87 protein-coding genes (1 of these 87 cut by a window edge) are annotated in these 101030 nt (G+C 54.8%); 39 read left to right on the top strand and 48 right to left on the bottom strand.

Going from position 1 to position 101030, the window contains the following annotated elements:
* Window positions 1-68: 68 nt before the first annotated feature.
* Entirely contained in the window at window positions 69-635 is a 567-nt protein-coding gene (gene gmhB / locus EKN83_RS06430) for a D-glycero-beta-D-manno-heptose 1,7-bisphosphate 7-phosphatase (RefSeq protein ID WP_025756838.1), read from the bottom strand.
* Between the two features lie 188 nt (window positions 636-823).
* On the opposite strand from gmhB, the gene metN reads away from it, so the two are divergent.
* The 6 genes from metN (at window position 824) to proS (ending at window position 6403) form a co-directional block, all read left to right on the top strand.
* Window positions 824-1855 carry a methionine ABC transporter ATP-binding protein MetN gene (gene metN, locus EKN83_RS06425; protein ID WP_025756837.1) on the top strand — a complete coding sequence of 344 codons (1032 nt, stop codon included), beginning with the start codon at window positions 824-826 and terminating at the stop codon, window positions 1853-1855.
* Complete coding sequence (locus EKN83_RS06420; RefSeq protein ID WP_003856130.1) at window positions 1848-2501, top strand: methionine ABC transporter permease MetI; 654 nt, start codon at window positions 1848-1850, stop codon at window positions 2499-2501. Before metN ends, EKN83_RS06420 begins: the two co-directional genes overlap by 8 nt.
* Window positions 2502-2541: 40 nt before the next feature.
* Window positions 2542-3357 carry a methionine ABC transporter substrate-binding lipoprotein MetQ gene (metQ, locus tag EKN83_RS06415; RefSeq protein WP_025756836.1) on the top strand — a complete coding sequence of 272 codons (816 nt, stop codon included), beginning with the start codon at window positions 2542-2544 and terminating at the stop codon, window positions 3355-3357.
* A gap of 106 nt (window positions 3358-3463) precedes the next feature.
* On the top strand, window positions 3464-3868 hold the full coding sequence (gene rcsF, locus EKN83_RS06410; RefSeq protein ID WP_025756835.1) for an Rcs stress response system protein RcsF: 405 nt from the start codon (window positions 3464-3466) through the stop codon (window positions 3866-3868).
* Entirely contained in the window at window positions 3865-4572 is a 708-nt protein-coding gene (gene tsaA / locus EKN83_RS06405; RefSeq protein ID WP_126800524.1) for a tRNA (N6-threonylcarbamoyladenosine(37)-N6)-methyltransferase TrmO, read from the top strand. The genes rcsF and tsaA overlap by 4 nt, the downstream gene beginning before the upstream one ends.
* 112 nt (window positions 4573-4684) lie before the next feature.
* Window positions 4685-6403 (top strand): proline--tRNA ligase, encoded by a 1719-nt coding sequence (proS, locus tag EKN83_RS06400; RefSeq protein WP_045285883.1) that lies wholly within the window; start codon window positions 4685-4687, stop codon window positions 6401-6403.
* 48 nt (window positions 6404-6451) lie between these two features.
* On the opposite strand, the gene nlpE is transcribed toward proS, so the two are convergent.
* Genes nlpE through EKN83_RS06385 form a run of 3 tightly spaced genes read right to left on the bottom strand, consistent with a single transcriptional unit; the run spans window position 6452 to window position 8149 of the window.
* On the bottom strand, window positions 6452-7150 hold the full coding sequence (gene nlpE, locus EKN83_RS06395) for an envelope stress response activation lipoprotein NlpE (RefSeq protein ID WP_025756832.1): 699 nt from the start codon (window positions 7148-7150) through the stop codon (window positions 6452-6454).
* Between the two features lie 34 nt (window positions 7151-7184).
* Entirely contained in the window at window positions 7185-7607 is a 423-nt protein-coding gene (gene arfB / locus EKN83_RS06390; RefSeq protein WP_126800523.1) for an alternative ribosome rescue aminoacyl-tRNA hydrolase ArfB, read from the bottom strand.
* Complete coding sequence (locus tag EKN83_RS06385; RefSeq protein ID WP_025756831.1) at window positions 7604-8149, bottom strand: YaeQ family protein; 546 nt, start codon at window positions 8147-8149, stop codon at window positions 7604-7606. The genes arfB and EKN83_RS06385 overlap by 4 nt, the downstream gene beginning before the upstream one ends.
* A 196-nt stretch (window positions 8150-8345) precedes the next feature.
* Between EKN83_RS06385 and EKN83_RS06380 the strand changes: the two genes are divergently transcribed.
* Window positions 8346-8546 carry a YaeP family protein gene (locus EKN83_RS06380; protein ID WP_008501889.1) on the top strand — a complete coding sequence of 67 codons (201 nt, stop codon included), beginning with the start codon at window positions 8346-8348 and terminating at the stop codon, window positions 8544-8546.
* Window positions 8533-8793, top strand: coding sequence for a Rho-binding antiterminator (gene rof, locus EKN83_RS06375; RefSeq protein ID WP_025756830.1), 261 nt, complete (start codon window positions 8533-8535; stop codon window positions 8791-8793). Before EKN83_RS06380 ends, rof begins: the two co-directional genes overlap by 14 nt.
* 28 nt (window positions 8794-8821) lie before the next feature.
* Here rof and tilS read toward each other — a convergent pair whose 3' ends face one another.
* The 20 genes from tilS to rpsB all read right to left on the bottom strand — a co-directional run bounded on the left by tilS (window position 8822) and on the right by rpsB (window position 32321).
* Entirely contained in the window at window positions 8822-10111 is a 1290-nt protein-coding gene (tilS, locus tag EKN83_RS06370; RefSeq protein WP_126800522.1) for a tRNA lysidine(34) synthetase TilS, read from the bottom strand.
* A gap of 58 nt (window positions 10112-10169) precedes the next feature.
* Window positions 10170-10559, bottom strand: coding sequence for a VOC family protein (locus tag EKN83_RS06365; protein WP_025756828.1), 390 nt, complete (start codon window positions 10557-10559; stop codon window positions 10170-10172).
* A gap of 65 nt (window positions 10560-10624) precedes the next feature.
* On the bottom strand, window positions 10625-12757 hold the full coding sequence (locus EKN83_RS06360; RefSeq protein WP_095449666.1) for a lysine decarboxylase LdcC: 2133 nt from the start codon (window positions 12755-12757) through the stop codon (window positions 10625-10627).
* A 100-nt stretch (window positions 12758-12857) separates the two neighbouring features.
* Window positions 12858-13817 (bottom strand): acetyl-CoA carboxylase carboxyl transferase subunit alpha, encoded by a 960-nt coding sequence (accA, locus tag EKN83_RS06355; protein WP_025756826.1) that lies wholly within the window; start codon window positions 13815-13817, stop codon window positions 12858-12860.
* 12 nt (window positions 13818-13829) lie between these two features.
* A complete protein-coding gene (dnaE, locus tag EKN83_RS06350) occupies window positions 13830-17312 on the bottom strand; it encodes a DNA polymerase III subunit alpha (protein WP_045285880.1) in 3483 nt (1160 codons plus the stop codon).
* Window positions 17313-17350: 38 nt separating this feature from the next.
* The gene (gene rnhB, locus EKN83_RS06345) at window positions 17351-17947 is read right to left on the bottom strand and encodes a ribonuclease HII (RefSeq protein WP_025756824.1); all 597 of its coding nucleotides are present in this window, start codon (window positions 17945-17947) and stop codon (window positions 17351-17353) included.
* Window positions 17944-19092, bottom strand: a complete 1149-nt coding sequence (gene lpxB / locus EKN83_RS06340) for a lipid-A-disaccharide synthase (protein ID WP_126800521.1) — start codon at window positions 19090-19092, stop codon at window positions 17944-17946. Before lpxB ends, rnhB begins: the two co-directional genes overlap by 4 nt.
* Window positions 19092-19880: an acyl-ACP--UDP-N-acetylglucosamine O-acyltransferase gene (lpxA, locus tag EKN83_RS06335; RefSeq protein WP_025756822.1), complete on the bottom strand. Its 789-nt coding sequence runs from the start codon at window positions 19878-19880 to the stop codon at window positions 19092-19094. Before lpxA ends, lpxB begins: the two co-directional genes overlap by 1 nt.
* Before the next feature lie 3 nt (window positions 19881-19883).
* The gene (gene fabZ / locus EKN83_RS06330) at window positions 19884-20339 is read right to left on the bottom strand and encodes a 3-hydroxyacyl-ACP dehydratase FabZ (protein WP_010426706.1); all 456 of its coding nucleotides are present in this window, start codon (window positions 20337-20339) and stop codon (window positions 19884-19886) included.
* Between the two features lie 102 nt (window positions 20340-20441).
* Window positions 20442-21467: a UDP-3-O-(3-hydroxymyristoyl)glucosamine N-acyltransferase gene (lpxD, locus tag EKN83_RS06325; protein WP_025756821.1), complete on the bottom strand. Its 1026-nt coding sequence runs from the start codon at window positions 21465-21467 to the stop codon at window positions 20442-20444.
* A 3-nt stretch (window positions 21468-21470) separates the two neighbouring features.
* Window positions 21471-21965 carry a molecular chaperone Skp gene (gene skp, locus EKN83_RS06320; protein WP_023334576.1) on the bottom strand — a complete coding sequence of 165 codons (495 nt, stop codon included), beginning with the start codon at window positions 21963-21965 and terminating at the stop codon, window positions 21471-21473.
* Window positions 21966-22086: 121 nt separating this feature from the next.
* On the bottom strand, window positions 22087-24519 hold the full coding sequence (bamA, locus tag EKN83_RS06315) for an outer membrane protein assembly factor BamA (RefSeq protein ID WP_126800520.1): 2433 nt from the start codon (window positions 24517-24519) through the stop codon (window positions 22087-22089).
* Between the two features lie 31 nt (window positions 24520-24550).
* Window positions 24551-25903, bottom strand: a complete 1353-nt coding sequence (rseP, locus tag EKN83_RS06310; RefSeq protein WP_025756819.1) for a sigma E protease regulator RseP — start codon at window positions 25901-25903, stop codon at window positions 24551-24553.
* Window positions 25904-25914: 11 nt separating this feature from the next.
* Window positions 25915-26772: a phosphatidate cytidylyltransferase gene (cdsA, locus tag EKN83_RS06305; RefSeq protein WP_025756818.1), complete on the bottom strand. Its 858-nt coding sequence runs from the start codon at window positions 26770-26772 to the stop codon at window positions 25915-25917.
* Window positions 26773-26784: 12 nt separating this feature from the next.
* Window positions 26785-27543, bottom strand: coding sequence for a (2E,6E)-farnesyl-diphosphate-specific ditrans,polycis-undecaprenyl-diphosphate synthase (ispU, locus tag EKN83_RS06300; RefSeq protein WP_025756817.1), 759 nt, complete (start codon window positions 27541-27543; stop codon window positions 26785-26787).
* A gap of 186 nt (window positions 27544-27729) precedes the next feature.
* Window positions 27730-28929, bottom strand: a complete 1200-nt coding sequence (gene ispC, locus EKN83_RS06295) for a 1-deoxy-D-xylulose-5-phosphate reductoisomerase (protein WP_025756816.1) — start codon at window positions 28927-28929, stop codon at window positions 27730-27732.
* Window positions 28930-29024: 95 nt separating this feature from the next.
* The gene (gene frr, locus EKN83_RS06290) at window positions 29025-29582 is read right to left on the bottom strand and encodes a ribosome recycling factor (RefSeq protein ID WP_008501909.1); all 558 of its coding nucleotides are present in this window, start codon (window positions 29580-29582) and stop codon (window positions 29025-29027) included.
* 167 nt (window positions 29583-29749) lie between these two features.
* On the bottom strand, window positions 29750-30475 hold the full coding sequence (gene pyrH / locus EKN83_RS06285) for a UMP kinase (protein WP_003856194.1): 726 nt from the start codon (window positions 30473-30475) through the stop codon (window positions 29750-29752).
* A gap of 151 nt (window positions 30476-30626) precedes the next feature.
* Window positions 30627-31478, bottom strand: a complete 852-nt coding sequence (gene tsf, locus EKN83_RS06280; protein WP_008501911.1) for a translation elongation factor Ts — start codon at window positions 31476-31478, stop codon at window positions 30627-30629.
* Window positions 31479-31595: 117 nt separating this feature from the next.
* The gene (rpsB, locus tag EKN83_RS06275) at window positions 31596-32321 is read right to left on the bottom strand and encodes a 30S ribosomal protein S2 (RefSeq protein ID WP_013095653.1); all 726 of its coding nucleotides are present in this window, start codon (window positions 32319-32321) and stop codon (window positions 31596-31598) included.
* A gap of 321 nt (window positions 32322-32642) precedes the next feature.
* Here rpsB and map point away from each other — a divergent pair, with 321 nt between their 5' ends.
* From map to EKN83_RS06255, 4 genes are all read left to right on the top strand, one after another.
* Window positions 32643-33437 (top strand): type I methionyl aminopeptidase, encoded by a 795-nt coding sequence (map, locus tag EKN83_RS06270; protein ID WP_013095652.1) that lies wholly within the window; start codon window positions 32643-32645, stop codon window positions 33435-33437.
* Between the two features lie 63 nt (window positions 33438-33500).
* Window positions 33501-36176 carry a bifunctional uridylyltransferase/uridylyl-removing protein GlnD gene (glnD, locus tag EKN83_RS06265; protein WP_126800519.1) on the top strand — a complete coding sequence of 892 codons (2676 nt, stop codon included), beginning with the start codon at window positions 33501-33503 and terminating at the stop codon, window positions 36174-36176.
* 32 nt (window positions 36177-36208) lie between these two features.
* Window positions 36209-37033 carry a 2,3,4,5-tetrahydropyridine-2,6-dicarboxylate N-succinyltransferase gene (dapD, locus tag EKN83_RS06260; RefSeq protein ID WP_008501915.1) on the top strand — a complete coding sequence of 275 codons (825 nt, stop codon included), beginning with the start codon at window positions 36209-36211 and terminating at the stop codon, window positions 37031-37033.
* 111 nt (window positions 37034-37144) lie between these two features.
* Complete coding sequence (locus tag EKN83_RS06255; protein WP_014168696.1) at window positions 37145-37531, top strand: DUF3461 family protein; 387 nt, start codon at window positions 37145-37147, stop codon at window positions 37529-37531.
* 91 nt (window positions 37532-37622) lie between these two features.
* Here EKN83_RS06255 and cdaR read toward each other — a convergent pair whose 3' ends face one another.
* From cdaR to dgt, 3 genes are all read right to left on the bottom strand, one after another.
* Window positions 37623-38780 carry a DNA-binding transcriptional regulator CdaR gene (gene cdaR / locus EKN83_RS06250; protein WP_025756814.1) on the bottom strand — a complete coding sequence of 386 codons (1158 nt, stop codon included), beginning with the start codon at window positions 38778-38780 and terminating at the stop codon, window positions 37623-37625.
* A 146-nt stretch (window positions 38781-38926) separates the two neighbouring features.
* Window positions 38927-40363: a serine endoprotease DegP gene (gene degP, locus EKN83_RS06245; RefSeq protein WP_025756813.1), complete on the bottom strand. Its 1437-nt coding sequence runs from the start codon at window positions 40361-40363 to the stop codon at window positions 38927-38929.
* Between the two features lie 131 nt (window positions 40364-40494).
* On the bottom strand, window positions 40495-42009 hold the full coding sequence (gene dgt / locus EKN83_RS06240) for a dGTPase (protein ID WP_047957782.1): 1515 nt from the start codon (window positions 42007-42009) through the stop codon (window positions 40495-40497).
* Between the two features lie 82 nt (window positions 42010-42091).
* Between dgt and mtnN the strand changes: the two genes are divergently transcribed.
* Genes mtnN through EKN83_RS06225 form a run of 3 tightly spaced genes read left to right on the top strand, consistent with a single transcriptional unit; the run spans window position 42092 to window position 44222 of the window.
* Window positions 42092-42790 (top strand): 5'-methylthioadenosine/S-adenosylhomocysteine nucleosidase, encoded by a 699-nt coding sequence (mtnN, locus tag EKN83_RS06235; protein ID WP_025756811.1) that lies wholly within the window; start codon window positions 42092-42094, stop codon window positions 42788-42790.
* The gene (gene btuF, locus EKN83_RS06230; RefSeq protein WP_126800518.1) at window positions 42783-43583 is read left to right on the top strand and encodes a vitamin B12 ABC transporter substrate-binding protein BtuF; all 801 of its coding nucleotides are present in this window, start codon (window positions 42783-42785) and stop codon (window positions 43581-43583) included. Before mtnN ends, btuF begins: the two co-directional genes overlap by 8 nt.
* Before the next feature lie 21 nt (window positions 43584-43604).
* Window positions 43605-44222 (top strand): TRIC cation channel family protein, encoded by a 618-nt coding sequence (locus EKN83_RS06225; RefSeq protein WP_025756809.1) that lies wholly within the window; start codon window positions 43605-43607, stop codon window positions 44220-44222.
* 93 nt (window positions 44223-44315) lie between these two features.
* Here the strand turns inward: EKN83_RS06225 and erpA are convergent, their stop codons facing one another.
* Together erpA and clcA are read right to left on the bottom strand one after the other, a co-directional pair.
* Window positions 44316-44660: an iron-sulfur cluster insertion protein ErpA gene (gene erpA, locus EKN83_RS06220; protein WP_008501923.1), complete on the bottom strand. Its 345-nt coding sequence runs from the start codon at window positions 44658-44660 to the stop codon at window positions 44316-44318.
* A gap of 85 nt (window positions 44661-44745) precedes the next feature.
* The gene (gene clcA / locus EKN83_RS06215; RefSeq protein WP_126800517.1) at window positions 44746-46146 is read right to left on the bottom strand and encodes a H(+)/Cl(-) exchange transporter ClcA; all 1401 of its coding nucleotides are present in this window, start codon (window positions 46144-46146) and stop codon (window positions 44746-44748) included.
* A 177-nt stretch (window positions 46147-46323) separates the two neighbouring features.
* Here clcA and hemL point away from each other — a divergent pair, with 177 nt between their 5' ends.
* Window positions 46324-47604 (top strand): glutamate-1-semialdehyde 2,1-aminomutase, encoded by a 1281-nt coding sequence (gene hemL, locus EKN83_RS06210; protein ID WP_126800516.1) that lies wholly within the window; start codon window positions 46324-46326, stop codon window positions 47602-47604.
* 93 nt (window positions 47605-47697) lie between these two features.
* Here the strand turns inward: hemL and fhuB are convergent, their stop codons facing one another.
* The 6 genes from fhuB to hrpB all read right to left on the bottom strand — a co-directional run bounded on the left by fhuB (window position 47698) and on the right by hrpB (window position 59054).
* The gene (gene fhuB / locus EKN83_RS06205) at window positions 47698-49680 is read right to left on the bottom strand and encodes a Fe(3+)-hydroxamate ABC transporter permease FhuB (protein WP_045285871.1); all 1983 of its coding nucleotides are present in this window, start codon (window positions 49678-49680) and stop codon (window positions 47698-47700) included.
* On the bottom strand, window positions 49677-50567 hold the full coding sequence (fhuD, locus tag EKN83_RS06200; protein WP_045285870.1) for a Fe(3+)-hydroxamate ABC transporter substrate-binding protein FhuD: 891 nt from the start codon (window positions 50565-50567) through the stop codon (window positions 49677-49679). The genes fhuB and fhuD overlap by 4 nt, the downstream gene beginning before the upstream one ends.
* Entirely contained in the window at window positions 50567-51364 is a 798-nt protein-coding gene (gene fhuC / locus EKN83_RS06195; protein ID WP_126800515.1) for a Fe3+-hydroxamate ABC transporter ATP-binding protein FhuC, read from the bottom strand. Before fhuC ends, fhuD begins: the two co-directional genes overlap by 1 nt.
* 50 nt (window positions 51365-51414) lie before the next feature.
* A complete protein-coding gene (gene fhuA / locus EKN83_RS06190; protein WP_126800514.1) occupies window positions 51415-53664 on the bottom strand; it encodes a ferrichrome porin FhuA in 2250 nt (749 codons plus the stop codon).
* Window positions 53665-53895: 231 nt separating this feature from the next.
* Window positions 53896-56421, bottom strand: a complete 2526-nt coding sequence (gene mrcB, locus EKN83_RS06185) for a bifunctional glycosyl transferase/transpeptidase (protein WP_025756802.1) — start codon at window positions 56419-56421, stop codon at window positions 53896-53898.
* Window positions 56422-56624: 203 nt separating this feature from the next.
* The gene (gene hrpB, locus EKN83_RS06180) at window positions 56625-59054 is read right to left on the bottom strand and encodes an ATP-dependent helicase HrpB (RefSeq protein WP_126800513.1); all 2430 of its coding nucleotides are present in this window, start codon (window positions 59052-59054) and stop codon (window positions 56625-56627) included.
* A 73-nt stretch (window positions 59055-59127) separates the two neighbouring features.
* On the opposite strand from hrpB, the gene thpR reads away from it, so the two are divergent.
* From thpR to panD, 9 genes are all read left to right on the top strand, one after another.
* The gene (gene thpR, locus EKN83_RS06175) at window positions 59128-59682 is read left to right on the top strand and encodes an RNA 2',3'-cyclic phosphodiesterase (RefSeq protein ID WP_025756801.1); all 555 of its coding nucleotides are present in this window, start codon (window positions 59128-59130) and stop codon (window positions 59680-59682) included.
* Window positions 59672-60376 carry a DNA/RNA nuclease SfsA gene (sfsA, locus tag EKN83_RS06170; protein ID WP_025756800.1) on the top strand — a complete coding sequence of 235 codons (705 nt, stop codon included), beginning with the start codon at window positions 59672-59674 and terminating at the stop codon, window positions 60374-60376. The genes thpR and sfsA overlap by 11 nt, the downstream gene beginning before the upstream one ends.
* 176 nt (window positions 60377-60552) lie before the next feature.
* Window positions 60553-61008, top strand: coding sequence for an RNA polymerase-binding protein DksA (gene dksA / locus EKN83_RS06165; protein WP_001155232.1), 456 nt, complete (start codon window positions 60553-60555; stop codon window positions 61006-61008).
* 59 nt (window positions 61009-61067) lie between these two features.
* Window positions 61068-61958, top strand: coding sequence for a tRNA glutamyl-Q(34) synthetase GluQRS (gene gluQRS / locus EKN83_RS06160; RefSeq protein ID WP_025756799.1), 891 nt, complete (start codon window positions 61068-61070; stop codon window positions 61956-61958).
* Window positions 61959-62000: 42 nt separating this feature from the next.
* Complete coding sequence (gene pcnB, locus EKN83_RS06155; RefSeq protein ID WP_195759419.1) at window positions 62001-63398, top strand: polynucleotide adenylyltransferase PcnB; 1398 nt, start codon at window positions 62001-62003, stop codon at window positions 63396-63398.
* Window positions 63395-63874 carry a 2-amino-4-hydroxy-6-hydroxymethyldihydropteridine diphosphokinase gene (gene folK, locus EKN83_RS06150; RefSeq protein ID WP_025756797.1) on the top strand — a complete coding sequence of 160 codons (480 nt, stop codon included), beginning with the start codon at window positions 63395-63397 and terminating at the stop codon, window positions 63872-63874. Before pcnB ends, folK begins: the two co-directional genes overlap by 4 nt.
* 110 nt (window positions 63875-63984) lie before the next feature.
* Window positions 63985-64776 (top strand): 3-methyl-2-oxobutanoate hydroxymethyltransferase, encoded by a 792-nt coding sequence (gene panB, locus EKN83_RS06145; protein ID WP_025756796.1) that lies wholly within the window; start codon window positions 63985-63987, stop codon window positions 64774-64776.
* An 11-nt stretch (window positions 64777-64787) separates the two neighbouring features.
* Window positions 64788-65639 carry a pantoate--beta-alanine ligase gene (panC, locus tag EKN83_RS06140; RefSeq protein ID WP_126800512.1) on the top strand — a complete coding sequence of 284 codons (852 nt, stop codon included), beginning with the start codon at window positions 64788-64790 and terminating at the stop codon, window positions 65637-65639.
* A gap of 32 nt (window positions 65640-65671) precedes the next feature.
* Window positions 65672-66052, top strand: coding sequence for an aspartate 1-decarboxylase (gene panD / locus EKN83_RS06135; protein WP_003856284.1), 381 nt, complete (start codon window positions 65672-65674; stop codon window positions 66050-66052).
* A gap of 1 nt (window position 66053) precedes the next feature.
* Here the strand turns inward: panD and EKN83_RS06130 are convergent, their stop codons facing one another.
* Window positions 66054-67298: a polysaccharide deacetylase family protein gene (locus tag EKN83_RS06130; protein ID WP_095449655.1), complete on the bottom strand. Its 1245-nt coding sequence runs from the start codon at window positions 67296-67298 to the stop codon at window positions 66054-66056.
* 322 nt (window positions 67299-67620) lie between these two features.
* Here EKN83_RS06130 and EKN83_RS06125 point away from each other — a divergent pair, with 322 nt between their 5' ends.
* From EKN83_RS06125 to EKN83_RS06105, 5 genes are all read left to right on the top strand, one after another.
* Window positions 67621-68358 carry a fimbrial chaperone gene (locus tag EKN83_RS06125; protein WP_059385835.1) on the top strand — a complete coding sequence of 246 codons (738 nt, stop codon included), beginning with the start codon at window positions 67621-67623 and terminating at the stop codon, window positions 68356-68358.
* A gap of 35 nt (window positions 68359-68393) precedes the next feature.
* A complete protein-coding gene (locus tag EKN83_RS06120; RefSeq protein WP_126800511.1) occupies window positions 68394-70970 on the top strand; it encodes an outer membrane usher protein in 2577 nt (858 codons plus the stop codon).
* Window positions 70971-70972: 2 nt separating this feature from the next.
* The gene (locus tag EKN83_RS06115) at window positions 70973-71569 is read left to right on the top strand and encodes a fimbrial protein (RefSeq protein WP_045285858.1); all 597 of its coding nucleotides are present in this window, start codon (window positions 70973-70975) and stop codon (window positions 71567-71569) included.
* A 23-nt stretch (window positions 71570-71592) separates the two neighbouring features.
* Window positions 71593-72147, top strand: a complete 555-nt coding sequence (locus EKN83_RS06110) for a fimbrial protein (protein WP_025756791.1) — start codon at window positions 71593-71595, stop codon at window positions 72145-72147.
* 66 nt (window positions 72148-72213) lie between these two features.
* Window positions 72214-73320, top strand: a complete 1107-nt coding sequence (locus EKN83_RS06105; protein ID WP_126800510.1) for a fimbrial protein — start codon at window positions 72214-72216, stop codon at window positions 73318-73320.
* Between the two features lie 8 nt (window positions 73321-73328).
* Here the strand turns inward: EKN83_RS06105 and EKN83_RS06100 are convergent, their stop codons facing one another.
* The 3 genes from EKN83_RS06100 to EKN83_RS06090 all read right to left on the bottom strand — a co-directional run bounded on the left by EKN83_RS06100 (window position 73329) and on the right by EKN83_RS06090 (window position 75568).
* Complete coding sequence (locus tag EKN83_RS06100; RefSeq protein ID WP_025756789.1) at window positions 73329-73769, bottom strand: PTS sugar transporter subunit IIA; 441 nt, start codon at window positions 73767-73769, stop codon at window positions 73329-73331.
* A 105-nt stretch (window positions 73770-73874) separates the two neighbouring features.
* Entirely contained in the window at window positions 73875-74645 is a 771-nt protein-coding gene (locus tag EKN83_RS06095) for an ABC transporter permease (protein ID WP_023334536.1), read from the bottom strand.
* Complete coding sequence (locus EKN83_RS06090; RefSeq protein WP_045285856.1) at window positions 74642-75568, bottom strand: ABC transporter ATP-binding protein; 927 nt, start codon at window positions 75566-75568, stop codon at window positions 74642-74644. The genes EKN83_RS06095 and EKN83_RS06090 overlap by 4 nt, the downstream gene beginning before the upstream one ends.
* A gap of 107 nt (window positions 75569-75675) precedes the next feature.
* Between EKN83_RS06090 and can the strand changes: the two genes are divergently transcribed.
* Complete coding sequence (gene can / locus EKN83_RS06085) at window positions 75676-76338, top strand: carbonate dehydratase (protein ID WP_013095615.1); 663 nt, start codon at window positions 75676-75678, stop codon at window positions 76336-76338.
* A 48-nt stretch (window positions 76339-76386) separates the two neighbouring features.
* Here can and hpt read toward each other — a convergent pair whose 3' ends face one another.
* A complete protein-coding gene (gene hpt, locus EKN83_RS06080) occupies window positions 76387-76923 on the bottom strand; it encodes a hypoxanthine phosphoribosyltransferase (RefSeq protein WP_025756787.1) in 537 nt (178 codons plus the stop codon).
* A gap of 208 nt (window positions 76924-77131) precedes the next feature.
* On the opposite strand from hpt, the gene EKN83_RS06075 reads away from it, so the two are divergent.
* Entirely contained in the window at window positions 77132-79522 is a 2391-nt protein-coding gene (locus EKN83_RS06075; RefSeq protein ID WP_025756786.1) for a glucose/quinate/shikimate family membrane-bound PQQ-dependent dehydrogenase, read from the top strand.
* A 91-nt stretch (window positions 79523-79613) separates the two neighbouring features.
* On the opposite strand, the gene cueO is transcribed toward EKN83_RS06075, so the two are convergent.
* The gene (gene cueO, locus EKN83_RS06070; protein WP_126800509.1) at window positions 79614-81182 is read right to left on the bottom strand and encodes a multicopper oxidase CueO; all 1569 of its coding nucleotides are present in this window, start codon (window positions 81180-81182) and stop codon (window positions 79614-79616) included.
* A gap of 145 nt (window positions 81183-81327) precedes the next feature.
* Here cueO and EKN83_RS06065 point away from each other — a divergent pair, with 145 nt between their 5' ends.
* The 3 genes from EKN83_RS06065 to speD all read left to right on the top strand — a co-directional run bounded on the left by EKN83_RS06065 (window position 81328) and on the right by speD (window position 83455).
* Window positions 81328-81675 (top strand): YacC family pilotin-like protein, encoded by a 348-nt coding sequence (locus tag EKN83_RS06065; protein ID WP_025756784.1) that lies wholly within the window; start codon window positions 81328-81330, stop codon window positions 81673-81675.
* Window positions 81676-81790: 115 nt separating this feature from the next.
* Window positions 81791-82660, top strand: coding sequence for a polyamine aminopropyltransferase (gene speE / locus EKN83_RS06060; RefSeq protein WP_126800508.1), 870 nt, complete (start codon window positions 81791-81793; stop codon window positions 82658-82660).
* Entirely contained in the window at window positions 82661-83455 is a 795-nt protein-coding gene (gene speD, locus EKN83_RS06055) for an adenosylmethionine decarboxylase (protein WP_025756782.1), read from the top strand.
* 31 nt (window positions 83456-83486) lie between these two features.
* On the opposite strand, the gene yacL is transcribed toward speD, so the two are convergent.
* Both yacL and acnB read right to left on the bottom strand, forming a co-directional pair.
* A complete protein-coding gene (gene yacL, locus EKN83_RS06050; RefSeq protein WP_014830673.1) occupies window positions 83487-83849 on the bottom strand; it encodes a protein YacL in 363 nt (120 codons plus the stop codon).
* Window positions 83850-84033: 184 nt separating this feature from the next.
* Window positions 84034-86631, bottom strand: coding sequence for a bifunctional aconitate hydratase 2/2-methylisocitrate dehydratase (acnB, locus tag EKN83_RS06045; protein ID WP_032672437.1), 2598 nt, complete (start codon window positions 86629-86631; stop codon window positions 84034-84036).
* Window positions 86632-87524: 893 nt separating this feature from the next.
* Between acnB and EKN83_RS06040 the strand changes: the two genes are divergently transcribed.
* Both EKN83_RS06040 and EKN83_RS06035 read left to right on the top strand, forming a co-directional pair.
* The gene (locus tag EKN83_RS06040; protein WP_126800507.1) at window positions 87525-89084 is read left to right on the top strand and encodes a DUF3300 domain-containing protein; all 1560 of its coding nucleotides are present in this window, start codon (window positions 87525-87527) and stop codon (window positions 89082-89084) included.
* A 10-nt stretch (window positions 89085-89094) separates the two neighbouring features.
* Window positions 89095-89886, top strand: a complete 792-nt coding sequence (locus tag EKN83_RS06035; protein ID WP_104556626.1) for a DUF2950 domain-containing protein — start codon at window positions 89095-89097, stop codon at window positions 89884-89886.
* Between the two features lie 63 nt (window positions 89887-89949).
* Here the strand turns inward: EKN83_RS06035 and traT are convergent, their stop codons facing one another.
* From traT to pdhR, 5 genes are all read right to left on the bottom strand, one after another.
* The gene (gene traT, locus EKN83_RS06030) at window positions 89950-90681 is read right to left on the bottom strand and encodes a conjugal transfer complement resistance protein TraT (RefSeq protein WP_025756777.1); all 732 of its coding nucleotides are present in this window, start codon (window positions 90679-90681) and stop codon (window positions 89950-89952) included.
* Between the two features lie 195 nt (window positions 90682-90876).
* The gene (lpdA, locus tag EKN83_RS06025) at window positions 90877-92301 is read right to left on the bottom strand and encodes a dihydrolipoyl dehydrogenase (protein WP_003856313.1); all 1425 of its coding nucleotides are present in this window, start codon (window positions 92299-92301) and stop codon (window positions 90877-90879) included.
* 175 nt (window positions 92302-92476) lie between these two features.
* Window positions 92477-94372 carry a pyruvate dehydrogenase complex dihydrolipoyllysine-residue acetyltransferase gene (gene aceF, locus EKN83_RS06020; RefSeq protein WP_025756776.1) on the bottom strand — a complete coding sequence of 632 codons (1896 nt, stop codon included), beginning with the start codon at window positions 94370-94372 and terminating at the stop codon, window positions 92477-92479.
* Between the two features lie 14 nt (window positions 94373-94386).
* Window positions 94387-97050 carry a pyruvate dehydrogenase (acetyl-transferring), homodimeric type gene (gene aceE, locus EKN83_RS06015; protein WP_025756775.1) on the bottom strand — a complete coding sequence of 888 codons (2664 nt, stop codon included), beginning with the start codon at window positions 97048-97050 and terminating at the stop codon, window positions 94387-94389.
* A 123-nt stretch (window positions 97051-97173) separates the two neighbouring features.
* Entirely contained in the window at window positions 97174-97938 is a 765-nt protein-coding gene (gene pdhR / locus EKN83_RS06010; RefSeq protein ID WP_008501960.1) for a pyruvate dehydrogenase complex transcriptional repressor PdhR, read from the bottom strand.
* Between the two features lie 537 nt (window positions 97939-98475).
* Between pdhR and aroP the strand changes: the two genes are divergently transcribed.
* Window positions 98476-99846 (top strand): aromatic amino acid transporter AroP, encoded by a 1371-nt coding sequence (aroP, locus tag EKN83_RS06000; RefSeq protein WP_045284782.1) that lies wholly within the window; start codon window positions 98476-98478, stop codon window positions 99844-99846.
* Between the two features lie 164 nt (window positions 99847-100010).
* Window positions 100011-101030 carry the 5' portion of a glycoside-pentoside-hexuronide (GPH):cation symporter gene (locus tag EKN83_RS05995; protein ID WP_095449645.1) on the top strand. 378 nt of this gene lie beyond the right edge of the window, so the window shows 1020 of its 1398 coding nt (coding positions 1-1020); it begins with the start codon at window positions 100011-100013; its stop codon lies beyond the right edge, outside the window.

Here is a 101030-nt window from a genome sequence, read left to right as displayed (position 1 = left end):
GGCCGCCGAGGAATGACAAGCGGAAAAATGCATTTTTATTTCAACCGCTCATCTTTTCACCAAAAAGACTAGTTTTGGTGCTTTTTAATTTCTTTTGGCAGGTCCGCCAGACTATTAATCACCCAATCCGCCGCTTTCTCCGCTTCTGGCGTGACTGGCTTACCGGTGCGAACCAATATTTTGGTGCCCACGCCCGCAGCCGCTGCTGCCTGCATATCTTCCAGTTTATCGCCCACCATATAAGAAGCAGCCATATCAATGTGCAGGAACTCTTGCGCAGAGATGAACATACCCGGATGCGGCTTACGGCAATCACAGGTCTGACGATACTCTTCTACACTCCCCTGTGGGTGGTGCGGACAATAATAGATACCATCAAGATCCACCCCACGGTCAGCCAGGGACCAGTCCATCCATTCGGTCAGCGTCTCGAACTGCGCTTCGGTGAATTTACCCCGCGCAATACCGGACTGGTTCGTTACCACCACCAGCGCATAACCCATCTCTTTCAGCTGGCGCATTGCCTCTATTACGCCCTCGATAAACTCGAACTCATCAATCTCATGAACATAACCGTGATCCACATTAATAGTGCCGTCACGGTCGAGAAAAATTGCGGGTACTGATTTTGCCACCGGTTTGCTCCTGAAAAAGGCATGTTCAGCTAGTATCTCATGAATCGCAGCGCAATAAAGTGCCCATCGCACAGAGTTGGATTGATTTAGACGTCTGGATGCCTTAACATCCGTTTTGTTTACGGTCATCACCCGTATCTGGCAGAAGAAAATGCCACGGCTAACTTACATACGATAAAAATAATCTAATGATTAAACTTTCCAATATCACCAAAGTGTTCCAGCAGGGGAACCGAACCATTCAGGCGCTGAACAACGTCAGCCTGCATGTTCCTGCTGGTCAGATTTATGGCGTCATTGGCGCATCGGGTGCAGGTAAAAGCACGCTGATCCGTTGTGTTAACCTGCTTGAGCGCCCAACCCAGGGTAGTGTAGAAGTTGGCGGGCAAGAGCTTACCGCGCTTTCAGAGAAAGAACTCACTAAAGCGCGTCGTCAGATTGGCATGATTTTCCAGCACTTTAATCTGCTGGCATCCCGCACCGTTTTCGGCAACGTCGCCCTGCCGCTTGAGCTGGATAACACGCCGAAAGAAGAAGTGAAGCGTCGCGTCACCGAACTGCTCGACCTTGTCGGTCTGGGCGACAAACATGATAGTTACCCGGCAAATCTGTCTGGTGGGCAAAAGCAACGTGTGGCCATTGCCCGCGCGCTGGCCAGCAATCCTAAAGTATTGCTGTGCGATGAAGCCACCAGCGCATTAGACCCAGCCACCACGCGTTCTATTCTGGAACTGCTGAAGGACATTAACCGTCGTCTGGGCCTGACGATCCTTCTGATTACCCATGAAATGGACGTCGTGAAACGTATCTGTGATTGCGTCGCGGTGATCAGCAACGGCGAACTGATTGAGCAGGACACGGTAAGCGAAGTGTTCTCCCATCCGAAGACCCCGCTCGCGCAGCAGTTCATCCAGTCCACGCTGCATCTGGATATTCCGGAAGATTATCTGGAACGGTTGAAAACAGAACCGACAGCTGAAAGCGTCCCGATGCTGCGCATGGAGTTTACCGGTCAGTCCGTTGATGCTCCCCTGCTTTCCGAAACCGCGCGTCGCTTTAACGTGAACAACAACATCATCAGCGCGCAGATGGATTACGCCGGTGGCGTGAAGTTCGGCATTATGTTGACAGAAATGCACGGCACACAAGAAGAAACCCAGGCAGCCATTGCCTGGCTGCAAGAACATCACGTAAAAGTAGAGGTACTGGGTTATGTCTGAGCCGATGATGTGGCTACTGGTTCGCGGCGTTTGGGAAACGCTGGCAATGACCTTTGTCTCTGGCTTTTTTGGTTTTGTCATTGGCCTGCCGGTCGGCGTGCTGCTGTACGTGACGCGTCCGGGTCAAATCATTGAGAACGCGAAGCTGTACCGCACGCTCTCTGCGCTGGTAAACATCTTCCGTTCTATCCCGTTCATTATTTTGCTGGTGTGGATGATTCCATTTACCCGCGTGATCGTCGGGACCTCTATCGGACTGCAGGCGGCCATCGTTCCGCTGACCGTCGGTGCCGCGCCGTTTATCGCTCGTATGGTGGAAAACGCCCTGCTGGAGATTCCAACCGGTTTGATCGAAGCGTCCCGCGCGATGGGTGCCACGCCAATGCAGATCGTTCGCAAAGTCCTGCTCCCTGAAGCACTGCCGGGCCTGGTGAATGCCGCGACCATTACGCTTATCACCCTGGTGGGGTATTCCGCGATGGGTGGTGCCGTCGGTGCCGGTGGTTTAGGTCAGATTGGTTACCAGTACGGCTATATTGGATATAACGCTACCGTGATGAATACCGTTCTGGTATTGCTGGTTGTTCTGGTTTATTTAATCCAGTTCTCTGGCGATCGCATCGTCCGGGCCGTTACGCACAAATAACGTTACACACAACACAAACTCGACGAGTTAAGGATAAAACATGGCGTTTAAATTAAAGACCTTTGCAGCAGTAGGCGCGCTAATCGGCTCTCTGGCACTGGTAGGTTGCGGTCAGGACGAAAAAGATCCAAACCACATTAAAGTGGGCGTTATCGTGGGTGCAGAACAGCAGGTCGCGGAAGTCGCGCAGAAAGTGGCAAAAGAGAAGTATGGCCTGGACGTTGAGCTGGTCACCTTTAACGATTATGTTCTGCCGAACGAAGCGCTGAGCAAAGGCGATATCGATGCGAACGCCTTCCAGCATAAGCCTTACCTGGATCAGCAGATCAAAGATCGTGGCTATAAACTGGTGGCAGTAGGCAACACCTTCGTGTATCCAATCGCCGGTTACTCCAAAAAAATTAAATCGCTGGACGAGCTGCAGCCAGGCTCTCAGGTTGCCGTGCCAAACGACCCAACCAACCTCGGCCGTTCCCTGCTGCTCCTGCAGAAAGTGGGCCTGATCAAACTGAAAGACGGTGTGGGCCTGCTGCCGACCGTTCTGGATGTGACCGAGAACCCGAAAAATCTGAAAATTGTGGAACTGGAAGCGCCTCAGCTGCCACGTTCCCTGGATGATGCGCAGATTGCGCTGGCCGTTATCAACACCACCTACGCCAGCCAGATTGGCCTGACGCCAGCGAAAGACGGTATCTTCGTTGAGGATAAAGACTCCCCATACGTAAACCTGATCGTGACTCGCGAAGACAACAAAGACGCGGAAAACGTGAAAAAGTTCGTTCAGGCCTATCAGTCTGAAGAAGTTTACCAGGAAGCCAACAAAGTGTTTAACGGCGGCGCGGTTAAAGGCTGGTAATCTCACCTCAGTGTAATATCATCAGGACGGGCTTATGCCCGTCTTGTCATTTGTGCAGGCAACTGATTCAATATCTGACGTTTTGATTATCCATTGAGGAAATATTATGCGTGCTTTACCGATCTGTCTTTTAGCACTCATGCTGAGCGGCTGTTCTATGCTAAGCAGATCTCCCGTTGAACCTGTTCAAAGCACGGCAACCCCGCCAAAAACCGAGCCTGCGAAACCGAAAGTGGTTCGCGCTGCGCCAGTTCGCATCATCACGAAGGCGGACGAACTCGTTGGTAAACCGTTCCGTGAGCTGGGTGAAGTGAGCGGTGAATCTTGTCAGGCGACCAATCAGGACTCACCACCGAATATTCCGACCGCGCGTAAACGTATGCAGATTAACGCGGCAAAAATGAAAGCCAATGCGGTACTGCTGCACAGCTGTGAAGTGACCAGCGGCACACCAGGCTGCTACCGTCAGGCGGTCTGCATCGGATCTGCGCTGAACATTACGGCGAAATGAGTGCATTTCAGTTCGAGCAGATAGGCATCATCCACTCTCCTTATAAAGAGAAGTTCGCCGTGCCCCGCCAGCCCGGTCTTGTTACCAGCGGCAGCGGCGAGCTTCACCTGATAGCCCCTTACAATCAGGCTGATGCGGTGCGCGGGCTCGATGCCTTTAGCCATCTCTGGGTGGTGTTCGTGTTTCACCAGACGATGGAAGGCGGCTGGCGTCCTACCGTGCGTCCTCCTCGTCTAGGCGGAAATGCGAGAATGGGCGTGTTTGCGACTCGCTCGACTTTCCGTCCAAACCCGGTTGGCATGTCTCTGGTTGAGCTGAAAGGCATACGTTGCCAGAAAGATCAGGTGGTACTCGAGTTGGGTAGCCTGGATCTGGTCGACGGCACGCCGGTTATCGACATCAAACCTTATTTGCCTTTTGCCGAAGCCCTCCCGAACGCGCACGCAAGTTATGCTCAGGATGCCCCCCAGGCGGATATGCCGGTCTGGTTTACCCCTGAGATAGACTCGCAGCTCAGTCAGCTGGAGAAACGCTATCCTCGTTTGCGGAATTTCATCACCGAAGTGCTGGCGCAGGACCCCCGTCCGGCCTACCGTAAAGAAGAGGAAGCAGGAAAAACGTACGCCGTCTGGCTGCTCGATTTTAACGTTCGCTGGCGCGTCACCGGGGCAGGTTTTGAAGTGTTTGCTCTTGAACCCAGGTAATTTTGTTCTCCTCTCTTTTGGCATCTTTGCCACACTGGTAAACTAAACCACTTTTTTTGTGTCAGGCTGGTGTTTCAGCCTGTTCCAATCGTCGAAATGGAACCGTAACAACATGCGTACTAGCCAATATCTGCTCTCCACTCTGAAGGAGACGCCTGCCGACGCCGAAGTGATCAGCCATCAGCTGATGCTGCGCGCCGGGATGATCCGCAAGCTGGCCTCCGGGTTATACACCTGGCTGCCGACCGGCGTGCGCGTCCTGAAAAAAGTCGAAAACATCGTGCGTGAAGAGATGAACAACGCCGGTGCTATCGAGGTGTCCATGCCTGTGGTTCAGCCCGCTGACCTGTGGCAGGAGAGCGGTCGTTGGGAACAGTATGGTCCTGAACTGCTGCGCTTTGTCGATCGTGGCGAGCGTCCGTTCGTTCTCGGCCCAACGCATGAAGAAGTCATCACCGACCTGATTCGTAATGAGCTGAGCTCTTACAAACAGCTGCCGCTGAACTTCTTCCAGATCCAGACCAAATTCCGTGACGAAGTTCGCCCACGTTTCGGCGTAATGCGCTCTCGCGAATTCCTGATGAAAGACGCCTACTCTTTCCATACCTCTCAGGAATCCCTGCAAGAGACCTACGACAAAATGTACGAGGCATACAGCAAAATCTTCTCCCGCATGGGGCTGGATTTCCGTGCTGTGCAGGCCGATACCGGCTCCATCGGCGGTAGCGCATCCCATGAATTCCAGGTGCTGGCACAGAGCGGTGAAGACGATGTGATCTTCTCTGACTCATCTGATTACGCGGCGAATATCGAGTTTGCAGAAGCACTGGCACCAAAAGAACCTCGTGCTGCCGCAACGCAGGAAATGACGCTGGTAGATACGCCGAACGCGAAAACCATTGCCGAGCTGGTTGAGCAGTTCAACCTGCCTGTCGAAAAAACCGTGAAAACGCTGCTGGTGAAATCCACCGAAGGAAGCGCTTACCCGCTGGTAGCCCTGCTGGTACGTGGCGATCACGAGCTGAACGAAGTGAAAGCAGAGAAGCTGCCGCAGGTCGCCAGCCCGCTGACCTTCGCAACGGAAGCGGAAATCCGTGCCGTGGTAAATGCAGGTCCAGGCTCGCTGGGTCCGGTGAATATGCCAGTACCTGTGGTTATTGACCGCACGGTAGCCGCGATGAGCGATTTCTCCGCGGGCGCGAACATCGATGGCAAACACTACTTCGGCATCAACTGGGATCGCGACGTCGCAACCCCTGAAGTGGCAGACATCCGTAACGTGGTCGCAGGCGATCCAAGCCCGGATGGCCAGGGTACTCTGATGATCAAGCGCGGTATCGAAGTCGGTCACATCTTCCAGTTGGGGGATAAATACTCTCGTGCACTGAACGCCGCGGTTCAGGGTGAAGATGGCCGTAACCAGATCCTGACCATGGGTTGCTACGGTATCGGGGTGACGCGTGTGGTGGCTGCGGCGATTGAGCAGAACTACGACGAGCGTGGCATCGTCTGGCCGGACAACATCGCGCCGTTCCAGGTGGCTATTCTGCCAATGAACATGCACAAATCTTACCGTGTGCAGGAGCTGGCCGAGAAACTGTACGCCGAGCTGCGCGCTCAGGGTATCGAAGTACTGATGGACGACCGTAAAGAGCGTCCAGGCGTGATGTTTGCCGATATGGAACTGATCGGTATTCCGCACACTGTCGTCATCGGCGACCGTAACCTCGACAGCGACGAGATTGAATACAAATACCGTCGCAGCGGCGAAAAACAGATGATCAAGACCGGCGACATTCTTGATTACCTGGTCAAAGCCATCAAGGGCTAAACAAAAAAACCCCGCTCAGGCGGGGTTTTTTAATGGCTCAACGTCAGCTTATTTGCTGTTACAGTCTTTGCCCGCGACAAACTTCGCGTCTTTATCTGCCACCAGCGTTTTCACCATCTCTCCACTATCCGGGTTGGGCTCCAGCGTAAAGTGCCCGTCAACCGTCAGTAATACCGGCTTGCTGTCATTGCCGCGCGCCACGGCATAATCGCGTTCAAGCTGCGCATTGTTTGCCACGCTGACTTTCCTGCCGGTTGCGCAGTCGGTGAATATCGCCGCATCCGCCATGTAGAAATACATACCCCGCATTGCCATTGGCGTCGCAGGCAGGGCCGCTTTTACCGGTGCCAGCGTATAGTTGAACTGGGATTCGATAGGATTGCCTTCGCGATCCAGCATCTCCATCCCCTCGCCTTTGGCGCGGAAATACGTTTTCTCGCCGGCGGTATCCGTCAGAACCAGCTTCTCCGCCGTTCGCGCCCATGTCCCGTAAGAGGCAAATGACGAAGGTTCTTTCGCGCCCTGATAGCGCTGATTCATCACCCAGGTTCCGTCTTTTTGCAGGAACAGAGAGGTTTCAATACCCTCACAGTCTGCGCAAGGCAATACACCGCGCCAGCTCTGCTGCATCGGCTTTAACTCTTCATTCTGCGCGGGCTGCAAAACCTGCGTTTCAGAACGGTTGTTACACCCAAAAAGCGCAAACAGCGTACTCACCGCCAGCGCTGACAATAATGCTTTTTTCACAATGAATTCCTTATGAAAATTGTGTTCCCTTTCGTCACTCTGTCGGGCGACGAACTTTACCGCGTAGTGCTTTCACTGTGGATTTCTGAGCCTTCGAGGACAGCCGGCGCTCTTTCGATGCGCGGGTTGGCCGCGTGGCCCGACGGCTTTTTTGTACCGTCGTTAATTCTTTGATGACCGCCACCAGCCTGGCTATTGCCGCTTCCTGGTTTAACTCCTGGCTGCGGTATTCCTGAGCTTTAATCACCATCACGCCATCGCTGGTAATGAGATGATGGCTGGCGGCGAGCAGGCTTTCTTTGTAATACTCTGGCAGGCTTGAGGCCCGAATGTCAAAACGCAAATGGATAGCCGTCGACGCCTTGTTGACGTGCTGCCCGCCAGCCCCCTGCGCACGGATGGCGGTGATCTCCAGCTCGCTGTCAGGGATGCTGACGTTTCGGGACAAAACGATCATGACGCGGGCTGCCACGCCGTTAAATGAATTTCCAGATTATTCTGAGAATCAGAGAGCCAGATGGCGCCGTCCTGAATCGTCGCCTGCAAAACCATGGTCCGGCCAGCGAATTCGCTCAGCTGCGCCAGCTGCTCATCATCCAAATACCAGACCGTAAGATTTTTAAACTGTGCGCACTTGCTCTTGTTTTGCTGCCACCAAATCTCCGCAGCGCGCTGATTATATGCGAATAAGGCCACTTCTGCGGATTGGGTGCAGGCCTTCTTCATTCTGCGTTCATCCGGCAGACCGAGTTCGATCCACAAATCGATACCCAGATGATCGTTGCGCAGCCAGGCTTCAGGCTCGTCTTCAGCGCTTAGCCCACGGGTAAATTGCAGCCGCTCGTCGGCGTACTTAATCCACGCCAGCAGGCGCAGCATCATGCGCTCCTGGGTTTCGGAAGGGTGGCGAGCCAGGGTCAGCGACGCATCCAGAAACTGGTTGCGATCAAGATCGGCCACATTGACCACTGCTTTATAAATTGTCGCTTTCAGCGCCATGAGAGAACTCCATTCGATTCAGGCGCACATTGTAGCGAAAACAGCGGCAAAAGGCTGTTACGGGGTGATAAATACACCGCTATCAAGGCTCTGATATTGCTTAAATGAGTATGGTATAGTCACCTTGCTAAACCGAGTTTATCTTCGTAGGCTTAATGAGATCTCACAGTAAGTCAGTGCGCTGGCGGGAGGGGATGTGAACAATTATTGTGAGTTAATTCGCAAACGGTATGCGGAAATCGCCAGCGGAGATCTGGGGTATGTCCCGGACGCGTTGGGCTGTGTATTGAAAGTGCTTAATGAAGTGGCCTCTGATGAGAGCCTTTCAGAGTCGGTCAGGGAAAAAGCAGCGTATGCTGCGGCGAATTTACTGGTGAGCGATTATGTCGATGAATGATACCTATCAACCCATCAATTGTGATGACTATGACAACCTCGAACTCGCCTGCCAGCATCATTTAATACTGACGCTGGAGCTAAAAGATGGCGAAGTGTTGAAGGCGAAAGCCAGCGATCTGGTTTCACGTAAGAATGTGGAATATCTGGTAGTGGAAGATGGCGGGGCGACGCGTGAGCTGCGTCTGGATAAAATTGCCAGCTTCAGCCACCCGCAAATCGGCACCGTCGTGGTGAGCGAATCCTGATGAGACTAACGGGCAGCCTGGCTGCCCGTTACGCTTTCTGCCACTCAAAACTGACACCCTCTTCCGACCACCCCGCTTCCGTGATGAAAACACCCGCAGCAGCAATCAGCGTTTCACCGTAAAACAGCAGCGGCGTGGTGTCGCGCAGCCACGGCGGCACGTTGCACTCCTGCCAGATCTTCTTAAGCTTGCGTCCCCCGTTACGCCCGACGATATGCAGCATGCCGCCAGCCTTAAAGCGAACGGTTACCGGCTCTCCTGACGCAGGCAGTCGCACATGCCCAGACGGCACCAGAGTTACACGCCCGATCTCACAGGGCAATATCAGCGGTGCGTCAGGGGAAGACCAGTCGAGCACCACATCAGTGAGTGAGGGCATCGATTTTACCCACCAGAGCTCACCTTTAAAGCGTCTTACGTCAAAACCGTTCAGGTGTACGCAAGGAGCAGCATCTTCCCGAGCCATTGCGACCTCGTCCCAGATGCGGCTCAGCATCGCCCGCGACGGCATCACCGCGTGATGCGAGGCCAGCCAGCGTCGTAACAGTGCGGCGCGACGTACCGGGCTCCTCCCTTGCAGCGGTGCAATTGCCAGCGCCCCATTTTCAGAGATCAGTTCAGCCAGCTCTTCACTTAACAGCTCATCGAGCAATGATTCCTGTTCGGCGCACAGTATGGCGCTTCTTGCTGTCGCATCGGCAAAATGCGGCCAGCGCTCGCGCAAAAGCGGGAGAACGCGCAAACGCAGAAAGTTACGGTCATAGCCGTCATCCTGGTTGCTCTCATCGTCAATCCAGTTCAGCTGATGTTCTCGTGCCCAGGCTTCCAGCGACGCACGCGTTTCGCCAAGCAGTGGGCGCAGTAATTGCGTCCCGGCAAAATCAGCCCGCTCCGGCATGGCTGAAAGCCCCGCCGGCCCGCTGCCCCGCTTAAGCGCCAGCAAAAAGGTTTCGCACTGGTCATCCAGATGCTGGGCCGTGACCAGCGCTTCGTCGGGCTGTAGCGCGCCGGCAAACGCAGCATAGCGGGCTTTACGCGCCTGCGCCTCAACGCCCAGTCCCTCATCCTTAAGCGTGACGCGCTCCACAAGCAGTGGGATTGCCCAGGCTGCACACAAGGCTTCACAGTGCGCCACCCACGCCTCTGCGTGAGGGCTTAATCCATGATGAATATGCATTGCCCGAAGCTCGACATCGGGTTCCTGGTCGCGCCAGCATTTAAGACGATGGAGCAGAACGGTGGAATCCAGACCACCGCTAAACCCCACCAGCAGCTGGCGGTAGGGTGAAACGGCTTGTGCGATTGCGGGTAAGGTCATAGGAAATTACACATAAAAAATGCCCGAACGGAGCGGGCATTATCACACAGGACAAACATTACTGCTGGTAAAGCTCCAGCGGCAAACCGTCCGGATCGTTGAAAAAGGTAAAACGCTTGTCGGTGAACGGATCGACACGGATCGCCTCGCACGCGACGCCGTGCGCTTCCAGATGTTTGACTGCGTTATCCAGGTCATCAACGCTGAAGGCCAGATGACGCAGCCCACAGGCCTCCGGGCGGGACGGACGCGCAGGCGGAAAAGGAAAAGAGAACAGCTCAATCACATATTGCCCGTTCAACGCCAGATCGCCCTTCCAGGAGTCACGCTCCTCACGGTACGCCTCGCTCATCAGCGTAAAACCGAGGATATCGCAGTAGAAGGCCTTACTTTTCGCGTAATCGGTCGCAATGATCGCAATATGGTGAACCTGTTTTAAACCCAGCATAGCTTCTCCTTTTTATGATGCCTGAACGTTACAACCGAAAACCCGCACCTGGCAAGCGGTCACCTTTATTTTAGGACTCGCACCCAGTAAACACCGTTTTCATCGCGCTTCGCCCCGTGAATATCCGTCTCAAAACCCGGGTAGTGACGTCCTACTGAACAGAGCATCAGCAGGAAATCGAGCACGGCCCGGCTCGCTTCGGTAATCATCTCTCCTGGCATCAGGAGCGGTACGCCCGGCGGGTAAGGCAGGATCATGTTAGCCGATACGCGTCCGACCAGGTTTTCCAGCTCGACGGTTTCAACCTCCCCTTTCACCTGGCGCTGCCAGGCGTTGTGCGGCGTGAGTTTCATCTCGGGCAAGACATCAAAAGCCTGAAGCATGAGGCGCGGCAGATCGTGCTGACGGATCAGCCTGTGGATCCCCTGGGCCAGATCCTGAATGCGCATATTGCGGTAGAAATCAGGATCCTCCGCGTAGAGATCCGGCAGCATATTCTTCACCCGCAGGTTGAGATCGTAGGCGCGCTTAAACTCCATCAGGCCGCGCAACAGCCCCATCGCCCGGGTCTTATCAATCCCAATGCTGAAGAGGAACAGGAGGTTATAGGGGCCCGTTTTTTCCACCACCACACCCCGTTCATCAAGGAACTTCGCCACCAGCGCGGCTGGGATCCCTTCATCGCTCATCCTGCCCTGTTCATCCATGCCCGGTGTCAGGATCGTCACTTTTACCGGATCGAGGAACATGTGATCGCCATCGGCATCCCGGAAACCATGCCAGCCTTCACCGGGTGAAACCGGCCAGCACGCCGCCTCATCAATCTCTTCCGGCTGCCAGATATCAAAGAACCAGCCGTCGGCTTCCTCTTTTAACCGCTGAACTTCTTTGCGGAAATGCAGTGCCCGCTCCACCGAACGATTAATAAGACGTTTGCCCGGATTACCGCGTAGCATCGCCGCCGCCGTTTCAATGGAAGCCACCAGCGGATAGCTCGGTGAGGTAGTGGTGTGCATCATAAAGGCTTCGTTAAAAGTCTCTTCATCGTACTCGCCTTTGATGTGAATAAGCGAAGCCTGAGAAAACGCCGCCAGCATTTTGTGCGTCGACTGCGTTTCGAAGAACACTTTGCCCGGTACGCGTTCACCGCTCATGCCGCTTTTCCCTGCGTAAATCGGGTGGAAATTGGTGTACGGTACCCACGCGGAATCGAAGTGGATCGACGGCACGTCCAGCGTCTTTTTGATCCAGTCCGTGTTGTACAGCAGACCGTCATAGGTTGAATTGGTGATCACCGCATGGACAGGCCAGCTTGCACCGGGGACGGCCGCAACCTTGCTTTCAATGGCATCATGCGTAAATTCGCGCCGTGGAATACCGCCCAGAATACCCAGCGCGTTTCGCGTGGGCGACAGCCAGAGCGGTACGACGTCGCTCATCATGAGCAAGTGTGCCAGCGATTTATGGCAGTTACGGTCAATCAGCAGAGTGCTGCCAGCAGGTGCAGCGTACATCCCGACGATTTTGTTCGAGGTCGAAGTACCGTTGGTGACCATATAGCTCTGCTCGGCACCAAAGGTGCGGGCGATGTACTCTTCGGCTTCAAGATGCGGGCCGGTGTGATCGAGCAGAGAGCCCAGTTCAGTGACTGAAATGGATACGTCCGCTTTCAGCGTGTTGCCACCGAAGAAGTCGTAGAACAGGCAGCCCACCGGGCTCTTTTGATAGGCTGTCCCCGCCATATGGCCTGGCGTACAGAAGGTATATTTGCCCTCCTTCACGTAGGTGAAGAGTGCGCGGGTAAACGGCGGGGTAATATTTTCGAGATATTCACCGGTATATTGCTGAATACGGGTCGCAATATCTTCCGCAACGCCGAGCGAATATTCAAAGAACCACAGCGCCATACGCATATCATTGGCGCTGACATCCATGGTCGAGTGGGTATTAATAAATGCGTACAGCGGGAGGTATTCGTTCAGCTTGTTGATATCGCTGCACAATTCGAGGTCATATTCATCCCAGTCGAAGATCACCCCACAGATACGTGGGTTGTGCTCGATGAACTTCAGCAAGTCAGCGCTGTTGTGCGGCCAGATCAGCTGATACCCGCGCGCCTGCAGGGCCTGCTCCAGCTCCTTGATGGGCTCGTCTTTATAGAAGACGCCGTGCGGCCCCATAATGGCAATGATGTTCACGGTTTACCTCCTTGAAAAACATTAGCTAAGCATAGTTAAGGTAAACGGCAGGTATAAAAAAAGCCGCAACATTGTGCGGCTTTTCAGATAATGGTGAAGCTTACGCGTAACCGTAGGTCATCAGACGCTGGTAACGACGATTGAGGAGATCCTCTGTGCTCAGCACATCAAGATCCGCCAGGTCAGCCAGCAGCTGTGCTTTCAGGGAAGCCGCCATCGCTTCCGGCTTACGATGCGCACCACCCAGCGGTTCCGGAATGATGGAATCAATAAGCTTCAGCTCTTTCAGGCGTGGCGCAATGATGCCCATCGCTTCTGCAGCCAGAGGCGCTTTGTCGGCACTTTTCCACAGAATGGACGCACAGCCTTCCGGGGAGATAACGGAATAGGTGCTGTACTGCAGCATATTCACTTTATCGCCCACGCCAATCGCCAGCGCGCCGCCGGAACCGCCTTCACCAATAACAGTACAAATGACCGGTACCTTCAGACGGGACATCTCACGCAGGTTACGTGCGATAGCTTCAGACTGACCGCGCTCTTCCGCGCCCACGCCAGGGTATGCCCCCGGGGTGTCAATAAAGGTGATGATTGGCATATTAAAACGCTCAGCCATCTCCATCAGACGCAGGGCTTTACGGTAACCTTCCGGTGCTGGCATACCAAAGTTACGACGGATTTTCTCTTTGGTTTCACGACCTTTCTGATGACCAATGATCATCACCGGGCGTCCGTCCAGACGCGCGATACCGCCAACGATAGCTTTGTCGTCAGCGTATGCGCGATCGCCTGCCAGTTCGTCAAATTCGTCAAACGCCAGGCGGACATAATCCAGGGTGTACGGACGCTGCGGGTGGCGTGCCAGCTGGGCTACCTGCCATGCGCCGAGATCGGCAAAGATTTTGCGCGTCAGCTCTACGCTTTTTTCGCGCAGACGATGCACTTCTTCGTCGATGTTAATATCCAGTTTTTCATCCTGACGGCTTACCGCTGTCAGAGAATCGATTTTCGCTTCCAGCTCAGCAATCGGCTGTTCGAAATCAAGGAAATTCAGACTCATAGTATTCCTGTATTAGTCAAACTCCAGTTCCACCTGCTCCGAACCAATGAGGCCACGGAGATCGTTCAGTAAACGATCGCTCGGAGAGACACGCCACGTTGCACCAAAGCGCAACCGCGCACGTGCATCCGCCCTCTGATAGTAGAGATGTACTGGAATTGTCCCCGAGCGGTGGGGTTCCAGAGACTGACGGAGTCGGTTTAAAAGCTGGTCATCAATTTGCCTGTCCGTCAGCGAGATAGCAAGCCCGCGAGCATATTTTTCCCGGGCTTCGTCAATGTCCATCACTTCGCGGGCGGTCATTTTAAGCCCCCCACTGAAGTCATCAAAGCTGACCTGTCCGCTGACGATAAGTATGCGGTCTTTTTCCAGCAATTGCTGGTATTTATCCAGCGCGTCGGTGAACAACATCACCTCCAGACGCCCGGAACGGTCATCCAACGTACAGATGCCGATACGATTGCCGCGCTTGGTGACCATAACCCTTGCAGCAATCACGAGCCCCGCAGCCGTGGTGATTTTACCACGTTCTGTCGGATGCATGTCTTTCAGCCGATAGCCTCCGACATAGCGCTCAATTTCTTTAATGTACTGGTTGATCGGGTGACCCGTCAGGTACAAGCCCAGCGTTTCACGTTCACCGTCCAGCACCACCTGTTCTGGCCACGGCAGACAGTTGGCATAAGACTGTTCGATCTGCTCCGGCTCTTCCGCCAGCACGCCGAACATATCCGCCTGGCCAATGGCTTCCGCTTTAGCGTGCTGATCCGCCGCTTTCAGGGCGTCCCCGAGGGAGTTCATCAGCGCCGCGCGGTGCGGCCCCAGCCTGTCGAACGCGCCGGACATGATCAGTTTTTCCAGCACGCGGCGGTTCAGTTTTTTGGTATCGGTGCGGGCGCACAGATCGAACAGCTCGCGGAAATAACCGCCGTTGTTACGCGCTTCGATGATCGCCTCGATCGGCCCCTCGCCCACGCCTTTGATCGCACCGATCCCGTAGACAATTTCCCCGTGCTCGTTAACGTGGAAATGATAAAGGCCTGAGTTGATATCCGGCGGCAGGATCTTCAGCCCCATACGCCAGCACTCGTCCACCAGCCCCACGACCTTCTCAGTGTTGTCCATATCGGCGGTCATTACCGCCGCCATAAACTCAGCGGGATAGTGCGCTTTCAGCCACAGCGTCTGATACGAAACCAAAGCATAGGCGGCGGAGTGGGATTTGTTAAATCCGTACCCGGCGAATTTCTCCACCAGGTCGAAGATTTTCATCGCCAGTTCGCCGTCAACGCCGTTTTTCTTCGCGCCGTCTTCGAAGATAGAGCGCTGCTTGGCCATCTCCTCCGGCTTTTTCTTACCCATCGCACGACGCAGCATGTCCGCGCCGCCGAGCGTATAGCCTGAGAGCACCTGGGCAATCTGCATAACCTGTTCCTGATACAGGATGATGCCGTACGTTGGCTCCAGTACCGGCTTCAGGCTTTCATGCTGCCACTGCACGTCAGGGTAGGAAATCTCTTCGCGCCCGTGCTTACGGTCGATAAAGTTATCCACCATCCCCGACTGCAGCGGGCCCGGACGGAACAGCGCCACCAGTGCGATCATATCTTCGAAGCAGTCAGGCTGCAGACGCTTAATCAGATCTTTCATGCCGCGGGATTCAAGCTGGAAGACCGCGGTGGTCTCCGAGCGCTGCAGCATGTCGAAACTTTTCTTGTCATCCAGCGGGATAGCGGCGATATCCAGCGGCGGTTCGCCGTTCTTTTCGCGGCGGGCGTTGATCATCTCCAGCGCCCAGTTGATGATGGTGAGCGTACGCAGACCGAGGAAGTCGAACTTCACCAGTCCGGCGTATTCCACGTCGTTCTTATCAAACTGGGTTACCGGATGCTGGCCCGCTTCATCGCAGTAGAGCGGCGCAAAATCGGTGATTTTGGTAGGGGCGATAACCACACCACCCGCATGCTTACCGGCGTTACGCGTCACGCCTTCCAGCTTACGCGCCATGTCGATCAGCGCTTTGACCTCTTCGTCCGCTTCGTAGATTTCCGGCAGTTGCGGCTCGGCTTCAAAGGCTTTCGCCAGCGTCATGCCCGGATCGGGCGGCACCAGTTTAGAGATGCGATCGACGAAACCATACGGATGCCCCAGCACGCGGCCCACGTCGCGGATAACTGCTTTTGCCGCCATCGTACCGAAGGTAATAATCTGCGATACCGCGTCACGGCCATACATGTCAGCCACGTGCTCAATAACCTGGTCACGTTTTTCCATGCAGAAGTCGACGTCGAAGTCGGGCATCGAAACACGTTCCGGGTTAAGAAAACGTTCGAACAGCAGGTCAAATTCCAGCGGATCGAGGTCGGTGATTTTAAGCGCATAGGCCACCAGCGAGCCTGCACCGGAGCCACGGCCCGGTCCGACCGGTACGCCGTTATCCTTCGACCACTGGATAAACTCCATCACGATCAGGAAGTAGCCCGGGAAGCCCATCTGGTTAATCACCTGGAGTTCAATATCCAGGCGTTCGTCATACTCCGGACGACGTTTTTTACGCTCTTCTTCATCCGGGAAGAGGAATGCCAGACGCTCTTCCAGACCTTCTTTTGATTTCATGACCAGGAAGTCTTCCGTGGTCATATCTCCCGTCGGGAACTGCGGCAGGAAGTATTCGCCGAGGCGGACGGTAACGTTACAACGCTTGGCTATCTCAACGCTGTTTTCCAGCGCTTCCGGGATATCGGAGAAGAGTTCGCACATCTCCTCCTCGCTGCGCATATACTGCTGCGACGAGTAATTGCGCGGACGTTTGGGATCGTCAAGGGTGAAGCCATCATGGATCGCGACGCGAATTTCGTGGGCGTCAAAATCACCGGCCTCAAGGAAGCGCACATCGTTGGTGGCAACCACAGGCAACCCACGCTCTTCAGCCAGCGCCACGGCGGCATGGAGATAGCGCTCTTCATCCGGACGGCCGGTACGGATCAATTCCAGATAATAACGATCCGGGAAGTGCTCTTCATAGAACGACACACACTGATCCACCAGCGCCATATTGCCACGCAACAGGGATTTGCCGACGTCACCCATACGGCCGCCTGAGATTAGCAACAGCCCTTCGTTCAGCTCTGCCAGCCAGTCGCGATCGATCCACGGCCCTAACGCGCCATAACCGCGCTGATAGGCTTTTGAGATAAGCAGCGTGAGGTTTTGATATCCCGTGTTGTTCATCGCCAGCACGGAGATTTGCGTCATTTCATCGCCGATGAGATCGCTCTGCACGTGAAAATCAGCGCCGACGATCGGCTTCATCCCCGCGCCATGCGCCGTTCCGTAGAACTTCACCAGGCCACACAGGTTGGTAAAATCGGTGATCGCCAGCGCAGGCATGCCAAGAGAGGCCGCCTTTTTTACCAGCGGCCCGGTCTTCGCCAGCCCATCGATCATGGAGTAGTCGCTATGCACCCGCAGGTGTACGAAACGTGGTTCAGCCATCTTCAGATTCCGCGTTACTTAATTGCTTGCGTATTGATTCAGGACACCCGTCCCAGCGCGCGTTTCACCGGGCCAAAACTGCGCCGGTGATGTTCGGTTGCGCCATGTTCAGCCAGTCTTTCCAGATGGAAAGCTGTAGGATAGCCCTTATGCTGGGCGAAGCCATACTGAGGGTAAGTGAGATCCAGCGCGGCCATTTCGGCGTCGCGTGTCACTTTGGCAATAATAGAAGCTGCGCTGATTTCCGCGACCCGGCTATCGCCTTTGACAACCGCCATGGAAGGCATGGGCAATGCCGGACAGCGGTTGCCGTCAATCAGGACATATTCAGGCGCAATTTTCAGACCCGCGACCGCACGCTGCATCGCCAGCATCGTGGCATGCAGAATATTCAGCTCGTCTATTTCATGTGGCTCAGCACGTCCCAGGCTCCAGGCCAGCGCCTTCTCCTGAATCTCACTAAACAGCGCCAGTCGCCGCTTTTCAGACAATTTTTTAGAGTCGTTTAGCCCGATAATCGGACGGGCCGGATCGAGGATCACCGCAGCGGTCACTACAGCCCCCACTAACGGACCACGACCAACTTCGTCCACGCCCGCCACAAGGTGGGTGTGAGGATAAACAAATTCCATCATTTTGCTAACTCCAGCACCGCATCAGCCGCTTGCTCATCGGCATTACAGCGGATCTGCTGATGCAGTTCGCGGAACGTATCATGCATCTGGTGCCTGGTCTTGCCGTTGGCGAGCAGCGGTAACAACGCCTCGGCCAACGCCTGAGGCTGACACTCATCCTGCAGCAGTTCTTTCACCAGCTCGCGCCCGGCAAGCAGGTTTGGCAGGGAGACATACTCCGTTTTCACCAGACGTTTTGCCAGCCAGAACGTGAACGGCTTCATGCGATAGCCTACCACCATAGGGCATTTTGCCAGCATGCACTCCAGGGCTGCCGTACCGGAGGCCAGCAGCGCAGCATCGCTCGCAACCATCGCCTCCCGGCCTTTTCCATCCAACAGATGGATGTGGAGATCCGGTGCAACCTCGGCTTTAATACGCTCAAACTGCTCCCGGCGTTTAGCATTCACCAGCGGCACAACCACTTCGAGATCGGGATACGTATTGCGCAGAATTTGCGCGGTTTTCAGGAAGTCCGCGCTAAGCATCTCCACTTCTGCGCCACGACTGCCCGGCAGCAGTGCCAGACAGTGCGCATCATGCGGGATACCCAGCACGTCACGCGCCGCGTTTTTATCCGGATCCAGCGGCATCGCATCCGCCATGGTATGTCCGATAAAACGGCACGGAACATTGAATTTATCGTAAAACGCTTTTTCGAAAGGCAGGAAAGCCAGCACCAGGTTGGTGGACCGCCCAATTTTGAAAACACGTTTCTGTCGCCACGCCCAGACGGACGGACTGACGTAGTGAATGGTTTTAATGCCCTGCTTTTTCAGATTCCCTTCGAGGGTAATGTTGAAATCAGGCGCATCAATACCGACAAAGACATCGGGTTTGAGCTCGGTAAAACGGCGGGTGAGATCGGCACGAATATGCAGTAAACGGCGTAACCGCCCCAGCACCTCAACGATGCCCATCACGGCCAGCTCTTCCATTTCGTACCAGGCTTCACAGCCTTCGGCCTGCATCAGCGGGCCAGCAACGCCCACAAAGCGTGCGTCAGGGACACGCGCCTTCAGCGCGCGGATGAGACCTGCACCAAGAATATCGCCGGAGGTTTCTCCGGCGACCAGGGCTATCGTAAGCGGACGACTGTCGACCATTAACGAATCAGACCCCTCGTGGAACGGTCAAAGAATTCCATGAACGCGTTCACTTCCGGGTGCTTTTTCGCCAGTTCGGCAATTTCCGGCTTCGCCTCTTCCAGCGTTTTACCGCTACGGTACAGCAGTTTGTACGCGTTGCGGATGGCAGTAATCGCTTCGCGGCTAAAACCACGACGCTTGAGGCCTTCGATGTTCACGCCAAACGGCGTGGCATGGTTGCCCTGCGCAATCACATAAGGTGGGACGTCCTGCGCCACACCGGAGCATCCGCCGACCATCACGTGCGCACCAATGATGCAGAACTGATGGACTGCGGTCATGCCGCCAATAATTGCGAAGTCATCAACCGATACGTGTCCTGCCAGCGTGGCATTGTTGGCAAGAATACAGCGGTCACCCACGGTACAGTCGTGCGCGATATGCGCATTAACCATAAACAGGTTATCGCTGCCCACCTTCGTCAACCCACCACCCTGTACTGTTCCACGATGAATGGTGACGCTTTCGCGAATACGGTTACGATCGCCGATTTCCACACGGGTCGACTCACCAGCATATTTAAGATCCTGGTTAACTTCGCCGATGGAGGCGAACTGATAGATCTCGTTATTGCAGCCGATGGTCGTGTGACCATTCACCACAACGTGAGATTTCAGTACTGTACCCTCACCAATTTCGACATGGGGTCCAACAATACAAAACGGGCCAATGTGGGCGTTAGCACCAATGATGGCACCCACTTCCACAATGGCGGTAGGATGAATAAAGGCGGATTTATCAATCACGTATCAGGACTCCCGGCTACGAGCACACATCATTGTCGCTTCGCAAACAACTTTGCCGTCAACCAGCGCTACGCCTTTGAAGCGAGTCAGGCCACGACGCGTTTTTTCAAAAGTGACTTCCATGATCATCTGATCACCAGGCACGACAGGACGCTTAAAGCGTGCTTCATCGATACCCGCGAAGTAATACAGTTCACCTGGCTCCAGTTTACCAACGCTTTTAAACGCCAGAATACCGGTAGCCTGTGCCATGGCTTCGAGGATCAACACGCCCGGGAAGATGGGTTTCCCCGGGAAGTGTCCCTGGAAGAACGGCTCATTCACGGAAACATTTTTCACTGCGCGCAGAAAACGACCTTCTTCAAAGTCCAGCACACGGTCTACCAGCAGAAACGGGTAGCGGTGCGGCAGAAGTTCTAAAATCTCTTCAATATGCAGAGTATGAGTGTCAGTAGTCAAAATACTCTTCCTGTCAAAATGTACTGATAACAATAATAACACGGCCTGCCGGTTTATTAGAAAGCCGACAGGCCGGGAAAAATAGCGTTAAACGGATGACGCTTAGTCTTGTTGATCGATCTTGCGCTCAAGGGACTTGAGGCGCTTGCTCATATCATCAATGTTCATCACCAGAGCTGCTGTTTTACGCCATACCTTGTTGGGTTGCAGCGGAATGCCTGAGGAATAGACGCCAGGTTCAGTGATGGGACGCATTACCATGCCCATACCCGTCACCGTCACCTTGTCGCATATTTCCATGTGGCCATTAATCACGCTTGCGCCGCCAATCATACAATAACGGCCAATTTTCAGGCTGCCGGCCATGATGACGCCCCCCGCAACCGCGGTATTGTCGCCAATCACAACGTTATGCGCAATCTGACACTGGTTATCGATGATAACACCATTGCCGATGATGGTATCGTCCAGCGCGCCACGGTCAATGGTGGTACAGGCGCCGATCTCCACGCGATCGCCAATGATAACGCGACCCAGTTGTGGGATCTTAACCCAATTACCCCGATCGTTAGCGTAACCAAAGCCATCAGAACCAATCACGGTGCTGGACTGGACGAGGCAATTTTCGCCAATTTCAACTTCATGATAAACGGACACATTAGCCCATAAACGGGTCCCCGCGCCGATTTTCGTATTTTTCCCAACGAAGCAACCCGGGCCAATGACGACGTTATCGCCCAGCACGACGCCGGACTCAATAACCGCATTGGCACCCACGGCGACGTTGTTACCCAGCTGCGCCGTCGGATCAATCGCTGCACTGGCAGCAATGTTCTGGGCCGGCTGCGGCGTGGTATCAAGAATTTGAGCCATGCGTGCATACGTCAGGTAGGGATTTTTCACTACCAGTGCCGCGCTAGTGGCAAACGGAAGATCGTCCTGCGTCAGAACAACAGCTGACGCCTGGCATTGAGCCAGTTGCTCACGGTACTTAGGGCTTACCATGAAGGTAATCGTGCCAGCTTTAGCAGATTGCATGGACGCAACAGCGGTGATGACGATATCGCCATCACCGTGTAATTCTGCATCCAACTGCTGAGCTAAATCAGCCAGTCGAATTGAAGGCATTACTTATTTAACCTGTTTCAGAACATCAGCGGTGATGTCTTTAACATCGCTGCTGTTGAAAGCAACGGCGTTCGCATCAACAACCAGATCGATGCTCTGATCGGCAGCCACTGCTTTAACAGCGGTCTGAATGCGAGTCACCAGCTTGCCACGTTCTTCGTTAGAACGACGCTGACGATCCTGCTCGAAAGCCTGCGCTTTCTGGGAGAACGCCTGGCGCTGAGCCATTACGTCTTTTTCCAGTTTGCTGCGGTCGCTTGCTTTCATGGTAGAACCATCACGCTGCAGACGCTGCATTTTGGACTGAAGATCGTTTTCCATACCCTGCAGTTCGCTTGCACGGCCTTTGAATTCGTTTTCCAGAGTCGCAGAAACACCTGTTTTCTGTGCAACCTGCTGGAACAAATTACCCATGTTGACGATTGCAATTTTGTCTGCTGCCTGAGCAGAAGTTGCCATCGCTAAACCGAGACCTGCAGCTAATAACCACTTTTTCACAATTAACTCCTTACCATCCCATTGGCACCAGAAGGTACCGTTCTTTGCGTGGCAAGGCGACCGTTTACCGATCGCCAGTTGTCAGCGCTACACTGCCAACGCATTCCTTTGCAGCGGATTATTACCAGGTTTTACCAATGTTAAACTGGAATTGCTCCGACTTATCTCCATCATATTTCTTAAACGGCTGGGCGTAAGAGAAGACCAACGGCCCCAGCGGTGACATCCATTGTAATGCGATACCGGCAGACATGCGAATATTGCTCGGATCGCTGTAGTCTGGAACGCCAGCATTCCGCATCTGGGCCGTATTCTCCCAGTTGGTATCCCACACCGTACCGGCATCCCAGAAGAAGGACGTACGGACGGAGTTCGCGTATTTATCACTGATAAACGGCGTTGGGGTGATGAACTCCAGGCTGGCAACGGCCATCGCGTTACCGCCGACAGCGTCATCGGAGCTACAGACGTTTTTATTACCGTTTGGATCAGTGGCAGATTTATCGCAGTTATCTTTGTCGTTCCCGCCGTAGTAAACCGCTTTCGGACCAATGTTGTTGGACTGGAAGCCACGAACGGTGCTGGAACCACCCGCATAGAAGTTTTCATAGAATGGCAGTTCTTTGCCACCTAAGCCATCACCATAGCCCCAACGGGTACGACCCAGAACCACCCACTTATGATCATCATCGATCGGGAAGTAGGACGCGGTATCCAGAGTGACCTTATAGAACTCGTTATCGGAACCCGGCACGGTAACTTTACCATTCAGGTTGACGCGAGAACCTTCCGTCGGGAAGTAGCCACGGTCGAGACGGTTATAGGTCCAGCCATAGTTGAAGGTGAAGTCATCCGCCGCAAAACCGTTGTTATCGCTGGTTGTGCTCGCTGACTGGCCAATAGAATCCAGATAACGCCACATCGCCACCTGCGGTTGCATATTGGACAGGTCGTTATGCACGTAACCTAAGCCCGCACGCAGGGTGTTGTATTCGTTAACCGGGAAGCCAAGCGTACCGTCCACACCGTAACTCTTGTTGGTGTACGAAGACAGATCCGCATCGTCCGCTTTAAAGTCGTTATAGAAGATACGACCGCCCAGGCTCACACCGTCAACGGTGAAGTATGGGTTAGTGACAGAGAACTCCGAGTAGGTCTGGTAGTCGTTTTTGGTACCGTTAATACCCACAGAGTAACCCGTACCCAGCCAGTTATCCTGCTGTACACCGACCTGGAAGCTTACGCCGCTTTCAGTACCGTAGCCCACACCGAAGTTGAAGCTACCGGTGTTACGCTCTTTCACTTTATAAACGACATCAACCTGGTCCGGGCTGCCCGGTACGCGCTGGGTATCGGTATCAACCGTTTCAAAATAGCCCAGACGGTTCAGACGCTCTTTACCCTGATCAACGAGATCGCTACCTAACCATGCGCCTTCCATCTGACGCATTTCGCGACGCAGAACGGAGTCTTTGGAGGTGTCGTTACCGACGAAGCGGATCTTACGCACGTAGAAACGGTTGCCCGCATCAACATTAACGTGCAGCTTAACGGTTTTATCCGCATCGTTGATTTCCGGCTGCGTTTGTACGCGCGGATAGGCATAACCATAACGGCCGAGCAGCTTCTTAATGCTGTCTTCCATTTTGGTGACTTTGGAGCCGCTGTAGAGATCGCCTGGCTGAATTTTGGTCAGCGATTCGATTTCAGCAGAATGCCCCGCCAGGTTACCACTCACTTCAACACCCGAAAGCTTGTACTGATCGCCTTCAGTGATGTTAATCGTAATGTAGATACCTTTCTTATCCGGCGTCAGGCTGACCTGAGTCGAGTCAATGTTGAAACGCGCATAGCCACGATCCAGATAGTAGCTGCGCAGAGTTTCAAGGTCGCCCGCCAGTTTCTGTTTCTGGTATTTGCGATCGCCCACCACGTTCCACCACGGCACTTCGTCACGCAGCTGGAAAGTAGAGATCAGTTCGTCGGTGCTGAACGCGTGGTTACCGACAATGTTGATCTGCTGGATCTTCGCTGAAACACCTTCCTGGAAGACCAGTTTCAGGTCAACGCGGTTACGTGGCAGTGGCGTCACCACCGCTTTCACGCTGGCGCTGTATTTACCGACGCTGTAGTAGAAGTCTTCCAGACCTTTTTCAATGTCTGAAAGGGTTGTGCGGTCCAGAGATTCCCCCACACGAACACCGGATGCTTCAAGGTTCTGCTTGAGCATGTCATCTTTCACCGACTTGTTACCGGAGAAAGTGATACTGGCGATCGTTGGACGTTCTTTTACCTGTACCAGCAGGGTATCACCATCACGCAGGACGCGGACATCCTCGAAGTTGCCGGTGGCAAACAGAGCACGGATGGTGTTACTGATGTCATCATCATTAACCGTATCGCCGGGGCGCACAGGCATACTGAGGAGGGCCGCACCAACGGCGACACGCTGAAGGCCTTCGAAATGAATGTCTTTCACTACGAACCCGTCAGCACCGTATACGGTGGCGCTGCTAAACAGCAGCGACGCTATGAGCAACTTTTTCATCGCCATCGTTATTATGCGTTCTTCCTAACTAACTCTCTTACAACCGAGAGAAATCATTGAAAAGTGCAAGCCCCATTAACAGCACCAGCAAAATCGAGCCAATGCGATAACTAAAGTCTTGAACTCGCTCGGATACCGGTCCGCCTTTTAGCTTTTCAATCGCTAAAAACAGCAGATGACCCCCGTCTAAAACGGGAAGCGGGAACAGGTTGATTATCCCAAGGTTCACGCTAATGAGCGCGAGGAACATGAGATAGTAAATCACCCCGAATTCCGCTGACATCCCAGCCCCCTGGGCAATCGAAATTGGCCCACTGAGGTTGTTCAGTTTCACGTCACCGGTTATCAATTTCCCCAACATGTTGACCGTCAGTTTCATCAGTTGCCATGTTTTATCCGTGGCTTCAAGGATGGCACTGAACGGCCCATACTGGCGTATTGTCTTGTACTCATCTGGCAGCGGGATCACTTTTGGCACTACGCCTGCAAACCCTTCTGCCTTTTTGCCGACCGACTTCGTATCCGGGATCAGCGTCAGCGAAAGCGGACTGCCTTGCCTTTCAACTTCCAGCGCGAGAGACGTTCCCGGATTATCGCGCACCAGAGTAACAAAGGTCATCCACTCTGTTAATGGTTGACCATCGACTTTAACGATCCTGTCGCCTGCTTGCAAACCTGCTTTGCTCGCGGCCGAATTTGCCTGTACTTCGGCTAACACCGGCTCGATCTGTGCACCACGTGGACGAATGCCCAGCGCAGCGACGGGATCCTCTTTGTCTGGCTCGAAACGCCAGTGACGTAAATCGAGCACTTTGTCCTGGCGCGTGTCTGAACCAAACGGCGATACGCTGATGGTGGTCTGCGGATCGCCAATTTTGGCTACCAGCTGCAGTCGCACGGCATCCCAATCAGGGGTTTCGATGCCATCAATCGCTTTAAGTTCCATCCCGGATGTAATTTGCGCACTCGCCGCAATGGAGTTGGGCGCTATTTCACCCACTACCGGACGCACGCCGGGGACGCCGATGATAAACACCAGCCAGTAAGCGAAAACAGCAAAGATGAAGTTAGCTACCGGTCCGGCAGCAATGATGGCGGCGCGTTGTCCAACTGTTTTATTGTTGAAGGCGCTGTGTCGCAGCTCAGGGGCGACAGGCTCAACGCGTTCGTCGAGCATTTTGACGTAGCCGCCCAGCGGGATGAGGGCGATGACAAACTCCGTACCGTGACGGTCGGTGCGCGTCCAGAGCGATTTGCCAAAACCGATGGAAAACCGCTCTACCCGCACACCGCAACGGCGAGCAACCCAGAAATGGCCAAATTCATGCACGGTAATCAGAACACCCAGTGCAACAATGAACGCCGCCAGATTCCAGAGAATGCTCAGCATAAAACCTTCCGTTAAATCGTCCCGAATACCAGTAAAAGCAAGCAAGCAAACACTGGAACAGCCGCTGTCAGGCTATCAATGCGATCCAGTATACCGCCATGCCCTGGAATCAGGTGTCCGCTGTCCTTAATCCCTGCTTCACGCTTGAACATACTTTCGGTTAAATCACCGAGCACCGAGGCAAGCGCAGCAAAAATCGAGCACACCAGCAGTATTGACGGTGCCACTTCCAGATTCGCCCAGACGCCGTAGCCCCAGGAGATAATTGCTGCCGTAAACAAGCCGCCGATGAAGCCTTGCCAGGTTTTGCCCGGAGAAACCTTCGGCGCCAGTTTATGTTTGCCAAATAGTTTACCAAACATATAGGCCCCGGAGTCAGCCCCCCAGACGAGAATCATCACATAAAGCAGCCAGATCGCACCGCTGTAGTGGTTTTCGTCGTAGTGCCAGGCGCGCAGCGCGACCATCCCCCAGAAGAAGGGAATAATGGTGAGCAAGCCAAAAATCAGTCGCAGCACTTTTGAATTACGCCATAGCGCCGCAGAGCCAGGATAAAACAGCACCAGCAGTAGCGCTGCAACCCACCAGGCCAGAGATATCCACAAGGAGCCGGCAACCAGCGGTTGATGGATATCATGGTGATATTCAGGCAACGTAAAGAGCATTATGGCGAGAATGAAGCCACAGAGTACCGCAAGCCATACTCGCTGACTGCGCGAAGTAAAGCCGCTAAACTGTCCCCATTCCCACGCGGCGAGCATGCACACCACCAGCGTAACAATAGCGAATCCCACTGGGGGCAGTAAAAACAGCGCCGCAATGACAATGGGTATTAATACAAAAGCGGAAATCAGGCGATACTTCAGCAAAAGCTACCCCCATCAGGCTTTGTCGCCACCAGGCTCGGTGCCGCCGAAACGACGCTCTCGATTGGCAAAGGCATGCAGCGCACCTTCAAAGTCTTGTTCATCAAAATCGGGCCAAAGAACATCTGTAAAGTAAAGTTCGGCATAGGCAATTTGCCATATCAAAAAGTTACTTATGCGATGTTCTCCCCCTGTCCTAATTACCAAATCCACAGGCGCCTGTTCATTCATGCAGATTTGCTTGCTCAGCGCCTCTTCATCAATTTGGTCGGGTCTCAACAGCCCTTCCTGAACCTGCTCGGCCAGATGCCGAACGCCCTGGATAATATCCCAGCGTCCGCCGTAATTCGCCGCAATATTCAGCGTCAGACCGGTATTATTTTCAGTCAGCGCTTCAGCCTTACGAATTCGTTCCTGCAAACGTGAGTTAAAACGACTGGTATCGCCAATGATACGCAGGCGGACATTGTGGCGGTGCAGGCTTTTTACTTCGCTGTCTAGCGCCCACACAAACAATTCCATCAACGCGGTCACTTCCTGCTGCGGTCGATTCCAGTTTTCACTGCTAAAAGCATAGAGCGTTAACGCATCAATGCCGTTATTGGCGGCAAAAGAAACGGCGCGGCGAACCGATTTCGCCCCAGCTTTATGCCCAAAGGCTCGGATCTTCCCTTGTCTTTTCGCCCAGCGGCCATTGCCATCCATAATGATTGCTACATGACGGCAGCCATGAGCTGGCAAGTTTTCGCTTATTGGTTGATTCGCAGACAACATAACGCGTTTTTTGTCCCTGAAAAGGATTTAACGGTACTCAGGAATACTGAAGCCTATACATAAAAAAGCCGTGTCAAACCACGGCTTACCTGACCACTTAAAGTCAAATACCTGCGATCAGGTGGCGCAGACTATATCACTGAAGCCCAACGCTAACAAATAGCACGACGACTAGTGCTTGCTTTATCACCAGCTTGCGAGACGTGTCACCTGGTGGCGCGCAATATCACGTGCAGCTGCATCCACCGCCAGCACCTCTTCCACGCTTTGTGGTTCGCGCAAATCCATCTTCTCCAGTACCGATAAATTTAACGACGCGATATCGGTAAAACGGATCTGCTGATTCAGAAATGCTTCAACAGTAATTTCATTGGCTGCGTTCAGTGCCGTCGTCGCCGCCTGCCCCTGGTCAAAGGCATTCATCGCAAGCTTCAGACAAGGATAGCGGTCATAGTCTGGTTCACTGAATGTCAGGGAACTTAGCTTGCAGAAATCAAGCGGCTTCACGCCGGATTTCACCCGATTCGGCCACGCCATGGAATGCGCGATAGGCGTACGCATATCCGGCTCGCCCAACTGGGCCAGCACGCTGCCATCCTGATAACGTACCATCGAGTGAATCACCGATTGCGGGTGAATCAGTACTTCCATCTGTTTCGCTGACGCATTAAACAGCCAGCGCGCTTCAATGTATTCCAGACCTTTGTTCATCATGGTGGCAGAGTCAACGGAGATTTTACGCCCCATCGACCAGTTCGGATGGCGGCACGCCTGATCCGGCGTCATTGCACGCAGTTCAGACAGTGGCGTTTCACGGAACGGGCCACCAGACCCGGTAAGCAGAATAGATACCACGCCATTCTGCTCAAGGTCAGCGTACCCCAGGTTCTGTTGAAAAGGTTGCGGTAAACTCTGAAAAATCGCGTTGTGCTCGCTGTCGACGGGCAAAAGACGCGCGCCGCGCTGCTTCACCGCGTCCATAAACAGGCGTCCGCAGGTGACCAGCGACTCTTTATTGGCCAGCAAAACGTCTTTACCGGCATCAATCGCGGCAAGCGTCGGCAGCAGTCCGGCCGCGCCGACAATCGCCGCCATGACCTGATCAACATCACCCAGCGCAGCCATCTCGCAGGCGGCCTGTTGGCCGCTCAGGACCTCGGTACGACCGCCCTTCTCCTGCAGCAGCGCCTTTACCTGGCGGGCACTCTCTTCATCATCCATCACCGCATAACGGGGCGTAAACTCCAGACACTGCTCGACCATTCGCTGCACATTCTTACCGGCCACCAGTGCTGTCACGGTGTAAAGTTCAGGATTATGGCGAACAACGTCGAGTGTGCTGCAACCAATAGATCCGGTTGAGCCGAGGAGAGTTAAATGCTTCATGAGATGCCCGAAAAAAGTTAGACCAGATAAAAGCAAAACGCCGCCAGCAAGACCCGAAGTCCCTCTGAACGGCGTTTATCAGTGTACGACAGAAATCAGAACTGCATCAGTTCCGCTTCTTTATCTGCCAGCGCCGCATCAATTTTCTTGATGGCAGCGTCAGTCATTTTCTGAATGTCGTCCTGGGAACGACGATCGTCATCTTCACTGATCTCTTTTTCTTTCAGCAGCGCTTTAACTTTATCGTTCGCGTCACGACGCACGTTACGGACGGAAACACGACCCTGCTCAGCTTCACCACGCACCACTTTGATCAGGTCTTTACGACGCTCTTCGGTCAGCGGAGGCAGCGGAACGCGGATGTCAGCGCCTGCAGAGCTTGGGTTCAGACCGAGGTCAGACGCCATGATCGCTTTCTCAACCGCCGGGCCCATAGAACGATCGAATACGTTGATTTTCAGCGTACGGGTATCTTCTACGGTAACGCTCGCCAGCTGGCGCAGCGGGGTTGGCGTACCGTAGTACTCTACGATGATGCCATCCAGCAGGCTTGGGGAAGCACGGCCAGTACGGATTTTGCTGATTTGGGTTTTGAACGCTTCTACGCATTTTTCCATGCGTACTTCAGCATCTTTTCTGATGTCGTTAATCACGTTACGAATCCTTGAAAACTTGTCTCAGGCAGACTATCCGCCAGCACAGCGCTACAGGTGTGCTAAGTATAGTCGCGTTTAATTCATGACAACGCCAAAGGCGCGTCCGGGTAAGATACCACTACAAAATAAAGCGGAATCTTACCTGTATTTATCGTCAACGGAAATTATTCCGTGATCAAAGTGCCTTCTTTTTCACCCATGACCACGCGACGCAGTGCGCCAGGTTTGTTCATGTTGAAGACACGGATCGGCAGTTTGTGGTCGCGTGCCAGCGTGAAGGCGGCAAGATCCATCACTTTCAGCTCTTTTTCCAGGACTTCGCTGTAGCTCAGCTGATCGTACATGGTGGCAGAAGGATCTTTTGCCGGGTCGGCAGTAAACACGCCATCGACTTTGGTCGCTTTCAGTACCACATCGGCTTCAATCTCGATACCGCGCAGGCAGGCAGCGGAATCGGTCGTAAAGAACGGGTTACCCGTACCGGCGGAGAGGATCACCACGCGGTTGTTGCGCAGCAGGCTGATGGCTTCTGCCCAGCTGTAATTATCGCACACGCCATTCAGTGGAATCGCGGACATCAGGCGGGCATTCACATAGGCACGATGCAGTGCATCACGCATTGCCAGACCATTCATGACGGTTGCCAGCATACCCATGTGGTCGCCTACAACGCGGTTCATCCCCGCTTTCGCCAGACCAGCACCACGGAAGAGGTTGCCACCGCCAATGACCACGCCAACCTGGATACCCAGTTCGACCAGTTCTTTGATTTCCTGTGCCATGCGATCAAGGATGCTTGCATCAATACCGAAGCCTTCCGATCCCTGCAGTGCTTCGCCACTCAGCTTAAGCAGAATGCGTTTGTACACGGGTTTTGCATTGGTAGCCATGTTTCTTTCCTGAGACTGTCAACGATTAAGATGGGGGTTAATTCTGGCGACATAGTATGTCGCATATCAGCACAGCGATACGGGATCCTGTCTGATTTTCGTCTGACGGGTGACAAAAAGAAGCCGCCCTCAGGCGGCTCCTTTTCAATCATTAAGACTGCTTGGACATTGCAGCAACTTCTGCTGCGAAGTCAGTCTCAACTTTCTCGATGCCTTCGCCCACTTCGAAGCGGATGAAGCCAGTCACGTCAGCGTTGTGCTCTTTCAGCAGCTGAGCAACAGACTTGCTTGGATCCATAACGAATGGCTGGCCAGTCAGAGAAACTTCGCCGGTGAATTTCTTCATGCGGCCTTCAACCATTTTCTCTGCGATTTCTTTTGGTTTACCAGACTGCATCGCGATGTCCAGCTGAACCTGGTACTCTTTTTCTACCACTTCAGCAGACACGTCTTCTGGCTTAACGAATTCTGGTTTGCTTGCAGCGATGTGCATAGCCAGCTGTTTAACCAGCTCTTCGTCAGCGCCTTTAGCCGCAACCAGAACACCGATACGTGCACCGTGCTGGTAAGAGCCCAGAACGTCGCCTTCCAGAGAAGCAACGCGACGGATGTTGATGTTCTCACCGATTTTAGCAACCAGCGCAACACGCTCTTCTTCGAACTGTGCTTTCAGAACTTCAACGTCAGTGATTTTGCCTGCAACAGCAGCGTCCAGAACTTTGTTAGCAAATGCCTGGAAACCACCATCTTTAGCCACGAAGTCAGTCTGGCAGTTAACTTCCAGAATGATACCGTAGTTGCCGTCGATCTTAGTGATGATCACGCCGTCAGCAGCAACGTTGCCTGCTTTTTTAGCTGCTTTGATCGCACCGGATTTACGCATGTTTTCGATTGCCAGCTCGATGTCGCCGTTCGCTTCAGTCAGCGCTTTTTTGCAATCCATCATGCCTGCGCCAGTACGCTCGCGCAGCTCTTTTACCAGGGATGCGGTAATTTCAGCCATTCTTAAATCCTCGGGAGATGTGAACTGCCCGGCCGGGGGCCAAACAGTGTAAATTGAAAAAAGGGGCCGGTAATGGGCCCCTATTCATACACGGTACTAATAAGGGGTAAAACCTTATTATTCAGCTTCTACGAAGCTTTCTTCCGCCTGAGAAGCCAGATCCTGGGAACGGCCTTCACGAACGGTAGCAGCAACAGCGCTCAGGTACAGGCTAACAGCACGGATTGCGTCGTCGTTACCCGGGATAACGAAGTCAACACCGTCCGGATCGGAGTTGGTATCAACGATAGCGAATACCGGGATACCCAGGTTGTTAGCTTCTTTGATTGCGATGTGCTCGTGGTCTGCATCGATTACGAACAGCGCGTCTGGCAGGCCGCCCATATCTTTGATACCGCCCAGGCTGTTTTCCAGCTTGTCCAGTTCACGAGTGCGCATCAGCGCTTCTTTCTTAGTCAGCTTGTCGAAAGTACCGTCCTGAGACTGGGTTTCCAGATCTTTCAGGCGTTTGATGGACTGACGAACAGTTTTCCAGTTAGTCAGCATGCCGCCCAACCAGCGATGGTTCACGAAGAACTGGTCGCAGCTGTTAGCAGCATCTTTCACAGCTTCGCTTGCAGCGCGCTTAGTACCAACGAACAGAATCTTACCTTTACGGGAAGCGATCTTGTTCAGCTCAGCCAGGGCTTCGTTGAACATTGGTACAGTTTTCTCAAGGTTGATGATGTGAACTTTGTTACGAGCGCCGAAGATGAAAGGCTTCATTTTCGGGTTCCAGTAACGGGTCTGGTGACCAAAGTGAACACCAGCCTTGAGCATGTCGCGCATGGAAACAGTTGCCATGTTTAAAACCTCTATATTAAAAGTTGGGGTTATGCCTCCACGTATCCCATATTACCGACCCCAAAGGGCACCCCGGAATATGTGCCGATACGTGTGTGTTGTTACACAAAGTGAGATTTGTCGCTTCCGTCCAGCCTGTGTATCTGAAATGGATCGGAAGTCCGGCGCGCTTTATACCACAAAACGCCGCCATAAACCAACAGTTGTTGGCGGAGTGTGCTGTTAATGATTCTCAATTTGGCACGGGGTGTGCCTGACTGATACCATTGACAACACTTAGACTAGTATTGTCGAAAAAATCGACACCGATGGACAGATTACATGGCTATCTCTATTAAGACCCCTGAAGAAATTGAAAAGATGCGCGTCGCCGGTCGTCTGGCCGCGGAAGTGCTGGAAATGATCGAGCCGTTCGTGAAGCCGGGCGTCAGCACCGGTGAGCTGGACCGCATCTGTAATGACTATATCGTGAACGAGCAGCACGCGGTTTCCGCCTGCCTCGGCTACCACGGTTTCCCGAAATCCGTCTGCATTTCCATTAATGAAGTGGTGTGCCACGGTATCCCGGACGACGAAAAACTGCTGAAAGATGGCGACATCGTCAACATCGACGTCACCGTCATCAAAGATGACTACCACGGTGACACCTCAAAAATGTTCATCGTGGGCAAGCCAACGATTCTTGGCGAGCGTCTGTGTAAAGTGACGCAAGAGAGCCTCTACCTGGCGCTGAAAATGGTGAAACCGGGCATTCGCCTGCGTACCATCGGTGCGGCAATTCAGAAATTTGTCGAGGCAGAAGGTTTCTCCGTGGTGCGTGAATACTGCGGGCACGGCATTGGTCGCGTCTTCCATGAAGAGCCGCAGGTTCTGCATTATGATGCGGATGACGGCGGCGTAGTGCTGCAAAAAGGGATGACCTTTACCATCGAACCGATGGTCAACGCCGGTGATTACCGCATCCGTACCATGAAAGACGGCTGGACGGTGAAAACCAAAGACAGAAGCTTGTCTGCACAGTACGAGCATACTATTGTGGTAACAGACAACGGCTGCGAAATTATGACGTTGCGCAAGGATGACACCATCCCGGCGATACTGACGCACGATGAATGATAAAAAAGCCGGCAAATGCCGGCTTTTTTAATGGCTATAGTTTTTTCTTATGGGTGGCGCACGATGAGTAATCTTTTACCCGAACAGTATGCTAACACAGCACTTCCCACCCTCCCCGACCAGCCCGACAACCCGGGCGTCTGGCCGCAGCACGAGCTGAACTGCGCCGGCATTAAAGCCCATATGGATGTCTTCCAGCGCTGGCTGGGCAGCGCGTTTGATGCCGGTATCTCCGCCGAGCAACTGATCGAAGCGCGTACCGAATTTATCGATCAGCTGCTGCAGCGTCTGTGGATCGATTACGGATTTGGGCAAATCAGTGATGTGGCGCTGGTTGCCGTCGGGGGCTATGGCCGCGGAGAGCTGCACCCGCTTTCCGATATCGATCTCCTGATCTTAAGCCGTAAAAAGCTGCCGGACGAACAGGCGCAAAAGATTGGCGAACTGCTGACCCTGCTCTGGGACGTCAAACTGGAAGTCGGCCACAGCGTGCGCACCCTGGAAGAGTGTCTGCTGGAAGGGTTATCGGACCTGACCGTGGCCACTAACCTGATTGAAACCCGTCTGCTGATTGGCGACGTCGCGCTGTTCCTGGAGCTGCAAAAACACATCTTCAGCGACGGTTTCTGGCCGTCAGAAAAATTCTTCGCGGCGAAGGTCGAGGAGCAAAACCAGCGCCACCAGCGCTACCACGGCACCAGCTATAACCTTGAGCCAGATATTAAAAGCAGCCCTGGCGGCCTGCGCGACATCCACACCTTACAGTGGGTCGCCCGGCGCCACTTTGGCGCCACCTCGCTGGATGAAATGGTGGGCTTTGGCTTCTTAACCGAGGCCGAACGTAACGAGCTCAACGAGTGCCTGCACCTGCTGTGGCGCATTCGCTTTGCCCTGCATCTGGAAGTCACCCGTTACGATAACCGTCTGCTTTTTGACCGCCAGCTCAGCGTTGCCCAGCGCCTCAACTACAGCGGTGAAGGAAACGAGCCGGTTGAGCATATGATGAAGGATTTCTTCCGCGTCACCCGCCGCGTCACCGAGCTCAACCAGATGCTGCTGCAGCTGTTCGACGAGGCCATCCTGGCGCTGACGGCGGACGAAAAACCGCGCCCGATTGATGACGAATTCCAGCTGCGCGGCACGCTTATCGATCTGCGCGACGAAACGCTGTTTATTCGCGAGCCGGAAGCGATCCTGCGGATGTTCTACACCATGGTTCGCAACAGCACCATCACCGGGATCTACTCCACCACCCTGCGTCATCTGCGCCATGCGCGCCGTCATTTGACGGAGCCGCTGTGCTATATCCCGGAAGCCCGATCGCTGTTCCTGAGCATGCTTCGCCACCCGGGCGCCGTCAGCCGCGGTCTGCTGCCGATGCACCGCCACAGCGTGCTGTGGGCCTATATGCCGCAGTGGTCGTACATTGTCGGGCAGATGCAGTTCGATCTGTTCCACGCCTACACGGTGGATGAACACACCATCCGCGTTATGCTCAAGCTGGAGAGCTTTGCGAAAGAAGAGACGCGCTCCCGTCACCCGCTGTGCGTGGAATTATGGCCGCGCCTTACTCATCCGGAGCTGATCCTGATTGCCGCCCTCTTCCACGACATCGCCAAAGGTCGTGGCGGTGACCATTCGGTCCTGGGCGCGCAGGATGTGCTGAAATTTGCCGAGCTGCACGGCCTGAACTCACGCGAAACACAGCTGGTTGCCTGGCTGGTACGCCATCACCTGCTGATGTCGGTCACCGCCCAGCGTCGTGATATTCAGGATCCAGAGGTCATCAAGCAGTTTGCGGAGGAGGTTCAGACAGAAAACCGTCTGCGCTATCTGGTCTGCCTGACGGTGGCCGATATCTGCGCCACCAACGAAACGCTGTGGAACAGCTGGAAGCAGAGTCTGCTGCGCGAGCTCTACTTTGCGACGGAAAAACAGCTGCGTCGCGGGATGCAAAATACCCCGGACATGCGCGAGCGTGTGCGCCACCATCAGCTGCAGGCCCTGGCGCTGCTGCGCATGGACAACATTGATGAAGAGGCGTTACACCAGATTTGGGCCCGCTGTCGGGCTAACTACTTTGTCCGCCATAGCCCAAACCAGCTTGCGTGGCATGCGCGGCACCTGCTCCGGCATGACTTGTCACAGCCGATGATCCTGCTTAGCCCACAGGCCACGCGCGGTGGGACGGAGATTTTCATCTGGAGCCCGGACCGTCCCTATCTCTTTGCTGCGGTGTGCGCCGAGCTGGACAGGCGTAATCTGAGCGTTCACGATGCGCAGATTTTCACGACCCGCGACGGCATGGCGATGGATACCTTTATTGTACTGGAGCCGGACGGCAGCCCGCTGTCGTCTGACAGACATGAAGGAATACGCTTTGGTCTGGAACAGGCGATCACCCAGCGCAGCTGGCAGCCGCCGCAGCCGCGTCGCCAGCCGGCGAAGCTGCGCCACTTTACCGTCGATACCGAGGTCAATTTCCTGCCGACCCACACCGACCGTAAATCGTTCCTGGAGCTGATCGCGCTCGACCAGCCAGGGCTACTTGCCCGCGTCGGCCAGGTTTTTGCCGATCTGGGAATTTCGCTTCATGGGGCAAGAATTACAACCATTGGCGAGCGAGTAGAAGATTTATTTATAATCGCCACAGCGGACCGGCGTGCCCTTAATAATGACCTGCAACTTGAAGTGCAACAACGGTTGACAGCAGCCCTCAATCCAAACGATAAAGGGTGACGTGTTTTTTAGTGAAATGGAAAGAGTAAACCATGCAGCAGTTACAGAACGTTATTGAGTCCGCCTTTGAGCGTCGCGCCGAGATTACCCCGGCAAATGTGGATACCGTGACCCGTGAAGCGGTAAACCAGGTGATTTCCCTGCTGGATTCCGGCGCCCTGCGCGTGGCAGAAAAAATCGACGGTCAGTGGGTCACTCATCAATGGCTGAAAAAAGCCGTGCTGCTCTCTTTCCGTATCAACGATAACCAGGTTATCGACGGAGCTGAAAGCCGCTACTTCGATAAAGTACCGATGAAATTCGCTGACTACGACGAAGCGCGTTTCCAGAAAGAAGGCTTCCGCGTGGTACCGCCAGCGGCGGTCCGTCAGGGGGCATTCATCGCACGCAACACCGTGCTGATGCCATCCTACGTGAACATCGGTGCCTACGTTGACGAAGGTACGATGGTAGACACCTGGGCGACGGTCGGTTCCTGCGCGCAGATCGGTAAAAACGTTCACCTGTCCGGCGGCGTGGGCATTGGTGGTGTTCTGGAGCCACTGCAGGCTAACCCGACCATCATCGAAGACAACTGCTTCATCGGCGCGCGTTCTGAAGTAGTAGAAGGCGTGATCGTTGAAGAAGGCTCCGTGATCTCCATGGGCGTTTACATCGGTCAGAGCACCCGTATTTACGACCGCGAAACCGGCGAAGTGCATTACGGCCGCGTTCCGGCAGGCTCTGTGGTGGTCTCCGGCAACCTGCCGTCAAAAGATGGTAAATACAGCCTGTACTGTGCGGTTATCGTGAAGAAAGTGGATGCGAAAACCCGCGGTAAAGTCGGCATCAATGAGTTGCTGCGTACCATCGATTAATCGGGTATAACAAAAAGCGGGGGCAACCCCGCTTTTTTTGTATCTGAGGGTGGCGAAAGTAGATTTTTTCGTTAATTATTCAAAGGTTATGTTGAGATCAAGGGTACCGCTATGTACGATAATCTGAAAAGTCTGGGCATTACCAATCCTGATGAAATTGATCGTTACAGCCTCCGTCAGGAAGCCAATAACGATATTTTGAAAATCTATTTTCACAAGGATAAAGGCGAGTTTTTCGCCAAAAGCGTGAAGTTTAAATATCCACGCCAGCGTAAGACCGTCGTTGCTGACGGCGTAGGACAGGGTTACAAAGAAGTACAGGAAATCAGCCCTAACCTGCGCTATGTGATCGATGAACTCGATCAGATCTGCCAGCGCGACCGTACTGAAGTTGATCTCAAGCGTAAGATCCTTGACGATCTGCGTCATCTGGAAAGCGTTGTCACCAACAAGATCAGCGAGATTGAAGCGGATCTTGAGAAATTAACTCGGAAATAAAAGCAAAACGGCAATCTTGATTGCCGTTTTTAATGTTTGCGCCCTCTCCCTGTGGGAGAGGGATGGGGTGAGGGCATCAGACTGCACTCCCTCATCGCTGTTCATCCAGCTGCAACGCCACATACAGCAGCAACCTGTCGTCGAAATTCCCCAGATCTAACCCCGTCAGTTCCGAAATCCGGTTGAGCCGATACTCCAGGGTATTGCGGTGAATAAACAGCGCCTTCGACGTTGCCAGCGGCTGCACGTTATGACGGAACCACGCCTGTAACGTCCGGCGCAACAGACCGTTATTGTCCATCGCTTTCAGGCGTGCCAACGGGCGCGCCAGCTCGTTGGCCTGCCAGCCGCCGCGCAGGCTGTCGAGCAACACCGGCAACATCAGATCCTGATAGAAGTAACTACGGCTTTCCGGCATCCTCTGTTTGCCCACCATCATGGTGGTGCGTGCAGTCCGCCACGAGCGGGCGATACTGCCCGGCCCGGTAAAGTAATTTCCCAGTGCAACGCGAAAACGCAGGTGACCATTCTCCTGCATACGCGCAATCAGCTGCTCCACACGACGGCGATGATCTTCCGCATCCCAGCGACCAAACTGATTAAGCGCCGGTTTGAGCACCACCATTTCCGTCAGAGAAACAATCGCCACCAGATTATTGCGTTCCGGCGTCGCCAGCGCATTTTGCAGCTGCTGCAGCTCCGCCATCGCGCTATCCACGCCAAGCTGGCCGCTATCCACCTCAATCACCGCCACCACGCGCGGCTGGTTCAGATCGATCCCCAGACGCTGCGCCCACTCACTGAGTGCAGGCGTATGCTCTTCCGCCTGAATAAGATTCATCACCAGCTCTTCGCGCAGGCGGCTGTCCTGCGCCAGCAGGTGCATCAGGCGCGACTGCTCCAGCATCATTTCAGCCGTCATACAGACCAGCTCGCCATATTTTCGCAGAGACTCCGGTTCCCCGGTCAGGCCAATAACGCCAACAATTTCCCCTTCCAGGCGCAGCGGTAAATTAATACCCTGACGAACACCGTGAAGATGTTTTGCTACCGCATCGTCGATATCCACAACCCGCCCCTGGGAAAGCACCAGCAGCGCACCTTCGTGCAATTCCCCAATCCGTTCACGATCGCCGCTACCTATAATGCGCCCGCGGGCATCCATTACGTTGATATTGGTATCGATGATGCGCATGGTGCGCGCCACAATATCCTGCGCCATTTTGGTATCAAGATGCCAGCCAGCCATGTAACCCTCCTGTGAGCAGAGCTCAAGCATAGGGGAGTTCCATTAGGGTCGCATTGTGCAGATGCACAAAGCCGGGGAGAGAAGTATGGACTTGTGGAAAGGGTCACAGAAACGAGAAAGCCCCTGCGTACAGGGGCTTAAGAGGATTACTGCATCAGCAGGTAAATAGAGGTGTCACCACGCTGGATATTGAGCGCCAGCACGGAAGGCTTGCTGTCGAGAATTTTGCGCAGTTCCGCGATGTTTTTCACCGGCTGCTGGTTAGCGCCCATGATCACATCGCCTTTCTTCAGGCCGATACGGGCTGCCGGTGAATTCGCTTTTACGTTATTCACTACCACGCCTTTATCTGCCCCTTTGTTGCTCATCTCGGCACCTTCAATCCCGCTGAAGATGGTGCTGGAATCAACCTGATTCTGGCTGCTCTGCTGCAGTTCCAGGCTGACGTTAACCGCCTTGCCGTCGCGCAACAGGCCGAGGGTGACTTTACTGCCAATCGGCATGGAACCCACTTCCGCACGCAGGGCGGCAAAGCTGCTGATCGGTTTACCGTTCAGGGAGGTGATCACATCCCCCGCTTTAATGCCCGCTTTTGCGGCAGAGGAGTTCGGCATCACCTGGCTGACGAATGCCCCGCGCTGGGCGTCAACCTTCATCGCCTTCGCCAGTTCGGAGTTCAACTCCGTACCGAGGATACCCAGCTCACCGCGTTTCACCTGGCCATACTGCACCATCTGCGCGGTCAGGTTTTTCACCATGTTACTTGGGATCGCAAAGCCGATACCGATGTTGCCGCCGTCCGGGGCCAGGATCGCGGTGTTGATACCGATCAGTTCACCGTTCAGGTTGACCAGCGCGCCGCCGGAGTTACCGCGGTTGATCGCCGCATCCGTCTGGATGAAGTTTTCATAGTTTTCGGCATTCAGGCCACTGCGCCCCAGGGCAGAGACGATACCGGAGGTCACCGTTTCGCCCAGACCGAACGGGTTACCGATCGCGACGGTATAGTCACCCACGCGCAGTGCGTCGGAGTCGGCAATCTTAATCGCCGTCAGGTTTTTCGGATCCTGAATCTGGATCAGCGCGATATCAGAGCGCGGATCTTTACCGACCACTTTAGCGTCGAATTTACGGCCATCGCTGAGCTGAACTTTAATGCTGTTAGCGTTATCAACAACGTGGTTGTTGGTCACGACGTAGCCTTTCGCTGCATCAATAATGACCCCCGAGCCAAGCGCCATGAATTTCTGTTGCTGGCCGCCGCCCTGGCTGTCATCCCCTGCGCCACCGCCCTGACAGAACGGAGAGCTCTGGAAAGGTGAACCGTCCTGGCAGAACGGCGAGTTGTCGCCGAAGAACTGCTGGAAGTTACGCGGCATGCGCGGCGTATTGACGGTCGTGCTACCCTCAACGTTAATACTCACCACCGATGGCATCACTTTTTCGAGCATCGGTGCCAGGCTTGGCATCTGCTGCGCGGTTGCTGCCGACGACGCGGTCTCGGCTGCAGTAGCAGTCAGAGGAGACAGCGCTAAACCTAAACTCAGAGCCAGTGCACTCATTGCTAATGTGGTTTTTTTCATGTTTCTCAATCTCGATTTACAGGTAACGCAAAATTGCTGTGTAACTCAGATTCATTTTATACCGCTTAGTTCCGGCGATAAGTTTATGGAAAAGGTAAAAATTTATTGGCCGTCTTTACAAAACTCCGGGGTTATTCCACCGCCATGAGCTTGCGGTATTCATCCCAGGCATACAGGTCGGTCATGCCGCTGATATAGTCCTGGATAAGACGGCAGCGATAATAATATTCCATCACCGGCCATTGAGGAGAATGGCGATCCAGCTTACTCATCGCTTCGACATACGCCAGACGATGACGGGTAGAGAGTTTCTGATAAAGTCGCGATTCAATAGGTATTCGGCGCACGCGCTCGTGTTCCACCAGCTCACTGAACTCGTCGACCGACAGCTGAAGCAACGGGGAATAAATTTCCAGTAACCCACTGATTACCCGGTAGCCCTGCAGCTCTAACTGTTCAACATCCGGATGGCTGAACACATGCCGCATCGCCACATGTTTATAAAGTTCGAGCAGTTGACTGAAACTACTGTCATCTTCCAGCAGCGCATGATTGAATTCCCCGTCGAAAATCAGCGGTAAATTATCAATAAAGCGCGACGCCGCATACGGCACCAGTTTATTTAATGTATTGACCCGCAAATACATAAAGAATTGATCTTCCGTACTGCGGCTTAATGTATTTGAGCGTGATTTTTCCCAGGCATTTTCGACAACCTGCGCAAACAGCGACCCTTTTTCATGGGTCCCCCAGGCCGCATAAAGATGCTGATAAAGTTCCTCGACGCTGAAGATTCTTTTCTCAACGGCGTCTTCCAGATCGGCCACGCAATAGGAAATATCATCGGCGGCTTCCATAATCCAGGTCAATGGAAAGCGGCCGTTTGGCGTCAAAGAGAGTTCTTTACGCAGCCGTTCAATATAGGCCTCTTCAGAAAGGTAATAGCCCGGTTTTTTCATTAAATAACTGTGAGACGCAGGCGTCTCCCCCATCCACCAGGCGGGGCGGGTATATTTCAGGATGCAACCGACCTGGGCCCAGGTCAGGTTCATACGCATCAGTGAATGGACCAGCCGGATGCCCTGTGCGTTACCCTCGAAATGACAGAGGTCCTGGCGCACTTTACGCCGCAGATCGTTCAACCCCTCTTCACCTTCACGCAGTCGGAGATCGCGTACGATACAGCGGTCATCGCTGAGGGGCTGACTGACCGCATCCGAGGGGTACAGCCGTTGTTTAAACCAGTCATTAATTGCCGCCTCACCAAAGTGACCGAAAGGCGGATTACCGATGTCATGCATCAGGCAGGCCATCTCAACGATGCTCTCGAAAGGGCCCGTCAGTTCGTCCAGACCATAGGTTTCCAGCAAACGCTGTTCTTTCAGGCGGCTCAACACCTCTTTGGCAATATAGCGCCCCACCTGCTGCACTTCCATGGAGTGGGTCAGGCGCGTGCGCACCGCGGCATTACGCTCAAGTGGAAAAACCTGAGTCTTTTGCTGCAGACGACGGATGGCGGGCGAATTGATGATCCGTCCGCGATCGCTTTCGAAGATACGCAGGATCTCATGTTCGCTCTTGTCGCCCTGCGGCGAACGGAAACGTCGGTGCCAGTTAATTTTGGTGCGAAAATCGATTGGTGACATGTGCTCCCCCGCCTGAGAATGCGTTTCCCCTTAACCGCATGATAGACTATGCATCTTAACAAGGCACATCGCGAGTAAATCTATGAAAATCGGCATTATTGGTGCAATGGAAGAAGAAGTTACGCTGCTGCGTGACAAAATTGAGAACCGTCAGACACTCTCTCTGGGGGGTTGTGAGATCTACACCGGCCAGCTGAACGGTGTTGACGTAGCTCTGCTGAAATCAGGCATCGGTAAAGTGGCTGCTGCGCTGGGTGCAACCCTGCTGCTTGAGCGCTGCAAGCCGGACGTGATCGTTAATACCGGCTCTGCAGGTGGCCTGGCGCCGACGCTGAAAGTGGGTGATATCGTGGTCTCCGACGAAGCGCGCTACCACGATGCTGACGTGACCGCCTTCGGCTACGAGTACGGCCAGCTCCCGGGCTGTCCCGCAGGATTCAAGGCTGACGACAAGCTGATTGCCGCGGCAGAAACCTGCATTGCGGAGCTCAATCTCAACGCGGTACGCGGCCTGATTGTCAGCGGCGATGCGTTTATCAATGGCTCCGTGGGTCTGGCGAAAATCCGCCATAACTTCCCGCAGGCGGTGGCCGTTGAGATGGAAGCGACCGCGATCGCTCACGTTTGCCATAACTTCAGCGTGCCGTTCGTGGTGGTTCGCGCCATCTCTGACGTGGCTGACCAGCAGTCCCACATCAGCTTCGACGAGTTCCTGACCGTTGCAGCAAAACAGTCCACCGTGATGGTGGAACGCCTGGTGCAGACTCTGGCACGTGGCTAAACATAGCATCAGGGCGCTGGCCGCCCTGCTTCTTTTCGCACCGCTGTGGCTCTATGCGGTACCGCGTGTGATTACGCTCTCCCCCGCGAACACGGAACTGGCGTTTGCCGCCGGCATTACCCCCGTTGGCGTGAGCAGCTTTTCCGATTATCCCCCGCAAGCCGCAGGCATTGAAGAGGTAGCAACCTGGCAAGGGATGAACCTTGAGCGCATCGTGGCGCTTAAACCGGATCTCGTGCTGGCCTGGCGCGGCGGCAACGCCGAGCGGCAGGTTAACCAGCTGACCTCGCTTGGCATCAGGGTGATGTGGGTTGACGCGGTGAGCATTGAACAAGTCGCGCAGGCGCTACGCGCCCTGGCTCCCTATAGCCCAACCCCCAAAAAGGCGGACGACGCCGCCAGACAGATGCTCAGCGACTATGCCGCGCTAAAAACCCGCTACGACACGCCCGTGAAAAAGCGTATCTTCCTGCAGTTTGGCAGCCAGCCGCTGTTCACCACCGGAAAGGGATCGATTCAGAACCAGGTGCTGGAAGTCTGTGGTGGTGAGAATATTTTTGCGGCCAGCCGCGTACCGTGGCCCCAGGTAAGCCGTGAACAGGTTCTGGCGCGCCAGCCACAGGCTATCGTCGTGGTCGGAAATGCGAGCGAGATTCCTAAAATTGAACAATTCTGGCAAAGGCAGCTAAAAATTCCGGTGATCCCGCTCAACAGCGACTGGTTTGAACGCGCCAGCCCGCGTATTATCCTCGCCGCAAAACAGCTCTGTGCCGCGCTGGCAGAGAGTCACTAACATTCGTTCGAGGATTTAACGATGCTCGTTTATTGGCTGGATATTCTTGGCACAGCCGTTTTTGCTATCTCCGGCGTCCTGCTCGCCGGAAAACTACGCATGGATCCGTTTGGCGTGCTGGTGCTGGGCGTGGTCACCGCCGTGGGAGGTGGGACTATCCGTGATATGGCGCTGGCAAATGGCCCGGTATTTTGGGTAAAAGATCCGACCGATCTGGTGGTGGCGATGGTCACCTGCCTGTTAACCATTGTGCTGGTTCGCCAGCCTCGCCGATTACCGAAATGGATACTGCCGGTACTGGATGCGGTGGGCCTGGCCGTGTTTGTCGGGATCGGCGTAAACAAGGCGTTTAATGCGGGTACCGGCCCGATGGTGGCGATCTGCATGGGCGTATTAACCGGCGTGGGCGGCGGGATCATACGCGACATTCTGGCGCGTGAAGTGCCGATGATCCTGCGTACTGAAATATACGCAACGGCCTGCATTGCGGGCGGCATTGTTCACGCGACCGCGTACTACACCTTTGCGATCCCACTGGAAAATGCAGCGATGCTGGGAATGGTCGTGACGCTGGTGATACGTTTAGCGGCGATACGCTGGCATCTGAAGCTGCCGACGTTTGCGCTGGATGACAGGTAAACGCAAAACGGTAACCGCAAGGTTACCGTTTTTAGTCTTTTCTCCCTCTCCCTGTGGGAGAGGACCGGGGTGAGGGCATCAGCCCGCCCCCTCTTAAATACTGAACGAAGAACCACACCCGCAGGTGCTTGTCGCATTCGGGTTGGTCACCACAAAGCGCGAACCTTCCAGACCTTCGGTATAATCCACCGAACCGCCCACCAGATATTGCAGGCTCATCGGGTCAACCACCAGTGCAACACCCTGCTTCTCGATAGTCATATCGCCATCGTTGACCTGATCGTCAAAAGTAAAACCATACTGGAAGCCGCTGCAGCCGCCACCGGTAATATAGACACGCAGTTTCAGATCCGGATTGTCTTCGTCGGCAATCAGGGTTTTCACTTTGTTGGCTGCTGCTTCGGTAAATTCCAGCGGCACAGCTACATCATCACTCATCTTATGCTCCCATGAATACTGCTACTGCTATTGGGTAAAATTCACCCAATTCTTTGTGTCATTATCTAATACCCTGGTAATTCATTCAAGTATTCTGCGTTGCGGCCCGTTCAGCCTCTTGTTTTGCCAGAGTATGCGCAAGGATGGTGGAGTATAGCGGTTTTCCACCCAGGAATTGGGCTAATAGTGTCGCGCCGAGACAGGTAATGATCATTGGCAAAATGAGCTGGTAATTGTCCGTCATCTCCAGCACCAGCACGATCCCGGTCAACGGCGCACGCAGGGACGCCGCCAGCAGCGCCCCCATTCCGGCAATCGCAAAGGTGCCAGCTTCCAGATGGTATGCCGGAAAACCGGCCTCGGCCGCCATGCCAAAGGCAGTGCCGAGCAGCGTTCCCAGCGCCAGCATCGGGGCGAATATCCCGCCGGGCGCACCGGAGGAAAAACAGAGCACCGTGGTGATGACACGGGAGATAAACATAAACAGCAGCAGGCCCACGCTGAAGTTCCCCGCAGCCGCAATCGGGATCAGCCCGAACCCGCCGCCGGCGGCGTTCGGTTCAATAAAGCCGAGCACCCCGCACATCCCGCCCAGCAGGCCGCCCATGAGAACCCATTTGGTTGTATTCCCACCGTGAATACGCTGGAACCAATCCTGAGCGCGTAAAATAAAGATATTAAACAGCGGGCCCACCACGCCAAAAATCATGCCGAGGATCAGGTAAAGCCACAGCGTATTCACCGGCGCATTGGTCAGTTTCCCCACTTCTATCACCGGGCTTTCGCCATTAAAAATGCGAAAAACAATGCTCGACATAATGACGCCGGTAAAGACCGCTTTTATGGAGATCAGGTTGTAGCGGAACTGGGCGCGCATCTCTTCAATGATGAATAAAATCCCCGCCAGCGGCGCGTTGAACGCGGCTGAAAGCCCCGCTGCCGCACCGGTGGCCAGCAGCGTATGGCGCGCTTCCGCGCTGCGCATCCGAAACAGGTCCCCCACCATACGCCCGACGTTCCCGCCCAGCTGTACAGTCGGTCCCTCACGTCCCAGCACCATCCCCGCACCGAGGGTTCCCATACCACCGATAAATTTCACCGGGATCACCCGCCACCAGCGCACCGGGCGTAACTCCTCCAGCGCACCTTCAATTTCCGGGATGCCCGAGCCCCCCGCCTCCTGCGCAAATTTGCGCACCAGAAAATAGCCCACCATGGCAAACAGCGCAGAGAGCCAGAATGCCCCAGCCCAGACCAGCCAGGGGTTATTGGCGAAACCGGCTACGGTTCCCACTCGCCAGTTGAGGACGGCATTCACCGCTTTTTCAAACGCCACACCAACCAGACCCGCGAGAGTACCCACCACGGCAGCGGCGAGCAGAATTGCCAGCGGCGTTTTATCGCGATTAATCAGCCGCCGGATGCTGATACGGTGTTGGGCACGTCTGAACTGCTGTTCTTCGAAAGTGGGGAGGTCTGCTTTCATTACCGTTTCTTTTCGTCATACAAATAGCCGCAGGGATTTTACCAGAGTGCGTCGCATCTTCCCGTGAAAAATACTTAACAATTGTTTAGCCGTGAAAACGGGCAAAAATTTCATTACCTTTCGCGGATCACTTAGAATAGTGTGCTTAATCATTTTATACGAACCAGGAACGACGCCATGAGCAAGTCTGAAAACCTCTACAGTGCAGCCCGCGAGCTTATTCCGGGTGGCGTGAACTCACCTGTGCGCGCCTTTACCGGCGTGGGCGGTACGCCGCTGTTTATCGAACGTGCTGACGGCGCGTATCTGTATGATGTCGATGGCAAAGCCTATATCGATTATGTCGGCTCCTGGGGCCCAATGGTGCTGGGCCACAACCACCCGGCTATCCGTAACGCGGTGATCGAAGCCGCACAGCGCGGCCTGAGCTTCGGTGCGCCAACCGAGATGGAAGTGAAAATGGCGGAGCTGGTCACCGAGCTGGTGCCCACCATGGACATGGTGCGTATGGTGAACTCCGGTACCGAAGCGACCATGAGCGCCATCCGCCTTGCGCGTGGCTTCACTGGCCGCGATAAGATCGTCAAATTTGAAGGCTGTTACCATGGTCATGCGGACTGCCTGCTGGTGAAAGCGGGCTCCGGCGCGCTGACCCTCGGCCAGCCAAACTCTCCTGGCGTACCGGCAGATTTCGCCAAACATACTCTGACCTGCACCTACAACGATCTGGCTTCCGTTCGCGCGGCGTTCGAGCAGTATCCGCAGGAGATCGCCTGCATTATCGTTGAGCCTGTTGCGGGTAACATGAACTGCATCCCACCGCAGCCTGATTTCCTGCCAGGCCTGCGTGCCCTGTGCGATGAATTTGGCGCCCTGCTGATCATCGACGAAGTGATGACCGGCTTCCGTGTGGCGCTGGCGGGTGCCCAGTCTTATTATGGCGTTGAGCCAGATCTGACTTGCCTTGGCAAAATCATCGGCGGCGGCATGCCGGTCGGGGCATTTGGTGGGCGTAAGGACGTCATGGAAGCCCTGGCACCAACCGGCCCGGTCTACCAGGCAGGCACGCTCTCCGGTAACCCGATTGCGATGGCGGCAGGTTTTGCCTGTCTGAGCGAAGTGGCTCAACCGGGGATTCATGAAACCCTGACTGAGCTGACCACGCAGCTGGCAAACGGACTGCTTGACGCGGCAGAAGAAGCCGGTATTCCGCTGGTGGTGAACCACGTGGGCGGCATGTTCGGGATTTTCTTCACCGATGCGAAAACCGTGACCAGCTATCAGGACGTGGTGAAATGTGACGTCGAACGCTTCAAGCGCTTCTTCCACCTGATGCTGGAAGAAGGCGTCTACCTGGCGCCGTCAGCGTTCGAAGCAGGCTTTATGTCCGTGGCGCACAGCAAAGAAGATATCAATAACACCATCGACGCGGCGCGTAAGGTGTTTGCGAAGCTCTAAGATGAGCAGCTTGATGCCCTCACCCCAACCCTCTCCCACAGGGAGAGGGAGCAAACACTAAAACGGCAATCTAAGGATTGCCGTTTACTTTTATTACCGACTCTGCTTTCTCAACAGATAAATAAAATACGGCGCACCAATGAAGGTCGACAGCAGGCCCGCCGGGATCTGATACGGGAACAGCACCATTCTTCCGCACCAGTCCGCAAACACCAGCATGACCCCGCCCGTGAGGGCAGACATCACAATATGCGGCATCGTCCGGCGGAATCCCATCATTCTCGCAATATGCGGCGCCATTAACCCCACAAAACTCAGCGGTCCGATCGTCATGGTGGCCGTCGCCGTCAGGCACGCCGCCAGCAGCAGCAGAGCCACACGCGCTGGCGTCAGCGCCATGCCCACCGCACGCGCGGTTTCACCGCCGAGCGGCAGAATGGTCATCCAGCGACGGCACAGCGGGACCATCGCCAGCAGCACGATCATCACGATCCCGGACCAGACAACCTGGCTGCCGGTAGCACCGTACGTTGAGCCGGAAATCCAGGTCAGGATCTTCGCCATACGTGGGTCACCGCTCGCCTGCAGCATCATCAGCAGCATCGTAAACGCGGTGCTGAGCGCCATCCCGGCCAGCAGCATTCGGTGCGGAGAAAATCCGCCGCGACCGGCAGCGATGAGGATAATCATCAGCGTGGCCGCCGCACCGAGACTACCGGCAGGCATCAGCCAGGCAAACGCATTGCCCGGTACAAAGAACAGCATCAACACCACGCCAAAGGCGGCGCCAGAGCTGATCCCGAGCACTTCCGGGCTCGCCATCGGGTTGCCGGTCAGACGCTGAATGATACACCCCGCTACCGCCAGCATCACCCCGGCGATCAGCGCAGCGAAGATACGCGGCCAGCGCCACTGCAGCAATTCGTTAAGCAACTCGCCCGTTGCCCAGTGCCAGCCCGCCGCATCGCGCCCGAAAGCGAGCGCAGTAAACGAGGCGATAACCAGCACCGCCAGACCGGCAAGGCTAAACCACAGCACCGACTGACGTTCAGCAGAAACTTTATCGCCCGCATCCATCGCCGGCGCGCTCATGCTGCGCAGACGCGGCAGCAGCCAGAGCAGAAGCGGCGCACCGATAAGCGCCGTGACCGACCCGGTAGAGACTTCCCGCCACACCCGCGCCAGCCAGAGAATCAGCTGATCGGAAAGCCAGAGGATCAGTGCCCCAATCAGCGCGGCCAGCAGCAGACGCGCCAGCAAACGACGCGCCCCGAGCATTTTCGCCAGCAGCGGGGCAAACAGGCCGATAAACCCGATGATGCCAACCGCGTTCACCAGCAGGGCACTCAATACAATCGCCAGCGTCAATGCAGCCAGGCGGGCCAGCGACAGCGCCAGCCCCAGATTACGCGCCACACCATCATCCAGTCCCATCAGCGTGAGTGGACGCAGGAGCAACAGCGTCAGTACGGTGCCGCCGGCCAGCTGTGGCCACAGACGCTGCACGACGCTCCAGTCGGTCTGGGTGAGCGTGCCGGTACTCCACAGGAACATGCTTTGCAGCCGATCGTGGTGGAACAGCACCAGCAACTGGTTAATCGCCCCGCAATAGAGGCTCACCACCAGCCCGGCCAGAATCAGCGTCACGGGGGAGAGGCGTTTGCCCCAGGCCACGCCAAAGACCAGCGCCCCCACCACGCACGCCCCCGCGAGAGCGGCAAACTGCGAGGTCAACGCCCCCGGAAGCGCCCACAGCGTAACGATCGTGATCCCAAGCTGCGCGCCGGTCGCGACACCGAGCGTCGTGGGCTCCGCCAGTGGATTACGTAAAACCTGCTGGAACAGAACGCCCACCAGCCCCAAACCGGCACCCACCAGGAGCGAGATCGCCAGACGCGGCAGCAGACTGTAGTGGAACAGCATCTGCTGAATGTTATCGATATCCGGTGCGGCCAGCGCGCCGCCCCACTGTCCACGCGGCAGCGCCGCCGAGAGGTTGAACCAGGTTAACCCCAGCGCGGCGAGGAAAAGTACGGCCAAAAGCAACGCCGGGAAGCGGGCGATACGCTTGCTCATGCTTTACCTCCCAGCGCGTTATCCAGCACCCGGGCAAAGTGCATGGCTGACAGCGTCGCGCCGTAGAACCAGACCGCCGGAGCGCGCTGGAAGCGCTGCTCACGCACAAACGGCATCGCCTGCCACAGCGGTGTCGCCATCAGCGTCTGCATGTCACGTTCGTTCCCGTGGTCAAAACAGAGCACATCCACATCACGAAACGCCGCCAGGCGGTCGATACCCACGGCGGTGCTGCCCCAGAACGTCATCTCCCCTTCCCAGGCATTACGGATGCCAAAACTGTCGAGCACTTCCTGGAACAGGCAGTTTTTACCAAAGACCAGCATATGGCGGGCATCCAGCAGCGTCACCATCAGCAGCGGGCGATCGCCCCGGTGCGCAAAACGCGGTTTTAACGTAGCTATCAGGTCATCAAATTCCTGAAGATGCTGTTTGGCCTCGGCCTCGCGGTTGAGGAAATGCGCCATCTCGTTAATCGAGTTTTTCGCAACGCTCAGCGGTTTTTTACCGTCGCTGAATGCGAATCCGCGTCCTGGCGCAATGCGTGCCATGACCTCTTCAGATGGACCGTAGCCCGCAGACCAGAACAGGAATGACGGTTTCATCTGGGTGAGCAGCTCGAGGTTTGGTTCGGTACGCAGGCCGACGTCGATCACCGAGTCCGGCAGTTTCGGCTCATTCACCCACAGGGTGTAATTGGGAATATCCGCCACGCCGTAGGGCGTAACGCCGAGCGCCATCATCAGCTCGACCGGCAGCCACTCCAGGGCCACAATACGGTGCGGATCGACGGCGGCAGCGCGCGCCGGCGTCATTTTTAACAGCAGCGGTGAGAGCGCCATCGCCGTCAGCAGGCGGCGGCGACTGATAAGTATGTTATTCAGCATCAGTATACAAAGCTCACCGGCGCAGCCCCGGCCGGGTGAGGCAGAATCCCCATAGGAATACCGTAAATACGTTCCAGCGTTTCACTGCGCATCAGCTCGGACGGCGAGCCCTGTGCAATCATCTCGCCACCACGTAGCGCGACAAGGTAGTCACAATAACGCGCGGCCATATTGATATCATGCAGGACCGCAATCACCGTCAAACCCCGCTGCTGACTTAAGCGATGCACCAGCGCCAGCACGTCGACCTGGTGTGCAATATCCAGCGCGGAGGTCGGCTCGTCGAGCAGCAGGCAGCGGCTGTCCTGCGCCACCAGCATCGCAATCCACGCGCGCTGACGCTCTCCGCCGGAGAGGCTATCCACCAGCCGGTGCGCCAGCGGTTTTAGTCCCACCAGCGCAATCGCCTCTTCCACTTTCTCCCTGTCGGCGACGCCGAAGCGCCCCAGCGCGCCATGCCAGGGATAACGCCCAATGGCCACCAGCTCGCGTACCGTCATCCCTTCCGCCTGCGGCAGCTGCTGCGGCAGATAAGCCACTTTACGCGCGAAGGCTTTACTGCTCCAGCTCTCCAGCGGTTGGTTGTCCAGCAGAATGTCACCTTCTGAAGGCGGCTGATGACGGCCCAGCATTTTGAGCAATGTGGATTTACCGGAGCCGTTGTGACCAATCAGGCCCGTGACTTTACCAGCCGGAAACGTCAGAGAGAGCGGATGCAGCAGCGTGCGTCCGGGTACGCGAAAGGAGAGATGGTTGAGCATAAAGGTGGTGTCGGGTTGCGTTTGATTATCCTGCATATCAGCCAACTTAAATAAAAAGGGCACGGCGAACCGTGCCCAAAGAGCGGTTAGAAGCGGAAGGTCGCGGTGGCAACAACCTGACGTTCAGCACCCCAGAAGCAACCGTAGGTGTTGAAGCAGCTGGCAACGTACTCACGATCGAACAGGTTATTCACGTGCAGCGCCACGTTCGAACCGGCCATACCAACGCGAGCCAGATCGTATCGGACCAGCGCATCGACGACGGTATAGCTGCCCACTTTGAAGGAGTTCGCCGCATCGCCATAGCTTGAACCGGTATAACGCACGCCGGTACCCAACGTCAGGCCGGAAAGCGCGCCATCAAAGAGGGTGTAATCACCCCACAACGATGCCATATGTTTCGGAACCTGTGCAGGCGTGTTGCCTTTGTAATTGGTATCGGTGGTGTATTCCGCATCGGTGTAGGTATAGGAGCCGACAACGTTAACGCTCGCAGACAGTGCAGCTTTCGCTTCCAGCTCTACGCCACGGGCACGGATTTCACCGCCCTCAACCGAGAAGATGGAGCCCGCCGGGTCCGCCATCAGGTTGTTGGTTTTGGTTAACTGGTACAACGCACCGGTGACGACAATCGGACGATCGTCCGGAACGTATTTCACGCCCGCTTCGTACTGCTTGCCTTTAGACGGAGAGAACAGTTTACCCTGAGCATCAGTCTGCGAAGCCGGTTCAAACGATTCGCTGTAGCTAAAGTACGGGGTTACACCGTTATCAAACAGGTAGTTAACACCGCCACGCCAGGTAAACTGGGTGTCATCACGTTTGGACGTGGTATTGAACACACGGTTATAGGACTCCTGATCGGCCCAGTCATAACGGCCGCCCAACGTGACCAGCACTTTATCCCACTGCGCCTGATCCTGAACATAAAGACCGGTCTGCTTCTGGCGGTTCAGGACCTGGTAAGGACCTGAGTTAGCCGGATCTTTTGCACCGAAATCAAAATCGCTGTTCACAGGATGATAAAGATCCAGCAGCGGAACCGAGTCGTCATAACCGAACCAGGAGTTGATGTCATTCCGCATGCGCATAAAGTCAACGCCGGTCAGCAGAATGTGATCCACCTCGCCAGTAGCGAATTTGCTTTGCAGCTGAGTATCAACGGTGAAGTTCTGCAGTTTTTCATTATCGACAACGTATTTACGCGCCAGATAATGCCCTTTATCAGCAGGGGACAGCGCCGCACACTGTTTGTTGCCTGCATTCGCCGGATCGGTGCAGACGCCATAACCGTAAACACTGTTTTGCGAGGTTTTATTCTCGGCAAAGCGCAGGTTCTGGCGCACGGTAAAGGTATCGTTGAATTCGTGGCCGAAGCTATATCCCACCATTTTCTGGTTACGGGAATAGGTATTGTTCTTCGCGCCCTCGTTGAAGTCAGTCGGCAGACGATCGCCGTTTGGCAACGGATCGACCGTCCCCTCTTTCGGTAACCAGCCGTAGTAACCTGTTTCAGGCTCGTTCTGGAAATAAGAGAGGAACGTAAAGGTCGTCTTCTCATCAGGACGCCAGGAGAAAGATGGCGCGATGGCATAACGCTGCTCTTCTGCACGCTCCTGCTGAGCGTTATTAGAGCGCGCTACACCCGTTAAGCGATAAGAGTAAACGCCGTCGTCGTCGATGGCATCACTAAAATCAAACCCGGTCTGGAACAGGCTATCCGTACCTACTTTGAACTGGATCTCTTTCAGCGGCTCGGTGGTTGGGCGCTTACTTACCATATTCAGCAAGCCACCAGGGCTGCTTTTGCCATACAGAACGGAAACCGGACCGCGCATGATCTCGGCGCGCTCCAGCATATAAGGATCGATCACCGCGTCGTTATAGAAGTTCCCCTGCATTTTCATGCCATCGAGGTAGTTATTTTGTGTCTGACCATCAGCCGCAAAGCCACGGATAATCAAATAGTCATAGGTGTTGGATGCACCACGGGTGCCTACCGCAACGCCTGGCGTGTAACTCAGAGCTTCTTTAACCGAGCGCGGCTGATGCAGCGCCATCTCTTCAGCTGTTACTACAGAAATTGACTGCGGTACCTTTTGGATGGGGGTATCCGTTTTGGTCCCGGTCGCGGATTGTCTCGCTGCGATGGTTGCAGCAGGCCCCCAGGCACTCTCCTGTGCCGCTGGTGCTGCGGTTACCGTAATGGTTTCTTCTTTTTTCGGGGTTTCGGCAGCATGAGTATAAGCCGACATGCCGGCAACCGCTGTGGCTACAACGACCGCGATTTTACGCAGCGACGTGTTAATTGGCTGAGCAGTATTGGAAAGCGCCATGGTGTATCTCTGATGGAAAAGTGAATGATAACGTAAACGAGAATTATTATTATGACCGCAGCATAATAGGCGAAACGTTGGCTGCAAAGCAAGCAGTACGCGGCCCTACGAGAATTAAGGGTTTAAGAAATAACCAGGAGAAAACGAAGGGTTAATCAGTATTAAAAAGAGGGTTAAAAAAATGGGGGGAATGGGTAAAAAAATCCCCCCTTGCGGGGGGACCTGAGGCGATTAGTTACCGCCGAACATATCTTTAATCCAGCCTGCGACACCGTCGCTGTCTTTCTTCTCATTCTGCTGCTGCGGCTGTTGCTGCTGCGGCTGCTGTGGCTGAGAAGACTGCTCAAACGGGTTACCCGTTGGCTGTTCTGGCTGGCTTTGCTGGCACAGCGAGTCCGGGTTTGTGGTCCAGACTGGCAGGGTACGCATCCCGCCGCCGCAGACGAAGTTACCGGAGCTGTCCACGCCCATATCGACGATGTCTTCCGGCGCAACCAGGTTCAGCGGAACCGGAGACTGATTAGCCAGATAGCGCTGGTAAATCGACATCGCCCCGCTCGCACCGTACAGTTTGGTCGGCTGGTTATTATCGCGGCCTACCCAGGTGATCACCACTTCACGCCCGTCAATACCGGCGAACCAGGTATCAACGTTGTTGTTGGTGGTCCCGGTTTTACCCGCCAGATGCAGACCCGGATACTTCGCCCCCAGCTGACGCCCGGTGCCGCGCTGCACAACCTGCTGCATCGTCCACAGCGTCATATAGGCAGCCTGAGCAGGAACGGCACGCTCCGCCTGCGGGAAGCTCTGATACAGTACGGAGCCATCCTCGGCAATCACCGAACGCAGCGCTGACAGCGGTGCACGGTTACCGCCGCTGGCAATGGTCTGGAACGCCTGCGCCACTTCGATCGGCGTCAGGTTAAGCGCACCGAGGATCATCGCAGGCACCGGATGCAGCTGATCTTTCGACACGCCGAGTTTCTGCCAGGTGTCGACAATGGCCGGCAGGCCCAGCGACATCCCCAGATTGACCGTTGGCACGTTCATTGAGCGCGTTAACGCATCCACCAGCATCACCTGGCCGCTGAACTGTTTATCATCGTTCTGCGGTGACCAGACCTGGCCGTTAGGCTGACGCAGGGAGATCGGCGCATCCGCAATCCAGGTATTCAGGCGATACTGATTTGGCTGACTCAGGGCAGTGAGATAGGTCGCCGGTTTTGCCAGAGAACCGATCGAGCGACGCGCCTGCATGGCACGGTTGTAACCCGCAAACTGCGGCTCAGCCCCGCCCACCATCGCGCGAACTTCACCGCTGTTACGGTCAACCACCACCATCGCGGTTTCAAGATCGGAGAGCTTACGCTGTTTCTTCAGTGCCGGAATGCCTTCCACCGCCGCTTTTTCTGCCGCATCCTGCGCCACGGAGTCGAAGGTGGTGAAGATCTTCACGCCGGAAAGATCTTTCACTTTATCACCCAGCTTGCTCTGCAGCTCCTGACGCACCAGCTGCATAAACGCCGGCTGAGGCGAGATCACCCCACCGCGCGGCTGAACGCCCAGCGGACGCGCGCTCAGCATGTCGTACAACTCCTGGTCAATCACCTGCTGTTGTTGCAGCAGACGCAGTACCAGGTTACGACGTTCCAGCGCCAGTTTCGGGTTACGCCATGGGTTGTAGATGGACGCCCCTTTCACCATGCCCACCAGCAGCGCCTGCTGGTCCAGACTTAGCTCTTCGACCGGACGACCAAAGTAATACAGACTCGCCAGCGGGAAGCCGCGGATTTCGTTATCGCCGCTCTGACCGAGGTACACCTCGTTCATGTACAGCTCAAGGATACGATCCTTGCTGTAGCGCGCATCCATCAGCACGGCCATGTACGCTTCGTTAGCTTTACGCCAGTAAGAGCGTTCGCTGGAGAGGAACAGGTTCTTCACCAGCTGCTGAGTAAGCGTACTTGCCCCCTGCACGGTACGCCCCGCAGTGAGGTTAGCCAGAACCGCACGGCCAATCGAGTAGAGGCTAATGCCATCGTGCTCGTAGAAGTGACGGTCTTCGGTTGCCAGCAGGGTGTCCACCAGCAGATCCGGGAAGCCGTTACGCGCCACAAACAGACGCTGTTCGCCGTTTGCTGATGAGAGCATGGTGATCAGACGGGGATCGAGACGGAAGAAACCGAACTGACGGTTGTTATCCATGTTCTCAATGGTATCCAGACGATCGCCGTCAAAGGTCAGACGCGCGCGCACCTGCCCCTCTTTGCTGTCCGGAAAATCAAACGGACGGCGGATCATCTCAATGCTGTTTGCCTGCACGGTAAATTCGCCAGGCCGCGTCATTTTCGATACCTGGCGATACTGCGTGGCTTCCAGCAGTTTGACCATCTCGTTCTTACTGATGGACATATCCGGCTCAAGGTTCACCATACGGCCATACACCGCCGCAGGTAACTGCCAGACTTTACCGTCGATACGGCTGCGGATCTTCTGATCCAGATACACGCCGTAGATCGCCATCAGCACAACAAAAACAATAAACAGCTTCAGCAGCAGCCAGAACCAGCCGCGTTTGCCCCGAGGCTTACGCCCTTTGCCTTTTCCTTTGCGCGGCATCGGTTCTTCATCCTCATAATCGTCTTCATAGTCATCGTCATAGTCCTCATCTCTGAGGCGACGACGGCTTACCTTTTCTTTCGCCGGACGTGTTGGTCTTCCCTTACGTCCTATTGGCTCGCGGTCATTCCCCGCCATGCTTTTTCTCCGCAACTTTCAGGCGCAAAGGCCCGATTCTCTTTTCTTCCACCGGTCTGTGAAAGAAGAAATCTCTCAAAATAAACAGCAAGACTTTCTTATCAAGAAAGTCTTTAGTGTTTGCTCCCTCTCCCTGTGGGAGAGGGCCGGGGTGAGGGCATCAGGCCGCACTGTCCAGGCCGCACTCCCCTCTTTCCCCTGCATCACGAATACTTCTTCGTCCGCCGCGTCGGCGCCGTATTCACTGGATCGTCAGGCCAGACGTGTTTAGGGTAGCGCCCCTTCATCTCTTTTTGCACTTCACGGTAGCTCCCCGCCCAGAACGCCCCGAGATCGCGGGTGATCTGCAGCGGACGATGCGCGGGCGACAACAGCTCAAGCACCACCGGAACACGCCCTTCGGCGATGGACGGCGTGGTCGCCTCCCCAAACATCTCCTGCATCCGTACCGCCAGCGCCGGCGGATTATCCTCGTGATAACGAATGGCAATCCGGCTGCCGGTCGGCACAGTGTAATGCCCTGGCAGTTCACTATCCAGACGTTGACGTAACGACCAGTCGAGTAAATTCTGTAACGCGACCTTAACATCAAGCGCTTTCAGCGCCCGAAGCGAGTGTACACCGCTCATTTGCGGCAGTAGCCAGGTTTCCAGCGATGCAAGTAACGTGTCATCATCCACCGCCGGCCAGGCATATTCTGGCAGCCAGCGCGCGGCGCAGTGCAGACGAATACGGTACTGTTCGGCCTGCGGTGTCCAGTTCAGAACACCTAATCCTTTTTCCCGAATGCCGTTCAGCATCGCCAGATGCAGTTCCTCTTCCGACGGCTTCGCCAGCGGCTTCGTCCCGAGGGTCAGTTTACCTATCTGACTGCGACGAAATGCCTTCAGCGTACCCTGCGCATCATCCCACTCGACGATGTCGGACTGCTGGAGCAGCTGCGGGCACGCGCGGGTCAGGGTGTCGATATCCACGGCAATGGCCTGCAAAATCCGCGCATCCGGGGAGTGGCTTCCCTGCAGCAACAGCGGTGCGATCAGCCACTCATGGCGCGTCAGGGCGTCATCGCTGTCCAGCATCGCGCCCATACCGTTTGCCAGCTGGTAGCGACCATCCAGCCCGCGCCGACGGGCAATCCGGTCCGGAAACGCCTGCGCCAGAAGCCGTGGGATACTCTCACTGTCTGGCACGCCGCCGCGGCTGTTAAGCCGCTTACACAGCTGCTGCGCCCGCTGCTGCCAGTTTCCCTGATTGCGCGAAAAGGCCTGGGCCAGATCGCTGCTGCCTCCGCGTGGCGGCTCCTCAAGGATAGCGGACAGTTTCGCAGCCGTAGCGATTTCATCATCCCTCTTTGCCGCCACCAGCATGGCGGCCAGCCGGGGCTCGTTCCCCAGCGCGGCCATTTTTTGCCCGCGGGAGGACAACCGCTCACCGTCCAGGGCGCCAAGCTGAGTCAGTAAAGCCCGCGCAGCGGCAAGGTTGACGGCTGGCAGAGGATTAAGCCAGGTCAGCTGGGCGGGGTCCGGGCAGCCCCATTGCAGCAGTTCCATCACCAGTCCGGACAGATCGCTTTGTAAAATTTCCGGCGTACTTTGTTGTGCCGCGCGTTCAGCCTGCTCCGCGCTGGTCAAATGCAGGCAGATACCCGGCTCAAGACGTCCCGCACGGCCCGCGCGCTGTACCATCGACGCCTGGCTAATACGCTGCGTCAGAAGCTTAGTCAGCCCGGTACGCGGGTCAAAACTGGCCACTCTCTCCTGGGCGCTGTCCACCACCAGGCGAATCCCTTCAATGGTCAAACTGGTTTCAGCAATATTGGTCGCCAGCACCACCTTACGCTGTCCCGCTGGCGCGGGCAGGATCGCTTTACGCTGTTCGGCCAGCGACAGCGCACCGTAGAGCGGGCACAGCAGGACATCGCTGCTTACGCGGGAGGTCAGCTGTTCCTGCACGCGCTGGATCTCGCCCACGCCGGGTAAGAACAACAGCAGCGAACCGGGTTCCTGACGCAGCAGTTCTGCGGTTGCGATGGCCACGGCCTCATCAAAACGCTGATGCGCTGGCAGCGGCTGGTAGCGCCGCTCGACCGGGAATGCGCGTCCCTCCGAGCTAATGACCGGCGCGTGCGGCAACGCCTGCTGCAGCCGCTCATTATCCAGCGTCGCCGACATGATGAGCAGCCGAAGATCGTCGCGCAGCCCCTGCTGCACGTCCAGCAACAGCGCCAGGGCCAGATCCGCCTGCAGGCTGCGCTCGTGGAATTCATCCAGGATCACCAGCCCGACGCCGGTCAGCTCCGGATCGTTTTGCAGCATGCGGGTGAGGATCCCTTCGGTCACCACCTCAAGCCGCGTGGACGGCCCCACGCAGGTTTCGGCGCGCATGCGGTACCCCACCATCTCCCCCGGTTTTTCGTCCAGCAGTTCTGCCAGGCGCTGCGCCACGTTGCGTGCGGCCAGCCTGCGCGGCTCCAGCAGGATAATTTTCCCGCTGATGTTCCCGTCTTTCAGGATCTGTAGCGGCAGCCAGGTCGACTTACCGGCGCCCGTAGGCGCGTTAAGCAAAACCTGAGGGGCATGGTGTAAGGCAGCGAGAAGCTCAGGAAGGACGACGGCGACCGGCAATGAGGACACGAACAGCTCCAGAGGGTTAACATTAGTCGGCGTACATTGTAGCATCGGCGCATATCATTACCGAGTCCCCCTTATGCCTGAGTCGAAACGGCTGTTTTTTGCCATTGAATTGCCCGCCCCCCTTCAGCGTCAAATTGTACGCTGGCGCGCTGAACACTTCCCGCCGGAAGCTGGCCGCCCTGTCGCAGCGGCTAACCTGCACCTGACGCTGGCCTTTCTGGGGGACGTCAGCGCCGAAAAACAGCGGGCATTAGCCGCCATGGCCGGGCGCATTACCCAGCCGGCATTTACGCTGCACCTCGACGACGCGGGTCAGTGGCTGCGTTCGCGCGTGCTCTGGCTGGGGACGCGCCAGCCGCCGCGCGGGTTATTGCAACTGGCGAATATGCTGCGCGCACAGGCGGCGCGCAGCGGCTGTTATCAGAGTCCGCAGCCGTTTCATCCGCATATCACCTTGCTGCGCGATGCCGGCCAGGCCGTTGCCATCCCACCGCCGGGTTTTCACTGGGCTTTTCCGGTCAATGAATTCGCGCTTTACGAATCCGTCTTTGCACAGGGACGCACCCGCTATACGCCGCTCCAGCGCTGGCCGCTGGGCAACACCGAAAGGAATTCTGATGAAGTTTAGTCCTCCCCTGCAGCATGCCACGCTAGTCCAGCGCTACAAACGCTTCCTTGCCGACGTGATCACGCCTGAAGGCGTAGCGCTCACCCTGCATTGCCCCAATACGGGTGCCATGACGGGGTGCGCGACGCCGGGTGACACGGTCTGGTATTCCACGTCAGAAAATACGAAACGCAAATATGCCCATACCTGGGAAATGACTGAAACGCAAAATGGGGCATTTATTTGTGTGAATACCCTGCGCGCCAATCAGCTGGTAAAGGAAGCGCTGACCCTGGGAACCCTTCCCGAACTGGTGGGTTATGGCACGCATAAAAGCGAAGTGAAGTATGGCGATGAAAGCAGCAGAATTGACTTCATGTTACAGGCGGAAGACAGGCCTGAGTGCTATATTGAAGTAAAATCAGTGACGTTAGCGGAACAGGAAAATGGCTACTTCCCGGATGCGGTAACGCTACGTGGCCAGAAGCATCTGCGAGAGCTAATGAGTGTTGCGGCGGCGGGCAAACGCGCCGTGTTGCTGTTTGCGGTATTGCATTCAGCCATTGAACGGTTCTCCCCTGCCCGCCATATTGATCCTAAATACGCGCAATTGTTGAATGAGGCACAAAAGCAGGGGGTAGAGGTTTTAGCTTATAAAGCGGAACTTTCTGCCGATAATATGACTCTGAGATCCTCTCTTCCCATTGTCTTATAAGGGATTAGGCGATTGATGATTAAGTGTTCTGGCCGCGTGCGCAAATACGCTTTTCCTCACAGGCTTGTCAAGTGTTACGTTTAGATAATTGCCATACGGAAAAGCATCTGCTATTTATAGCGACCTGATTTTTCCCCCAACACGGGGATCGATAGTGCGTGTTAAGGAGAAGCAACATGCAAGAAGGGCAAAACCGTAAAACATCGTCCCTGAGTATTCTCGCCATCGCTGGGGTGGAGCCGTATCAAGAGAAGCCGGGCGAAGAGTATATGAACGAAGCCCAGCTGTCGCACTTCAAGCGTATTCTTGAAGCATGGCGTAATCAACTCAGGGATGAAGTCGATCGCACCGTTACTCATATGCAGGATGAAGCTGCTAACTTCCCGGATCCGGTAGACCGTGCCGCTCAGGAAGAAGAGTTCAGCCTCGAACTGCGTAACCGTGACCGCGAACGCAAACTGATCAAAAAGATCGAGAAAACGCTGAAAAAAGTCGAAGACGAAGATTTTGGCTACTGCGAATCCTGCGGTGTTGAAATTGGTATTCGTCGCCTGGAAGCGCGTCCAACCGCCGATCTGTGCATCGACTGTAAAACGCTGGCCGAAATCCGCGAAAAACAGATGGCCGGTTAATACCAGCGCTGTTTACACACTCCAAAGGCGGGAGTCTCTCCCGCCTTGTTACTGTTGATATGTCTGAATCACACTATATTGGGCGCTTCGCGCCATCTCCCTCCGGTGAATTACACTTCGGCTCATTAATTGCCGCGCTCGGCAGCTACCTGCAGGCTCGCGCCAGCCAGGGCAAATGGCTCGTTCGCATTGAAGATATTGACCCACCGCGTGAAGTTCCCGGTGCAGCAGAAACCATTCTGCGTCAGCTGGAACATTACGGTCTTCACTGGGATGACGAGGTTCTCTGGCAGTCAACACGTCACGACGCTTATCGCGAACGCCTGGCCTGGCTAAGCGCTCAGGGGCTTTCCTATAACTGCACCTGCACCCGCGCGCGTATCCAGAGCGTGGGAGGCGTCTATGACGGCCACTGCCGCACGCGTAACCTTCCGCCGGAAAATGCCGCCGTGCGCATCAGGCAGCGCGCCCCGGTGACGCGGTTTAACGATTTACTCTCCGGTGAGATCTTCGCCGATGCGCGTCTTGCCGCCGAGGATTTTATTATTCACCGTCGTGATGGCCTGTTCGCCTATAACCTGGCCGTGGTGGTGGACGATCATTTTCAGGGCGTAACGGAAATTGTGCGCGGGGCGGATCTGGTCGAGCCTACCGTGCGACAAATCTCGCTTTATCACCAGTTTGGCTGGACGGCACCGGATTACATTCATCTGCCGCTGGCGGTCAACGAGCAGGGCTGTAAGCTGTCAAAGCAGAATCACGCCCCTGCCCTGCCAGACGGCGATCCGCGGCCTGTTTTGATCGACGCGCTGCGATTTCTCAACCAGAATGTAACCAACGAATGGCAGGATCTGCGTATTGACGAACTGCTGAAAATGGCCGTCACCAACTGGACGCTCAGGGATGTGCCAAAAATCCAGCATTCTCAAATGCGTTGCGCTGAGCTATGATTAGCCGCTTTTTTCATAACAAAACACACTACGAGGTGTACCATTTTTACCCGAGTCGCTAATTTTTGCCGTAAAGTGCTAAGCCGCGAAGAGAGCATGGCGAACGATGCTATTGCGCAGCCACACATGTCGGTTATTCCGCGTGAGCAGCACACTATTTCCCGCAAAGATATCAGTGAAAATGCCCTCAAGGTGCTCTATCGTCTGAATAAAGCGGGCTACGAGGCCTATCTCGTCGGCGGTGGAGTACGTGATTTACTGCTGGGCAAAAAACCGAAAGATTTCGACGTGACGACCAGCGCCACGCCTGAGCAGGTGCGCAAATTATTCCGTAACTGCCGTCTTGTCGGTCGCCGTTTCCGTCTGGCTCACGTGATGTTTGGGCCCGAGATCATCGAAGTGGCGACCTTCCGCGGGCACCATGAAGCAGGCGCGTCCGATCGCACCACGTCGCAGCGTGGCCAGAATGGCATGCTGCTGCGCGATAATATCTTCGGCTCTATCGAAGAAGATGCCCAGCGTCGCGACTTCACCATCAACAGCCTTTATTACAGCGTGGCAGATTTCACCGTGCGCGATTACGTCGGCGGCATGCAGGACCTGCAAGAAGGTCTGATCCGTCTGATTGGCACGCCGGAAACGCGCTATCGTGAAGATCCCGTGCGTATGCTGCGCGCCGTGCGCTTCGCCGCCAAGCTGAATATGCGCATCAGCCCGGAAACGGCCGAGCCTATTCCGCGTCTGGCGACGCTGATCAACGACGTGCCGCCAGCCCGCCTGTTTGAAGAGGCGCTGAAGCTGCTGCAGGCCGGTTACGGCTTTGAAACCTATAATCTGCTGCGTGAATACAACCTGTTCCAGCCGCTGTTCCCGACCATTACCCGCTACTTCACCGAAAACGGTGATAGCCCAATGGAGCGGATGATTGCCCAGGTGCTGAAGAATACCGACACCCGTATCCGCAACGACATGCGCGTGAACCCGGCGTTCCTGTTCGCGGCGATGTTCTGGTATCCGCTGCTGGAAACGGCCCAGCGTATTACCCAGGAGAGCGGTCTCGCCTATTACGATGCTTTCGCGCTGGCCGCAAACGACGTGCTGGACGAGGGCTGCCGTACGCTGGCTATTCCGAAACGTATTACCACCCTGGTGCGCGATATCTGGCAGCTTCAGCTGCGTATGTCCCGTCGCCAGGGCAAACGCGCCTGGAAGCTGATGGAGCATCCTAAGTTCCGCGCGGCGTTTGATCTGCTGTCACTGCGCGCTGAAGTGGAACGCAATCAGGAGCTGCAGCGTCTGGCACAGTGGTGGGCCGAGTTCCAGGTCTCCGCGCCGCCGGAGCAGAAAGATATGCTCACCGGCCTTGATGAAGAGCCGGCCCCGCGTCGCCGCCACCGTCGTCCGCGCAAACGCGCCCCGCGTCGCGAAGGCACGGCATGACCCTCGCGTATATCGCTATCGGCAGCAATTTAGCCTCTCCGCTGGAGCAGGTGAATGCTGCCGTTCAGGCGCTGGGGGAGATCCCGCAAAGCAGGATCGTGGCGGTCTCCTCTTTCTACCGCACGCCACCGCTGGGACCGCAGGATCAGCCGGATTACCTGAACGCCGCCGTGGTACTGGAAACCGCTCTGGACGCCGAAACGTTGCTGGATAACACTCAGCGCATCGAGCTGCAGCAGGGTCGTGTACGCAAAGCCGAACGCTGGGGACCGCGCACGCTGGATCTCGACATTATGCTGTTTGGTCATGACGTCATTAATACCGACCGCCTCACCGTTCCGCATTACGATATGAAAAATCGCGGGTTTATGCTCTGGCCGCTGTTTGAAGTCGCGCCCGATCTCACCTTCCCCGACGGCATTCCGCTCAGGGACATTCTGGACAACCTCCACGCGGAAAGACCCGCTCGCTGGTAAGCCTGTTAGCCACAAAATAAATGTGGCTAATCGACGACCTAAAATCATTGTTCCCCCGAATGTTACTGTTAGAATGCGCAAAGATTCGCTTTGGGCTATCAGGAAACAGTATGAAACCAACCACCATCTCCTTACTGCAGAAATGCAAACAGGAAAAAAAACGCTTCGCCACCATCACCGCGTATGACTACAGCTTCGCCAAACTGTTTGCCGAAGAGGGTATCAACGTCATGCTGGTCGGAGATTCGTTAGGGATGACGGTACAAGGACATGATTCCACCCTTCCGGTGACGGTTGAGGATATTGCTTACCATACCCGCGCCGTGCGTCGTGGCGCACCGGCCTGCCTGCTGCTTTCCGACCTGCCGTTTATGGCCTACGCCACACCAGAGCAGGCATTCGACAATGCGGCAACGGTCATGCGTGCCGGGGCGAATATGGTCAAAATTGAAGGCGGCGCCTGGCTGGTGGAGACGGTGAAAATGCTCACCGAGCGCGCCGTGCCGGTGTGCGGTCATCTTGGCCTGACGCCGCAATCCGTGAATATCTTTGGCGGGTATAAGGTACAAGGCCGTGGCGATGCAGCCCAGACGCTGTTTGAGGATGCGCTGGCGCTGGAAGCTGCAGGCGCGCAGCTGTTGGTTCTGGAGTGCGTGCCGGTTGAACTGGCGAAACGCATCACCGACGCGCTGTCGATTCCGGTGATTGGTATTGGCGCGGGCAACGTGACCGATGGTCAGATTCTGGTGATGCATGACGCCTTTGGCATCACCGGTGGGCATATCCCGAAATTTGCCAAAAATTTCCTCGCGGAAGCGGGCGACATGCGCGCCGCGGTCAGGCAGTATATTGCCGACGTTGAATCCGGTGTTTACCCGGGTGAAGAACACAGTTTCCATTAAGGAGTCTCGTTGTGCTAATCATTGAAACCCTGCCGCTGCTTCGCCAGCATATCCGTCGCGCGCGTCAGGAAGGTAAACGTATTGCACTGGTCCCGACCATGGGCAACCTGCATGATGGCCATATGAAGCTGGTCGACGAAGCGAGAGCCCGTGCAGATATCGTGGTGGTCAGTATCTTCGTTAACCCAATGCAGTTTGACCGGGCCGACGACCTGGCACGCTATCCGCGCACCCTGCAGGAAGACTGCGAGAAGCTGAAAAAACGCCATGCGGACATCGTCTTCGCGCCGGCACCGGCGGACGTATATCCACAGGGTACGGAAGAGGCAACCTACGTTGACGTACCGGGTATCTCCACCATGCTCGAAGGCGCAAGCCGCCCGGGCCATTTCCGTGGCGTATCGACCATCGTCAGCAAGCTGTTCAACCTGGTGCAGCCTGACGTTGCCTGCTTTGGTGAGAAAGATTTCCAGCAGCTCGCGCTCATTCGCAAGATGGTGGCCGACATGGGCTATGATATCGAGATCGTGGGCGTGCCGATTGTGCGCGCTAAAGACGGTCTGGCGCTCAGCTCCCGTAACGGCTACCTGACCGCAGAGCAGCGTAAGATCGCCCCGGGATTAAGCAAAGTCATGAACACCATGGCGGATCAGCTTCTGGCGAAAGAGTTAACCGCAGAAGAGATTATTGCTCTGGCTGAACAGGCGCTGAACGACAAAGGCTTCCGCGCTGACGATATTCAAATCCGCGATGCCGACACGCTTCTGGCGCTTGCAGAGACCAGCAAACGCGCGGTCATTCTGGTGGCGGCATGGCTTGGCCAGGCCCGTCTCATCGACAACAAAGTGGTTGAACTGGCGTAGTTTTTCTACCCGGAAAATGAAAGGTAAACGTAATGATTCGCAAAATGCTGCAAGGTAAGCTTCACCGTGTGAAAGTCACCCAGGCCGACCTGCACTATGAAGGCTCCTGCGCGATCGATCAGGATTTTCTCGACGCGGCGGGTATTCTCGAAAACGAAGCCATTGATATCTGGAACGTGAACAACGGCAAGCGTTTCTCTACCTATGCCATTGCCGCCGAGCGCGGGTCAAAGATCATCTCCGTGAACGGCGCGGCTGCGCACTGCGCGGACGTGGGCGACATTGTGATCATCGCCAGCTTCGTGATGATGTCTGACGAAGAAGCGCGCCGCTGGCAGCCGAAAGTGGCCTACTTCGAAGGCGACAACGAGATGAAACGCACCGCGAAAGCGATCCCGGTTCAGGTTGCCTGATTTACCCCTGCGGCTGATTGCTGATCAGCCGCGACATCGTCTCCAGCGAATCCGTTCTTAAGATATAGAGGCGTTTCAGTAAGAACGGATTATCCCCCGGCTTGACCTTCCCCTTCATCGTTGTCACCGCCAGGTGAAAACCGGCGTCATTTGCTGCTTTAATCGCTTTCGTGTCGTAGCTCCCAAACGGATAGGAGAGATACAACACTCGCGGATTGAACTGCGCCAGCCCCCGGCGCGAGCGTTCAAAATCGAAGAGGATCACGTGATAGCTGCGGCTGAGCAAAATCGGATGTTTGTTACCATCGACGCGGTGCAGAAAGTGCGTATGGGACTGAATATCAAACACGTCCTGGATACCCTTCAGCTCCTGAACGCTCATAAACTGCAGCGATTTAGGATCCCACTTCTGCGGATGGCGCTTAATGCGTGACGAAATGATAAACGCCGTGGCGTTAAAGCCGTACTCTTTCAGAACCGGATACGCATAGCGGCTCACCGATTTCAGCCCGTCGTCAAAGGTGATCACCACCGATTTGGCAGGCAGATTCAGTTTGTTACGCACATACCCTTCCAGCTGATACATCGTCAGGGTGGTGTATCCCTGATCGCGCAGCCAGGCCATCTGGTTGTTAAAGGCACGTACGCTGGTCGTGGTAGAGGTATGACGAAAACGGGTGTTCTCTTCATCACGCAGAATATGATGGTAGGTCAGAACCGGGATCCCGTTATCTTCCTGCGCATCCAGACTACTGACCCACGCCAGGCGGTTGCCGATGCGGATCTGAAACCAGGTCTGATTCAGACGGTCTTTCAGCTTATTCAGTATCGGATAGCGAAGGTTGGCGCTTAATGTGCCGAACGGCGCACTCCCGCTGGAAGGCGCATTAAACACCGGCGTGTCTTTCCAGGTGATAAGGTTCTGGTTGCTCAGGGGTTTATTCAGATCGCCGAGGCTATCCTCGACGCGCTGTTTTCCCTGAACCGGCTCAAGGTGCCCCTTGTCGATAAAGCCAGTCCCAAAACCGAAGCGAAATTCGTAGTAATCTGCAGCAGCAGGAACAACGCCCAGTATCTGTCCCGCACGCACGTTGCCAACGTTAACGACCGCGTTTCCAACCTGTGCCCAGATCGCCGCGTCTTCCGTGGTTTGCATGTATTGTGCTACTGCCTTTTGGTCGCTGAGCAGGCTGGCGGACGCGCTACAGGAAAAGATCATCAGGACCAGGACAAATCGAATAAACATGAACCCTATAAGCCTTCAACATTCATCTTTCACCATTGTAACATAATGATTCTCATAACTCTGCTTTAATGTCCCTCTGGCTAAGTTCTTTCTTAAAACGAGAATAAAAAAAACCTCTAAATCACTTTTATTTCATTTCCCCGATACTGCAAATAAAAACAACCCCCTGTATTTACTCGCAAAAAAAGATGCACGCAAATCATTTAGTTAAACTTAACAGACACCTAAAAAAAACGAAATCCAATAACAAAACACCTGCCATTAGTATAATTAGCAGCAAAACAATTGATGTAATAAATATGTAGAACTGAGGCGGGATTTTATGTCAGGTATCAAACTTAACGTTGTAAAGGCGTCAGCACTGTTATTGGCTGGTCTTATTTCCTTTCATGCTTGTGCCGACATTATCATTTCCGGGACGCGTATCGTTTATCCTTCCACGGCAAAAGATGTGACGGTCAACCTGCAGAACAAAGGCAATAAACCTTTACTGGTTCAGTCGTGGCTGGATGACGGACGCGATAACGTTAATCCTCAGCAGCTAAAACTCCCTTTTATTGTTACGCCTCCCGTCACGCGTGTGGATGCACATAAAGGCCAGGCGATTCGCATTACCTGGCTGGGCCAAAATATGCCTCAGGACCGAGAGTCGCTATACTGGTTTAATGTTCTGGAAGTTCCACCCAAAGCGCAAGGGGCGGATAAGAAAAACCTTTTGCAGGTGGCTTTCCGTACCCGCATTAAATTATTTTTCCGCCCGGAGGGGTTAAAAGGTACAGCGGCAGAAGCCGTAAAAAATCTTAAGTGGTCTCTGAACGCTGCCGCAGGTAGCAGCGTCGTGACAGCAAAAAATGACTCACCTTTTAATATTTCGATTGCCAGTGCAGAACTGAGCGCCGGGGGGAAAAGGTATTCTATTGAGAGCCATTCGGTTAAACCGTTCTCCAGTGAAAACATGAAAATCAAGGGCACCCTGAACGGGACCTCCGGCATGCTTAATTTTGTATCCATTAATGATTTTGGCGGTTCTGAAAACCATCAAATCGCCATTGCGCGTTAATCAATACATATTACAGATAAGCCTCACCGTGAAATATGTCATTCCGATACGCATTATTCTCTCTTCTGCTGTGTGCCGCCCTGAATGCACACGCAGAAGAACATACTGCATCGTCTGTTACCGGAGGCGAAAATAATGATATTGAGTTTAACGATCAGTTTTTATTTACTACTGACGGGAATATTGATGTCCATCGTTTTTCCCGAGGTAACCCCGTTACGCCCGGTATTCATCGCGTAACGCTTGTTGTTAACGGCATAACAAAAGCGGTGACGGATGTTGAATTTGCGGATAACGGTACCGCCCGTGCCACACCCTGTATTCCCCTCAAAATACTAAAGCAGATGGATGTAGATATTTCTCATCTCAAAATCGACGATAACGACGATACGTGCCTGGATATCGCCACCTTATATCCAGGTTCGACGGTTGATTTTGACACCACAAGTCAGGCGCTGAACATCAGCCTGCCGCAACTGTTTCTGCTGAAACACGCGGCGGGCTATATCGACCCGTCACTTTGGGACGAGGGTATTCCCGCGGGGTTGCTGTCTTACGATATGAATGCCTGGCATAACCAGGGCCAGCAGTCGCAGCGCGACAGCGCCTATGCCGGGCTTCACTATGGTGTTAACTACGGGCCGTGGCGGTTGCGCTCAAACGGAAGCCTGAACTGGGATCAGCAGAGCGGTACCCGCTACGATAACCAGGATATTTATCTGCAAAGGGATATTACGCCGCTCAAGGCGCAGATGGTGATGGGCGATTCCTGGACACGTGGGGATGCCTTCGATGCCCTCCATCTTCGGGGTGGCCGTCTGTTTAACGATGACCGAATGCTACCCGGCGGAATGTCCAGCTACGCTCCCGTGATCCGCGGCACGGCTAACACCAATGCCAAAATCACCGTCACCCAGAGCGGGAATAAAATCTACGAAACCACCGTTCCCCCAGGGGCATTTGAGATTAACGATCTGAATGCCACCGGTTATGGACAAGACCTCACCGTGACCATAGAAGAGGCAGACGGTAGCCAACACGCTTTTACCGTTCCCTTCTCCTCCGTCACACAGATGTTACGGCCAGGCTATGCCCGCTGGGAGGCCGGGGTGGGTGAGTTGCAGGATGAGGCTTTACATCACTCACCCAGACTGGCGTTTGGCACACTCTATTATGGCCTCAATAACCTTTTTACCGGTTATACCGGGCTGCAATATACCGATATGGGTTTTTCTGCAGCTCTGGCTGGCATCGCCATGAATACGCCTCTGGGGGCGTTTGCCTTTGATGTGACCCGCTCTTCAGCACAGATTGATTCGATTCCGGCAATGAAAGGCCAGAGCTACCGTCTCTCCTGGAACAAGACCGTTGACCAGACGGATACGTCTCTGAATGTCGCAGCGCTGCGCTTTTCAACGCAGGACTATCTCAGCCTGGATGACGCCGCCCAGTTGCAGGATCACATTCAGTATGATGGCCAGAGTGCGGACGAAGCCAAACAAAACCTCCAGCAAATGAAGAACCAGTTACAAATAAACCTGAACCAGCCGCTGGACATAAATAAACAGAACTATGGATCTCTTTATATTAACGGCAGCTGGCAAAGCTGGTGGAACGGGAATAACCAGACGGCCAGTTATGCGATGGGCTACAGCAACAATTTTCGTTATGGCAGTTATAACGTGTCTCTGCAACGGACCTATGATGCATTTGGCGAAGCAGATAACAGCCTCTATTTAAATTTCAGCATACCGTTTGACTCGTTCTTAAAAAATAAAAACAGTCTCGCCGGTTTTAACAACGTGAATATGGGAATGAGCTCAGACCTGAGACATTCACATAACCTCAATATGACGGCTAACGGTGCTTCGCAAGACAGTCGCTATAACTACAGTGTGACGACGAGTTACAGCCAAAGCACCGCTGAAAATTTAAGTCAGGTGAGCGCCTATGGCAGCTATAACAGCGACTATGGCCCTCTTAGCCTTTCCGCGTCGTCAGATTCACAAAACAGCCAACAGTACTCTGCCAGCTACAGTGGCGGAGCGATTATTCACGGTGGCGGAGTCACCTTCACGCCCGGCAGCATTGGTGAAAATGACGCGCTGGCGCTCATTAAGGCCAGTGGCGCAAAGGGAGCCCATGTGAGCAACAGCCGTGGCGAAATCAGTGACTCAGGGTATGTCGTCATGCCTTATCTCTCTGCATACCGCGAAAATCGGATCACCCTGGATACCAGTACCTTAACGGAGGATGTCGCCGTTGAAAATAACAGCACCGTGGAGGTACCGCGTAATGGCGCGGTGGTGATGGTTGATTTTAAAACGAATGAGGGTCGCTCGGCGGTGCTCGAATTAACGCGTTCAGATAGCGGGTTTATTCCGCTGGGCGCAGACGTCATGAATGAAAAGGGAGACATCATTGGAAGCGTAGGCCAGGCAGGGCAAGCATATGTCAGGGGGGTAAATGAAACAGGTAAATTAACCGTAGTATGGGGAGCAGGAACGGATGAAACCTGCTCAGTAAATTATCATTTTGGTACTGATGAACAGAAGGTGGGTTTAACCACCATCCTCCATAACCAAACATGCATTATGCAAAGGAAACATTAAATATGGAAAATAACGTAACTGCTTTTGATAAAAAGCGATTTCTCGTCCATACCGCGCTGGTTGCCGTTTTATTTTCGGCGACGTGCGGCGTCAGAGCAGCAGAGAACCTCGACCTGACCTTCAGCGCAAATATCCGGGAAACAACCTGTGATATTAAAATTGATGGGGGAACAGGTGATGGCACAAATAATACCATTACGATTGGCGCTAACGGGAATACCCGTGTAGATACGATTGCAACGGGAGAAGCAAAAGAAAACTTCAAACTGGTGATCACCGAGTGCCCTTCCAGTCTGGTTTCATTAAAGACGGAAGTGGCAGGTACCGCTTCAGGTAGCGTCAACACCGCTATCGCGAACGGCATCGACTCATCAGCAGGAGGAGCCGCCAACACGGGGCTGTCTATTGCGCGTGTCTCTGCTCCGGATGCCCCTTTTGTCATCAACTCGACAGATGACAGTAAACGGCTGGTATGGACACCAGCAGAAATCAGCGCAAAAGAAGTTGGGCTGGTGGCCACGATGGTAGAAACCGTAGCCAATCAGGCCACAACGGGCTCATTTCGAGCCATTGCGACGTTTAACTTCAGTTACGAATAACGGGACAGGGAAAGGAGCGAGTAATGCGTAAACATCTGACGGCTTTAACAATGGCGATTTGCGGTGGACTGTTGTCCTTCGCCTCACAGGCACAGATCAGCGGTACATCCAGTCTGACGGCAACATTTGAAACCAATGTTGTGCCAGGCACCTGTACCGCAGAAATTCAGGATTCCACAGGCAATGCATCGACAGAGATTAATTTTGGCGATGTGTTCAAGTCTGATCTGACGGCGAAAAGCCGTATCGAAGCCTTTAAACTGAATTTCAGCAACTGTTCGGGGGTGAAAAGCGCCACCGTGCAGGCCACCCCGGGCGCAGGCACAAGCTGTTCTACCGGATCCAGCGACAAATTTGGTTCAACACACGGAACGGCTTTCGAAGTCTGGAAAGGTCTTGCCGATACCGGCACCGTTCTCAATTGCACCACCCAACCCACCCAAAACGTGACGATCAGTTCGGGTTCCGGTTCGCTGGATATGAATGCGCGTATTGTTATTGCCGATGGAAAAACCATTGCCGATGTTACGCCTGGAGCGGTGACATCCCTGGTAACGTTCATGGTGACCTATCAGTGAAACCAGAGAGGAATTGTCCGGACGGATGCCGGCAGTTCCTTTCTTTTTCTGCGTAGATTTCAACTTATGATAAAAAAGAGTGCTTTCAATGCCCTGGCGATGCTTCTGGTATTTGCCGCCTTTGGAATGCTGTGCCGCCCGGCATTGGCCGATCAAAGCTGTTATATCGAAAGCAATAACGCGGGCACATATACCACCGGAAGCTCATCGCTTCTTAACCTCTCGACAAATAAAGTTTCCACGCCAACGAGCCTGGATGTGACATCCACATATGTGATCCAGTTTATTACCAGCAACCCAATAGGCTGTAAAAACTGGAACCCCTACGACAATACCGTCCACTTTACGAATGCCGCAGGGAATTTGCTCGATACGCAATACACCACGCCAGAGGGCAACGCCCTGCTTAAAACCACGGTGCCGGGCATTGACTACACTGTCGAGTTAATGTGTTACGTATCAGATGGTTGCGGTTCATCGCATCCAACGGTTGATCTCTATCTGAAGGGAGGAAATGGCACAGATAATACGGTGCCATCACAAAGCAGTGGGGCTCCCTATGCCGATGCCGACAGCCAATGGAAGCTCAAATTTACGCTCTGGATCACGCCACAATTTAAACCGCAGAAAGGTATCAATACCGGAAACTCACTCGCCGGTACGATTGCCTATTTTCAAATTGGAACCAGCAGTCAGCCCAAAATTATCTTCAGTGCCACAACCAGCACGCTGAAATTTACGGTCCCGGCAAGCAGTTGCTCATTTGGTGTCGCCCAGGGGGATACCGTCTCGGGTAATAACGTTGCGCTGGGTGATTACTGGATAGATGATATTAAAAACAACAACACGCCGGTTATTCCCTTCTCAATCTCCCTTGCAAGCTGTTATACCCCCAAGCTCAGGGTGAAGATGACATCGGCCTTTGTTTCTCCGGATCACAGCATGTTAGGGCTGAGTAGCGGGAGCGCGGCAGGGGTCGCCGTCAGGATCATTAACACGGATACTTCCAGCGTGATGATCCCAAACAGTGAAACCAGTACCGATATTGATCGCAACAGTGACTGGTCATCTCTGGAGAATCTTCACTTTTCAGCCCAACTGTTAGCCGATGGAGGGGCGATTAAAGCGGGCGATTTCAATGCAGCAGCCACCTTTTTGATGGATTATGAATAGAAAAAAGCTCAGTGGTTGTCGCGTTCGTGAAACAGGACAAAGGGCGGATTTTTTTGCTGCTGATGCCATAAACTGGTCACGCCGGGTTCGCCCTGCGCCACGATGGCATCACGAAATTCTGCGCTGCTCAATGACTCACGCCGGGGATACATTAACTCGAGTAAAGCGAGATTAATTCCCGAGATGACCTCACAGCAGTCGTGTTTGTGGCTCAACAGAGCCGCTGCACGATATGGCGCCGCGCCTGATTTATCGGTAAGAAAAATAACGCCGTCACCGGTGTCCGTTTCATGCAGGGCATCGCACATCATTCGGCTGAGCATGTTGGTGCTCAGACCGCGCCAGTAATTGACTGCCCGACATTGCACCAACGGACCAAACCTGGCTTCAAGCTTGTCCAGCATATCCTGCGCGTGTTCATCGTGGCAGGTGATAACCCATCCCAGCATAACTCTCTCCTTAGCAGGCAAGTAGTTTAGCGGAGTGAAGGTTAGCTTTCGGTGATAACTGTCAAAGAAAAGCGCCCGGCAAACAGAATGTCGCCGGGCGGAAGATTAGCTGCGCAGACCGCGCCCGCGCTGGATCAGATACCAGCACAGCAGGTAGAAGGCGATGATGAACACCACCAGCACCGCCACCGTGGTAAACAGCGGCACATCGGTGATCCCGAGGAAGCCAAAGCGGAAACCGCTGATCATGTAGACAATCGGGTTCAGATGCGACAGCGCCTGCCAGAATGGCGGCAGCAGCGTCAGGGAATAGAACACCCCGCCCAGATAGGTCAGCGGCGTCAGCACAAAGGTCGGGATCAGGCTGATATCGTCAAACGTTTTGGCAAACACCGCGTTCAGCAGACCGGCCAGCGAGAAGAGGATCGCCGTCAGCAGCAGCGTCAGGGCCACAAACAGCCAGGAGTGCACCTGGAACGGCACGAAGAACAGCGAGATGGCCGTCACCAGGATCCCGACACACAAACCGCGCGCCACGCCGCCACCGACGTAACCCGCAATGATCACATGCGTTGGCACCGGTGCCACCAGCAGCTCTTCAATATTGCGCTGGAACTTGGCGCTAAAGAACGACGACGCCACGTTAGCATAGGCGTTGGTGATCACCGCCATCATGATCAGGCCCGGCACGATAAACTGCATATAGGTAAAGCCGTGCATTTCACCAATACGGGAACCAATCAGGTTACCGAAGATGATGAAATAGAGGGTCATGGTGATCACCGGCGGCACCAGGGTTTGCACCCAGATGCGCATAAAGCGGTTAATCTCTTTCGCCCAGATACTTTTCAGCGCGACCCAGTAAAGATGCGTCATGCCTTGTCTCCTTGTTTATCCTGCACCAGAGAGACAAACAGCTCTTCCAGTCGGTTCGCTTTGTTACGCATACTTAAAACCTGAATGCCCTGCGCGCTCAGTTGCGAGAACACGCTGTTAATTCCCTGCTCGCGCAAAACTTCCACTTCCAGCGTCGAGGTATCCACCAGACGATACTGGTACCCTTCAAGCTTGGGTAGCGGGCTTTTTGCCGCCAGATCGAGAATAAAGGTCTCTGATTTGAGCTTGGAGAGCAGATTCTTCATCGAGGTATTTTCCACCAGCTCGCCGTGCTGAATGATGCCGATGTTGCGGCACAGCATTTCCGCCTCTTCAAGATAGTGGGTGGTCAAAATAATGGTGGTGCCTTTGTCGTTGAGGTCTTTCAGAAAGCCCCACATGGAACGACGCAGTTCGATATCTACGCCCGCAGTCGGTTCGTCGAGAATGAGCAGTTTTGGCTCGTGCATCAGCGCACGGGCAATCATCAGGCGGCGCTTCATCCCGCCGGACAGCATACGCGCACGTTCGTTACGCTTTTCCCACAGATCGAGCTGTTTGAGGTATTTTTCACTGCGTGCTAACGCCTCTTTTCGCTCAACGCCGTAATAACCCGCCTGGTTGACGACGATTTGCTGCACCGTCTCAAACGGGTTGAAGTTGAACTCCTGCGGGACCAGCCCGAGCTGACGCTTGGCGTTCACCACATCTTTTTGCAGATCGTAGCCAAAGACGCTCACCCTGCCGGACGTTTTATTCACCAGCGAGCTAATGATACCAATGGTGGTCGATTTCCCCGCCCCGTTCGGCCCCAGAAGCGCGTAGAAATCCCCCGCCTCTACTTTCAGATCTATCCCGCGTAGCGCCTGAACGCCGCCCGGATAGGTTTTTTTTAGCTGCTCAAGCTCCAGTGCAATCGCCATGAAATAAACTTACCTTAGGTTCTGACACACGTTGTGTGGTTTCATTAAAAGTCGGGTTACCCTATAGTAGCGCAACGCAATTACTCGGTTACAGGTCGCTAACCTCCATGAACAACATAGATACACTCATCAGCAACAATGCACTATGGTCAAAAATGCTGGTGGAGGAAGACCCCGGATTTTTTGGAAAGCTCGCGCAAGCGCAGAACCCACGCTTTCTCTGGATTGGATGTTCCGACAGCCGGGTGCCGGCAGAGCGCCTGACAGGTCTTGAGCCCGGCGAACTGTTTGTTCACCGCAACGTCGCCAACCTGGTGATTCATACCGATCTCAACTGTCTTTCTGTTGTGCAGTATGCCGTTGATGTTCTGGAAGTTGAGCACATCATCATTTGCGGCCACTACGGCTGCGGCGGCGTGCAGGCGGCGGTCGAAAACCCGGAACTGGGGCTCATTGATAACTGGCTGCTTCACATCCGTGATATCTGGTTCAAACATAGCTCACTGCTGGGTGAAATGCCGCAGGAACGTCGTATGGATACCCTTTGCGAACTCAACGTGATGGAGCAGGTGTATAACCTGGGCCACTCGACGATCATGCAATCAGCATGGAAGCGCGGGCAGAAGGTCTCTATCCACGGCTGGGCGTACGGCATTCACGATGGTCTGCTGCGTAACCTGGAAGTCACCGCCACCAACCGGGAAACGCTGGAGCAGCGTTACCGTTCAGGAATTGCCAACCTCAAGCTTAAGCATGTGAACCATAAATAAAGCCGGGGGTTTTCTCCCTCTCCCACAGGGAGAGGGCCGGGGCCGCACTTACTCGTCCAGCAATACCACTTTCCCAACATACGGCAGATGACGATAACGCTGCGCATAGTCGATGCCGTAACCGACAACGAACTCATCCGGGATTGAGAAACCCACAAACTCGACCGGCACCTGCACTTCACGGCGGTCTGGTTTATCCAGCAGGGTGCAGATAGCCAGCGATTTTGGCTCACGCAGGCCAAGGATCTCGCGCACTTTTGAGAGCGTATTGCCGGAGTCGATGATGTCTTCGACGATCAACACATCTTTGCCACGAATATCTTCATCCAGATCTTTCAGGATTTTCACATCACGGGTTGTGGACATGCCGCTGCCGTAGCTGGAGGCGGTCATAAAATCGACTTCGTGCGGCACCTGCACTTCACGGCACAGGTCTGCCATGAACATGAAAGAGCCACGCAACAGACCGACCAGCACCATTTCGCTGCCGCTGTCCTTGTAATGTTCGGTGATTTGACGACCCAGTTCGGCGATACGCGCTTTGATCTCGGCTTCCGGGATCATCACTTCAACAGTATGTTTCATATTACTAACCACATGATTTTGATGAAAATCTCTCAATGCGAATACAGGGTATTCCGGCATCGATACGCAAGCCAGCCATTATACCAGTAAATGGCTACGCCTGGCGCATGAGTTATAAAAAGCAAATATTGTGATTCCGATCACACTTGTTAATACCTATAATTAGTTGCTAGCAAATTATTAACAAAAACTGACGAGTACACTTTCTATGGCTGAAACAAACTCTAAACAGCCGCGTCTACTGGTGACACTAACAGCGCTATTCGCCGCCTTCTGCGGCCTGTACCTGTTAATCGGTGGCGTCTGGCTGGTCGCGATCGGCGGCTCCTGGTACTACCCGATTGCGGGCCTGGTTATGCTTGGCGTAACCGTCCTGCTCTGGCGTAGAAAACAATCCGCACTGTGGCTTTATGCCGCATTACTCCTCGCAACCATGATCTGGGGCGTCTGGGAAGTCGGCTTCGACTTCTGGGCACTGACGCCGCGCAGCGACATTCTGGTGTTCTTCGGTATCTGGCTGATCCTGCCGTTCGTCTGGCGTCGCCTGATTGTGCCGTCCAGTGGTGCCGTTGCGGCGCTGGTGGTGGCCCTGTTAATCAGCGGCGGCATCCTGACCTGGGCCGGCTTTAACGACCCGCAGGAGATCAACGGGACGCTTAATGCAGAATCCACGCCTGCGGCGGCGATCTCGCAGGTCGCTGACGGTGACTGGCCAGCCTACGGGCGTAACCAGGAAGGCCAGCGTTACTCCCCGCTGAAGCAGATCAACGCCGACAACGTTAAAAACCTGAAAGAAGCCTGGGTATTCCGTACCGGCGATCTGAAGATGCCGAACGATCCGGGTGAACTGACCAACGAAGTCACGCCGATTAAAGTGGGCAACATGCTTTATCTGTGTACGGCGCACCAGCGTCTGTTCGCGCTCGACGCGGCCACCGGTAAAGAGAAATGGCACTTCGATCCGCAGCTGAACTCTAACCCATCCTTCCAGCACGTCACCTGCCGTGGCGTTTCTTATCACGAAGCGCGTGCGGATAATGCGAGCCCAGAGGTCATTGCCGACTGTCCTCGCCGCATTATGCTGCCGGTGAACGATGGTCGCCTGTTCGCGATTAACGCCGAAACGGGCAAGCTGTGCGAAACCTTTGCCAACAAAGGTATCCTCAACCTGCAGACCAACATGCCGGACACCACGCCGGGTCTGTATGAGCCGACCTCACCGCCCATTATCACCGATAAAACCATCGTGATTGCGGGTTCGGTTACGGATAACTTCTCCACCCGCGAAACCTCTGGCGTTATTCGTGGTTTCGACGTAAACACCGGTAAACTGCTGTGGGCCTTTGATCCGGGCGCGAAAGATCCAAACGCGATCCCGTCGGATGAACACACCTTTACCTTTAACTCGCCGAACTCCTGGGCACCGGCCGCGTATGACGCGAAGCTGGATCTGGTCTACCTGCCTATGGGTGTGACCACGCCGGATATCTGGGGCGGAAATCGCACACCGGAGCAGGAGCGTTATGCCAGCTCCATCGTGGCGCTGAACGCGACCACCGGTAAACTGGCCTGGAGCTATCAGACCGTTCACCACGACCTGTGGGATATGGACATGCCGTCCCAGCCGACGCTGGCGGACATTACCGTTAACGGTAAAACCGTGCCGGTGATTTATGCTCCGGCGAAAACCGGTAACATCTTCGTGCTGGACCGTCGTAACGGCGAGCTGGTCGTCCCTGCGCCGGAAAAACCGGTTCCGCAGGGTGCAGCAAAAGGCGACTACGTCACCAGGACGCAGCCGTTCTCTGACCTGAGCTTCCGTCCGAAGAAAGACCTCAGCGGAGCAGACATGTGGGGCGCCACCATGTTTGACCAGCTGGTGTGCCGCGTGATGTTCCATCAGCTGCGCTATGAAGGTATCTTCACACCGCCGTCTGAGCAGGGCACGCTGGTCTTCCCGGGTAACCTGGGGATGTTCGAATGGGGCGGGATCTCCGTTGACCCGAACCGTCAGGTGGCGATTGCCAACCCAATGGCGCTGCCGTTTGTCTCTAAGCTGATACCGCGCGGTCCTGGTAACCCGATGGAGCAGCCGAAAGACGCGAAAGGCAGCGGTACCGAAGCCGGTATTCAGCCGCAGTACGGCGTGCCGTTTGGCGTGACGCTGAATCCGTTCCTGTCTCCATTTGGTCTGCCGTGTAAACAGCCTGCCTGGGGTTATATCTCCGGTCTGGATCTGAAAACCAACGAGATCGTGTGGAAAAAACGTATTGGTACCCCGCAGGACAGCATGCCGTTCCCGATGCCGGTTCCGGTGCCGTTCAATATGGGTATGCCAATGCTGGGAGGCCCAATCTCTACCGCCGGTAACGTGCTGTTCATCGCGGCAACCGCAGATAACTACCTGCGCGCGTACAACATGACCAACGGTGAGAAATTGTGGCAAGGCCGTCTGCCAGCCGGTGGACAAGCGACGCCGATGACCTATGAAGTGAATGGCAAGCAGTACGTTGTCATCTCCGCGGGAGGTCACGGTTCGTTTGGCACGAAGATGGGCGACTATATTGTCGCGTATGCGTTGCCGGACGATGCCAAATAAATGCAAAACGGCAACGAAAGTTGCCGTTTTTAGTGTTTGTTCCCTCTCCCCGTGGGAGAGGGTCAGGGTGAGGGCATCAGGCCGCACCGCTTTATACGGTGAACCCCAGCATCATCCCCGTATCCTCATGCTCCAGCAGATGACAGTGCGCCATGTAGGCAAACTCTTTCGGTGCATCGTGGTCAAACTTCACCAGCACCTCACTGACGCCGCCTTCCACACGCACCGTATCCTTCCAGCCAGCGCGATGCGCATCCGGCGCTTTGCCGTTCTCAGAGAGAATACGGAACTGGGTGCCGTGGATATGGAACGGATGCAGCATCATGTCCCCTTCACCTGAAATCACCCAGCGCTCAAACTGCCCTTTTGCGGCAGCAAACATTGGCGTGTTCATGTCGAATGCTTTGCCGTTGATCATATTAGCGTTGTGGAAATCAAAGCCATGGTCACCGTGGTTCATGTTCCCCATACCGCCCATTTTGCCGTGGTCCATATTCATGTGGCCCATCATCTGTCCGTGATGCATTCCCGCCATCGCCTGATTACCGTATTTCTTCATCAGGGCCTGCATACCCATCATGTCGAGCATCGGGTCCATGGCGAGCTGGAGCTTCCGCTGGGTTAACCCTTCGAGGGACGGTAGTGCCGGGAGCGTAGTCAGGGTATCCGGCAGCGTACCGGAGGCCGTCACCTGCAGCGGCTGAATACGCAGCACCAGATGCGCCTTATCAAAGGGCGCAACCGCCATTCCCATCTGGCTAACCGGCAGCGTCACCAGGTCAAACGCTTTGCCGTCGCTGATATCCACCAGCACTTCAAAACGTTCCCCCATCAGCATCGGTAATTCATTCACCTTCACCGGCTCTGGCAGCAGTCCCCCGTCGCTGGCCACCACGTACAAAGGACGTTTATCGCTGGTGGCGAAATTGAGTGAGCGTGCGTTACACCCGTTGAGCAGGCGCAGGCGCAGCCAGCCTTTCGGTGCGGCGTGCTGAGGGTAAATCGCACCGTTGGTCAGCAGCGTATCGCCAAACCAGCCGACCGCCGCGCTCATGACGTCAAGCCTGTAGTCAATTTCCCCATCAGCGGTGAACTTCTTGTCCTGCACAATCACCGGCACGTCGTCGATGCCCCACTGTTCAGGCAGGCGCAGCAGACGGCTTTCGTCGTCTTCAATCAGCACCAGCCCCGCCAGCCCCATCGCTACCTGATGGCCGGTTTTGCCATGCTGGTGCGGGTGAAACCAGCAGGTTGCGGCGCGCTGTTGCGGCGTAAAGGTAACGCTGCGCTTGCCGCCCGCCTTGATGACCCCCTGCGGCCCGCCGTCCACCTCGCCCGGCACTTCCAGCCCATGCCAGTGCAGCGTCGTCTCTTCGGCGAGCGTGTTGTGGATATCTACCGTCACCGCCTGCCCTTTGCGTAACCGAAGCGCCGGACCGAGCAGATTGCCGTTATAACCCCACGTGGTGGCGCTGTGTGCGCCGAACGTCGTTTTACCGGACTGAACAACAAGCTGGATACGGCTACGGGCGTCAGCGGTCAGTAAGTCGGGAATGGGCAAGGCAGGTCTGTCAGCCGCAAAAACCGCGCGACTCCAGAGAGGTAAGGCGCTGGCCGCTCCCAGCGCGATGGAATATTTCAAAAAATCACGACGTTGCATGTTCATTTCCTTATTTCCAGCAGGCGATCTTTTGAGCATAAACCCTCCCCTTACCGGAAGGTCAAGTAAAGCGGCAATAATAAAGATCGTCGCACTGGCATCAAGTATGCTAACGTTAATTTTCCGTGAAGCAGTGGTAGAAGCAATGAAGACGTTTTTCAGGACAATTTTGTTCAGTAGCCTGATGGCAATGTGTGCGAACAGCTATGCGCTAAGTGAAAATGAAGCGGAAGATATGGCCGACTTAACGGCGGTTTTTGTATTCCTGAAAAATGATTGTGGCTACCAGAATTTACCCAACGGCCAGATTCGCCGCGCACTGGTCTTTTTTGCCCAACAGAACCAGTGGGATCTCAGCAACTACGACAGCTTCGACATGAAGGCGCTCGGTGAAGACAGCTACCGTGACTTAAGCGGTATTGGCATCCCCACTGCAAAAAAATGCAAAGCGCTGGCTCGCGATTCACTCAGCCTGCTCGCCTACGTGAAATAACCTTTCCGACGCCCCTTGTTGAACCTATAGCCGTGCAACCGCGGTTATAGTTAGCTATCATGTTTCGCTCATTTTTTGTGAGTGTAACGGATGTTAACAAAGGAGGAGTCCGCGTATGGCCGACCACACGTTGTGGCATGAAACACTGCATGACCAGTTTGGTCAGTACTTTGCCGTTGATAACGTGCTTTATCATGAAAAAACTGATCATCAGGATCTGATCATCTTCGAGAATGCCGCCTTTGGCCGCGTCATGGCGCTGGACGGCGTGGTGCAAACCACCGAACGCGATGAGTTTATCTATCATGAGATGATGACCCACGTCCCGCTTCTGGCGCACGGGCACGCAAAACACGTGCTGATTATCGGCGGTGGCGACGGCGCAATGCTGCGCGAAGTTTCCCGTCATCAGTCCATTGAAACCATCACCATGGTGGAGATCGATGCGGGCGTGGTCTCTTTCTGCCGTCAGTATCTGCCCAACCACAATGCCGGTAGCTACGACGATCCGCGTTTCAGGCTGGTGATTGACGATGGTGTCAACTTCGTTAACCAGACATCCCAGACCTTTGACGTCATTATCTCCGACTGTACCGACCCGATCGGTCCTGGCGCGTCGCTGTTTACCTCCTCCTTCTACGAAGGCTGCAAGCGTTGCCTGAACCCAGGCGGGATCTTCGTGGCGCAAAATGGCGTCTGCTTCCTGCAGCAGGATGAAGCGCTCGACAGCCATCGTAAGCTGAGCACCTATTTCGGCGATGTCAGTTTCTATCAGGCCGCTATTCCAACCTACTACGGTGGGATCATGACCTTTGCCTGGGCCACGGATAACGATGTCCTGCGCCATCTCTCCACCGAAATTATCCAGGCACGCTTCCATCAGGCAGCGCTCACGTGCCGTTATTACAATCCGGCGGTCCATACCGCAGCCTTTGCCTTGCCGCAGTACCTGCAAGATGCACTGTCCTCCCAGGGGGTGAACTAATTGAAAAAGCTTAAACTGCATGGCTTTAACAACCTGACCAAAAGCCTGAGTTTTTGTATTTACGATATCTGCTATGCCAAAACAGCGGAAGAGCGCGATGGTTACATCGCCTATATCGATGAACTCTACAACGCCAACCGTCTGACCGAGATCCTGACAGAAACCTGTTCGATCATCGGCGCAAACATTCTGAATATTGCCCGACAGGATTATGAACCCCAGGGCGCCAGCGTGACCATACTGGTCAGTGAAGAGCCGGTCGATCCGAAGCTCATCGACAAAACTGAACATCCGGGCCCGTTGCCGGAAGTGGTTGTGGCCCACCTTGATAAAAGCCACATCTGCGTACATACCTACCCGGAAAGTCATCCGGAAGGTGGGCTGTGCACGTTCCGCGCCGATATCGAAGTGTCGACCTGCGGCGTGATTTCCCCGCTGAACGCGCTGAACTATTTAATCCACCAGCTGGAATCGGATATCGTCACGATTGATTATCGCGTGCGTGGTTTTACCCGTGATATCAACGGGATGAAGCATTTCATCGACCATGAAATTAACTCCATTCAGAACTTTATGTCCGACGACATGAAATCGCTGTACGACATGGTGGACGTGAACGTCTATCAGGAAAACATCTTCCACACCAAGATGTTGCTGAAGGAGTTCGACCTGAAGCATTACATGTTCCATACCCGGCCAGAAGATTTGAGCGAAGAGGAGCGCAAGGTCATCACAGACCTGCTCTGGAAAGAGATGCGCGAAATCTACTACGGCCGCAATATTCCGGCCGTGTAAAACGCACGAGGAGCAAGGACGCTCCGGTAAGCTATTTCTGTTTCATGAATGCCCGGTACGCCGCCACAACCTGCAGAAAGTCCTCTACGCCGCACAGCGACAGGCTCTCTTCGTCGTAGTAGCTCATCCCTTCTTCCATCTCATCACCCGAAAATTCAAGCTGGTTGGCGCGCACCATCACCTCTTCGCCATCCATCCACAGCGTGTATTCGTGTCCGGCACGTTGCCAGGAACGTTCACTGCCTTTCACCGTATTTGCCGCCTGTTCTACTTCATCAAGCAGGGCGAGATTCTCTTTCACCTCTTCGTTAAACCAGTGTCCTACGGCTTCGTGGCCCATCGACATACGCACTTTCACCACCCCAGTGATGTCGCGCAGAAATTCGTAATCCATAGTGTTTTCCTCTGCAAAGCCATTACGGTAATTATCGCAGCAGAGAGGAAGAAAAAAAGCGTGAGAGGTGGGAGGAATGAAAATAAAAAAATACCCCTCACCCCCAGCCCCTCTCCCCAAAGGGGCGAGGGGGGTTATATTCCCTCTCCCCTTTGGGGAGAGGGCCAGGGTGAGGGGGTGGTTTTTATACCGCCGTCTGGAAGATAACCCCGTCAGCCTTCTCGGTGTATTGAGAGAGCTGGTCGAAGTTCAGATAGCGATAGGTATCCACCGCAGTCTTATCCACCTGAGCCACAAAGGTCTGGTACTCTTCCGGCGTTGGCAGTTTGCCAATCAGCGCCGCAACCGCCGCCAGCTCTGCAGATGCCAGGTAAACGTTCGCACCGGTGCCTAAACGGTTCGGGAAGTTACGGGTCGAGGTGGAGACCACCGTCGCGCCGTCGGCTACGCGCGCCTGGTTACCCATACACAGGGAACAGCCAGGAATTTCGATGCGCGCACCACTCTTACCAAACACGCTGTAGTAACCCTCTTCGGTCAGCTGAGCCGCGTCCATACGGGTTGGCGGCGCCACCCACAGACGGGTTGGCAACTGGCCTTTATGGGTATCCAGCAGTTTACCGGCAGCACGGAAGTGACCGATGTTGGTCATACAGGATCCGATGAACACTTCGTCGATCTTCTCGCCCTGAACTTCAGAGAGCGGACGCGCGTCGTCCGGATCGTTCGGCGCACACAGGATAGGCTCTTTGATATCCGCCAGATCGATGTCGATCACCGCCGCGTACTCAGCGTCAGCATCGGCTTCCAGCAGCTGCGGATCGGCCAGCCATTTTTCCATGCCCTGGATACGACGCTCCAGCGTACGACGGTCGCCGTAGCCTTCTGCAATCATCCACTTCAGCAGCACGATGTTCGAGTTCAGATACTCGATAATCGGCTCTTTGTTCAGCTTGATGGTACAACCCGCAGCGGAACGCTCAGCGGACGCATCGGTCAGCTCGAATGCCTGCTCAACTTTCAGATCCGGCAGACCTTCAATCTCCAGAATGCGGCCAGAGAAGATGTTTTTCTTACCTTTCTTCTCAACGGTCAGCAGGCCCTGTTTAATCGCATACAGCGGGATCGCGTGAACCAGGTCGCGCAGGGTGATACCCGGCTGCATTTTGCCTTTGAAACGAACAAGTACGGATTCAGGCATATCCAGCGGCATCACGCCGGTCGCCGCCGCGAACGCCACCAGACCAGAGCCCGCCGGGAAGGAGATACCAATTGGGAAACGGGTATGGGAGTCACCGCCGGTACCCACAGTATCCGGCAGCAGCATACGGTTCAGCCAGGAGTGGATCACGCCGTCGCCCGGACGCAGGGAAACACCACCACGGTTCATGATGAAGTCTGGCAGCGTGTGGTGCGTGGTCACGTCAACCGGTTTCGGATATGCCGCGGTGTGACAGAAGGACTGCATCACCAGGTCAGACGAGAAGCCCAGGCACGCCAGGTCTTTCAGCTCGTCACGGGTCATTGGGCCAGTGGTGTCCTGAGAACCGACGGAGGTCATCTTAGGTTCGCAGTAAGCACCCGGACGAATGCCGGCGACGCCGCACGCGCGGCCCACCATTTTCTGCGCCAGCGAGTAACCGCGATTGCTTTCCGCGACGTCTTTCGCGCGACGGAAAACGTCTGAGTGCGGCAGACCCAGCGCTTCACGCGCTTTGGTCGTCAGGCCACGGCCGATGATCAGTGGGATACGGCCACCGGCGCGCACTTCATCGATCAGCACGTCGGTTTTCAGCTCAAAGCTCGCCAGCAGTTCGTTAGTTTCGTGGTTACGCACTTCCCCTTTGTACGGGTAAACGTCAATCACGTCGCCCATATTCAGGTTAGAAACATCCACTTCGATCGGCAGTGCGCCGGCATCTTCCATGGTATTGAAGAAGATGGGTGCAATTTTACCGCCGAGGCACAGGCCGCCACCGCGTTTGTTCGGCACATGCGGAATATCGTCACCCATGAACCACAGCACGGAGTTGGTCGCAGATTTACGGGAAGAGCCGGTCCCCACAACGTCACCCACGTAGGCCAGCGGGAAACCTTTTTTCTGTAAGGCTTCGATCTGTTTGATCGGGCCCACGACGCCTGGCTGATCCGGTTCGATACCTTCACGGGCGTTTTTCAGCATTGCCAGGGCGTGCAGAGGGATATCCGGGCGAGACCACGCATCCGGCGCCGGAGAGAGGTCATCGGTGTTGGTTTCACCGGTCACTTTGAAAACAGTGACAGTAATTTTTTCAGCCAGAGCAGGACGGTTCAGGAACCATTCGGCATCAGCCCAGGATTGCATGACCTGCTTCGCATAGACGTTGCCTGCTTTGGCTTTTTCTTCCACATCGTAGAAGTTATCGAACATCAGCAGCGTGGAAGAGAGCGCTTTAGCGGCAATCGGAGCCAGCTTGTCGTTATCCAGCGCGTCAATCAGCGGATGAATGTTGTAACCACCCTGCATGGTGCCGAGCAGTTCAATGGCTTTTTCAGGAGTAACCAGTGGGGAGGTGGCTTCGCCTTTGGCGATAGCAGCAAGGAATCCGGCTTTTACGTAGGCAGCTTCATCTACGCCAGGCGGTACGCGGTTGATCAGCAGATCTAACAGGAATTCTTCTTCGCCCTTAGGCGGGTTCTTCAGCAGCTCGACGAGCGCGGCCATTTGGGTTGCATCTAACGGTTTGGGTACAATTCCCTCGGCGGCACGTTCTGCTACGTGCTTACGGTATTCTTCTAGCACGACGGTTCTCCTCGCTCTCATTGTCATATGCGGCGGGCGTTCTCTTCACGCTCCTGTGAGACAGCAGTTTGTAGGGTAAATGCCCGATACCGCGTCGGGCAGCATAGCAGGATTTCTGCACAGTGTTAATCCGTTTACAAAAAAGCAACATTAAAAAGTTTGCTGAATCGTTAAGCATGGTGTAGCGGAGAGATGAGGCGAATTTTGGGTACAAAAAAACCGCCTCACAGCGGTTAATTTGTTGCCTTGCGGTGGTAGCACACCGGGCTGGCAGATTTGCGGCAATACACTCGACACTGATATTGCTCTTCAGTAAGAAAATCTGCAAGTCCCTTCCTGGCGTTTACGAGCCGCCATCCAGTTTCGGATGAAAAAGGATGCAACTGCATTTTCCCGCTTCTCAGCGCTTACCTACTGTAATACTGTTGCACCCGGCCTGCTTCGCTGGTGTAGCAACCAGTCACCGGGCCCGGGAGCAGTGCCGTAACCTACGCGGCAATACACTCATTTGCCTGGTTCTGCCTTTCCCGGTGGGGAATGAACCCGCGTAGCCTTTACAGGAACGCACGCAATGGAGATGCGAATCACTGCGCTGATCGTTGCGCTCGGTTTACTGCTTACCGCACTCCACGGTGGCTGGAATATATCCGACATCACGGTGCTGTTCGTCGTTAACCTCGGCAACTAGCTGCTGGCCGCTCGCAAGAGCGGCCTTCTGAATTCCCTGCGGTTTTTCCCGCATCGCATATAATTGTGTAATAAATACTCACACTCTTTATCCGGACGTACCGGACGCTTCCCAATAAAAGTCAAAACAGTAAAAGACGGGTGAATAATACTCACGCCAACCGTAACGCCTCACGGCACAGCGCTGGTCTCGTTGGAGTCATTTTATGAAGTTGCCCTTTAAACCACATCTGCTTGTCCTTCTCTGCAGTGCCGGGCTGCTTGCCGCCTCAGGCGTCATGTTTGTCAAAAGCCGTGCAACGGAACCCGTTGCGCCTGCCCCCGTCGCACAACAACCGACTGCACCGGCTACGCCTGCCGCAGCACAACCCGCCCCTGTCGTCGCGCCAACGTATTCTGCCGCGCAGATCGATCAGTGGGTTGCTCCCATCGCGCTCTACCCGGACGCCCTGCTGTCACAAATTTTAATGGCCTCGACTTATCCGGCCAACGTGATCCAGGCGGCCCAGTGGTCAAAAGATAACCCTAAAATGGAAGGGGACGCCGCGATTCAGGCCGTCGCCAGCCAGCCCTGGGATCCCAGCGTAAAATCGCTGGTCGCCTTCCCTCAGCTTATGTCGCTAATGGGAGAAAACCCGCCGTGGGTTCAAAATTTAGGTGATGCGTTCCTCGCGCAACCGAAAGATGTGATGGATTCCGTTCAGCGCCTGCGCGCGCTGGCACAGAAGACCGGCGCCCTGCAATCGACGCCTCAGCAGACGGTCACCACCGTGACAAAACCGGCACCGGCGAAAACCAGCACCGCCGAATCAACCACAACCACCGCATCTGCGCCCGCCCCAACGGTGATCAAAATTGAATCCGCCGACCCGCAGGTCGTTTACGTTCCCACCTATAACCCCAATACGGTTTACGGGACCTGGCCAAACACCGCCTATCCACCAACGTATCTCCCACCGTCACCCGGGGAGCAGTTTGGTAACAGCTTCGTCAACGGCTTAGGTTTCAGCCTGGGTGTCGCCACAACCTATGCCATTTTCAGTAGCATTGACTGGGATGATGACGATGACTGGGATCATCACCATGACGACTGGGATAATCACGGCGGCTATAACCGCAACGGTGATAACAACATCAATATTAACGTTGAGAACTTTAATAAAATCAGCGGACAGCGCCTGACGGACGCCAACCGTACCTGGCAGCATAACCCGGCTTATCGGGAAGGGGTGCCCTACCCCACGAATCAGCTCAACTCGCGATTCCACTCCACCAGCACGGCAACCGGGTTAAGTTCAACACAGCAAAAACCGGTTAACCGCGACAGCCAGCGTCAGGCGGCCCTGAGCCAGATGGAGAAATCAACGGGTAAAACCTTCCCCCAAACGGCGCGTCCTGCCACGAAAGATATGCAACGTCAGGCCTCAAGCGAACAGCTGAAGCAGATTTCGCAACGCAATAACTACCGTGGCTACGACACCAACCCGCAGACGGTGAAGCGCGCCACCACGCAGCAGCGAGAAAGCCGTCAGGCTGCAACCCAGAGACAAGAGAAACGGGTTTCACAACCTGCGCAGCAGCGCACGCTTCAGCAGCGAAACAGCCAGCCCCGGGCCAACGCGCTGAGCGGCAACGACAGCCGCTCCGCGAACTGGCAGGCGCAGCAGCAACGTGGTGCGCAAAGCAGACAACTCGCCGCCCGCCAGCAGCAGACGCGTCAGGCATCTGCTGGACGCGCTGAACGCCGTGAAATTCGACATCGCTAAGGGAACCGACATGAAAAGTAAACTTCTCAGTGGACTGGTGCTGTTCATGCTTTCCGCTTCGGCGATGGCGCAGCAAGCCTTTACCACGCCCGACCAGGCGACCGATGCGCTGGCAAAAGCCATAAGCGAGCATAACGAGCGCGCGATGAGCAATCTGCTTGGCGAGAACTGGCGCGATTTTCTGCCTCCGGAAGGCGTTGACCCGGATGCCGTCGATCGTTTCCTGCGCGACTGGAAAGTGCGTCATAACACCGTTGTCGAAGGAGATACGGCGCATCTTGTCGTTGGCGACAGCGGCTGGCAGCTTCCTATTCCGGTGATTAAAACCAGCGCTGGCTGGCAATTCGATATCAAAGAAGGTGCTGAAGAGATCCTGACCCGCGAAATCGGACGTAACGAGCTCGCCGCCATTGAAGCGTTACATGCCTATGTTGATGCGCAGCAAAGCTACTTTGCGATGAACCAAACCTACGCGCAGAAAATTGTGAGTTCGGAAGGGAAAAAAGACGGTTTGTACTGGCCCGCGTCACCCGGGGAAGCCCCCAGCCCGCTCGGCCCGGCATTTAGCCCGAAAGAACCGGGTACCGGCTATCACGGCTACCGTTTCCGGATCCTGCCGGAGAGCAACGGTTTCGCGATGGTGGCCTGGCCGGTCAGCTATGGCCAGACGGGCGTAATGAGCTTTGTGATAAACCAGGACGACAAGGTTTACCAGGCCGATCTCGGTAGCGATTCGGCGCAGAAAGCCCAGGCGATCACCTCATATAACCCGGATAAAACCTGGCAACCCGTCGCGCCCTGAATGCCGCCAACGGGCTGAGTGTTATAAGCCGGGTATGGCAGCGCTGCCACCCGGCTTTTTAACTTACAGAATATTGGCGACCGATTTCGCCAGCTGCGCTTCGAGAACCGGTTTCGCTTCCTCGAACTTCAGATTGACTTTGTTAGCGTTCGATACCACGCGGGTCTGATACTTCGCGCGATCGCCCTGCTCGCTGCTGGTTTGCAGTTTCACGCCAGACGTCCCCTGACGCAGCGCCGCGATGTTATCGGTAGTAACTTTCGCTTTGCTACGCTCAGAGATCTGCAGGTCGGTCACCATGGTGTAGTTCACATCTTCCACCATCGCATCGGCAGCCATGCCGATCAGACCAGCGGCCAGGCCTACGCCCAGCGCCGCCCCCGAAGAATTACTGTTATAGGCAGTGATACCGGCACCCAGTGCAGCGCCAACGGCGGCACCTTCATAACCGGTTTTCAAATAGCCCTGGGCTTCGCGCAGGTCCATTTTGTCCGCTTTAAGGACGTTAGCCTGCACCCAGTAGTAGGCGCTGTCAGGCGAGGACGTGACTTTGTACCCTTTGGCGCTCAGATCGTTTGCCAGCAGCGTCTGCAGGTTGCTCATGTCTTTATCAGAGGTATTTTTGACCTGAATGTAGACCGTCTTCTCACTGGATGGCTCAAGCCAGATGGTTTCACTCATCTGCGTTTTTACTTCCAGGTTGCGCTTCTTCACCGCCGTCGTCATCGCGCCGCACCCGGTCAGCGTCATCACTGCCGCTAATAAGCCAATCCCCATCACTTTCTTCAAAGACATGTTATTTCCTTTTTGCGTGTAATCAAAAATCCAGATCGTTAACCGTGCGGCCAGTAGCTACACAATGGTGAAAAAAGTATCGGCAGACAGACGCAAATTTTTAGGGGAAATAACAATAAGTTACCTACCATAACGGGTAGTTTTCAGGCAAAAAAAACGCCTCCAGAGGAGGCGTCAGGCAATCACGGAAGAAACTTACTTCTTCTTCGCTTTTGCGTTTGGCAGGTCGGTAATGCTGCCTTCGAACACTTCTGCCGCCAGGCCAACGGACTCGTGCAGAGTCGGGTGAGCGTGGATGGTCAGCGCGATGTCTTCCGCGTCGCAGCCCATTTCGATAGCCAGACCGATTTCACCCAGCAGCTCGCCGCCGTTGGTACCGACAATAGCACCACCGATAACGCGGTGAGTCTCTTTGTCGAAGATCAGTTTGGTCATACCGTCTGCGCAGTCGGACGCGATAGCACGGCCAGAAGCCGCCCACGGGAAGGTGGCCGTTTCGTAGCTGATGCCTTTCTCTTTCGCTTCTTTCTCAGTCAGACCCACCCATGCAACTTCTGGCTCGGTGTAAGCGATAGATGGGATCACTTTCGGATCGAAGTAGTGTTTCATGCCTGCGATAACTTCAGCGGCAACGTGACCTTCGTGAACACCTTTGTGCGCCAGCATTGGCTGACCGACGATATCGCCGATAGCGAAGATGTGCGGCACGTTAGTGCGCAGCTGTTTGTCAACGCGGATGAAACCACGGTCGTCCACTTCCACGCCAGCTTTGCCCGCGTCGAGGTTTTTACCGTTCGGCACACGGCCGATAGCCACCAGCACGGCGTCGTAACGCTGTGGTTCGGATGGGGCTTTTTTGCCTTCCATGGAAACGTAAATACCGTCTTCTTTCGCTTCAACGGCAGTCACTTTGGTTTCCAGCATCAGGTTGAATTTCTTGCTGATGCGTTTGGTGAAGACTTTAACGATGTCTTTGTCTGCAGCCGGGATAACCTGGTCGAACATTTCAACCACGTCGATCTCTGAACCCAGCGCATGGTATACGGTACCCATTTCCAGACCGATGATACCGCCGCCCATAACCAGCAGGCGTTTTGGAACGGTTTTCAGTTCCAGTGCATCGGTGGAATCCCACACGCGTGGATCTTCATGTGGAATGAATGGCAGTTCGATTGGGCGAGAGCCTGCCGCGATGATCGCGTTGTCGAAGTTGATCACGGTTTTGCCGTTTTCGCCTTCAACTTCCAGGGTGTTCGCACCGGTGAATTTACCCAGACCGTTAACCACTTTCACTTTACGGCCTTTGGCCATACCCGCCAGACCGCCGGTCAGCTGAGTGATAACTTTCTCTTTCCAGGTACGAATCTTGTCGATATCGGTTTTCGGCTCGCCGAAGACGATACCGTGTTCAGCCAGTGCTTTGGCTTCTTCGATAACTTTCGCTACGTGCAGCAGCGCTTTAGAAGGGATACAGCCGACGTTCAGACAAACACCGCCGAGGGTGCTGTAACGTTCTACGATGACGGTTTCCAGACCTAAATCCGCTGCGCGGAATGCTGCGGAGTAACCTGCTGGGCCTGCCCCAAGTACTACGACCTGAGTTTTGATTTCTGTGCTCATCATGACCTCTTAATTTATACCCGTCGTCCACCGGGTCGTTCTATCCGCCCGTATTTTACAAAATTGTTAACAATTTTGAAACAACAAACGGCTCACGAATTATCGCTTACACCAATAACCTCATAAACCCCATGAGATTATCAGAAAAAAGCCGGCCGACCGGCCGGCTTTTCGATTACATCACCAGGCGGCGAATGTCGCTCAGCATGTTGTTGATGATGGTGATGAAACGCGCACCATCAGCACCGTCGATCACGCGGTGGTCGAAGGACAGAGAGATTGGCATCATCAGACGCGGCACGAACTCTTTGCCATTCCACACCGGCTCCATCGCGGACTTGGACACACCGAGGATCGCCACTTCCGGCGCGTTAACAATCGGTGCGAAGTGGGTCGTACCCAGGCCGCCGATGCTGGAGATAGTGAAGCAGCCGCCCTGCATTTCGCCGGCAGTCAGCTTACCATCACGCGCTTTTTTGGAGATGGTGGTCAGTTCACGGGACAGCTCAGTAATGCTCTTCTTGTTCACGTCTTTGAAGACCGGAACAACCAGACCATTTGGCGTATCAACCGCAACACCGATGTTGATGTATTTCTTCAGCGTCAGCTTCTGGCCGTCTTCGGACAGAGAGCTGTTGAAGCGTGGCATCTGCTCAAGGGCAGCGGCAACGGCTTTCATGATGAAGACCACTGGGGTGAATTTCACGTCCAGTTTACGCTTCTCAGCTTCCGCGTTCTGCTGTTTACGGAACGCTTCCAGATCGGTGATATCGGTTTTGTCGAAGTGCGTAACGTGCGGGATCATCACCCAGTTACGGCTCAGGTTCGCACCAGAGATTTTCTGGATACGGCCCAGTTCCACTTCTTCGATTTCGCCGAACTTGCTGAAGTCCACTTTCGGCCATGGCAGCATGCCCGGGATACCGCCGCCAGCGGCTGCAGCAGGTGCAGCTTCGGCGCGTTTCACCGCGTCTTTCACATAGGCCTGAACGTCTTCGCGCAGGATACGACCTTTACGGCCGGTCCCTTTCACTTTCGCCAGGTTCACACCGAACTCGCGCGCCAGGCGACGAATCAGCGGGGTCGCGTGGACGTAAGCATCATTTTCAGCGAACTCAGATTTTTCAGCTTTAGCAGCAGGGGCAGCGGCAGGTTTAGCAGCCTGAGCCGGTGCAGCGGCAGGTGCCGGAGCAGCCGCGGCAGCCGGAGCTGCGGCAGGCGCAGCGCCTTCTACTTCGAAGACCATGATCAGAGAGCCGGTAGACACTTTGTCGCCGGTGCTGATTTTAATCTCTTTAACGGTACCCGCGAACGGCGCAGGCACTTCCATAGACGCTTTGTCGCCTTCTACGGTGATCAGTGACTGTTCAGCGGCAACTTTGTCGCCCACTTTCACCATCACTTCGGTCACTTCAACTTCGTCACCGCCGATGTCCGGTACGTTAACGTCTTTCACGCCGCCGGCAGCAGCAGGTGCAGCGGCCGGAGCCGGAGCAGCTGCCTGAGCAGGCGCGGCGGCAGGTGCAGCACCCGCCACTTCGAAGATCATGATCAGGGAGCCGGTAGACACTTTGTCGCCGGTGTTGATCTTGATCTCTTTAACGGTACCCGCGAATGGCGCTGGCACTTCCATAGAGGCTTTGTCGCCTTCTACGGTGATCAGAGACTGCTCAGCCGCTACGGTATCGCCCACTTTCACCAGGATCTCAGTGACTTCAACTTCGTCACCGCCGATGTCAGGCACGTTCACTTCTTTTGCTGCTGCGGCAGCTGCTGGAGCAGCGGCGGCCGGAGCGGCTTTCTTCTCTTCCTGCGCAGGTGCAGCAGCTGCTGCACCGTCGGCGGAATCGAAAATCATGATCAGTTTGCCGGTCTCGGTTTTATCGCCAACAGAGACTTTGATCTCTTTAACGATGCCAGCCTGAGGAGACGGGACTTCCATAGAGGCTTTGTCGCCTTCTACGGTGATCAGCGACTGTTCAGCTTCAACTTTGTCGCCCACTTTGACCAGGATCTCGGTGATTTCAACTTCATCAGCCCCGATGTCCGGTACATTGATTTCGATAGCCATTATTCTTTTACCTCTTACGCCAGACGCGGGTTAACTTTTTCTGCATCGATGTTGAATTTGGTGATTGCGTCCGCAACCACTTTCTTATCGATTTCGCCACGTTTAGCCAGTTCGCCCAGTGCTGCTACAACCACGTAAGAAGCATCAACTTCGAAGTGGTGACGCAGGTTTTCGCGGCTGTCAGAACGACCGAAGCCGTCAGTACCCAGAACGCGATAATCATCAGCTGGAACGTAAGTACGAACCTGCTCAGCGAACAGTTTCATATAGTCAGTAGACGCCACCGCTGGCGCGTCGTTCATCACCTGGGCGATGTACGGAACGCGTGGAGTTTCCAGTGGGTGCAGCATGTTCCAGCGCTCACAATCCTGGCCATCACGCGCCAGTTCAGTGAAGGAGGTCACGCTGTACACGTCGGAACCTACACCGTAGTCCTTCGCCAGGATCTGTGCCGCTTCACGTACGTGACGCAGGATAGAACCGGAGCCCAGCAGCTGAACTTTACCTTTGCTACCTTCGAGGGTTTCGAGTTTGTAGATACCTTTACGGATACCTTCCTCGGCACCTGCTGGCATTGCCGGCATGTGGTAGTTTTCGTTCAGGGTGGTGATGTAGTAGTAAATGTTCTCTTGCGCTTCACCGTACATGCGATGCAGACCGTCATGCATGATGACTGCCACTTCGTACGCGTAAGCCGGGTCGTAAGAGATACAGTTAGGGATAGTCAGAGACTGAATGTGGCTGTGGCCATCTTCGTGCTGCAGACCTTCACCGTTCAGGGTCGTACGACCGGAAGTCCCACCGATCAGGAAGCCGCGAGCCTGCTGGTCGCCTGCCTGCCAGCACAGGTCACCGATACGCTGGAACCCGAACATGGAGTAGTAGATGTAGAACGGGATCATCGGCAGGTTGTTGGTGCTGTAAGAGGTCGCAGCAGCCAGCCAGGATGCGCCTGCACCCAGCTCGTTGATACCTTCCTGCAGGATCTGACCTTTCTCGTCTTCTTTGTAGTATGCAACCTGCTCACGGTCCTGCGGGGTGTACTGCTGGCCGTTCGGGCTGTAGATACCGATCTGACGGAACAGACCTTCCATACCGAAAGTACGCGCTTCGTCAGCGATGATTGGCACCAGACGATCTTTGATCGACTTGTTCTTCAGCATCACGTTCAGGGCACGAACGAAAGCGATAGTGGTAGAGATCTCTTTGTTCTGCTCTTCCAGCAGTTGAGAGAAGTCTTCCAGTGCTGGCAGTTCCAGCTTCTCGGTGAAGTTAGGCTGACGAGCTGGCAGATAGCCTTTCAGCGCCTGACGACGTTCGTGCAGGTACTTGTACTCTTCAGAACCTTCCGGGAAGGTGATGTAAGACAGGTTTTCTACCTGCTCATCGGTAACTGGAACGTTGAAACGGTCGCGGATATAGCGCACGCCGTCCATGTTCATTTTCTTAACCTGGTGAGCGATGTTTTTACCTTCTGCGGTATCACCCATGCCGTAACCTTTGATGGTGTGGGCCAGGATAACGGTCGCTTTACCTTTGGTTTCGCGCGCTTTTTTCAGTGCTGCGTAGATTTTCTTCGGATCGTGACCACCACGGTTCAGCGCCCAGATCTGCTCATCAGTCCAGTCTGCAACCAGTGCGGCGGTTTCAGGGTATTTGCCGAAGAAGTGCTCACGCACGTAGGCACCGTCTTTGGATTTGAAGGTCTGATAGTCACCGTCAACGGTTTCGTTCATCAGCTGGATCAGTTTACCGCTGGTATCTTTACGCAGCAGCTCGTCCCAACGGGAACCCCACATGACTTTGATCACGTTCCAGCCCGCACCCGCGAAGATGCCTTCCAGTTCGTTGATGATCTTGCCGTTACCGGTTACCGGACCATCCAGACGCTGCAGGTTACAGTTGATGATGAAGCACAGGTTGTCCAGCTTCTCACGGGTCGCGATGGTGATCGCACCTTTAGATTCTGGCTCATCCATCTCGCCGTCGCCCAGGAAGGCGTATACGGTCTGCTCAGAGGTGTCTTTCAGACCACGGTGTTCCAGGTACTTCAGGAATTTAGCCTGATAGATCGCACCGATTGGGCCCAGACCCATGGATACGGTCGGGAACTGCCAGAATTCAGGCATCAGTTTAGGGTGCGGGTAAGAAGACAGTCCTTTACCGTGAACTTCCTGACGGAAGTTGTTCATCTGCTCTTCAGTCAGACGACCTTCCAGGAATGCACGTGCATAGATGCCCGGAGAGATGTGGCCCTGGAAGTACACCAGATCGCCGCCGTCTTTCTCGTTCGCTGCACGGAAGAAGTGGTTGAAGCACACTTCGTAAACGGTCGCAGAGGACTGGAAGGATGCCATGTGGCCACCCAGTTCCAGGTCTTTCTTGGATGCGCGCAGAACGGTCATGATGGCGTTCCAGCGAATTGCAGAACGGATACGACGTTCCAGATCCAGATTGCCCGGGTATTCCGGTTCGTCTTCAACGGCAATCGTGTTTACGTAGTTGCTAGCCCCTGCACCTGAAGCAACCTTCACGCCGCCTTTGCGGGCTTCAGAAAGCAGCTGATCAATCAGATACTGAGCGCGCTCAACACCTTCTTCACGGATGACCGATTCGATCGCCTGTAGCCAGTCGCGAGTTTCGATCGGATCCACGTCATTTTGGAGACGTTCTGACATGGGGGTATTCCTTATCTATCTAATACGTTGATTTGTCTGGAACCTGTCCCATTGTGCTCTTGGGCAAGAACACAATAAGACAGGTTCTGCGTTTAGTTGCCGCGCTCTAAAAGTACCTGGCGCTTAATCCTTTCGTTGCTGTATGCGGCGTAATGAACGTTCGCGACGCGATTGTTCACGGCTGCGGTCCAGCAAGATTTCCTCAATGAAAGCCAGATGTCGGTGCGACGCTTCGCGCGCCTGCTCCGGTTCCCCGGCCATTATCGCCTCGAATACTCGGGTGCGATGGTTGCTTACCAGTGGGAGCATGTCCCGACGGGCATACAACAATTCAAAATTTTGACGAACGTTCTGGGCCAGCATCGGCTCCATGCAGCGTAGCAGATGGAGGAGCACCACATTGTGTGCCGCTTCGGTGACGGCGATTTGATACTGGACGACGGCGCTGGACTCGGCGTCTAAATCGCCGGACTGCTGTGCCCGTTCAATGGCCTGATGCAGCTCGCGGATACGCACGCGATCTTCATCAGTGCTGCGAAGGGCGGCGTAATAGGCCGCAATACCTTCAAGCGCGTGACGGGTCTCAAGCAGATCAAACTGGGATTCTGGGTGGTCAGAGAGAAGTTCTACCAGCGGATCGCTGAAGCTCTGCCACAGGCTATTTTGCACAAAAGTTCCGCCGCCCTGACGACGAAGCAGCAAGCCCTTAGCTTCGAGACGTTGAATCGCCTCACGCAGAGAGGGACGTGAAACGTCGAACTGTTTTGCCAGTTCGCGTTCTGGCGGAAGTTTCTCACCCGGGCGCAGAGTCCCTTCGAGGATTAAAAACTCCAGCTGCTGCTCAATCACATCAGATAGTTTTGGTTGGCGAATTTTGCTGTAGGCCATATTCCCTGTCTTACGCCTTTTTGCCCGGAGTCAATTGGTCTTACCAATTTCTATTTCGTATCGCTAAAGTAACAAAGTATTCACCTTCTGTCCATATTGGTTTTGATTGAAATCAGTAAACCCTGCACATTTTAACAACCTTACAGAAATAACGTTTCAGAAATGTAACTTTGCACAAATGAGTTGATTACCCCTAAAGAGGAAGTTTTAACCATAATGAAACGAGGGTTTTTGCAATCTGAAGCGATTCAACAAAGCAAATAATGAAATTTCGCCCACTTATGGCGAATTTCTATTCTATAGGTTGGGATAAGAAGAATGAGCGGAACGATTTACAAATGGTTTCTTTTTATTCAACTCGTCATCCGTGCGTCATAAAGCAGGTGCATTCGCAGGCACTTACCACTATTCTGGCGCTTACGGAAGAGTTCTCCGCTTTTTTCGGTCTTATTAACCGTAAAGAAATAAATACAGAAAATGGATATTCATAATTACACACGCTCAGCGTGAACATAACAACCACACACGAGGTTTCAAATGGAAGCTCAACAGCACGGCGATCAGCTAAAGCGCGGGCTTAAAAACCGCCATATTCAGCTCATCGCACTGGGCGGTGCTATCGGAACCGGCCTGTTTCTGGGTAGCGCATCCGTTATCCAGTCAGCCGGTCCAGGCATTATTCTGGGGTACGCCATCGCAGGCTTTATCGCCTTTCTGATTATGCGTCAGTTGGGTGAAATGGTCGTTGAAGAGCCAGTGGCGGGCTCGTTCAGCCATTTTGCATACAAGTACTGGGGCAGTTTCGCCGGTTTCGCCTCTGGCTGGAACTACTGGGTACTGTACGTGCTGGTTGCGATGGCCGAGCTTACCGCCGTCGGGAAATACATTCAGTTCTGGTACCCCGAGATCCCAACCTGGGCCTCCGCGGCGGCCTTCTTCGTCATTATCAATGCCATTAACCTGACCAACGTAAAAGTGTTCGGTGAAATGGAATTCTGGTTTGCGATTATTAAAGTGATTGCCGTGGTGGCGATGATCATCTTTGGCGGCTGGCTGCTGTTCAGCGGCAACGGTGGCCCACAGGCAACCGTTCGCAACCTCTGGGAACAGGGCGGCTTCCTGCCTCACGGCATGACGGGGCTGGTGATGATGATGGCGATCATCATGTTCTCCTTTGGTGGTCTGGAGCTGGTGGGGATCACCGCCGCTGAAGCAGACAATCCGGAGCAGAGCATTCCCAAAGCCACTAACCAGGTTATCTACCGTATTCTGATCTTCTATGTGGGTTCGCTGGCCGTACTGCTCTCCCTGCTGCCGTGGACGCGCGTCACTGCTGACACCAGCCCGTTTGTGCTGATCTTCCACGAGCTGGGCGATACCGTTGTAGCGAATGCGCTTAACATCGTTGTACTGACGGCGGCGCTCTCCGTTTACAACAGCTGCGTCTATTGCAACAGCCGTATGCTGTTCGGCCTGGCGCAACAGGGTAACGCGCCGAAAGCGCTGCTCAACGTCGATAAACGCGGCGTGCCGGTAAACACCATTATCGTGTCAGCCATCGTGACCGCGCTGTGCGTACTCATCAACTACATGGCGCCTGAATCGGCGTTTGGTCTGCTGATGGCGCTGGTGGTCTCTGCCCTGGTCATCAACTGGGCGATGATCAGCCTGGCGCACATCAAGTTCCGCCGTGCGAAACAGCAGCAGGGCGTCACCACGCGTTTCCCTGCCCTGTTCTACCCGCTGGGTAACTGGGTTTGCCTGTTGTTTATGGCGGCCGTGCTGGTCATCATGCTGATCACACCGGGTATGGCGATTTCCGTCTACCTGATCCCGGTCTGGATTGCCGTGCTCGGCGTCGGCTATCTGTTCAGCCAGAAAAGCCGTAAAGCCATGAAGGCCCACTAAGCCTCCTTCTGCGGTACCTGCTTTTGCGGGTACCGCAGGTTGTTACCTCCCTCACACTTTCACCTCCACAGCGCTTTTATCCATATCACCGCCCTGATACTGCAACGCATATATTCCTTCGCCAGCAAATAATTCTCTCCATACCGCAAACCGGAGAGCAGTCTATGGATAACGCTAAACTGTCAGTAAAAGAAAAGATCGGCTACGGGATGGGCGATGCAGGTTGCAACATCATCTTTGGCGCCATCATGCTGTTTGTTAACTATTTTTATACCGATATTTTTGGTCTGGCGCCGGCACTGGTGGGCGTACTGCTGCTCTCCGTGCGCGTTATTGATGCCGTCACCGACCCGATTATGGGCGCGATTGCCGACCGTACCCGCAGCAAATACGGTCGGTTTCGTCCATGGCTGCTGTGGATTGCCTTCCCCTACGCACTGTTCAGCATCCTGATGTTCACCACGCCAGAGTGGAGCTATAACAGCAAAGTTATCTATGCGTTTGTCACCTACTTCCTGCTCTCTTTGACCTATACGGCAATCAATATTCCCTACTGCTCGCTGGGCGGGGTGATTACCAACGACCCTAAAGAGCGCGTCGCCTGCCAGTCATATCGCTTCGTGCTGGTCGGTATCGCCACGCTGCTGCTGTCCCTGACGCTACTGCCGATGGCGGACTGGTTCGGAGGAGAGGACAAAGCCAAAGGCTACCAGATGGCAATGACCGTGCTGGCGTTGATTGGAACCTGTATGTTCCTGTTCTGCTTCGCCACCGTGCGCGAGCGTGTCCGCCCGGCAGTCCAGACCAATGACCAGCTGAAAAACGACCTGAAAGACGTGTGGAAGAACGACCAGTGGGTGCGCATTCTGCTCCTGACCCTGTGCAACGTCTGCCCCGGCTTTATTCGCATGGCGGCTACCATGTATTACGTGACCTGGGTGATGGGCCAGAGTACCCACTTTGCCACCCTGTTTATCAGTCTGGGCGTGGTGGGCATGATGCTCGGCAGCATGCTGGCGAAAGTGCTGACCGACCGCTGGTGTAAGCTGAAGGTCTTCTTCTGGACCAATATCGTGCTGGCGATTTTCTCAACGGCCTTTTACTTCTTCGACCCAAAAGCCACCCTTACCATTGTGGTGCTCTACGTCCTGCTGAATATCCTGCACCAGATCCCGTCTCCGCTG

It is taken from the genome of Enterobacter sp. WCHEn090032 (assembly GCF_003986875.1).
Classification (GTDB): domain Bacteria; phylum Pseudomonadota; class Gammaproteobacteria; order Enterobacterales; family Enterobacteriaceae; genus Enterobacter; species Enterobacter sichuanensis.
The sequence above is the reverse complement of the archived record's forward strand: the minus strand, read 5'-3'. Positions and strand labels throughout refer to the sequence as shown.

What these genes read in the sequence shown, in the direction of transcription:
- metN (WP_025756837.1), top strand. Translation starts at nt 824, where the DNA reads ATGATTAAACTTTCCAATATCACCAAAGTGTTCCAGCAGGGGAACCGA.
- EKN83_RS06420 (WP_003856130.1), top strand. Translation starts at nt 1,848, where the DNA reads ATGTCTGAGCCGATGATGTGGCTACTGGTTCGCGGCGTTTGGGAAACG.
- metQ (WP_025756836.1), top strand. Translation starts at nt 2,542, where the DNA reads ATGGCGTTTAAATTAAAGACCTTTGCAGCAGTAGGCGCGCTAATCGGC.
- rcsF (WP_025756835.1), top strand. Translation starts at nt 3,464, where the DNA reads ATGCGTGCTTTACCGATCTGTCTTTTAGCACTCATGCTGAGCGGCTGT.
- tsaA (WP_126800524.1), top strand. Translation starts at nt 3,865, where the DNA reads ATGAGTGCATTTCAGTTCGAGCAGATAGGCATCATCCACTCTCCTTAT.
- proS (WP_045285883.1), top strand. Translation starts at nt 4,685, where the DNA reads ATGCGTACTAGCCAATATCTGCTCTCCACTCTGAAGGAGACGCCTGCC.
- arfB (WP_126800523.1), bottom strand. Translation starts at nt 7,607, where the DNA reads ATGATCGTTTTGTCCCGAAACGTCAGCATCCCTGACAGCGAGCTGGAG.
- EKN83_RS06385 (WP_025756831.1), bottom strand. Translation starts at nt 8,149, where the DNA reads ATGGCGCTGAAAGCGACAATTTATAAAGCAGTGGTCAATGTGGCCGAT.
- rof (WP_025756830.1), top strand. Translation starts at nt 8,533, where the DNA reads ATGTCGATGAATGATACCTATCAACCCATCAATTGTGATGACTATGAC.
- tilS (WP_126800522.1), bottom strand. Translation starts at nt 10,111, where the DNA reads ATGACCTTACCCGCAATCGCACAAGCCGTTTCACCCTACCGCCAGCTG.
- EKN83_RS06365 (WP_025756828.1), bottom strand. Translation starts at nt 10,559, where the DNA reads ATGCTGGGTTTAAAACAGGTTCACCATATTGCGATCATTGCGACCGAT.
- accA (WP_025756826.1), bottom strand. Translation starts at nt 13,817, where the DNA reads ATGAGTCTGAATTTCCTTGATTTCGAACAGCCGATTGCTGAGCTGGAA.
- dnaE (WP_045285880.1), bottom strand. Translation starts at nt 17,312, where the DNA reads ATGGCTGAACCACGTTTCGTACACCTGCGGGTGCATAGCGACTACTCC.
- rnhB (WP_025756824.1), bottom strand. Translation starts at nt 17,947, where the DNA reads ATGATGGAATTTGTTTATCCTCACACCCACCTTGTGGCGGGCGTGGAC.
- lpxB (WP_126800521.1), bottom strand. Translation starts at nt 19,092, where the DNA reads ATGGTCGACAGTCGTCCGCTTACGATAGCCCTGGTCGCCGGAGAAACC.
- lpxD (WP_025756821.1), bottom strand. Translation starts at nt 21,467, where the DNA reads ATGCCTTCAATTCGACTGGCTGATTTAGCTCAGCAGTTGGATGCAGAA.
- bamA (WP_126800520.1), bottom strand. Translation starts at nt 24,519, where the DNA reads ATGGCGATGAAAAAGTTGCTCATAGCGTCGCTGCTGTTTAGCAGCGCC.
- rseP (WP_025756819.1), bottom strand. Translation starts at nt 25,903, where the DNA reads ATGCTGAGCATTCTCTGGAATCTGGCGGCGTTCATTGTTGCACTGGGT.
- ispU (WP_025756817.1), bottom strand. Translation starts at nt 27,543, where the DNA reads ATGTTGTCTGCGAATCAACCAATAAGCGAAAACTTGCCAGCTCATGGC.
- ispC (WP_025756816.1), bottom strand. Translation starts at nt 28,929, where the DNA reads ATGAAGCATTTAACTCTCCTCGGCTCAACCGGATCTATTGGTTGCAGC.
- pyrH (WP_003856194.1), bottom strand. Translation starts at nt 30,475, where the DNA reads ATGGCTACCAATGCAAAACCCGTGTACAAACGCATTCTGCTTAAGCTG.
- tsf (WP_008501911.1), bottom strand. Translation starts at nt 31,478, where the DNA reads ATGGCTGAAATTACCGCATCCCTGGTAAAAGAGCTGCGCGAGCGTACT.
- rpsB (WP_013095653.1), bottom strand. Translation starts at nt 32,321, where the DNA reads ATGGCAACTGTTTCCATGCGCGACATGCTCAAGGCTGGTGTTCACTTT.
- map (WP_013095652.1), top strand. Translation starts at nt 32,643, where the DNA reads ATGGCTATCTCTATTAAGACCCCTGAAGAAATTGAAAAGATGCGCGTC.
- glnD (WP_126800519.1), top strand. Translation starts at nt 33,501, where the DNA reads ATGAGTAATCTTTTACCCGAACAGTATGCTAACACAGCACTTCCCACC.
- dapD (WP_008501915.1), top strand. Translation starts at nt 36,209, where the DNA reads ATGCAGCAGTTACAGAACGTTATTGAGTCCGCCTTTGAGCGTCGCGCC.
- EKN83_RS06255 (WP_014168696.1), top strand. Translation starts at nt 37,145, where the DNA reads ATGTACGATAATCTGAAAAGTCTGGGCATTACCAATCCTGATGAAATT.
- cdaR (WP_025756814.1), bottom strand. Translation starts at nt 38,780, where the DNA reads ATGGCTGGCTGGCATCTTGATACCAAAATGGCGCAGGATATTGTGGCG.
- degP (WP_025756813.1), bottom strand. Translation starts at nt 40,363, where the DNA reads ATGAAAAAAACCACATTAGCAATGAGTGCACTGGCTCTGAGTTTAGGT.
- dgt (WP_047957782.1), bottom strand. Translation starts at nt 42,009, where the DNA reads ATGTCACCAATCGATTTTCGCACCAAAATTAACTGGCACCGACGTTTC.
- mtnN (WP_025756811.1), top strand. Translation starts at nt 42,092, where the DNA reads ATGAAAATCGGCATTATTGGTGCAATGGAAGAAGAAGTTACGCTGCTG.
- EKN83_RS06225 (WP_025756809.1), top strand. Translation starts at nt 43,605, where the DNA reads ATGCTCGTTTATTGGCTGGATATTCTTGGCACAGCCGTTTTTGCTATC.
- erpA (WP_008501923.1), bottom strand. Translation starts at nt 44,660, where the DNA reads ATGAGTGATGATGTAGCTGTGCCGCTGGAATTTACCGAAGCAGCAGCC.
- clcA (WP_126800517.1), bottom strand. Translation starts at nt 46,146, where the DNA reads ATGAAAGCAGACCTCCCCACTTTCGAAGAACAGCAGTTCAGACGTGCC.
- hemL (WP_126800516.1), top strand. Translation starts at nt 46,324, where the DNA reads ATGAGCAAGTCTGAAAACCTCTACAGTGCAGCCCGCGAGCTTATTCCG.
- fhuB (WP_045285871.1), bottom strand. Translation starts at nt 49,680, where the DNA reads ATGAGCAAGCGTATCGCCCGCTTCCCGGCGTTGCTTTTGGCCGTACTT.
- fhuD (WP_045285870.1), bottom strand. Translation starts at nt 50,567, where the DNA reads ATGCTGAATAACATACTTATCAGTCGCCGCCGCCTGCTGACGGCGATG.
- fhuC (WP_126800515.1), bottom strand. Translation starts at nt 51,364, where the DNA reads ATGCAGGATAATCAAACGCAACCCGACACCACCTTTATGCTCAACCAT.
- fhuA (WP_126800514.1), bottom strand. Translation starts at nt 53,664, where the DNA reads ATGGCGCTTTCCAATACTGCTCAGCCAATTAACACGTCGCTGCGTAAA.
- mrcB (WP_025756802.1), bottom strand. Translation starts at nt 56,421, where the DNA reads ATGGCGGGGAATGACCGCGAGCCAATAGGACGTAAGGGAAGACCAACA.
- thpR (WP_025756801.1), top strand. Translation starts at nt 59,128, where the DNA reads ATGCCTGAGTCGAAACGGCTGTTTTTTGCCATTGAATTGCCCGCCCCC.
- sfsA (WP_025756800.1), top strand. Translation starts at nt 59,672, where the DNA reads ATGAAGTTTAGTCCTCCCCTGCAGCATGCCACGCTAGTCCAGCGCTAC.
- dksA (WP_001155232.1), top strand. Translation starts at nt 60,553, where the DNA reads ATGCAAGAAGGGCAAAACCGTAAAACATCGTCCCTGAGTATTCTCGCC.
- gluQRS (WP_025756799.1), top strand. Translation starts at nt 61,068, where the DNA reads ATGTCTGAATCACACTATATTGGGCGCTTCGCGCCATCTCCCTCCGGT.
- folK (WP_025756797.1), top strand. Translation starts at nt 63,395, where the DNA reads ATGACCCTCGCGTATATCGCTATCGGCAGCAATTTAGCCTCTCCGCTG.
- panB (WP_025756796.1), top strand. Translation starts at nt 63,985, where the DNA reads ATGAAACCAACCACCATCTCCTTACTGCAGAAATGCAAACAGGAAAAA.
- panD (WP_003856284.1), top strand. Translation starts at nt 65,672, where the DNA reads ATGATTCGCAAAATGCTGCAAGGTAAGCTTCACCGTGTGAAAGTCACC.
- EKN83_RS06130 (WP_095449655.1), bottom strand. Translation starts at nt 67,298, where the DNA reads ATGTTTATTCGATTTGTCCTGGTCCTGATGATCTTTTCCTGTAGCGCG.
- EKN83_RS06125 (WP_059385835.1), top strand. Translation starts at nt 67,621, where the DNA reads ATGTCAGGTATCAAACTTAACGTTGTAAAGGCGTCAGCACTGTTATTG.
- EKN83_RS06120 (WP_126800511.1), top strand. Translation starts at nt 68,394, where the DNA reads ATGTCATTCCGATACGCATTATTCTCTCTTCTGCTGTGTGCCGCCCTG.
- EKN83_RS06115 (WP_045285858.1), top strand. Translation starts at nt 70,973, where the DNA reads ATGGAAAATAACGTAACTGCTTTTGATAAAAAGCGATTTCTCGTCCAT.
- EKN83_RS06110 (WP_025756791.1), top strand. Translation starts at nt 71,593, where the DNA reads ATGCGTAAACATCTGACGGCTTTAACAATGGCGATTTGCGGTGGACTG.
- EKN83_RS06105 (WP_126800510.1), top strand. Translation starts at nt 72,214, where the DNA reads ATGATAAAAAAGAGTGCTTTCAATGCCCTGGCGATGCTTCTGGTATTT.
- EKN83_RS06100 (WP_025756789.1), bottom strand. Translation starts at nt 73,769, where the DNA reads ATGCTGGGATGGGTTATCACCTGCCACGATGAACACGCGCAGGATATG.
- EKN83_RS06095 (WP_023334536.1), bottom strand. Translation starts at nt 74,645, where the DNA reads ATGACGCATCTTTACTGGGTCGCGCTGAAAAGTATCTGGGCGAAAGAG.
- EKN83_RS06090 (WP_045285856.1), bottom strand. Translation starts at nt 75,568, where the DNA reads ATGGCGATTGCACTGGAGCTTGAGCAGCTAAAAAAAACCTATCCGGGC.
- can (WP_013095615.1), top strand. Translation starts at nt 75,676, where the DNA reads ATGAACAACATAGATACACTCATCAGCAACAATGCACTATGGTCAAAA.
- hpt (WP_025756787.1), bottom strand. Translation starts at nt 76,923, where the DNA reads ATGAAACATACTGTTGAAGTGATGATCCCGGAAGCCGAGATCAAAGCG.
- EKN83_RS06075 (WP_025756786.1), top strand. Translation starts at nt 77,132, where the DNA reads ATGGCTGAAACAAACTCTAAACAGCCGCGTCTACTGGTGACACTAACA.
- cueO (WP_126800509.1), bottom strand. Translation starts at nt 81,182, where the DNA reads ATGCAACGTCGTGATTTTTTGAAATATTCCATCGCGCTGGGAGCGGCC.
- EKN83_RS06065 (WP_025756784.1), top strand. Translation starts at nt 81,328, where the DNA reads ATGAAGACGTTTTTCAGGACAATTTTGTTCAGTAGCCTGATGGCAATG.
- speE (WP_126800508.1), top strand. Translation starts at nt 81,791, where the DNA reads ATGGCCGACCACACGTTGTGGCATGAAACACTGCATGACCAGTTTGGT.
- yacL (WP_014830673.1), bottom strand. Translation starts at nt 83,849, where the DNA reads ATGGATTACGAATTTCTGCGCGACATCACTGGGGTGGTGAAAGTGCGT.
- EKN83_RS06040 (WP_126800507.1), top strand. Translation starts at nt 87,525, where the DNA reads ATGAAGTTGCCCTTTAAACCACATCTGCTTGTCCTTCTCTGCAGTGCC.
- EKN83_RS06035 (WP_104556626.1), top strand. Translation starts at nt 89,095, where the DNA reads ATGAAAAGTAAACTTCTCAGTGGACTGGTGCTGTTCATGCTTTCCGCT.
- traT (WP_025756777.1), bottom strand. Translation starts at nt 90,681, where the DNA reads ATGTCTTTGAAGAAAGTGATGGGGATTGGCTTATTAGCGGCAGTGATG.
- lpdA (WP_003856313.1), bottom strand. Translation starts at nt 92,301, where the DNA reads ATGAGCACAGAAATCAAAACTCAGGTCGTAGTACTTGGGGCAGGCCCA.
- aceF (WP_025756776.1), bottom strand. Translation starts at nt 94,372, where the DNA reads ATGGCTATCGAAATCAATGTACCGGACATCGGGGCTGATGAAGTTGAA.
- aceE (WP_025756775.1), bottom strand. Translation starts at nt 97,050, where the DNA reads ATGTCAGAACGTCTCCAAAATGACGTGGATCCGATCGAAACTCGCGAC.
- pdhR (WP_008501960.1), bottom strand. Translation starts at nt 97,938, where the DNA reads ATGGCCTACAGCAAAATTCGCCAACCAAAACTATCTGATGTGATTGAG.
- aroP (WP_045284782.1), top strand. Translation starts at nt 98,476, where the DNA reads ATGGAAGCTCAACAGCACGGCGATCAGCTAAAGCGCGGGCTTAAAAAC.